119 protein-coding genes and 1 other annotated feature (2 of these 120 running past the window's edge) are annotated in these 114,101 nt (G+C 48.2%); of the genes, 52 read left to right on the plus strand and 67 right to left on the minus strand.

Annotated features, from left to right (window positions below; all coding sequences use genetic code 11):
* A protein-coding gene (locus ACUZ8J_RS13075) for an ABC transporter ATP-binding protein (protein WP_144346153.1) crosses the window boundary here: on the minus strand, window positions 1-260 show its start. 490 nt of this gene lie to the left of the window's left edge; the window shows 260 of its 750 coding nt (coding positions 1-260); the start codon lies at window positions 258-260; its stop codon lies beyond the left edge, outside the window.
* Between the two features lie 52 nt (window positions 261-312).
* Here ACUZ8J_RS13075 and ACUZ8J_RS13080 point away from each other — a divergent pair, with 52 nt between their 5' ends.
* The gene (locus ACUZ8J_RS13080; protein WP_037419972.1) at window positions 313-912 is read left to right on the plus strand and encodes an arylesterase; all 600 of its coding nucleotides are present in this window, start codon (window positions 313-315) and stop codon (window positions 910-912) included.
* A 144-nt stretch (window positions 913-1,056) separates the two neighbouring features.
* The gene (locus tag ACUZ8J_RS13085; RefSeq protein ID WP_037419975.1) at window positions 1,057-2,124 is read left to right on the plus strand and encodes a DUF3083 family protein; all 1,068 of its coding nucleotides are present in this window, start codon (window positions 1,057-1,059) and stop codon (window positions 2,122-2,124) included.
* Window positions 2,125-2,224: 100 nt separating this feature from the next.
* On the opposite strand, the gene ACUZ8J_RS13090 is transcribed toward ACUZ8J_RS13085, so the two are convergent.
* Together ACUZ8J_RS13090 and mprF are read right to left on the minus strand one after the other, a co-directional pair.
* The gene (locus ACUZ8J_RS13090) at window positions 2,225-2,956 is read right to left on the minus strand and encodes an AcvB/VirJ family lysyl-phosphatidylglycerol hydrolase (protein WP_037428586.1); all 732 of its coding nucleotides are present in this window, start codon (window positions 2,954-2,956) and stop codon (window positions 2,225-2,227) included.
* Window positions 2,957-2,963: 7 nt separating this feature from the next.
* Window positions 2,964-5,516 carry a bifunctional lysylphosphatidylglycerol flippase/synthetase MprF gene (gene mprF / locus ACUZ8J_RS13095; RefSeq protein WP_446694040.1) on the minus strand — a complete coding sequence of 851 codons (2,553 nt, stop codon included), beginning with the start codon at window positions 5,514-5,516 and terminating at the stop codon, window positions 2,964-2,966.
* A gap of 437 nt (window positions 5,517-5,953) precedes the next feature.
* Between mprF and ACUZ8J_RS13100 the strand changes: the two genes are divergently transcribed.
* The 3 genes from ACUZ8J_RS13100 (at window position 5,954) to ACUZ8J_RS13110 (ending at window position 10,886) form a co-directional block, all read left to right on the plus strand.
* Complete coding sequence (locus ACUZ8J_RS13100; RefSeq protein ID WP_446694041.1) at window positions 5,954-8,689, plus strand: SO2930 family diheme c-type cytochrome; 2,736 nt, start codon at window positions 5,954-5,956, stop codon at window positions 8,687-8,689.
* A gap of 139 nt (window positions 8,690-8,828) precedes the next feature.
* The gene (locus tag ACUZ8J_RS13105) at window positions 8,829-10,013 is read left to right on the plus strand and encodes an SO2930 family diheme c-type cytochrome (protein ID WP_446694042.1); all 1,185 of its coding nucleotides are present in this window, start codon (window positions 8,829-8,831) and stop codon (window positions 10,011-10,013) included.
* 171 nt (window positions 10,014-10,184) lie between these two features.
* Window positions 10,185-10,886: a hypothetical protein gene (locus ACUZ8J_RS13110; protein ID WP_446694043.1), complete on the plus strand. Its 702-nt coding sequence runs from the start codon at window positions 10,185-10,187 to the stop codon at window positions 10,884-10,886.
* Window positions 10,887-10,933: 47 nt separating this feature from the next.
* Here ACUZ8J_RS13110 and ACUZ8J_RS13115 read toward each other — a convergent pair whose 3' ends face one another.
* From ACUZ8J_RS13115 to ACUZ8J_RS13125, 3 genes are all read right to left on the minus strand, one after another.
* Complete coding sequence (locus tag ACUZ8J_RS13115; RefSeq protein ID WP_446694044.1) at window positions 10,934-11,953, minus strand: helix-turn-helix domain-containing protein; 1,020 nt, start codon at window positions 11,951-11,953, stop codon at window positions 10,934-10,936.
* Window positions 11,954-12,146: 193 nt separating this feature from the next.
* Window positions 12,147-13,163, minus strand: coding sequence for a protease SohB (gene sohB, locus ACUZ8J_RS13120; protein ID WP_109287437.1), 1,017 nt, complete (start codon window positions 13,161-13,163; stop codon window positions 12,147-12,149).
* Window positions 13,164-13,275: 112 nt separating this feature from the next.
* Window positions 13,276-15,759, minus strand: a complete 2,484-nt coding sequence (locus tag ACUZ8J_RS13125) for a VolA/Pla-1 family phospholipase (protein ID WP_446694045.1) — start codon at window positions 15,757-15,759, stop codon at window positions 13,276-13,278.
* A gap of 261 nt (window positions 15,760-16,020) precedes the next feature.
* Here ACUZ8J_RS13125 and ACUZ8J_RS13130 point away from each other — a divergent pair, with 261 nt between their 5' ends.
* Complete coding sequence (locus ACUZ8J_RS13130; RefSeq protein ID WP_011625827.1) at window positions 16,021-16,758, plus strand: YciK family oxidoreductase; 738 nt, start codon at window positions 16,021-16,023, stop codon at window positions 16,756-16,758.
* Window positions 16,759-16,891: 133 nt separating this feature from the next.
* Here ACUZ8J_RS13130 and rluB read toward each other — a convergent pair whose 3' ends face one another.
* Entirely contained in the window at window positions 16,892-17,767 is an 876-nt protein-coding gene (gene rluB, locus ACUZ8J_RS13135; protein WP_011716577.1) for a 23S rRNA pseudouridine(2605) synthase RluB, read from the minus strand.
* A 671-nt stretch (window positions 17,768-18,438) separates the two neighbouring features.
* Between rluB and ACUZ8J_RS13140 the strand changes: the two genes are divergently transcribed.
* A complete protein-coding gene (locus ACUZ8J_RS13140) occupies window positions 18,439-18,654 on the plus strand; it encodes a hypothetical protein (protein WP_446694046.1) in 216 nt (71 codons plus the stop codon).
* Window positions 18,655-18,703: 49 nt separating this feature from the next.
* Here the strand turns inward: ACUZ8J_RS13140 and ACUZ8J_RS13145 are convergent, their stop codons facing one another.
* Genes ACUZ8J_RS13145 through ACUZ8J_RS13160 form a run of 4 tightly spaced genes read right to left on the minus strand, consistent with a single transcriptional unit; the run spans window position 18,704 to window position 20,355 of the window.
* On the minus strand, window positions 18,704-19,132 hold the full coding sequence (locus ACUZ8J_RS13145) for a hypothetical protein (RefSeq protein WP_446694047.1): 429 nt from the start codon (window positions 19,130-19,132) through the stop codon (window positions 18,704-18,706).
* An 8-nt stretch (window positions 19,133-19,140) separates the two neighbouring features.
* A complete protein-coding gene (locus tag ACUZ8J_RS13150; RefSeq protein WP_446694048.1) occupies window positions 19,141-19,950 on the minus strand; it encodes a phage antirepressor KilAC domain-containing protein in 810 nt (269 codons plus the stop codon).
* On the minus strand, window positions 19,931-20,188 hold the full coding sequence (locus tag ACUZ8J_RS13155) for a hypothetical protein (protein WP_446694049.1): 258 nt from the start codon (window positions 20,186-20,188) through the stop codon (window positions 19,931-19,933). Before ACUZ8J_RS13155 ends, ACUZ8J_RS13150 begins: the two co-directional genes overlap by 20 nt.
* The gene (locus tag ACUZ8J_RS13160; protein WP_446694050.1) at window positions 20,185-20,355 is read right to left on the minus strand and encodes an Arc family DNA-binding protein; all 171 of its coding nucleotides are present in this window, start codon (window positions 20,353-20,355) and stop codon (window positions 20,185-20,187) included. Before ACUZ8J_RS13160 ends, ACUZ8J_RS13155 begins: the two co-directional genes overlap by 4 nt.
* Window positions 20,356-20,453: 98 nt before the next feature.
* On the opposite strand from ACUZ8J_RS13160, the gene ACUZ8J_RS13165 reads away from it, so the two are divergent.
* The 3 genes from ACUZ8J_RS13165 to ACUZ8J_RS13175 all read left to right on the plus strand — a co-directional run bounded on the left by ACUZ8J_RS13165 (window position 20,454) and on the right by ACUZ8J_RS13175 (window position 22,467).
* Complete coding sequence (locus tag ACUZ8J_RS13165; protein ID WP_446694051.1) at window positions 20,454-20,900, plus strand: Arc family DNA-binding protein; 447 nt, start codon at window positions 20,454-20,456, stop codon at window positions 20,898-20,900.
* Between the two features lie 206 nt (window positions 20,901-21,106).
* Window positions 21,107-21,577, plus strand: a complete 471-nt coding sequence (locus ACUZ8J_RS13170) for an Sbal_3080 family lipoprotein (protein ID WP_446694052.1) — start codon at window positions 21,107-21,109, stop codon at window positions 21,575-21,577.
* Between the two features lie 11 nt (window positions 21,578-21,588).
* The gene (locus tag ACUZ8J_RS13175; protein ID WP_446694053.1) at window positions 21,589-22,467 is read left to right on the plus strand and encodes a hypothetical protein; all 879 of its coding nucleotides are present in this window, start codon (window positions 21,589-21,591) and stop codon (window positions 22,465-22,467) included.
* Here the strand turns inward: ACUZ8J_RS13175 and ACUZ8J_RS13180 are convergent, their stop codons facing one another.
* The 35 genes from ACUZ8J_RS13180 to ACUZ8J_RS13350 form a co-directional block, all read right to left on the minus strand.
* Complete coding sequence (locus ACUZ8J_RS13180) at window positions 22,468-28,875, minus strand: LPD38 domain-containing protein (protein ID WP_446694054.1); 6,408 nt, start codon at window positions 28,873-28,875, stop codon at window positions 22,468-22,470.
* Window positions 28,876-28,940: 65 nt separating this feature from the next.
* A complete protein-coding gene (locus ACUZ8J_RS13185) occupies window positions 28,941-29,789 on the minus strand; it encodes a hypothetical protein (RefSeq protein ID WP_446694055.1) in 849 nt (282 codons plus the stop codon).
* Window positions 29,789-30,322, minus strand: coding sequence for a hypothetical protein (locus ACUZ8J_RS13190; RefSeq protein WP_446694056.1), 534 nt, complete (start codon window positions 30,320-30,322; stop codon window positions 29,789-29,791). Before ACUZ8J_RS13190 ends, ACUZ8J_RS13185 begins: the two co-directional genes overlap by 1 nt.
* A gap of 3 nt (window positions 30,323-30,325) precedes the next feature.
* Window positions 30,326-31,330 carry a hypothetical protein gene (locus ACUZ8J_RS13195; protein ID WP_446694057.1) on the minus strand — a complete coding sequence of 335 codons (1,005 nt, stop codon included), beginning with the start codon at window positions 31,328-31,330 and terminating at the stop codon, window positions 30,326-30,328.
* A 44-nt stretch (window positions 31,331-31,374) separates the two neighbouring features.
* A complete protein-coding gene (locus ACUZ8J_RS13200; RefSeq protein ID WP_446694058.1) occupies window positions 31,375-31,821 on the minus strand; it encodes an N-acetyltransferase family protein in 447 nt (148 codons plus the stop codon).
* 8 nt (window positions 31,822-31,829) lie between these two features.
* Entirely contained in the window at window positions 31,830-33,482 is a 1,653-nt protein-coding gene (locus ACUZ8J_RS13205; RefSeq protein ID WP_446694059.1) for a hypothetical protein, read from the minus strand.
* 155 nt (window positions 33,483-33,637) lie between these two features.
* Window positions 33,638-35,020: a hypothetical protein gene (locus ACUZ8J_RS13210; protein ID WP_446694060.1), complete on the minus strand. Its 1,383-nt coding sequence runs from the start codon at window positions 35,018-35,020 to the stop codon at window positions 33,638-33,640.
* Window positions 35,017-35,886 carry a hypothetical protein gene (locus ACUZ8J_RS13215; RefSeq protein ID WP_446694061.1) on the minus strand — a complete coding sequence of 290 codons (870 nt, stop codon included), beginning with the start codon at window positions 35,884-35,886 and terminating at the stop codon, window positions 35,017-35,019. The genes ACUZ8J_RS13210 and ACUZ8J_RS13215 overlap by 4 nt, the downstream gene beginning before the upstream one ends.
* Window positions 35,883-36,905 (minus strand): hypothetical protein, encoded by a 1,023-nt coding sequence (locus tag ACUZ8J_RS13220; RefSeq protein ID WP_446694062.1) that lies wholly within the window; start codon window positions 36,903-36,905, stop codon window positions 35,883-35,885. Before ACUZ8J_RS13220 ends, ACUZ8J_RS13215 begins: the two co-directional genes overlap by 4 nt.
* Before the next feature lie 8 nt (window positions 36,906-36,913).
* The gene (locus ACUZ8J_RS13225) at window positions 36,914-37,393 is read right to left on the minus strand and encodes a hypothetical protein (RefSeq protein ID WP_446694063.1); all 480 of its coding nucleotides are present in this window, start codon (window positions 37,391-37,393) and stop codon (window positions 36,914-36,916) included.
* Window positions 37,393-38,040 (minus strand): hypothetical protein, encoded by a 648-nt coding sequence (locus tag ACUZ8J_RS13230; RefSeq protein WP_446694064.1) that lies wholly within the window; start codon window positions 38,038-38,040, stop codon window positions 37,393-37,395. Before ACUZ8J_RS13230 ends, ACUZ8J_RS13225 begins: the two co-directional genes overlap by 1 nt.
* Window positions 38,041-38,048: 8 nt before the next feature.
* A complete protein-coding gene (locus ACUZ8J_RS13235) occupies window positions 38,049-39,641 on the minus strand; it encodes a hypothetical protein (protein ID WP_446694065.1) in 1,593 nt (530 codons plus the stop codon).
* Entirely contained in the window at window positions 39,641-40,294 is a 654-nt protein-coding gene (locus tag ACUZ8J_RS13240) for a phage adaptor protein (RefSeq protein WP_446694066.1), read from the minus strand. The genes ACUZ8J_RS13235 and ACUZ8J_RS13240 overlap by 1 nt, the downstream gene beginning before the upstream one ends.
* Before the next feature lie 9 nt (window positions 40,295-40,303).
* Window positions 40,304-40,774: a hypothetical protein gene (locus tag ACUZ8J_RS13245; protein WP_446694067.1), complete on the minus strand. Its 471-nt coding sequence runs from the start codon at window positions 40,772-40,774 to the stop codon at window positions 40,304-40,306.
* 71 nt (window positions 40,775-40,845) lie between these two features.
* Window positions 40,846-41,856 carry a N4-gp56 family major capsid protein gene (locus tag ACUZ8J_RS13250; protein WP_446694068.1) on the minus strand — a complete coding sequence of 337 codons (1,011 nt, stop codon included), beginning with the start codon at window positions 41,854-41,856 and terminating at the stop codon, window positions 40,846-40,848.
* Between the two features lie 11 nt (window positions 41,857-41,867).
* Window positions 41,868-42,785, minus strand: a complete 918-nt coding sequence (locus tag ACUZ8J_RS13255; RefSeq protein WP_446694069.1) for a hypothetical protein — start codon at window positions 42,783-42,785, stop codon at window positions 41,868-41,870.
* Between the two features lie 73 nt (window positions 42,786-42,858).
* Entirely contained in the window at window positions 42,859-43,059 is a 201-nt protein-coding gene (locus ACUZ8J_RS13260) for a hypothetical protein (protein ID WP_446694070.1), read from the minus strand.
* Window positions 43,059-45,281, minus strand: coding sequence for a portal protein (locus ACUZ8J_RS13265; RefSeq protein ID WP_446694071.1), 2,223 nt, complete (start codon window positions 45,279-45,281; stop codon window positions 43,059-43,061). The genes ACUZ8J_RS13260 and ACUZ8J_RS13265 overlap by 1 nt, the downstream gene beginning before the upstream one ends.
* 11 nt (window positions 45,282-45,292) lie before the next feature.
* Complete coding sequence (locus tag ACUZ8J_RS13270; protein ID WP_446694072.1) at window positions 45,293-46,795, minus strand: hypothetical protein; 1,503 nt, start codon at window positions 46,793-46,795, stop codon at window positions 45,293-45,295.
* Between the two features lie 6 nt (window positions 46,796-46,801).
* Window positions 46,802-47,395 (minus strand): terminase small subunit, encoded by a 594-nt coding sequence (locus ACUZ8J_RS13275; protein ID WP_446694073.1) that lies wholly within the window; start codon window positions 47,393-47,395, stop codon window positions 46,802-46,804.
* Entirely contained in the window at window positions 47,388-47,654 is a 267-nt protein-coding gene (locus ACUZ8J_RS13280; protein WP_446694074.1) for an HP1 family phage holin, read from the minus strand. Before ACUZ8J_RS13280 ends, ACUZ8J_RS13275 begins: the two co-directional genes overlap by 8 nt.
* On the minus strand, window positions 47,635-47,922 hold the full coding sequence (lysC, locus tag ACUZ8J_RS13285) for an Rz1-like lysis system protein LysC (protein WP_446694075.1): 288 nt from the start codon (window positions 47,920-47,922) through the stop codon (window positions 47,635-47,637). The genes ACUZ8J_RS13280 and lysC overlap by 20 nt, the downstream gene beginning before the upstream one ends.
* Window positions 47,923-48,272: 350 nt before the next feature.
* Window positions 48,273-48,785: a glycoside hydrolase family protein gene (locus ACUZ8J_RS13290; RefSeq protein ID WP_446694076.1), complete on the minus strand. Its 513-nt coding sequence runs from the start codon at window positions 48,783-48,785 to the stop codon at window positions 48,273-48,275.
* Window positions 48,786-48,787: 2 nt separating this feature from the next.
* Window positions 48,788-49,393: a Gp49 family protein gene (locus tag ACUZ8J_RS13295; RefSeq protein ID WP_446694077.1), complete on the minus strand. Its 606-nt coding sequence runs from the start codon at window positions 49,391-49,393 to the stop codon at window positions 48,788-48,790.
* A gap of 173 nt (window positions 49,394-49,566) precedes the next feature.
* Window positions 49,567-50,547 (minus strand): hypothetical protein, encoded by a 981-nt coding sequence (locus tag ACUZ8J_RS13300; protein ID WP_446694078.1) that lies wholly within the window; start codon window positions 50,545-50,547, stop codon window positions 49,567-49,569.
* 19 nt (window positions 50,548-50,566) lie between these two features.
* Window positions 50,567-50,890 (minus strand): hypothetical protein, encoded by a 324-nt coding sequence (locus ACUZ8J_RS13305; RefSeq protein WP_446694079.1) that lies wholly within the window; start codon window positions 50,888-50,890, stop codon window positions 50,567-50,569.
* A gap of 238 nt (window positions 50,891-51,128) precedes the next feature.
* Complete coding sequence (locus tag ACUZ8J_RS13310) at window positions 51,129-51,389, minus strand: hypothetical protein (protein WP_446694080.1); 261 nt, start codon at window positions 51,387-51,389, stop codon at window positions 51,129-51,131.
* Window positions 51,382-51,963: a TIGR02642 family protein gene (locus ACUZ8J_RS13315; protein WP_446694081.1), complete on the minus strand. Its 582-nt coding sequence runs from the start codon at window positions 51,961-51,963 to the stop codon at window positions 51,382-51,384. Before ACUZ8J_RS13315 ends, ACUZ8J_RS13310 begins: the two co-directional genes overlap by 8 nt.
* A gap of 92 nt (window positions 51,964-52,055) precedes the next feature.
* Window positions 52,056-52,685, minus strand: coding sequence for a single-stranded DNA-binding protein (ssb, locus tag ACUZ8J_RS13320; protein WP_446694082.1), 630 nt, complete (start codon window positions 52,683-52,685; stop codon window positions 52,056-52,058).
* Between the two features lie 10 nt (window positions 52,686-52,695).
* Entirely contained in the window at window positions 52,696-53,133 is a 438-nt protein-coding gene (locus ACUZ8J_RS13325; RefSeq protein WP_446694083.1) for a hypothetical protein, read from the minus strand.
* Window positions 53,134-53,143: 10 nt separating this feature from the next.
* Window positions 53,144-53,509 (minus strand): hypothetical protein, encoded by a 366-nt coding sequence (locus ACUZ8J_RS13330; RefSeq protein WP_446694084.1) that lies wholly within the window; start codon window positions 53,507-53,509, stop codon window positions 53,144-53,146.
* The gene (locus ACUZ8J_RS13335; RefSeq protein ID WP_446694085.1) at window positions 53,502-54,221 is read right to left on the minus strand and encodes a replication protein P; all 720 of its coding nucleotides are present in this window, start codon (window positions 54,219-54,221) and stop codon (window positions 53,502-53,504) included. Before ACUZ8J_RS13335 ends, ACUZ8J_RS13330 begins: the two co-directional genes overlap by 8 nt.
* Window positions 54,218-55,057, minus strand: coding sequence for a hypothetical protein (locus ACUZ8J_RS13340; protein WP_446694086.1), 840 nt, complete (start codon window positions 55,055-55,057; stop codon window positions 54,218-54,220). The genes ACUZ8J_RS13335 and ACUZ8J_RS13340 overlap by 4 nt, the downstream gene beginning before the upstream one ends.
* A 5-nt stretch (window positions 55,058-55,062) precedes the next feature.
* Complete coding sequence (locus ACUZ8J_RS13345) at window positions 55,063-55,542, minus strand: phage regulatory CII family protein (RefSeq protein ID WP_446694087.1); 480 nt, start codon at window positions 55,540-55,542, stop codon at window positions 55,063-55,065.
* Between the two features lie 10 nt (window positions 55,543-55,552).
* Entirely contained in the window at window positions 55,553-55,750 is a 198-nt protein-coding gene (locus ACUZ8J_RS13350; RefSeq protein WP_446694088.1) for a hypothetical protein, read from the minus strand.
* A 132-nt stretch (window positions 55,751-55,882) separates the two neighbouring features.
* Here ACUZ8J_RS13350 and ACUZ8J_RS13355 point away from each other — a divergent pair, with 132 nt between their 5' ends.
* From ACUZ8J_RS13355 to ACUZ8J_RS13465, 23 genes are all read left to right on the plus strand, one after another.
* Window positions 55,883-56,488 (plus strand): S24 family peptidase, encoded by a 606-nt coding sequence (locus ACUZ8J_RS13355; RefSeq protein ID WP_446694089.1) that lies wholly within the window; start codon window positions 55,883-55,885, stop codon window positions 56,486-56,488.
* Window positions 56,489-56,538: 50 nt separating this feature from the next.
* Window positions 56,539-57,186, plus strand: coding sequence for a hypothetical protein (locus ACUZ8J_RS13360; protein ID WP_446694090.1), 648 nt, complete (start codon window positions 56,539-56,541; stop codon window positions 57,184-57,186).
* 40 nt (window positions 57,187-57,226) lie between these two features.
* Complete coding sequence (locus ACUZ8J_RS13365) at window positions 57,227-57,544, plus strand: hypothetical protein (protein ID WP_446694091.1); 318 nt, start codon at window positions 57,227-57,229, stop codon at window positions 57,542-57,544.
* A gap of 1,197 nt (window positions 57,545-58,741) precedes the next feature.
* Entirely contained in the window at window positions 58,742-59,134 is a 393-nt protein-coding gene (locus tag ACUZ8J_RS13370; protein WP_446694092.1) for a hypothetical protein, read from the plus strand.
* Complete coding sequence (locus tag ACUZ8J_RS13375; RefSeq protein ID WP_446694093.1) at window positions 59,128-59,466, plus strand: hypothetical protein; 339 nt, start codon at window positions 59,128-59,130, stop codon at window positions 59,464-59,466. Before ACUZ8J_RS13370 ends, ACUZ8J_RS13375 begins: the two co-directional genes overlap by 7 nt.
* Entirely contained in the window at window positions 59,463-59,750 is a 288-nt protein-coding gene (locus tag ACUZ8J_RS13380) for a hypothetical protein (protein ID WP_446694094.1), read from the plus strand. The genes ACUZ8J_RS13375 and ACUZ8J_RS13380 overlap by 4 nt, the downstream gene beginning before the upstream one ends.
* Complete coding sequence (locus ACUZ8J_RS13385; protein WP_446694095.1) at window positions 59,747-61,006, plus strand: PD-(D/E)XK nuclease-like domain-containing protein; 1,260 nt, start codon at window positions 59,747-59,749, stop codon at window positions 61,004-61,006. Before ACUZ8J_RS13380 ends, ACUZ8J_RS13385 begins: the two co-directional genes overlap by 4 nt.
* Complete coding sequence (locus ACUZ8J_RS13390) at window positions 61,003-61,983, plus strand: RecT family recombinase (RefSeq protein WP_446694096.1); 981 nt, start codon at window positions 61,003-61,005, stop codon at window positions 61,981-61,983. The genes ACUZ8J_RS13385 and ACUZ8J_RS13390 overlap by 4 nt, the downstream gene beginning before the upstream one ends.
* 57 nt (window positions 61,984-62,040) lie before the next feature.
* Complete coding sequence (locus ACUZ8J_RS13395; RefSeq protein WP_446694097.1) at window positions 62,041-62,631, plus strand: 3'-5' exonuclease; 591 nt, start codon at window positions 62,041-62,043, stop codon at window positions 62,629-62,631.
* Between the two features lie 53 nt (window positions 62,632-62,684).
* Window positions 62,685-63,437: a hypothetical protein gene (locus tag ACUZ8J_RS13400; protein WP_446694098.1), complete on the plus strand. Its 753-nt coding sequence runs from the start codon at window positions 62,685-62,687 to the stop codon at window positions 63,435-63,437.
* Window positions 63,438-63,529: 92 nt separating this feature from the next.
* Window positions 63,530-64,642 (plus strand): hypothetical protein, encoded by a 1,113-nt coding sequence (locus tag ACUZ8J_RS13405; RefSeq protein ID WP_446694099.1) that lies wholly within the window; start codon window positions 63,530-63,532, stop codon window positions 64,640-64,642.
* Window positions 64,643-64,752: 110 nt separating this feature from the next.
* Entirely contained in the window at window positions 64,753-64,968 is a 216-nt protein-coding gene (locus ACUZ8J_RS13410) for a hypothetical protein (protein ID WP_240131203.1), read from the plus strand.
* A 2-nt stretch (window positions 64,969-64,970) separates the two neighbouring features.
* Complete coding sequence (locus tag ACUZ8J_RS13415) at window positions 64,971-65,159, plus strand: hypothetical protein (protein WP_446694100.1); 189 nt, start codon at window positions 64,971-64,973, stop codon at window positions 65,157-65,159.
* 124 nt (window positions 65,160-65,283) lie between these two features.
* A complete protein-coding gene (locus ACUZ8J_RS13420) occupies window positions 65,284-65,757 on the plus strand; it encodes a zinc-finger-containing protein (protein WP_446694101.1) in 474 nt (157 codons plus the stop codon).
* Window positions 65,757-66,512, plus strand: a complete 756-nt coding sequence (locus ACUZ8J_RS13425; protein WP_446694102.1) for a DNA-methyltransferase — start codon at window positions 65,757-65,759, stop codon at window positions 66,510-66,512. Before ACUZ8J_RS13420 ends, ACUZ8J_RS13425 begins: the two co-directional genes overlap by 1 nt.
* A complete protein-coding gene (locus tag ACUZ8J_RS13430) occupies window positions 66,509-66,820 on the plus strand; it encodes a hypothetical protein (RefSeq protein ID WP_446694103.1) in 312 nt (103 codons plus the stop codon). The genes ACUZ8J_RS13425 and ACUZ8J_RS13430 overlap by 4 nt, the downstream gene beginning before the upstream one ends.
* Window positions 66,821-66,886: 66 nt before the next feature.
* The gene (locus ACUZ8J_RS13435; protein ID WP_446694104.1) at window positions 66,887-67,528 is read left to right on the plus strand and encodes a phage N-6-adenine-methyltransferase; all 642 of its coding nucleotides are present in this window, start codon (window positions 66,887-66,889) and stop codon (window positions 67,526-67,528) included.
* A gap of 109 nt (window positions 67,529-67,637) precedes the next feature.
* Window positions 67,638-68,099, plus strand: a complete 462-nt coding sequence (locus ACUZ8J_RS13440) for a hypothetical protein (protein ID WP_446694105.1) — start codon at window positions 67,638-67,640, stop codon at window positions 68,097-68,099.
* Entirely contained in the window at window positions 68,096-68,533 is a 438-nt protein-coding gene (locus ACUZ8J_RS13445; RefSeq protein WP_446694106.1) for a hypothetical protein, read from the plus strand. The genes ACUZ8J_RS13440 and ACUZ8J_RS13445 overlap by 4 nt, the downstream gene beginning before the upstream one ends.
* Complete coding sequence (locus ACUZ8J_RS13450; protein ID WP_446694107.1) at window positions 68,530-68,778, plus strand: hypothetical protein; 249 nt, start codon at window positions 68,530-68,532, stop codon at window positions 68,776-68,778. The genes ACUZ8J_RS13445 and ACUZ8J_RS13450 overlap by 4 nt, the downstream gene beginning before the upstream one ends.
* Window positions 68,775-69,050, plus strand: a complete 276-nt coding sequence (locus tag ACUZ8J_RS13455) for a hypothetical protein (RefSeq protein WP_446694108.1) — start codon at window positions 68,775-68,777, stop codon at window positions 69,048-69,050. The genes ACUZ8J_RS13450 and ACUZ8J_RS13455 overlap by 4 nt, the downstream gene beginning before the upstream one ends.
* Window positions 69,047-69,220, plus strand: a complete 174-nt coding sequence (locus ACUZ8J_RS13460; protein WP_446694109.1) for a hypothetical protein — start codon at window positions 69,047-69,049, stop codon at window positions 69,218-69,220. The genes ACUZ8J_RS13455 and ACUZ8J_RS13460 overlap by 4 nt, the downstream gene beginning before the upstream one ends.
* Window positions 69,220-69,432, plus strand: coding sequence for a hypothetical protein (locus tag ACUZ8J_RS13465; RefSeq protein WP_446694110.1), 213 nt, complete (start codon window positions 69,220-69,222; stop codon window positions 69,430-69,432). The genes ACUZ8J_RS13460 and ACUZ8J_RS13465 overlap by 1 nt, the downstream gene beginning before the upstream one ends.
* A gap of 5 nt (window positions 69,433-69,437) precedes the next feature.
* Here ACUZ8J_RS13465 and ACUZ8J_RS13470 read toward each other — a convergent pair whose 3' ends face one another.
* The 5 genes from ACUZ8J_RS13470 to rnm form a co-directional block, all read right to left on the minus strand.
* The gene (locus ACUZ8J_RS13470; protein WP_446694111.1) at window positions 69,438-70,697 is read right to left on the minus strand and encodes a tyrosine-type recombinase/integrase; all 1,260 of its coding nucleotides are present in this window, start codon (window positions 70,695-70,697) and stop codon (window positions 69,438-69,440) included.
* Between the two features lie 181 nt (window positions 70,698-70,878).
* A complete protein-coding gene (gene scpB, locus ACUZ8J_RS13475; protein ID WP_011622248.1) occupies window positions 70,879-71,475 on the minus strand; it encodes an SMC-Scp complex subunit ScpB in 597 nt (198 codons plus the stop codon).
* A gap of 3 nt (window positions 71,476-71,478) precedes the next feature.
* Window positions 71,479-72,267: a segregation and condensation protein A gene (locus ACUZ8J_RS13480; protein ID WP_011622247.1), complete on the minus strand. Its 789-nt coding sequence runs from the start codon at window positions 72,265-72,267 to the stop codon at window positions 71,479-71,481.
* Window positions 72,268-72,456: 189 nt separating this feature from the next.
* A complete protein-coding gene (locus tag ACUZ8J_RS13485) occupies window positions 72,457-73,077 on the minus strand; it encodes an L-threonylcarbamoyladenylate synthase (protein ID WP_086904495.1) in 621 nt (206 codons plus the stop codon).
* Window positions 73,074-73,934: an RNase RNM gene (gene rnm, locus ACUZ8J_RS13490; protein ID WP_086904496.1), complete on the minus strand. Its 861-nt coding sequence runs from the start codon at window positions 73,932-73,934 to the stop codon at window positions 73,074-73,076. Before rnm ends, ACUZ8J_RS13485 begins: the two co-directional genes overlap by 4 nt.
* 210 nt (window positions 73,935-74,144) lie before the next feature.
* Window positions 74,145-74,252: a sequence feature (Trp leader region), on the plus strand.
* A gap of 51 nt (window positions 74,253-74,303) precedes the next feature.
* Between rnm and ACUZ8J_RS13495 the strand changes: the two genes are divergently transcribed.
* The 6 genes from ACUZ8J_RS13495 (at window position 74,304) to trpA (ending at window position 81,303) form a co-directional block, all read left to right on the plus strand.
* Window positions 74,304-76,013: an anthranilate synthase component 1 gene (locus tag ACUZ8J_RS13495; RefSeq protein ID WP_446694112.1), complete on the plus strand. Its 1,710-nt coding sequence runs from the start codon at window positions 74,304-74,306 to the stop codon at window positions 76,011-76,013.
* A 10-nt stretch (window positions 76,014-76,023) separates the two neighbouring features.
* Window positions 76,024-76,632, plus strand: a complete 609-nt coding sequence (locus ACUZ8J_RS13500) for an aminodeoxychorismate/anthranilate synthase component II (protein WP_099458338.1) — start codon at window positions 76,024-76,026, stop codon at window positions 76,630-76,632.
* Complete coding sequence (gene trpD, locus ACUZ8J_RS13505) at window positions 76,632-77,675, plus strand: anthranilate phosphoribosyltransferase (protein ID WP_446694113.1); 1,044 nt, start codon at window positions 76,632-76,634, stop codon at window positions 77,673-77,675. Before ACUZ8J_RS13500 ends, trpD begins: the two co-directional genes overlap by 1 nt.
* 77 nt (window positions 77,676-77,752) lie before the next feature.
* The gene (trpCF, locus tag ACUZ8J_RS13510; RefSeq protein ID WP_446694938.1) at window positions 77,753-79,162 is read left to right on the plus strand and encodes a bifunctional indole-3-glycerol-phosphate synthase TrpC/phosphoribosylanthranilate isomerase TrpF; all 1,410 of its coding nucleotides are present in this window, start codon (window positions 77,753-77,755) and stop codon (window positions 79,160-79,162) included.
* A 108-nt stretch (window positions 79,163-79,270) separates the two neighbouring features.
* Window positions 79,271-80,461: a tryptophan synthase subunit beta gene (gene trpB, locus ACUZ8J_RS13515; RefSeq protein ID WP_446694114.1), complete on the plus strand. Its 1,191-nt coding sequence runs from the start codon at window positions 79,271-79,273 to the stop codon at window positions 80,459-80,461.
* A gap of 5 nt (window positions 80,462-80,466) precedes the next feature.
* Window positions 80,467-81,303: a tryptophan synthase subunit alpha gene (gene trpA / locus ACUZ8J_RS13520; protein WP_446694115.1), complete on the plus strand. Its 837-nt coding sequence runs from the start codon at window positions 80,467-80,469 to the stop codon at window positions 81,301-81,303.
* A 100-nt stretch (window positions 81,304-81,403) separates the two neighbouring features.
* Here the strand turns inward: trpA and ACUZ8J_RS13525 are convergent, their stop codons facing one another.
* The gene (locus ACUZ8J_RS13525) at window positions 81,404-82,459 is read right to left on the minus strand and encodes an alpha/beta hydrolase (protein ID WP_446694116.1); all 1,056 of its coding nucleotides are present in this window, start codon (window positions 82,457-82,459) and stop codon (window positions 81,404-81,406) included.
* Window positions 82,460-82,748: 289 nt separating this feature from the next.
* Between ACUZ8J_RS13525 and ACUZ8J_RS13530 the strand changes: the two genes are divergently transcribed.
* The 11 genes from ACUZ8J_RS13530 to xthA all read left to right on the plus strand — a co-directional run bounded on the left by ACUZ8J_RS13530 (window position 82,749) and on the right by xthA (window position 95,677).
* Window positions 82,749-84,677 (plus strand): TonB-dependent receptor domain-containing protein, encoded by a 1,929-nt coding sequence (locus ACUZ8J_RS13530; protein WP_446694117.1) that lies wholly within the window; start codon window positions 82,749-82,751, stop codon window positions 84,675-84,677.
* A gap of 230 nt (window positions 84,678-84,907) precedes the next feature.
* The gene (locus ACUZ8J_RS13535) at window positions 84,908-85,333 is read left to right on the plus strand and encodes a glycerate kinase (protein WP_446694118.1); all 426 of its coding nucleotides are present in this window, start codon (window positions 84,908-84,910) and stop codon (window positions 85,331-85,333) included.
* Window positions 85,334-85,515: 182 nt separating this feature from the next.
* On the plus strand, window positions 85,516-85,797 hold the full coding sequence (locus tag ACUZ8J_RS13540; protein ID WP_446694119.1) for a DUF2798 domain-containing protein: 282 nt from the start codon (window positions 85,516-85,518) through the stop codon (window positions 85,795-85,797).
* A gap of 583 nt (window positions 85,798-86,380) precedes the next feature.
* A complete protein-coding gene (locus tag ACUZ8J_RS13545) occupies window positions 86,381-87,868 on the plus strand; it encodes a lysine N(6)-hydroxylase/L-ornithine N(5)-oxygenase family protein (RefSeq protein WP_446694120.1) in 1,488 nt (495 codons plus the stop codon).
* A complete protein-coding gene (locus tag ACUZ8J_RS13550) occupies window positions 87,868-88,560 on the plus strand; it encodes a GNAT family N-acetyltransferase (protein ID WP_446694121.1) in 693 nt (230 codons plus the stop codon). Before ACUZ8J_RS13545 ends, ACUZ8J_RS13550 begins: the two co-directional genes overlap by 1 nt.
* A complete protein-coding gene (locus ACUZ8J_RS13555) occupies window positions 88,557-90,446 on the plus strand; it encodes an IucA/IucC family protein (protein WP_446694122.1) in 1,890 nt (629 codons plus the stop codon). Before ACUZ8J_RS13550 ends, ACUZ8J_RS13555 begins: the two co-directional genes overlap by 4 nt.
* 85 nt (window positions 90,447-90,531) lie before the next feature.
* The gene (locus ACUZ8J_RS13560) at window positions 90,532-92,745 is read left to right on the plus strand and encodes a TonB-dependent siderophore receptor (protein ID WP_446694123.1); all 2,214 of its coding nucleotides are present in this window, start codon (window positions 90,532-90,534) and stop codon (window positions 92,743-92,745) included.
* Between the two features lie 91 nt (window positions 92,746-92,836).
* Window positions 92,837-93,859, plus strand: coding sequence for a siderophore-iron reductase FhuF (gene fhuF / locus ACUZ8J_RS13565; protein WP_446694124.1), 1,023 nt, complete (start codon window positions 92,837-92,839; stop codon window positions 93,857-93,859).
* Window positions 93,860-94,020: 161 nt separating this feature from the next.
* Window positions 94,021-94,566 (plus strand): septation protein A, encoded by a 546-nt coding sequence (locus ACUZ8J_RS13570; protein ID WP_011716559.1) that lies wholly within the window; start codon window positions 94,021-94,023, stop codon window positions 94,564-94,566.
* A complete protein-coding gene (locus tag ACUZ8J_RS13575) occupies window positions 94,566-94,865 on the plus strand; it encodes a YciI family protein (RefSeq protein ID WP_011072939.1) in 300 nt (99 codons plus the stop codon). Before ACUZ8J_RS13570 ends, ACUZ8J_RS13575 begins: the two co-directional genes overlap by 1 nt.
* Window positions 94,865-95,677: an exodeoxyribonuclease III gene (gene xthA, locus ACUZ8J_RS13580; RefSeq protein ID WP_088212157.1), complete on the plus strand. Its 813-nt coding sequence runs from the start codon at window positions 94,865-94,867 to the stop codon at window positions 95,675-95,677. Before ACUZ8J_RS13575 ends, xthA begins: the two co-directional genes overlap by 1 nt.
* Window positions 95,678-96,137: 460 nt before the next feature.
* Here xthA and ACUZ8J_RS13585 read toward each other — a convergent pair whose 3' ends face one another.
* The 12 genes from ACUZ8J_RS13585 to ACUZ8J_RS13640 form a co-directional block, all read right to left on the minus strand.
* A complete protein-coding gene (locus tag ACUZ8J_RS13585; protein WP_446694125.1) occupies window positions 96,138-96,845 on the minus strand; it encodes a hypothetical protein in 708 nt (235 codons plus the stop codon).
* 71 nt (window positions 96,846-96,916) lie between these two features.
* On the minus strand, window positions 96,917-97,339 hold the full coding sequence (locus ACUZ8J_RS13590) for a hypothetical protein (protein WP_446694126.1): 423 nt from the start codon (window positions 97,337-97,339) through the stop codon (window positions 96,917-96,919).
* A gap of 85 nt (window positions 97,340-97,424) precedes the next feature.
* Complete coding sequence (locus ACUZ8J_RS13595; protein WP_446694127.1) at window positions 97,425-97,658, minus strand: hypothetical protein; 234 nt, start codon at window positions 97,656-97,658, stop codon at window positions 97,425-97,427.
* A 150-nt stretch (window positions 97,659-97,808) separates the two neighbouring features.
* Window positions 97,809-98,435 carry an HD domain-containing protein gene (locus tag ACUZ8J_RS13600; RefSeq protein WP_446694128.1) on the minus strand — a complete coding sequence of 209 codons (627 nt, stop codon included), beginning with the start codon at window positions 98,433-98,435 and terminating at the stop codon, window positions 97,809-97,811.
* Between the two features lie 105 nt (window positions 98,436-98,540).
* Complete coding sequence (locus ACUZ8J_RS13605) at window positions 98,541-98,903, minus strand: hypothetical protein (RefSeq protein ID WP_446694129.1); 363 nt, start codon at window positions 98,901-98,903, stop codon at window positions 98,541-98,543.
* A 712-nt stretch (window positions 98,904-99,615) separates the two neighbouring features.
* A complete protein-coding gene (locus tag ACUZ8J_RS13610) occupies window positions 99,616-101,070 on the minus strand; it encodes a methyl-accepting chemotaxis protein (RefSeq protein WP_011622225.1) in 1,455 nt (484 codons plus the stop codon).
* Window positions 101,071-101,184: 114 nt separating this feature from the next.
* Window positions 101,185-101,676: a DUF1097 domain-containing protein gene (locus ACUZ8J_RS13615; RefSeq protein WP_011622224.1), complete on the minus strand. Its 492-nt coding sequence runs from the start codon at window positions 101,674-101,676 to the stop codon at window positions 101,185-101,187.
* A gap of 370 nt (window positions 101,677-102,046) precedes the next feature.
* The gene (locus ACUZ8J_RS13620) at window positions 102,047-104,293 is read right to left on the minus strand and encodes a molybdopterin cofactor-binding domain-containing protein (protein WP_446694130.1); all 2,247 of its coding nucleotides are present in this window, start codon (window positions 104,291-104,293) and stop codon (window positions 102,047-102,049) included.
* 1 nt (window position 104,294) lies between these two features.
* On the minus strand, window positions 104,295-104,792 hold the full coding sequence (locus tag ACUZ8J_RS13625) for a (2Fe-2S)-binding protein (protein ID WP_011625802.1): 498 nt from the start codon (window positions 104,790-104,792) through the stop codon (window positions 104,295-104,297).
* A gap of 3 nt (window positions 104,793-104,795) precedes the next feature.
* The gene (locus ACUZ8J_RS13630) at window positions 104,796-105,482 is read right to left on the minus strand and encodes a nucleotidyltransferase family protein (protein WP_446694131.1); all 687 of its coding nucleotides are present in this window, start codon (window positions 105,480-105,482) and stop codon (window positions 104,796-104,798) included.
* Window positions 105,482-106,495, minus strand: coding sequence for an XdhC family protein (locus tag ACUZ8J_RS13635; RefSeq protein WP_446694132.1), 1,014 nt, complete (start codon window positions 106,493-106,495; stop codon window positions 105,482-105,484). The genes ACUZ8J_RS13630 and ACUZ8J_RS13635 overlap by 1 nt, the downstream gene beginning before the upstream one ends.
* 212 nt (window positions 106,496-106,707) lie before the next feature.
* Window positions 106,708-107,352, minus strand: coding sequence for an MBL fold metallo-hydrolase (locus ACUZ8J_RS13640; protein WP_089068110.1), 645 nt, complete (start codon window positions 107,350-107,352; stop codon window positions 106,708-106,710).
* A 179-nt stretch (window positions 107,353-107,531) separates the two neighbouring features.
* Here ACUZ8J_RS13640 and ACUZ8J_RS13645 point away from each other — a divergent pair, with 179 nt between their 5' ends.
* Window positions 107,532-108,821: an alpha/beta fold hydrolase gene (locus tag ACUZ8J_RS13645; protein WP_446694133.1), complete on the plus strand. Its 1,290-nt coding sequence runs from the start codon at window positions 107,532-107,534 to the stop codon at window positions 108,819-108,821.
* 220 nt (window positions 108,822-109,041) lie between these two features.
* On the opposite strand, the gene ACUZ8J_RS13650 is transcribed toward ACUZ8J_RS13645, so the two are convergent.
* Genes ACUZ8J_RS13650 through ACUZ8J_RS13660 form a run of 3 tightly spaced genes read right to left on the minus strand, consistent with a single transcriptional unit; the run spans window position 109,042 to window position 112,693 of the window.
* Entirely contained in the window at window positions 109,042-109,425 is a 384-nt protein-coding gene (locus ACUZ8J_RS13650; protein WP_089068112.1) for a cytochrome c3 family protein, read from the minus strand.
* Window positions 109,426-109,466: 41 nt separating this feature from the next.
* Window positions 109,467-111,104, minus strand: a complete 1,638-nt coding sequence (locus ACUZ8J_RS13655; RefSeq protein ID WP_446694134.1) for an HAL/PAL/TAL family ammonia-lyase — start codon at window positions 111,102-111,104, stop codon at window positions 109,467-109,469.
* Between the two features lie 35 nt (window positions 111,105-111,139).
* Window positions 111,140-112,693: a flavocytochrome c gene (locus tag ACUZ8J_RS13660; protein WP_446694135.1), complete on the minus strand. Its 1,554-nt coding sequence runs from the start codon at window positions 112,691-112,693 to the stop codon at window positions 111,140-111,142.
* Between the two features lie 165 nt (window positions 112,694-112,858).
* Here ACUZ8J_RS13660 and ACUZ8J_RS13665 point away from each other — a divergent pair, with 165 nt between their 5' ends.
* Window positions 112,859-114,101 carry the 5' portion of a sigma-54 interaction domain-containing protein gene (locus ACUZ8J_RS13665; protein WP_279767866.1) on the plus strand. The gene runs 284 nt beyond the window's last position, so the window shows 1,243 of its 1,527 coding nt (coding positions 1-1,243); it begins with the start codon at window positions 112,859-112,861; its stop codon lies beyond the right edge, outside the window.

The raw sequence follows: 114,101 nt of genomic DNA on the forward strand, positions 1-114,101 counted from the left end.
GCTTTCTGTTCTTCATTGAGCGGTGATAGGGCCTGGCCATCGAGCCAAATCTCCCCCGCCGTTGGGGTGTCGAGCGCGGCGAGTAAGCCAAGTAGCGTCGATTTACCCGAGCCGGAGGGTCCTAATATCGCAACACTTTCGCCCTGCTTGACATCTAAGTTAATGCCCTTGAGGATAGTGAGCGAACCTTCCTGAGTAGTCACCGATTTTTCGAGGTTAACCACATTAATGGCACTATTTTTTGAAACGACGTTAGACATAGGATCCTTCTTATACAAATCGTTCTTGCGTCAATTGCTAAGATGCAAGCCTATGGCAAAGGCCGTGAGCGCCTGCATCCTGTTAAGTCTATTTATAACCACGCCAGTTCAGGCGGCGAAAGTGTTGATCCTCGGCGATAGCTTAGGTGCCAGCTATGGCATGTCGGAACAAGTAGGCTGGGTGGCACTGCTGCAAAAAAACTTACCCGAGCATGAATTTACCAACGGTTCGGTGAGCGGTGAAACGACAGCGGGCGGTTTGCGTCGTTTGCCTGCGCTGCTCGATTCCGTTGCCCCCGATTTGGTAGTAGTCGAACTCGGTGGTAACGATGGTCTACGTGGATTCCCCCCGACGCAACTCAAAAATAACCTAACCCAAATCATTACCCTAGCCCAAAATAGCGGTGCTAAAGTGCTACTGACCGAAATCATGGTACCGCCTAACTATGGCCCTCGCTATAGCCAAAAGTTCACCCAAGTGTATCAAGAGATTGCAAAAGATGAGGATATTGACCTTATCCCCTTCTTTATGCAGGAGGTCGCTCCCCATCCAGAGTTGATGCAAAGAGACGGTATTCATCCCAATGAAAAGGCCCAAGAGAAGATTGCCACTTGGATGCAACCTTGGATTGAAAAAGCCTTAACTCAATAAAATCGCTGCAATTTTAAGCTAATAAACAGCTTGCTGATGTAAACTTGTATTTAAGCGATAAAAACATGCTCCAACGCAACATTAACGCCTGAGATAAACAGTAAAATTCGTGTTAGCAAATGGTTAACCCAACAAGGAGTCAATATGTCCCTTAGCCATCAGCAAAAAGTGTACATACCCAAGGAAGCTCGTACCAATCAGTACATCACCGCCGAAATTAAAGTCACGGATGAATTACTGGCGCAATACCCCGATTACCATAGCTGTTATCAAACCTTAAGCCGCATTATTTTTAACTTGGCAGAACAACACGATCTCCGTAACGTCCATGTGATCACTAACGATAAACTGCCAGTCGTGCGTTACCATACCGAAGCGTATTGTTTCCAAACCGCTGAACAAATTCTGTTTTTTTACAATCCCGCCTATCACGAGGCACAAAATCTGTTCACTGCGGACAACTACCGCGCCCGCAAACTGCGTATTGTTTTCTTAGCGACTGGCGATGAAATCCGCAGCAACTCAGCTAATTTCCATACCCGTGTACGGGAGCTATTAAACGAATTAATGCCTAAGCTGCCGATTAAAGATCTTAAGGTAAAGATCCGCGACCACCAGCATTTATCCTATGATTTATTCGCCAAATCAAAAGGTAATAAAGAAACCTACGGCTATAAACTCAGAGCCATTGCACCAAGATACAAAGCCAGAAAATGTGACCTGCCGGAAAATGTCAGCTCACTCACCTATGTCACCGTCAGCCTGCCGCTGAGTCGCAAACTCAAACAAGGTTTACTACCAGAGTCAGCAACTGACTTTAGCCCGTTATATCAACACCTTGAGGATAATTTCATCAAGGCGGCTACCAATAAGCAATTAACGCGCTTGGCTATGATCGCCAACGGCTTAACTCCCTTAGTGCGTAACAGTAAGTTTGAAAAACTCGACAGCAAGGCCGAAGTGCAGATGATTGGTTTTGACCCGAACGCAACTGAGCAGCAAGTAATTCGCCGCTGGGATGCTGATAACTTAGTCGAAGCCGCGCATTTTACTATTGTCGCGGGTGCGAAGGACTGTGATGACTCAGGCTATGGCCGTTTTATGAATAACGTTGAAGCCGCATTGAAAACCTTTGCCGCCGAGATTGGGCTAGATCCTGAGCGTGAAGATCTCGTGGTGCGCTTCCACCAACACATTAGCTACCAACTCTAGTTATTCGCTGTAGCACGACCTAAAACAAAGGGCGCATCTGCGCCCTTTTTATCTATAATTGCAAAGCATTAGGCTCATACGATGCCCAGCACTAAAGCGCCTAACTGGTCTTCAGCCAACCTTTTATCAACTTGACCACTTTATCGTAATCGTCATCAAAACTGTGGCCACCGCTTAACTCCATCACAGTGACATTGGGCTGCTTGACCTCTGGGCATAAATGCAGCGGCGCATCGTCCTCTTTACCATAGAGACAAAGCATAGGCACAGTGGTTTGTTTGTTGACTTCGGGTAAGGTTAAGTAACGAGCCGATTGGTTATCCGAGGTGACAATCTCACTCACATGGATTTCAAAATCCGAGGATTGTGAAGGAGAAAGCAGCACAGCGCCCAAGACATTCTGCCGATATTGAGCGGGCATATCATTTAACACAAAGGGAATCACTTCGGCCCCGAAGGAATAACCAATCAAAATCACTTTTTGCGTGCCAAATTCCGCCTGGTACTTATCAATAATCGCTAAGGTATCTTGGGTGACCTCTTTAGGATCTTTTTGTTTCCAATAATATTTCAGCGAGCTCCAGCCGACGACAGGCCAGCCCTGCTGTTGCAAAATGCCCCCTACGGCTTTATCAAGCGTTGCCCAGCCACCGTCACCACTTAAAAAAATCACCAACGGTGGTTTGGCATGGGATGACGCAGCTTTTACCTGAGTTGATGATTCGACAGGCAATAGGGTCAGCCCCAAATTATCGGCAAACTCATCAGCAAAGACGTTAGCAGTGAAACATAAAAGTAAAACGCTCAGTAGCTTGATTAAGGATTTCGTCATCTCGCACCTACTTTTTAAATACGCCAGTTGTACCACGACTCGTTAAGGTCACCAGACTGCCCACCACTACAGGTAAAGAGAGCCCACCATAACAAATCAAATACTTAGCCTCCCACCTGGGATTAAACTTATCCTTATACCTTCTAAGCCCCTGAAAGTTGTAAAATTTATTTCCCTTCTTATAAACCGTTTTGGCAAGCTTAGTCCAAAATGGCACCAAGGCTCTATCAGTCAATCCAGACATGGGCGCCATGCCAAGATTGAACTGCTGATATCCTTGCTGTTTGCCCCATAGCAAGAGTTCTGTAAACAAAAAATCCATAATATTACTGCCCGATAAACTAGGCTCATAGCGCATCAAATCAACCGAAAACTCTATTTTGGCCGCACTGGCCCACACATTGGAAAAAGCTACAAGCTCGTCGTTTAAATACACTAAGGCCATCGGCGTGGCGCACAGGTAAGCAGCAGAAAAATACCCAACTGAAAATCCCTTTTCTCGACCTTGCTTCGCCTTAAGCCAGCTCGAAGAAATAACCTCTAACGTTGGCAATAGGGCCTTCACTTCACTGGCCTCGATAATTTTAAACCGTAACCCTTCCCTTAAAGCCTTCGCATGACTTTGACGCAAGCTACGATACTTACTCGACTGTAAATCAAATTCCGCTAAGGGCACTATGGCCTCCTCGCCGAGTTTATATAGGCTCAACCCTTGTTCTAAAAAGTGGGGTAAATACTTTTGCGTCACTTGATAAAACACCGGCCAACCATCGTAGGCGTCACACAGCTCGCGAAACTGCCACAGGAGATCATCAAATTTATCTGGATTACCGATAGGATCGCCCATCACCACCCAGCAATGTCCGGCGCGGGCATACATTAAGAAGGCATCTTTATCTTCATTAAATAACAGCGATTTATCTTGTACTAAGGCAAGATAACCGTGGCTACTCGGCGCATCGGCAACAATCTCCATGGCGCAGCTCAAGGCCGAGCTATCTAGGCGACTGGTATGGGGTTTTCGCACCGCAAGCACATAACGAATGGCAAAGCCAAGCAGAATCGCGAGAGCTATTGCACCGCCCCGTAACGCTCGGGACACATGGCTATCCTGCGAGAAGGTTAACCAGAGCGAATGGTCATAATCCACATCTTGGTAGGCAAAAAACAACACCCACACCATCAAAAATAATGCCGCGGCGAGGGATAATAACCAGCCGAAGGAATATTTAACGCCCACAATTGAACCTTGGCGATAAAACACCTGTTCACAGGGCAGCATTAATAAATAGATAAGACCGAATGCTAGAGAAATCTGCCATTCAGCGCCCTTAAGCACAATAAAGACAATGGCTACTAATAATAGCTTTTGGGTGAGTACAAAGGCTTTTTGATAACGCTTAAACAAGCCATGGGATAATAACAGTAGCGAAATACCACTGGCACTCAATATTAAGCTCGATAATTCGACTATCGGCAGTGGCACTATCTCCCCTAGCCAATGATATTTGTGCACAATGGAAGGATTAACCACTGACAGCAATAAAACTAAACCGACGGAAAACACACTAATGCTTAATAGTGGTGGTAATAACTGCCTGACAATATGTAAATCAATATTTATCTTAGATAATTTATCCTTATTACTTAATACTAAACCCGCCACAAAGTAAATCAGGGCCAGCATAAAAGGCACAATATAATAAATGACCCGATACACAATCACCGAGCCCAATATTTGTTCAACAGGTAAATACTGGGATAAGGTCACTGTTACTACAGATTCAAAAACACCAATCCCTCCAGGCACATGGGCAAGCACCCCGATGGCATTTGCCACAAAGAAAATACTGAGCACTTGAAGGTAACTTAAACCATCCACCGCAGGCAGCAGGGAATAGAATAATGTTCCCACCACTAACCAATCGAGTGTCGAGACCACAAACTGCTTCAACGACTGAGACAGTACGGGAGGCGCAAACTCAAACCCACGAAAATAAATCGGTTTTTTACGCCATAGACTAAACAGAAAATAGCCTACGACACCTAGCAGCATCAGAACACCAAACACGCGGCTTAAGGAAAACAGCCATGCTGGCAATGGCAAATCAGCCAATTGCTGCGCCGGGAAGTTAATCAGCGCGATACCACAAATGAAGAATAACCCGAGGAAAAAAGTCACCGAGCAGGCGAGCACTATTTGAGTAATCTGATTACCGCTTAACCCTAACTCTGAATAAAACTTATAGCGTATCGAAGTGCCTGTGAGTAATGAAAATCCTATGGTATTGGAAAAGGTAAAGGCTAAAAATGAAACGGGAGCGACCTTTTGATAGCTTAATGATGAGCCAAGTTGTTTAATCGCAAGATAATCATACAAGGTCAAGATTAAGTAGCTTGTCACAGTCAATGCAACGGCAAGCGCAAGCTGTGAAAATGAAAATAATTTAACCTCATCCAAAATATCATTTAATTGATAATCCTGCTCAAGGTTATACAAAAGCAATAACGAGACTGTGAATATTAGTAAGCTAATAATCACCCGGATGCGTCTCCCCATTTTCATCTCCACATATTGTTAAGGGGCAAATCAAGGTTAATGACTATTATGGATAAAGCATTAAATCTGAATTAACTTTAATTTATTATTAAGCGCTGTTTTAGCGAAAGATTTTTAACATAGTGATTTTTGAGTGGCAATCAAATTAAGCGTTAACTAGATGATGTTTTATTCATCTTGTAACAAGTATGTTTTAATTTGCATTAATAATATCCAACCGCCTTATCTGAACATAAAAACACCCGTAAGGGTATTCAGTTCCCCCCAACCACTTACCCATATTTTGGGATAAGAATATTGAGCTTAAATCGAGTCACGTAAAAACATCTCCCCTTACCGCAGCGATGACTTGCACCATTTTGGCCATATTTCACATTGCCTTTTGCTGCCCCTAGCGCATTCTGTTAACGAAATAATAACAAAAAGCAGGAGCACCTATGTTCAACAAGACGACACACCCATTGGCGAAGAAGGGCGTTAAGGCGACACCACGCCACCTTTGGCCAAGCAACTCCCACAGGAATAAAGTTCAAAGTAAGGCGAATTGGCTGATGCCAACTGGGGTCGCCCTACTGATGGCTTTTAATCTCACGGGTTGTTTTTCTGACGATGATCCAGCACCAGAGGTCGTCACGCCACCCGTGGTTCAGCCCCCTGAAACGGGCCCCACCTTCCCCGAAGGCGCCATCAAAATCCTGCCGGGGGATAATCTCACCACCCGTATTCAAGAAGCCTTAATCAACGCGCAAAGTGGTGCTGTGATTGTGCTACCAAAGGGCACCTTTAATATCGATTCGACACTACTGTTCGATGGCGACGTGGATGGGGATGGCAGTTATGCCAAAAACGTCACTATCATGGGCTACGGGATGAAGGACACTATCCTCAATTTCGCCCAAGCCAACTCGGGGGATGGGATTTTCGTGCAAAATGCGCTGAACATTACCATTCAAGATCTGTCAGTCAATGAAGCCAAAAACAACGGCATCAAGCTTAAAAATACCAATGGCATCATACTGCGCCGCGTGGGGGCGGTGTGGGAAGGTGAGCTCGACAAAGATAACGGCGCCTATGGTCTGTATCCCGTTGAGTGTGAAAACATTTTGATTGAAGACAGCTATGTCCGCGGCAGTGCCGATGCGGGCATTTATGTGGGCCAATCCCAATATATTGTGGTGCGCCGCAATATCGCCAAGGAAAACGTTGCGGGGATCGAAGTCGAAAACTCTAAGTATGCCGATGTGTATGACAACGAAGCCATGGGCAACACTGGCGGGATTTTAGTGTTCGACTTGCCAATCAATAACCACAGATACGGCTCTAGCGTGCGGATTTTCAACAACAAAGTGTATGACAACAACACGCCTAACTTCGCCAACGCCTCGGCCAACCCCGCAGGGGTGCATATAGTGCCGCCGGGCACAGGGGTGATTGTGTTGTCGACCGCCGATGTGGAAATCTTCAATAACGAAATTACCCACCACGATACCTTAGGGGTGACTGTCAGCAGCTTCTTTATTGCAGAACCCGATATGACCTCCTTTGTCGGCAACTATGGGCAACTAGGTCAAGCCATTGAAGATGGCTGGCGCCCAGTGCCGCGCAATATTTACTTGCACGACAACGTGATCACTGACTATGGCAGCAAGCCTAAAGGTTATTTAATTCAAGATATTATCCGTGCATATGTCATCAGTCACGGCACCTTGCCCGGCGTGCTCTACGACGGCTTAGGGGAAATGCTTGCCAATAACGGCACCGCTGCTTACCTAGGTTTGAAAGAGGCGCCCTTTGCCGCAGATGGCAGTGATAACGTCTGCGCCAGTGATAACGGTGATGTGTCCTATGGCAGACTCTATGCCAACAGCAACACCGACATCAGCATCGCCGATGTGCAATACGAGAAGACCCAGAACAACCTGCTGAAATGTACCCAAGTGAGCCTACCCGTACACACAGTCACCTTCGCGGGCCAAGTGTTTGGCTGCGGGGTTGACGATAATACCGCGGGTTGTGATGGCGGCGTGCTCGTTGGCGGCGGGGGCACTATCGGTGAAGGCGAAGGTGGCTTAGTGGGTGATGGTGACCAAAGTCTTTGTCAGGCGACGGGTTCAAACGTCAGTTGGGATGCACTGCTAAAAGCAAACTGCCCTAAACTGTCGGATTACAATCTGTTCAGCGATGCCAAAAACCCCACAACAGGACCTAATTCGGGCGGTGTCCCTTATGATCTTAACACTCAGCTCTTTACCGACTACGCCAGTAAATACCGCTTTGTATATTTGCCTTCGGGACAAAAAGCCAGTTACTCCGAAAACGAAGCGTTTGATTTCCCAGTGGGTAGCGTTATCGTCAAAACCTTTGCCTTACCAAGCGATACCAGTAAGCGCGGGATCAGTAACGAAAGTTTGATTGAAACCCGTTTGCTGATCCATCGTCCAACGGGTTGGAGCGCCCTGCCCTATGTGTGGAATGCCGATAAGACAGATGCAACACTGGCGAAAGCCGGTGCAATTAGCAGTCAAACCTTAAGCCATAAAGGAGAAAGTCTCACCTTTAATTACATGGTCCCGAGCATGAACCAATGTAAGCAGTGTCACCAGTTTAAGGCCGATGACAACAGCAACGCCGTGTTTGTGCCAATTGGTCCTAAGGCGCGCCATTTGAACCGCAACTACAGCTATCAAGATGGCACCATGAACCAACTGCTTAAATGGGAAAGCCTAGGTATTTTGCAGGGATTACCGAACCTGAGCCAAGTACCACAAGTGCCCGCCTACCATGATGGTGATGAAGCCACAGTCGCAAGCTTAAGCGATGCCGCATTAATGCAGACGGCTAAAGGTTATCTCGACATCAACTGTGCCCATTGCCATAGACCCGAGGGTAACGCCTCTAACACCGGTCTTAAACTCGAATACTGGCGTGGCTATAGCGATGATGCGGGTTTCTCCCACGGTACCTGTAAATCGCCAGTCGCCTATGGCGGTGGAAACTTAGGTTTCGACGTCGTGCCTGGCAATGCCGCTGAGTCCATCATGCACTTTAGAATGCAAAGTACGACCCCGGGCGATCGTATGCCTGAAATCGGTCGCAGCCTATCCCATGATGAAGGCGTGGCGCTGATCAGCGAATGGATTAAACGCCTGCCTGCAGCAAGCTGCTCGCACTAGCGTTAACGGTAACAATGGGTGAAAGCAGGCTTGCAATCACCCACTTGCTTACCACTCCAAGACTGAGCGCCCCCCCTGACAGAGAAGGCCGACTTAGGCCTTCTTATTTCAAGCAACAGCTTAAAGAGCGGATAAACCAATGAAAAACCGCCTAACACTCATCGCAATCTTCAGCCTAACGACCTTAGTAACCGCCTGTGGCGGCGGTGACAGCCAAAGCAGCGATAATGGCCAAACGCCGACTCCGCCGACGACACCAACTGTACCGACAACGCCCACTAGTTTGTGCGTGAATACGAGTGGGCAAGTTAACTGGCCCGCCTTAATGGCAGAGGACTGCCCGGAATTAAGTCAATATGGGCTCTTTATCGACCCCGCAACCCCCACCGCGCAGCCGCAAGCACCGGGATTTGGTTATCAGCTCGCCACGCAGCTATTTTCTAATTACGCCAGTAAATACCGCTTTATCTATTTACCCGCAGGCAGCAGCATGCAATACCAAGCGCAGGAGGCATTCGAGTTTCCAACTGGCGCCGTGCTAGTCAAAACCTTTGCTCTGCCACAGGATACGGCTATCACAGGCATAGCCAACGAAACCCTTATTGAAACACGGCTATTGATAAAACGCTCCCAAGGCTGGACGAGTCTGGTTTATCAATGGCAACAAGGTGAAGCAAAGCTGCTTACCGCGGGCGCAAGCGTGCATCATACCCTGATTAATCAAGGCCAAAGCCAAAGCTTTGATTACAACATACCGAGCCGCGCCGAGTGCAAAATTTGCCACCAGATCAATCAAGATAACAGCAGTCTAATCATTCCGATTGGCCTTAAAGCCCATCTATTGAATCGCGATATCATCGACCAAGGGCAAAGCGTCAATCAACTCAGCCTCTGGGCCAAACAAGGCAAGCTTGAGCAGTTACCCGAGTTAAGCCAAGTCGCTAAAACCTATGCCATAGACAACCTCCAAGCCGATTTAACCAGCCGTGCTAAGGGCTATTTAGATGTTAACTGCGCCCATTGCCACAGCGCCAAAGGCTATGCCAGCATCTCCGGCTTACGCCTTGGGTTTTATATCGACCATACCAGTTATCAATATGGGATCTGCAAACAACCGCCCGGCTGGGATGGCGGCCCTAAAGGACTCGATTACGATATCGTCCCCGGCAATGCCGACCACTCGATTTTGCTCTATCGCCAAACGCTGTCAGAACCTAAAGATCGCATGCCGCCCATTGGTCGCAACCTTGAGCACCAAGAAGGCGTGGAATTAATTCGTCAATGGATAGATTCACTGGCACCGAGTTTAGGGAATTGTACTTAGACATGTTCAGTAAGAAACTTGCTTATTACCAATCGCCACTGATTGAACCTGGTTAGATAATGATGCTAACTTACTGTCCAGTTGGAATGTTCATTCCAACTATAAATCCTTTCTAGATTAGTTTACTGATAGGGATGGGTAATACTCAGTTAAATGCCAAATGGAGGCGGCATGCGTAAGACTATATTTTTCACCTTGTTTTTTGTCGCGTTTTCTAATGCCAGTGCAGAAGAACAAACCCAAGTTAACTTAAAAGATAATACGGTTTTCTACGAGGGAGCACTCTCTAAGGAAGCCAATCAAAAACTTATCTCATTGATTGATAACAATCCTCACCAAATCGAGTGGGTATCAATTAAAAGCAAGGGAGGTGAAGTCAATCGAGGAATGGATTTAGGCGAGATTATTTTTAACAATAATCTTGGCGTCGAGGTTACCGAATACTGTCTATCTTCTTGTGCTAATTATGTATTCTCTTCAGCTCATAAGCGCCGTATATCCAATCATGCTGTTATTGGTTTTCATGGCGGTGTCACTGGGATGGAGGAAGCAACGGAAGAATACCTAAAAACTTTACCCGAGAGCCAACAAAAAGCAGCCAGAGATAGCTTCACCGCGTATATGAAGACAACAACGTCCAGAGAAGCTGAGTTTTTCACTAAGGTTGGTGTCAGTCAAAAAATAACCTATTTAGGTCAAAGTTCCTTGTATCAAAAGCAAAATAATTCTGAAGAGTACATTGGCTGGTACTATTCATTAGATGACTTAACAAAGCTCGGTATAAAAAACATCACGGTAATTAACCCGCCTTGGAAATTCAAACAACTATCCGAAAAAACGAAGTTCTTTAAAGTGAGTGTGAGTGATATTTGACGACAGACCAAAGCGTTAATTGTTAATTAGCGCTTTCACTCTTCCCTTTACCCACCATTTAGCCGGCTAAAATACCCAGGTGGATGGCCAATCCAATGCTTAAAGGATTGACGGAAATGGCTAACATCGCTGTAACCTAAGGTCTCGGCAATCGCCTCAATACCCAGCTCGTTAGCTAAAATCAACTCGACCGCTCTTTGGCAACGCACCTGATCGACTAAACGTTGGTAACTCGAGCCAAGCTGTGCCAGCTTACGCCGAAAGCTGCGATCGCTCATATGCAGTTGCGTCGCCATGTCATCTAAATGGAGCACTTGGGGAAAATGTTCATTGATTGCCGCCAGTACGGTTTCGATAAAGGATGTGCTTGATACCGACGCGGTCTTTTCGGCGTAGGCAGGGAAAGGATACTGGATGGCAAGCGCGAGATGGGTGAGGGAAATACTCCATTCGTAATATTCACAATTAAACTGCACTTGAGCACCGGTGGCTTCGCTTAAAAAACAGCTGTCACGGACAGGTTCAGCCAAATGGATTTGCCTAAGCGTTATCGACTCCCCCGTGAGCTCTCTGGCAAGCCCTAACAGCGAACCTATGCTGTGCAGAAATTGAAATCCATATTGTGCTTTGTCGATACGGCCAGTGTTGAGCCAACGAATGCAGACACAGTCTTCTTCGAGGCGCACTAAGGTATCGGTAAAACTGCCAACCAGTTGGGGATGATTGACCACAAACTGCAGGCAGGCCTGTAGAGAAGTCAACTGCGCGAGATGGGGCAAGAGCTCATCTAAACTACTCACCCGATAGCTTAGGCCTAATTTAGTGCCGATATCGGGGTCGCCGCCCTGCAAACGTAAAAACTCCATCGCATACTCTACCTGCCACACAAACACAAACTGGCAATGATTGAGCTCTGCTTGGCCAACGCCGATATGCTCACAGACTTGCTGTAAGGCGTTTTCGCCTAACTGCGAGGCAATAAAATCGAGAATATTACGTAGCTCAAATGCGGGATAGATTTGATCACCCACCATCAGGTTCGTCTTATAGTCGACGCGCTGTAACATGGAAAATCCTTAATATGATTTGTTCAGCTTTTAATTCCCTAGGTGATTAGTTGTATAAGATCTCGCTTATTTTGAATAGTCTTAAACCAAACTTAATGTTAAAAAAATGTATTATTTTATTTCGCGCTCGGACAAAACAAAAACGCCTGCATATTCGCAGGCGTTTTCATCAGGATTGAGTTAACTCGTCGGCTTACATGGGACGATTTTTCTCAACTAATCGATTAAAAATCGCATTTACCGATAAAGACGCACCATGGGCGATTTTATCTGCCAGTTTCTTACGGACTTGGTAGCGCAACTTGTACACGGTACGTTCGCCAGCTAACTGCATTAACACATCATCACTGGTTGAAATCGCATCGATAAGACCTAATTCAATCGCCTGTTGACCGTACCAATGTTCGCCTGTGGCCACCTTAGCCAAATCGAGCTGAGGACGATACTTGCTCACGAAAGCTTTAAACAACACATGGGTTTCTTCCAGCTCCTGTTGGAACTTCTGTCTGCCTTCGTCAGTATTTTCGCCAAACACGGTTAAGGTGCGCTTAAAATCACCGGCCGTGTGTTGCTCGTAGTCGATTTCATGTTTCTTCAATAAACGGTTGAAGTTAGGCAACTGGGCAACGACACCGATTGAACCTACGATAGCGAATGGTGCGGCATACACTTTGTTTGCCACACAGGCCATCATATAACCACCGCTGGCAGCGACCTTATCCACGCAAATCGTTAATGGGATTTCGGCCTGACGCAGACGGTCAAGCTGGCTAGAGGCCAGACCGTAGCCATGCACCATGCCACCGCCACTTTCGACATTCACCACCACTTCGTCGCCCTTTTCGGCAATGGTTAAAATCGCGCTGATTTCTTCCCGCAAAGAAGCTACTTCGGCGGCATCAATACTGCCTTTAAAATCAATAACAAAAACTTTGCCTTTGCTGTCTTCTTCGGCCGCTTTTTCCTTCGCCTTTTCGTCCGCTTTCAGCTGTTTTTCGTAGGCTTTAAACTGCTTCTTCGACAGCAGTTCTTCCTTCAAGCTGTGTTTAAGCTCTTCCAGTTCTTCTGAAAGATTGGTGATCCTCAGTTCACCTTTATCCGATTTGTGCTTCACCGTGGACGCGAGCACCACAATAATCACAGCAACAAGCGCAACCACAATCGTCACGGCTTTCGCTAAAAACATGCCATATTCGTATAGAAATTCCAAAGTACTCTCCGTTGGGGCCTAAGGTGATCCGGTTTAGTGCGCGCTATTCTAACAGCCTAAAGCGCCATAAAAAAACCCAGCAAAGGCTGGGTTTTTAGGATTTTACACGCGACTAGTTAGAACAGGTCGCAATCACGCTTGGATCGGTAACAAAAATCGTCGCTTCACCTTTACCTGCAGTAGATGCATAGGTCGCCACTTGCGTCTGCATCTCAACGGTTGCCGCAGCGGCCATACCATCCGTTGAACTCTTCTCACTTGGGTCAACAATTGAGCTATGGTGACCCTTAGCAAAACGCACCGCACCAGAACCTTTGGTGGTTGCATCCACACAAGGCAGACCGATTGCCGAGATCAACGGCTCAGTGCCTGAGAGCGGGAAGTTATCGACGCGATTAGGTAACACTTGGTCAGCTAAGTTACCGTTACCATCACCCGCGATTTCGATTAAGTGCACGGGTAATCCCGTTGCTTTCAACATACCTGCATGGTTAACCGGATCCGCCGAATCCACCGCCGTTTGCACCGCAAAGGCAAAGGTTGGAATAAACTGCGCATAAACCCCTTGTACTAAGGCCGCATATTCTGGGCTGCCTGGCTCGTATCCCGCAGTATTGGCTTTATCCACTAATGCTTGGAACGTCGATGAGGCAGTCACATTGCTAAATAGCACTGGGCCAAAGGTCGCAGAACCGGCAAACGCGCCTGCTAAACCACCCGCTGGTGCCGCCAGAGAGACCGCATTGATGGCATAAGGGTTAGGTAGCGCTTCACCCGTGCTTGGATTTTTCATGCCCGTGCTGGCATAAGTCGCAAAGTCGGTACCGACAATCGCACCTAAACTTAAGCCCTGCGCACTAATCTTGGAAATATCGAATACTTGTGGTTGACCCGCCTGTGCAAGCCCCTGTGCTAAACCAGTTAAGGCTAAACGCACGCCAAGGTGATCCATGGTGGCCTGACGGAAGTTATCCCGCACCGACAGCGTGCTTGAGATATTCACGAAGACGAGTGGATTACCATTTTTAAAGGCATCGGGTGTACCAATCACGTTACCGAAGGAAGGATCGGTTGCCGATACTTCGTAAATCCCATCGCCATTGGCGTCAAACGAGCGAGCACCATGTAAAGGCATATCAATGGCCACCGTTGCCACGCCCATCGCGGCATAACTGCCCGCATAGGCTAATGACATTTCCTTACCGCCGCCTAAACCATGCAGCGCAATCGTCGTTGGCCAGCCAGAAGTCGGTGGGGTAAAGGTTAACCCTTGTTGCTGATAGAAGGCCGCGAGTTTAGTTGCATTTGGCATAGAAATCAGTACAGGTACCGTTTCATAACCTTTAATCGCAGGGATGGGGTTAAATTTGGTTAAATGCTTGGTTTTATCCGCTGCGGTTCCATCATCTAACAACCAGGTTTTACCCGCCATCAAAGAAGGATTCGCTAGGGCATCGGCAGGATTTGCAATTCCATTTGCTACTGCCTGCATACCAAAGTTGGTTTGACTTAAGGTACCCGCTTGCAGCGCTAATAATACCGAAACAGGACTATCACCTTGGGCTTTCCAGCGGCCATTGATTAGCGGCTGACCTGCGGATGACAAGCAGCTGACCGAAGAGCAGTCGCCGTAAATCGGCAATTTAATCTTAGCGGTATAAACATCGGCTAGATTCGACACTATATACGCAGTTCCATCTGCTGGAGTTAAACCTGCAGCCTGCGCCACAGTGTAACCCGCAGGGGTGGGCATTTGCCCAAAACTTGGGGCATAAGGCGCGCCCTGCGCCATCAAGAGTTTTGTGGTTTCATAGACGTTTGCTACCGATTGAGTGGTAAACAAGCCTGAATAGGTAATGGTTGAGGTATCGACATTATGTGCCGCAGCCATGCCCTTTTCATAACTGTTGATCAAGGTTTGCAGCATCAATTGATCAGGCGTTTCTAGGGGTAAGGTGTTGATATCCATCTTCAACGTACCATAGGTCGTTGAAGGGGCAATGCCTCGTCCCTCTGAATCTTGGATTAACTTGGTTGTCGCATAAATATAAGACTGGCCGGCTTTAAGCGGCTTGAGTGGCACGATAACAACTTTGTTACCCGATGCCATCGACACAAAATCCACACCAAATTGTAATTCGTCGCCAACTTTACAGGCAGATACTGACGGTTTAGTGGTACATTCAGGATCAGATGACAATGGACCACCCACTGTGGCCTCAAACATTCTCACTGCGCCCGGTTGGGCTACCGATGCGGCCATCAGGGTCAGTTGTGTGCCATCGTGATCTTTAGCGAGTTCGAGATCGATTGAAATGGGAGATGTAGTTGACCATCCATCTAAGGCACCAAGAGCAATTTGCGGATCGACATAGTTCCCCGAACTTTCCCCCGGGATTGATAAGGTGCCGTCTGTAGTGCCGCTAAACAACAAATCATTAGGCAAAGGCACTTTAGCATTCGCGGGGTCAAACACCATATGGGATTCAGGGATGAGCGGGTCTGTCTTATCCTTGAGTTCGTTATAACTGTCCTCGCCACATCCTGTGAGGCCCAGTGCTGATGCAATCGCAACACACAAAATGAGTCTTTTCATTTTTTTTCCCCAAATCTTGTTGTAATAGTTTTGTTTTCCCCAAGAAATTAGTCACAATAGCGCAAAAGCTATGACTAATAGGGCTTATGTTAGCCCCTAACTCATTTCAAGTTAACGTAAAAATATTGAGTTAGCCACAAGTTTGTCACAAACATTTTAGCTATTTATAACAAAGTTTCATTCATTTGTTTGAAACATGCGTTTAGCAATTCGGCGACTCTAGAAGTGGCGGGCATTTTCGCCAAGAGGAATAAAAGGCTCATGTTGGAATATCAAGCAGCAAAAGATTTACTCAAAGGTAAAACCATACTGGTGACAGGCGCTGGCGCAGGTATCGGTCGCGCGGCGGCCATTGAATTTGCCAAACACGGTGCCACCGTGATTTTACTCGGTAAAACCGTTAAAAAACTCGAAGCCGTATACGATGTTATCGAACAGGCGGGTTACCCAACTCCTGCGATCGTGCCGTTGGATTTAAAAGGTGCGACCGAGCAAAACTACCGCGATATGGCCGAAACTATTGGCGAGCAGTTTGGTCACTTAGATGGTTTGCTGCACAACGCCAGTTTACTCGGCGCTTTAGGCCCGTTTGAACACATCGATATTCCATCACTCGAAGATGTACTTAAAGTCAACGTTACCTCACAGGTCATGCTGACCAAGGCTCTGTTGCCTATTATGCGCCAAGCACCCAGTGCCTCGATTATCTTTACCTCAAGCAGTGTTGGCCGTCAGGGCCGCGCCTACTGGGGTCCCTATGCCTTCTCTAAATTTGCCACCGAAGGCATGATGCAAGTACTCGCCCACGAATGTGATGGCACGTCTGTACGCGTTAACAGCATTAACCCAGGCGCGACTCGCACCGAAATGCGTGCTAAAGCATACCCTGCCGAAAATCCATTAGATTTAAAAACAGCCGAAGAAATCATGCCAACTTACCTCTATTTAATGGGGCAAGATTCTAGCGAAATTAACGGTCAGCAATTTAACGCTCAATAAGCAACACAGATCTAATGCACTAATAGATAAAATAAAGGGAGCCCTACGCTCCCTTTATTTTTATCAGTCGCAGAAAGCAAAAAAGGCCGCAAGCGGCCTTTTTACTGAGAGACATAACATCACTCGAATAACATTAACTACGCTGACGTGTTGGCTTAGCCTTAGGCGTCGCTGTCACTTTATGCTTGCGTACGGCGCGGCGAATTTTAGCACTCTTCACCTGAGCACGGGCCACACTGTGTTTATCGGCGGCCAGCATAGTACGAGTTTCAGGTTCAAGACCCGCTAATTGGCGCAGATAGTTAACTTGCTCAATCGGCAATTCAACCCAGCCACCACGTGGCAGAGATTTAGGCAATTCCACCATACCGTAACGGACACGGATAAGACGGCTGACTTGCACCTCTTGGGATTCCCATAAACGACGTACTTCGCGGTTACGGCCTTCACGTAAACATACGTGCCACCATTGGTTCATGCCCTCGCCGCCTGCAGCTTTAATGGCATCGAACTGCGCCATACCGTCTTCTAACATTACGCCGGTACGCAGACGTTGTACCGCAGCCTCAGGTACTTCACCAAAGGTACGTACCGCGTATTCACGTTCAACTTCGTTAGACGGGTGCATCAAGCGGTTAGCGAGTTCACCATCTGAGGTAAACAGCAATAAGCCTGAAGTGTTGATATCCAGACGGCCTACCGCAACCCAACGGGAATCACGCACTTTCGGCAAACGGTCAAACACGGTTGGACGACCTTCAGGGTCTTTACGGCTACAAATCTCACCTTCGGGTTTGTGATAGGCGAGTACGCGGCAAATCACATCGTCGGCGGACTTAAGCGATACGGCTCTACCATCGATGCGAACCTTCGCATCGGCTTCGATACGGTCGCCAAGATTGGCAATCACGCCATCAATACTAACTCGGCCTGCAGCAATCCATGCCTCCATCTCACGACGGGAGCCATGGCCTGCACGGGCCAAGACTTTCTGCAATTTTTCACTCATTAGTTATATCTTCGATAAAATTCTTTTTGAAAACAAGGAGTTTATCACCTCGCATTCTGCATATTTTGTTTGCATGTACACTGCTATGTACACAGTTCCAAAAGTGGGCTAATTATACGTGGTTAGTTGCCTACACGCAAAGAGACTGAAAAACCGCTTGCAATAGATTTTCATAGGGGCAAACTTTAATAGCGCAACAAGGGTGTTTCCTTGTGGTGTTTTAAAAATCTTGACTAGCAAAGCGCTCGAGCCCACTGCGTTAGTGTGGGGCATATTGGCAAGGTGACTATGGCATACACTTTAACGCAAAAGACGGCAACAGATATGCGTAAGCCGGAACGTGACGATTAGTTACCTTGACCAATGTGTTGCACAGAAATGTGATTATCCCGGTGACAGGGATTTGCCGATTTATAAAGGTAGGCCAACACATTACCGGGTGACGCGGTTTCGGTCTGACGTTCACGGAATACAGAGGCGGCTCCGTGAATATCGATACCGCCTAGGGCTCAAACCGCGAGAGCGGGTTAAAGCTCCATGCAGGCTGGGAGGTCTGCGACGATAAACGGAATTAGTGATGAATGCGTTGAAGCTTGATATCAGGTGGAGCTAGTAATCACGCAACCAATCCCCGCCTATACTCTAGGCGGGTTTTATTTTTAAGGGGCCGTATGCACCTAATCGCCATGCTGGTTTTAGTCATCTTAGGTTATGCCGCTGGCGAGAATATTAGCTGGCTGCTCGGTCTGCCGATCATGGCGCTGGGATTATTCATGCTTGAGGTCGGCGGGAAGAAAGCGCGCAGTTGGAGACAAGATCAAGAGGCTTTATTTTTTTTGCTTGGCTTAATTGGCATGGTGCTTATGATCCTTGAGGATCTATTTTAGAAAAAAGCCGGAATAATCCGGCTTCTTATTCATACTAATTCAGTACGTTTTAGGCAGACTCTTGCATCAATATTCCCTCGTTCGCCATCGTTAACAACTCGTTATTATCCAAGTTATTAATCTCGTCCTTTAACAATACTGCTGATGGTACTAACCAGTTTTCTATCTCCTCAAAAAATCCGACCACCTGCCCTCTAAAGGCTGCTTGATCTACATTTTCATTCAATGGATTGTTACCAAACATATCCAGAGCGATTGTCTGTAACGTGCCGAACTGTCTTGACGCAGCATGTTCTGACAAGTACTTAATGTAAATCTTCGCTAACGCCTTGCCCGTTAATAACCCGCCGCAATAACCGCCCGTTGTGGGCACTTTCCAAAACGATAACAATCCGTTAGGTTTTTTGTTCGATTTACCAATAAATGGCAATGCGTGCAGTGGTAACGCTGGGTTACGCTTAAATTTAAGTGTATTCATTGCGTCACCTATTGCGCTGGTTGAGATAAGGTTGCAGACAAGTGGGTTAAACCTTTAGGGGTTACCCTGACTTGTGAGGTGATCTTGGTGCTGCCATCACCGCGATCTACCTCAGTGATTTTATGCTCCAGAAAACCTTGCTGTAACTTGTCTTGATACCCAAGCCAGCTGGAGCCCGGTCTGCGGTAAATCCACTTTTTGCGCTGTAACAGATCGAATAAGTCTTTAGGCCGTTGCTGCAACTGCTTAGCGGCATCGGTAATGCACAAACTACCGTCGGCGGTGGCAAGGCGATCATACGCAACCGCTTTTGGCTGAGTTACCTTAATTTGTTCTTCAAGCTCGATAACCTTTTCAACGTAGGTTAATAGGTATTGGCGCATGCTGGCAGGATCACTCAACTGGTCATAAATATTTGACTGAGTGCCCTTGGCTTTATTTGCTAATTCATAAAACGCTTTTACCAGTCGCTTTTTAAACTCGCGCACTACATCATTGTTGCGCATGTAGGTCATTAGCAATGTCGATTGTTGTTCGTTGAGGATGGCGTATTCTGTGTCACTACCACCTCGGACACCAGTTTGTTTTGGCTGGATTTCAAATCCAACCATTCCAAACTCCTCTAAATCACTCGCATACTGACGAATTAACTTGATCACAGTTGAGTGCGGGTTACCCACACCTTCGGCTATCGCTAAGGATGTGGTAACGGCTTGACCTTGGCTGTCGAGCGATACAATTGCAGCATTCTCGGCCATAGCGGCAAGTTGATTATTTCGACGTTGTATAAAGCTGCTGTTATTTGCTATAGTTTCCATTGCAATCACCTTTACTTTGCGTGTTAAGTGTTGATTCATGAGCCTCGACTGCTCCAACAGTTGAGGCTTTTTCATTTAATGCGACTTCATGTGGGCTTTTTAGTCCATACGCCTTTTCTAGCTGGTGACACACTTCGCTATTGAGCGTTCTGTTACCTAATACCGCCCCATTCGCTATCATTTGTTTCAGTTCAGGGCTAATCCTGACTTTAATCTGTGGGTATTCGCGCACTTTCATACTGACTCCTGCTTTTTTGGCTTTAAGGCGTAAGCCTGTCTTAAGCAGTAAACGATTTCAGCATTAAGCGAGCGATGTTGATCTTCGGCTGCTTCTTTCGCCATTTGATGTACTTCGTGTGGTAACCGCAACATAAGCTTTCGTTTAGTCTCTATACGTTTTGTCATTTCTCATATCCTTTTTAAAAATAGTAGCATGTGGCTACCATTGAAATGTAGTAGCATGTGGCTATAGTGTCAATTATTATTTTCCACAAAAATGAAAAATGACCACAAGAAACCCACAGATAAATATCCGTGTACCTGAGCACGTAAAGGCTGGGCTTCACCATGCAGCCGAGTTAAGCGGTCGATCTGTCAATTCTGAAATTGTCTTTAGACTTGAGCAGTCATTTGGAAAAATGCCTATAGATAAGCTGGTTCCTGCATCTGAGGCAAAATCTCGCGCAAAATCTCTTGTTATAAACAGCATAGAGGAACGCTTAGTAAGCGAAATAATTAGCAAGGTAAATAAAGCTATAATTAATGGTGAGAGTGAAACATCCATTTCACCAGATGATCACCAACCAGAGAGCCAACGTAGCGATGTACAAGATGCTTACGTTGAAACAATAAATAGAGTTTGCAGCACACTGGAAAAACTTGGGTATAAACTTGAGCTTAAGGAAGCAGAGCGTGACTTTCAAAAAACACTAATAATTATACGTTTCTAAGCTGGAATTCCTGCTTAGCTCTTCTGTCAGTTCTTGAGCCTGATTAATAAAGTGTTTGGGGAAGCTGGTTATATCGTTGAAATAGATGGTGACAAAGTGACTATTTTATTTTAGGTTAACAATTTGTTACCGTATACTATGCACACATTGATAGGCGTAGTGACTACGGCAATGTAGTAACTAACAAAGCATTTCAAGGAAAGAATATGTTTAAATATATAATGTTAGCTATCACCGTATTATTTTTAGCCGGTTGTGCAGCACCACTCCAGCAAGTTACTCAATTAAGCGAAAAACCTACCAGTATTTGCGTAGTTCGTCACGATGCTGTTAAAGAAGGCGTCGTTACAGCGATCACTTCTGAATTACAATTCAAGGGTTATAAAACCACCGTAATACAAGGGCGCTATACGATGCAGCATAATGCGTGGCAGCCACAATGGTACATTGCCGAGGCTGATGCTGCACATTGTGATGCTCTGCTATTTTATGTTGCTAACTGGAGATGGGACCTAGCCACTTATATGGTTTATGCGAATATTTGGATGACCGATATTAGTGGACAAAAGCGTATAGGTCAGGTTACTTACGATGCAAGTCGCTCTGCGTTTACAACAAACAAATTCATAAACTCAGACAGCAAAATTAGAGAGCTAACCAATCAGTTAACGATGTAATAGGATGCTGCATGAAAAGGAATATTTCGCTTAGTTTATTGGTGGCTTTGCTGACGGGGTGCGCCGCCTATACCCCAGAAGTTAACTATGTAACATCACCTATTGGTGCTGAAATTTATGAGGTAGAGACGGGTAAATTTTTAGGTATATCACCGCTAGTTGTTACTTATGCACCAACAGGCCAACATTATAAAAATGGCTGTTATGGCATTAAAGGCGTGTCTGCAAAGTGGCAAAGCGGCGCAACTAACATGCCAACATCAACAAATTATCTTTGTGATTTTAAAAAGGTTTACACTATAGAAATTCCCTATGTTGGAGATGAAAATCAATTCGCTAGCGATTTAAAGCATGAGCCAGCTGTCGTCGCATATTTACAAGAAAGAGATAATGCTGTTGTAAAACAGCGACAACAGCAACAAGGTATGAGTGATGGCGAAGCCATTATATGGTCGTCGGTGATCAGTAGTGTTGGCATGCTCACTGGTATACTAACGGCCCCCATCATCATACCACCAACACCTCAAGCGCCTAATGCAACTGAATATTACCAGCAAAATTATCAGCAACCCGCCTACCAGCAGCAAGTGCAAGCCACCAAAGTAGCACCTATTCCAGTACCACAAACTATCCCACCGACACCATTAACTGCATCGAGCGGCTGCACCTCAGATTATGAATGCGGCCTAGGTTTATCGTGCATTAAGGGGCCACTTCAAAGCACTGGTCAGTGCATGCAAAAGGCCAATGAGTACGGCACTCCATTGCCGACGATCAGTAACCCCAGCAGCACATTGCCTAACACTAATATCAATGGGCAATGCACGCTTAATAGTGAGTGCCCTATTGGTTTTCGCTGCGATATGACGTTAAAAACCTGCGTAAAGTGATCACCACTCACGCAGATTAAAGCCGACATAAGCGCTTTGATAAATCGCGTTCTTCTGGCGAGTAATGGCATCCAGTTTTTCGCGTTTTTCGCTTGGGTTCATACTCGAGTTATTAACTATTTCCGCTTGCTTACTCAATGCCGATACTTGGCGCTGCACACGGTTAAGCGCAATGCGCACGCCTAACTTATCGCGATTATCCTCAAGCACAGCCATCATACGGCTTGAATCTTGTTCCTCGGCGGCACGCTTATAGCTGCCATAGGCTTGATTAGCGGCATCAAGCGCCTTGTAAAACTCGTTCTGATAATAGGTGTTACCCTTTGGCGCATCGCCGCCGTAAAACGCTTTGATCACCGGGTAACGGCTGATGGGGGTTTCGGCGCTCTCGCGTCCAAGCATCTGGCGCGCCATAATGTCAGATATCGCCAATACATAAGCGCCGAGTGTGCCAGCATAGCCATTGACTAGGTGCTCAATCTTTTTAGGGCTAACGTTAAAGAACTTACCGATTTCGCGCGCGGTATCGCTGGTGTAAGCGTTATAGCGATCACCTGGCATACGGTTCTCATCGCCCATGCCCTCGATATCAGTCCACTTGAAGAATGACTTATTCACTATCACTTCAATGGCAGGCAGTGCAAACTGTGGCAACGGGTTAAGTGCCATGGTATTGAATAAGGCGCTGGCGGTGGCACGGCCTAAGTCGCTGCCCGTTTGCGAGCCAGTACCAAAGTTAAATAAGCGCTCAGGTAAGGTGCCAAACATAATACCGAGTTCAAATGGTTTTGGGATGCGGATTTCATGATCACCTAGCCAGAAATGCCAGTTGGCATCTTTATCCCAGTCCGGCAACTTTTTATAGCGCTCGTCATCTTCATTCCATGCGGCAAGTGCCAGCGAGAATGCGGCCACTTTTAACCCCTTCATCGCCAAGTTTGCTGACAGTACCTTAAGCACTTTGTCATTTTCACCCGCGGCTGATGCCCGGGCTAATTTATACATACCCTGCAAGCGCGCGTTGAAGAACGGTAAAAAGTCGATCATGGTGCTGATTAGCGCAAAGTTGCCTTTGAGACTGTAATCCATCAGGTCTTTGGCCTCGAACGCGGCTTGGCGGCGAGATTTACCCGAGCGTAAAGCCGCCTCATAGGTTGATAGCCGGTTAGCGTTTTCGAACTTATCGCTGAAATTACGGTACACCTCGAACAATTTCTTGCTATTAGTGACTAAGCTGCCCATATAGCTATCAATCTGTTTAGCTGTGAGTCCCTTCTTAGATAACGCGCGGCGAATTTGCTGCGCGGCTGCTTCTGGATCTGCTCCGTGTACATACCCACCCTGAAACGCTGCGCCGCTGAATATCAAATCGCGGTAGGCTTCATCTTCCTTAAATGCCTTTTTCAATCCGTTAACCGAATCAATGCCTAGCTTAAAATCATCCTTGTTGATCATCCACGCATGCGCCGCGTCGCGGATAAAGTTTTTCAAGATAAAGTCAGGTGATAAGGTGATACCTGCGGTTAAAAAGCGTTTAGCGCTGCGGCCCATGCGATTAAATAACGAACGGCTGCTGACGTCATTAATCGCCATTAATGCCCTTAATAGCGCGGGATCAGACACCACCACCCGTTGCTGCTTGCCGTTAACCATCATTCTTACCGTGCGCTTTTGCTCGTCTTCGGATAACAGCGAATACTCGTTGGCCGTGATTTTATCCATAAACCCTGTACCGTCTAGATTCTCTACCACCTCGAGCATGGCTTTGTTTTTAAGCGCTGCATCAATCATGGTTGATTGGCGCAAGATAATGTTTTCGAGCAGGTCTTTGGTCGATTGCTTGCCGCCCTTTAGCTCTTGGATTTTCGGCTTCTGGCCAGCAATACCTTTTTTGCTGTTGGGTGCATATACGGCTGCGAACTCCTCAAAGCCAGCGTCTGCCTCAATATCACGGAAGAACGGCACATAATACTGCTCATCAAATCCGGCGCGCTGGGCTTCACTAATCAGGCCTGCGCCTTGAGCCATATCGAGCACGGCAGAGTTAATCTTGTTGTACTCTGCGCGCACATCTTCAAATAGCTTTTCTTTGCCGTCGGCAAGGGCTAGCAGTTCGTCAATATCGGCTTGTGATAGGTTGTTCTCGCGGCCCTGCGCTTTTAGCTGCTTGGCGCGATTAGCGCCCATCCACGCAAGCCAGTTGTTAAGCTCGCCGTCTGGCAACATGCCGAACACTTCAAGCAATCCTTTTGTGTCGGCCTTGCGCTGAATAATGCCATCCTTCCACATGGGCGCACCGTAATGGAAAACGCCGTGCAATACGTCCGATAAACCCGACGCCAGACGCGCAGACACATAACCCATCTTATTAGGATCGGTAATGCCTGCGGCTTCTTCGGCTTTTTTGATACCGTGCAAACCGTCGAAGATGCCCTCATTCAGGCGGCTCCAAAAGCTTGATTGCTTAAGCGTGTCGGCGGTATTGCGGTAATTCTCGGTGATCTTCTCTTTTAGCGTTTGCTCGGCTTCTTCCTCAAGGCCTAGCTTCTGTTTGGCGGTGCGCTCATCTGGCGCAGTAGCTGCTTTGCTAAAGAGAATGTCAGAGGGCGATTCATCACGCGCATCAAGCACTTTATTCGCCCTATCCATGCGCTGCTTGCGCTTATCAAAGCCGCGCACAATGGCCTGCATCATATCTTCCATTTCATTGCGGGTAATGTTGGACTTGATGATCCCCAATCCCTCAAGCTGGCGGCGAAGCCATTTAGTCAACTCAAACCACCACGCCTTAGCCGTTCCTCGCTCAGGTTGGTTTTGCACAAAGTTGGCAAAGACTTCCTCGGCTTTCACAGCATCGGATGCGCCAGCGTAATCCTTATCAATCTTGGCCCAAAGCTCCTTAAACTCTTTACGGCTACGGCTAGAGTTAAGCTTGGCAATAAACTGCTGGTACTTTTGCGCGCCGATCACGGTATGCAAGCCGCCGTGAGCTAAAACCTCATGCACCAGCGTTGAGCGCAAATCATCAATAGAACTGAAATTATCCAAAATTAAATAGGCTGAGTGGCGCTTATCATCGTAAGCCCCGTAGATGGTTTGCCCTTCCATCTCCATTGATGACAGATTAAAGCGCTTTAAAAATTCATCTTGGCTAGTAAATAGGTTAACGCGCACACCTGCGCCGCCGCTAAGTTTAGCGATCACATCGTTTACCGCTCGCTGCGCCTCACCTTGGGTGAATAGCCGTGCGCCTTTGTTTTTGCCGCGCTTGGGTTTATCGAAGAAAGATAGCTGATCACTATCATCTACTGCTTTGGGTTCTTCTTTGGCTTTTGGTTTTTTAGTTGCCGCTGTAGCCTTAGGTTTTTTAGTTACTGTTTTTTCTGTGTTGGCTTCCTGCGCATCCAAACCAAACTCTTTGCGCAGTTCGGCATAAGCCATGCGGTTGATGCTTTCAGGCGTATCACTGTTAAATTGCTGGTAAGTCTCAAAGGATGACTCGGCCAAGGCCTTATCAATTTCGGTTTCGTATGAGTCGTTGAGCTTGCTTACTGCATCGTCATAACCTGGGGAGCCTTTTTTAAAGCCCTGCTTTTTAATCTCAGCTTGTACCCACTTGGTTTTAGAGGTGCGCAGGATAGCAGGTGTTTCATTGCTGTCATTTATAGCGGTTTTAGCCATTTCCGCTTTTTCACCTTTTTTTGAGGCTTTATTATCAACAGCTTGCGTTGCACCTGCTTGCGTTTCAGAGCTTGGGAACTCACGGGCAAGATTGATTAGCTCTTTAATCGGTGCATTCAGGCGGATCACTTTAATCTGCTCGCCCTTCTCGCGCTTCGTCAGCCATTGATGATGGCCGTCAAGCACATGATTATCGCTCGACACCAAAATAGAACGGTCGCCACCTTCAAAACCTAAGGCTTTTTTCACTTTTGCGGGTGAAAACTCGGCCTGTGTTGGTTTAAGCGAGTCGGCTGGTACTTCTTCGGTAGTATGATCAACGCCACGGGCTTTCATAAAGTTAACCATGGCGCCGCGGTGTTCAGCCTTAATCTGTGGCATTTCAGAACGGGGAATATTCAGCGTGCCCGTTTCAGGCGCAAAAGCGGTCCACTCGTTATCTATCTTGTCGCCGGCGAGGTCTTGGGCGGGTTCAGACTTTTTTGGTTTAATATTCTCCATTGGAGAAATAGTTTTAATGGCGTTTTTATCAATAACGACATATTCGGTGCGACCACGCGGATCCTTGCCGACAACCAAGCCATAACCCTGTGCAGTGAGTTCATTGATATAGTTTTCAGATAAGCGAGTAATATCACCCGTTTTATTCAGCACCTTAGTGTTCGGCTTGATGCTGATGTTGTGAATGGTTGGTGAGCCATCGGCCATTGACGCGTACCCCTGAGCCTGCTCAATGTCGGCTTCGCTGGTTGCGTAAAATCCACCGTATGAGCGGCCTTTCTTGCCTTGCTTCTGGCCTGTGCGAACGATCTCAATATCATCAATGTTTAATGCGGGATTCGGGGAGCCATGCAATAACGTCAGTCCACTTTCACCAACGGTATCGGTTGTACCATCTGTTCTTGCGTCAGCTTTAGGCACTACGCGCCAGCCAAAGCCATTATCCAACTTAACCGATTCAACCTCTGCGCCTTCACGCTTAGCGGCGCGAGCGCCTTTGCTGATTAATGCCTCCTTAGCTGAGGCAAATGGCGTGTTGTTCGATTTTACATTGATACCCTGCGATTGAGGCGACTCTTTATTAACGGCGGTGGTATCAGGTGCAAAGATAATCCCCTTGTCGGTTATCTGCTTAGGTTCTGCTGCAGTTTGGCGCGCGGTAGTGTCGGCAAATTGCTGCGCAGCTTGGCGAGCTCGGCCATCATTAGCAAAAATGGTATCCGACTGCCCGATAAGGTTAGTTGGCTGCGCGGCCATAGTGTCGCGGGTATGCTGGCGGCTGAGGTTTTCGCCGTCGATAAATGGCGCAGCTAATAGCCCAGTAACAGGGCTGCTGCCTTGACGCTCTTGTTCCGAGAGTGGCGGCAACCATTCCCCTTCACGGCTCTGATCAGTTAGCCCCTGCACGCTATCCATTGCTTGCGTTAGTGGGCTCTTATTGAACTGTTCTGGCACAGTTGGAAAGCTGCGGCCCTTCATCGCATTGTCGCGCGCGATGGCCTCATCACCAAAGCGTCCAGCCTGCATAGTGTCTCCCATGCCAGCACGACGGGCGGCAGTGGGTTGATCGTAATTAGGTTGTTGTGTCTGCTGCGCTTGGCTGGCTTGCGCCATGCTATCCGCCATGCTGTCAATTTGGGCACGGCGATCAGCGGCTTGCTGTGCGTCGGCATCCATTGCACCGGCTACGGTTGGGTTGCTTTCCCGAATAGGATCGGCGGCAGGATTTTTTGCGGGTTGAGAGTTAACAGGTTCACGGTTAGCAGGATTGCGATTAGCAAGGCCACCGATACTGCCAGCACCAGCACCAAAGCCAGCGCCAATAATCCCCTCATTAAGCGCTGCCAGTTTAACGCCAGCCATCGGATCACGCTGGTCAATTTGCGATAGCACGTTATCCACTGCATATTGACTCACCCCCGCTTGTGTGGCTTCGGTTGCGCCCTCGGTAATACCACCAGCGAGCGCACTACGCAGCGCGCCAGATTTTGCCAAGCGCACGCCGGTTAGCGCTCTACCAATGACAGGATCACCAATGGCAGAGGCGGCAAAGTTAGCCAGTAGCACTTTTGGGTCGCTGCGTACTTCGTTTTTTAATTGTTCGTCTAAACGCTTATCAGCTAATGCCCATTTACTATCAACATCTAAATCAGGCTGTTCGGATTGGATTTGTCGGTAATATTTCTGGAAAAGCGGTGACTGCGCCTTAATGTCATCCGGCATCTTTAAATATTCTTGACTCGCTTGCTCCATGGCCTGACCAGTAGCCGCACTACCGCCAGTGACGCCCATACCCACCGCTTGCGCCACCTTAGCGCCCTTTGAGCCAAGGCTTAGGGCTTTAGTGGCTAAACCTGCTGCGCCTGCACCGGGCACAGCGGTGGATACAAGCTGGCCTGCAATGCCTGCAAAATTGAGCAACCAAGTATCGAGGTCGGTCATCCCCTCGCCTAGTTCGGTTTCGCCTTGGTCATTGGTTTGGAACATCGGCTTAGCAAGCGATTCCTGTCCACTGCTAGACATTTGGCTGTGTTGTTCGTCGGCAATATTTCTAAATGACTTTGCCATGCCATCAGCGCCGACCATATCAAACATGCTGCCAACACTAGAGGCTATGCCTGACTGAAAATTGTCAACCATATCCCCCATGATGCCTTGTTCGTTTTGCTTAGCTTGTGCCGTTGAAATGGTGCTTGGTTTGCCAGGGTCAAAACCGAGTAAGGGCATTGTTAATACTCCAAAAAAAAGAAAACCCAGCGCTATGGCTGGGTTAATTGGTATAAGGGATTAAGTTACCAAATGTTTTTCACGCGATAGAGCAGGCCTTGCTGGCTTTGCGTTTGCAGTTCAGGGTTGGCTTGCCTATATTGATTTAAATCCTGTATCCGCTGTCGCTGCTGCTCAGGGGTCATTGTCGCAATTTCAGATGGTGTCAGTAACGGTTTAAACTGTGCACTATCTGCTAACCCTTGTGCACGCTGATCTGCATCGAACTTATTTTTATCAAATCCAGCAGGAGGCGGCGTGACTATTTCCGTCGTGGTTTTATCTGTACCTGTGTCAGTGCCAGCCGTAGGCTCAGGCAGGTACATACCAAATCCGTACTTATTAATTTGGTCAGCGCTTAAACCACTGCGTTGCACTATGTTGGCTCTTTTTGCCTCCATATTCGCTTTCGCTTCGGCGACTTTCGCCGCGTAAGCCTCTGGATTAATCGGTTGCTTGGTTAAAGGGTCTAAATGGATAGCATCAACATCTGCTAATGACTCTTTATAATCTGCGCTTAAACGGTCTAATGCTTGGCCGATTAATAACGCATTTTGCTTTTCATCGGCGCGATCGTCGCGGCTACTGGCGAGCTCTGCTTGTTTATCACGGAATTTCAGCGAATCCTGATAACGCTCATCAGATTTTGCCTGCTCTGCATCGTAGCGTGCATCACTCTTAGCTTCACGCGCATCCTGACGAGCCTCTTGGCGCTCAATACGCGCATCTTCTTTGGCCCAGCGTTTCTCTAGGCTCGCCTCTCGCATCCGTTCGCGCTCATCGTCACGCATTGCCATCGCATAAGCGTAAAGCCCTTGACCAATCGCTTGGCCAGCTCCCTGCAAACCTTTACCTAACCCCATTAATAGTGACATTACATACCTCCCGCCGCTGCACGCTGCATTAGGCCTTTTGGCGCTGGCTGCTCGCCTTGTTTTGGCACAATACCAAGCTCTTGGCCTTCTTTAGTCGCATCTTCAACCGACTGCCTAAGCTCATTTACATCAAGCTCACCCATAGCCTCTTTGGTTGAGATATAAGCGCTATAGGCTTGGCTGATAGCGGTATCAATAAACTGATCATTGATTTCATCTTCTGCCAATGCCCCAGCATCCACGGCTAAGGATGAAAGCTCCATAAAGATTTCCATGGCAAAAATCAGCTTAATGTCGTCGCTAAATTCCATTTGCTTACTAACGGCAATAATGACCGTTGCCACCGCGTTACCAATGCCCTTTGCAATATCCTCAGAGTCCTTGATCATGGCGGCGATTTGGTCACCCGTTTGCCCTTCACCGTGAATAATCACTTGGGCGACTTTCATCGCCTCGGCTAACTGTTTTTCTTCCTGCGGCGTTAAATCTTCGCCATCGTCAGGTGCATTCATTGGTTGTGGTTGCATAGCCATAAATCAGCCCACCGTATTGGTTAAATCATCTAGGGTTGTTGGTTGCCACGGTTTTACGCCAGCAGGCGCAATATTTGCCATGGGTGAAAGTTGTATCTTGCCGAGCAAGCCGCCAATATTTAAATCGGTTTGCTTACCTTCGCCATCAACGCCCCAGTAAGTCATGCGTTTGCGGGCTTCTTCGGCTTCCTTCTCTGCCGCTCGGCCCTGCATCGCACCGCCTATCAGCTGGGTTCCGGCATTAATACCTGATGACCACAACAAACCTTCGCCAGCGCTCATGCCACCAAGTAACCCGCCTCCGGATGTAACTGTCTGTGTAGCAGCTGGCAACTGTGCAACCGGTGTCAATGTGCTTGCAGCTGTACCCGCCCCTCCGGCAGCCCCTGCTCCACCAGCCACAGCGGTACCTGTTACACCAGCAGACGCAGCTCCACCAGTGGCATTGATTACTGCTGTTGGAACTGTTCCAGCAGCTGCGCCATTTGCTGCTGCGGTCAACTGCCCCATCGTCATGCCAGTTGTAGATGCAGTTGAACCCGCTGGCACCATAGTTGATAACACCGTGTTGCCTGTTGTTGCCGCTGTAGTTCCAGCGGTGGTTGCACCAGTTTGCGCCCCCCAAATCCCTGCACCAACTTGTGATGTTGAAGCCGCCGCAGTTGCACCAGCTGCCCCCGCAGCCCCAGTCCAGCCACCAGCAATTGCAGAACCAGCACCAGCTAAGTTACCTGACATTAGCGCCGTACCAGCACCTTGCACGCCACCCCAAGCGGAAGCGATACCCCCTGCCGCCGTACCACCTGCGCTCATGGCCCCAATAAGGGCCGCACCTCCAAAGTAAATAAGTACGGCTGCGGCCACGACTTTGAAGATTGGGCTTGATTCAATCTTGTTACGAATTTTCTCGGTTTTCTTGTGAACCCATTTAAATACAGGGTCTAGTGTCCCTGTCACTTTATGGGCAAACTTACGCAGTTTTTTAAAGGCTTTGCCGACAGCGCTCATACTGCCTCCTATCAAATAACTTGATTTATAACTGAATGGATTTGTTAGAGAATGCGATTGTAAAAGCCACCGACCAAGTTAAGCCCGTGCTTTTGATATAGCTGACCAATGCGGCCGTCAGTATCGAGGCCAGAGCTTACGCCTAGCAAAATGCTTTTCACCTTAGAGAATGATTTTGCCCAACGGATAAAGCGGCGCAGTAACCAGACGGCTTGATCTGCATGCTCTGGTAGCACGCAAAAGGTTAAATCTGTGGCGTAACAGTCCTTGCTAAACCAATGTTCCTCTTGCATCGCAAGTAAGAAGCCCACCACCTCACCATCGACCACCGCCACAAATGCCTCCATGCTTTTATCGCTAATGCAGCGACGCACCATATAACTGGCCTTAGTGTCGTCCATTTCAACGGGATAGCTCGGCGCTTTGGCAAGGGTTTGTCTGCCGATTTCTAAGATGCGTTTTAGGTCGGCATGGGTAGCGGTTCTTATCATTTCATTACCTAAACAGATTTATGTAATAAACCGCCAACATCACCGCCGATATAACCGGCTCCGGGATATGTGCCCGTTTTCGCTTGAGGGTTGATTGTTCCGCCTGTGCTGCCACCAGCACCTCCAGATCCTCCGGTTGAACCAGTGCTCCCCGTTGCTGGCGGTGGCGTAACTAATGGCGGCGGTGTAGTAGCAGACGCACCATAAATGACTGACAGCATATTAGCTTGGCTTTGCAACGTGCTAACGATATTGGCAACAGCTGCTTTTTGCTGCTCAGCCGTCATATTTGGGTTTGACATAGCCATACCGATGGCCTGCATCGCTGCGTTTACGGCCGTACTTTGGGCATTGCCGTATTCCATCTTGGTTTGCTGGTCAAAGCCGCGCGTTTGGGTTTCAAAATTGGCCTCAATCTGCGCATTAAGCTCTTTCCAGCGCTGATCATTTTGCAATTCGTTAAGCTGTACTTGGTACTGCTGCAAAATCGCATCGCGGTCGGTTTGGATTTGCGCACTGCGCTCCATTTGCGCCAGCTGTAGGGACTGCTGCTTATCCAGCGTGCCGAGTTGCTGGCGATACTTTAAGTCCTCTAGTTGCGTTTGGAACTCGCGGTTAACGTTGTTTTCATTGGTCTGCCAAGACTGCTGCGCATTAAGCTCCTGCAAGCGCTGCTGGCCTTGGGCGTCGAGTGTGCCGAGTGATTGCTTATACTTTAAATCCTCAAGCTCGGCTTGGAATTGGCGATCGGCGTTCTTCTCACTGGTCTGCCAGCCCATTTGGTTATTTTGCAGCTGGTTGTTAATGGCTCCCTGTTTATCAGCCATCGCCGCGTCTTGCTGGTTTTTGATGTTTGTTTGATCAGAGGTAAATTGATTTTGCCATTGCTGGCTTTGGGCTTGATTGAATGTTTGCGCGTCCTGCTGCGCGATAGGTAACGCCTTGTCAATCATCGATGATAACGCCACCTCGTTGCCGATAGAGCTAGATTGCAATCCACGGGCCGCGTTGTAACCTTGTGCCTGCGCAATAGCTTTACGCATCATTGCGCTGCTTGGATCAAGCAAGCCGGTGATTTGGTTTTGTACTAACGAGTCAGCACTAGGATCATACTGATACTGCTTATCGCTAGTGACGCCATTTGTGCCAACGTTTTGATATTCATTAGGCGTAAAGGTGTTGTCCTGCACATTGGCCTTAGGCGCATTCGCTAAGGCATCACCCGTTACAGACTGGTACTGCGCAGGTGTAAAGGTGTTTTGAATTGGCGCAGGCGTAGGTACTTGATATTGGCTGTTATCAACCTGCTGTGTGCCAGTTGGTTTAGCGGGTGTCGTTGCCGAGTTTTCGCGCCCTCCTGTTGGTAGCGTACCCGGCTTTGGTGGCACAGGACTAGGCGCGCTGGCCGTTTGATTGTAAATAGGCTCAGTGCCATATTTGCTATACTGCACCTTGCCAAGAAGTCCCACACCGCTACCATCAAACCCAAAACCTGCTCGGTCAATATTGCCAGTCATCGACGCTTGACCTTCATAGGGTTGAGGCTTATTTACTGGCGGTGTTTCGACCGGATAAATAGCCTTATCTTTAGGTTTTTCAGGCGCAGGCAATTGCCCAATGCCTACAGGCTGAATAGTCTGCACTGGCTTAATTTGTTGCATGGCAAATGAACCTCGAAGAATGAGATTTAAAAAGTTATCAGTTAAGTGAGTAGAGAAGATTTAACGCTGATGGGCAGGCCAAAAAACAGCTTTGGCACGATAGAAAAATCATATACCCACCAGCTTTTAATGCAAGGTTCTTTTTATGCGCATAGCTAGGTTGGAATAAAGGCCCAATTCGCCGCGCGGTAATCGACAAGGTTAGCGGTAAGCGGCGCGCCTAACGCATCGGTAATCGGCACGCCCACATCATCGAGTAGCGCCTGCTCAGCCGCTTGGTCTTTAGTGATGGGGATGGTAATGATGGGTTCAGCCGCGAGTTCAGAACGTAGTTCAATATTGCTGATAATCCCGCGCAGCCCAAAGGCATATTCATTGTTCACCGTATACGCCGTGGAAAAATCCCCTGGCACGCGGTAAAACTGCTCGCTATACACGGCGCGGTTACCAATACGCAGCAGGGGCGCAGCGGCGAGAATTTTGGCGCTAAGGTGATTCACTACGTGCGTCATATAGTCGCTGGCATTCGGTGGCTTTACGCTCACGCGCAGGGTATCGTTAACCCCAGTGCCATTGAGCCTATAAAATTCTAATTTCCAGTGACCATTCTGCAGCTTAAACGGCATTTTTTGCACAATCGAGCCGCCCCAATAGCGCACATAAACCGTATCGTTATTGGTGCCGCCAATGCTCACCGACACCCGAGGGCCAAAGCCCGGCGAGCCATAACTAAACAGGCAGGTCTGCTCCTGCAAGCGCTCAGCCTTGGTAATCTCAAACGACACACTAAACGGCGCTTCGTGGCTGACGATGTTGCTAGTCGCATCACTTAGCGGAATTTCGAGTGCGCTTTGGTAGCCATTCAGCAAATAAGCCCATTTACCCGCTGTCGGGTCAACCGTCGGCGCTTCTGGCGTTGGCGGGGAATAGCCAGTATCTAAGGCGCGGTAAACAATCTGCATTCGATAATCGGTTGCAATATCGGCCTGTTGAATGGTAGTTGCATCGGAAATAATTGGTGTGCTGTACTCGGTCACATAGCGGTCACGCTGCATACGGTAATAAATCGCCCCGTCCCGCACATAAAATAGCAATACATCACTGGTCGAGTTCGATATTTCGTATTTAATATCGAAGGTAGTAAATGGGTATTCACCCTCACCAAATACAGTTGTCGTGTGCGCCGCAAGCACAGGGTCAAACCACCAAAGCCTAAGCTCGCCACCCGTATCGAAAAACACCAGCGGCTTACCCAATTGGTCAAAGGCCGCGCTAAAGGCCGTACAACTCCCCACCGTAAACAAATCCGAGTGATAAACCCAAGCGTTATCGGTGTAGCGGTAAAGTTTAAATACGCCGCCTGTTGCATGCTCAAACGCCCACCACGCATCGGTAAGGGTTTCATTTGACGCCGACACTTGCGCCGAGCCCAGCGTTACAAACGACAAGCGGCGGCTGCTAAAGGCGGGTTTTGTTTTGCCATAGGTAGCAAACTGCTTACGGGTTTCGTCATCTATCCATGTGTTATTGGGGATCATGCCGCTACCTGCTGCAAATGAAATGTAGCATTAACAATAAAATCAGAAGTGCGTACTACAGGACTATCTAGTTGAATAAAGGCTTGCACTTCTAATGCTGTGTTATTGGCGTTACCACTAAGCGCAATAATATTAAATGCAGTATCAATTTCATTTAAACCACTGCTAACCGTAAAAGTGCGCTCCTTCATGGTTGCACTGGTATTGCTTGCCGAAGTAGCTAGATAAGAATTAATAACAGTAGGGGTGCCAGATAAATAACCATTAGCATCACGTGTATAAACACCATTCAATAAATTGATGTAGCCTGTTGAAATATTTAAAGTACCAAAAATTGATGTACTCCATTTATTAGGGTTACATACCATCAATATACCAGTATAACTATTGCCATCTAACACCATTATCACAGGCACAGCACTTGAAGGGACTTTTTGAATTAACGTGTACCTAACTACAAAATAGTCAACTGGGGTTATATCTAATGCCTCAGTTCCACCTTCGGTATTTTTAAATAGCGCCCTACTCACTAAGGTAGAGCCTTGTCTAATACCTATTTCTTGGGCGGTAATAGTTAAGTTCGTTGCAAACACATATTGGTATTTAGTGGTAATCACAATTGAACCTGTCGCGGCTTCAAAACTATAAGTTTGTGATACCTGTGTTCCTGTCGCTGAGGTAATCGCACCTGTTAATGCGCTATTCGTTGCAGTGGGCGCAGCATTACCCGTACCAATCTGGCAGGTTGTTGTACCTGTATTGGTGTTGTAATACCCATTTAGCAATAAATTATGCTGCTTAGGTAAAAAGGATTTTCCACCATCAAGGGAGACTTCATAGTATCCATGCGCGGTTGCCGTTATCACGATGGTGTACCTCCATACATTAGCATTAAGCTATTAATGGTAAATATATCAGACGCCCCTTTAACTAAGGAAGGGTTAAAGGTAATCACATAATCAGCAAAGGTATTAATTGCTGATGTACCACTAGATGAACCGCCAAGCACTAACATATTCCATGTGCCTGTCCTTACCCCTGCCGCTGAGGTGTTACCAGACGACAGTAAAGTGGTATTAAGCGAATCACCATCCCCCACGGTGCCACTAGTATTACTTATAGATGTTGTAGTAATACTTGCACCTAAAATAGTGTGTTCAGCGCTGTTTAAATCGGCATAATCCGTGGGCAAACCTGTTACAGCATAAGCATAATTGGTAAATCCAAATATACGTGCAAAGTTAAAGCTTGTGGTTTGTGAACCTACTGCAAATATACTCGCTGCGTTTAACCCAGTCGCATTATAATTGGTATACCTTAATGTGGCGGTAATGGTTGAGCCATTAAAACTAAATGTGTGGGTAGCTAAAACAGGGTTGCTTACATCAATGGTTACTGTAATCGTGTAATACACGGTTAAAATATCAAACTCACCTAGCGTAATGGTTGTGGGGTTGCCGCTAGTGTCTTTAATTAATGCGCGGGTAAATAATTTTCGCGTAGATAACAATGATAGACCTAACTCAGTAACATTGCCCCTAATAGCACCCTGCGCGCCTGAAAACGTCAGCTCTATTTCCTTAGTAAACACATCACCACTTCGGGTTGTGGTAATAGTAGGGCTACCCCAGCCGTTTGTAGTGCCAATGTACTGATAACTGGTTAATGGGGAGGCTAAATCAGTGTCCGTGGTTGCGGGGGTGGTTGTACCTGTGCCAAAAAAACAATAGGCATAAGGTGCCGATGATTGGCTGTAAATGGCACTGCTAAAAAATTGTTGCAGCCACACATTATCCTGCCAATCGACTGTTTTTTCTTCACTTGTTTGCGTGTTTTTAATCTGTAATTTAAAGCGGCCTTTAAATTTCATATTTTTATCAAACATACACTTTCCTAAGATTTGGTCATGGTGATACTAAAGTCAGCAGTAATGGCAAGATTGTCTGAGATCGGTTGTTCATAGCTGATAAACGTCACGCTATACATTGACATATCCATACTAAAATCAGCGTTAATTGCTAAATTGGCTTCACTGGCCGTTAACGTCCCATCGAAAGTGGTTTCAAAACTCATATCAATCGAAAAGTCAGCATTAATTGCCAAATTATCAGTAGGGGTATGGTCGTAATCCACTCGCGCGCTAACAAACGCAAAATCAAGTAACACTGCACCTTGTGACACATCGTAAAGCGGTAACAATCCTAGCAATGCGCCATTAATAAAGCTGGCCTCGCCCTGTGACACATCACTTAGCGGATAGGGGTATACCGTACTCCTAAGTACCTTTTCTCGATAATAAACCCTTGGCCTGCGCATCCCGCCTGCCAATACGGCAAATAGCGCCTTGGCCTGCGTTACCTTTGGTGGCGCCATTAGAGGAGCACCACATCTTCGGGGTAAATATCGCCCACCATTAGCCACACGGTTTCGCTCAAACTGATAATGGCAATGGCCGATTCGCGGCCATAGGCCTTCAATGTCCCGCTCGATAGAATGGTCACGCCCTGCGCCTCGTCTGGCACTAACCACAGCTCGGCATCCGTATGCGCGGTGAAAAAGATGACCGTGCCTGGTGCAATCACAGGGTCGCCGTTCACGGTGCGAATGCTGCGGCCAACGGTGACTAATACTTTGGCATCGTCGCCGCTTGCCCCTTCGGGCATGGCATAGTCGCAGCTAATAAACTGGTTATGGTTGTCGCCATCGACGCTAAAGGCATTATCAGCGTTTGTGACTAAACTTATTTCTTGAGTTGCATCGAGATTCAGCTTTGATACTGGGAATAAATCAAGGTTACCTAGCTTATTGATATAAATCAGCGTGTCGGCGTATGGCTGTAGCGGGATTTCAGTGTTACCGACAAAGTTAGACGGCAGCTTTACCACAAAGCCGTTAATCTGCGCGGTAATTTGCTGCAAGCTGGCCGAGATACCGCCTAGCTTAGTGTTCATTGCAGGCGCGCGGATCGTCGTTCCAGTCACAAACGGGCTAGCATCTTGCCAGTAGCTTAATTGAGTCATGACATTCCTTAGCGCCTACGGCTAATGGGTTTACTGTGCAAATACAGGTTTGAAATGATGTGCGGCGGTAACTGCTTGGAAGTGTGGCTAAGATGCAAGGCGATATTGCGCGACACGCCAGCGATATACATATCGGCCCAGTTAGTTGATCCGCTGCCCCATGTGGCGTTATCCCACTCTGACAAGTCCCATTTACTACCGGAGCCGACAATTAGCTCGCTGTCTGGTGTGTCAGGGCTCATAAAGTCAAAGTATGCGATAGCGTGCATTAACACTTCGGTTACGCTGTCGCACTCAATCACTAACTTGTGCCACTTCTTGCGCGTTTCAGGGCTACCAAAGTGCATAAACCCAGTGAGTAAGTAGTCCTCGTACTCGAGTCCATCAAAGCTAAAACCTTTGTCCAGCTGATACAGAAAGCCGTTTTCAGCGCCAATAAATACCGATTCAATGCCAAAGGCGTTTTCACCACTGAAAGCGCAGCGGATCGGCACGCCGTAGTTAACTTGGGTAAATTGTGGCGTTCCGTCAGGCGCCAGCGTTATAAATAAGGCGCTGCCGTCGGTGAAGAACAAACGATATTGGTTTTTGGTTTTAATCGTCACGCTGCACATATCGCGGCCAGCGTATTGGTCTAGTAACGGCTGCACCTTTTGGCTAATAGTGGCCTGCGCAAAGTCACCAAACTGCTGCACACGGGCCAGCATGGTTAAGCCGCGGTCATCTAAAAACAGCGTATCGCTTAAGCTCTGCGCGGTAGCAGTGCGCATGCCAACCTTTGTGCTTAAGCTTTTTAGCTGAAAGTCATCTTTGCTGGTGCCGTAGAGGATATACAGGCGATTGCGGCAACCAATGGCGCAAGTATTATCGGCCTGCACCTGCATTTCAGTGATTTCATCGGCCACCGCGATTTCACCGCCGCCGTCCACACTGCTAAATTTAGTAGGGTCGCCAACGCCACTAAACACAAACGAGCCGCCACGGTAACCCAATAGCAATACTTGGCTTGGTAACACTTCAAGCGTGATTGGCGCATCTGGCGTAATTGGGCCCGTTATTTGAGTAAACGTGGTGCCATCAAAACGGAATGCAGGGTTTTTACCATCTACACCGATAATCTCGAGCGTGCCAGCGCTGCCAGTGAAGTTAGTTTGCCGTGTAAACAAACGGCCATCAGGCGCAAGTGCTGGCGTTGTGACCTCAACCCAACCGGCTACAGTAGCGCGATACAGCTTTGCCGCAGTGCCATCGGCGATATTGCGCATCGCATAAACGATACCTGCAAACATAAACACGCCGATAATCTGGCCGCTGCCGGGTACGGCTTGGATTAATGCTCTGCGCGTTTCCATTTCAACTTCTAGCGCCGCAAGTGCGGCTTCATCGGTATCAAATGGAAAGCCTGGCAAATCCACAACGCGCACGGCTGACGGCGACGGTCTGCCGTCGAAGCGCTCAAAACCTGTCACCCTCTGATAACGTCCAGAAGTGTTAATCTCATAGTTGACTAACTCGCGGCATTCGCCTGGCTTCATATCACTATCGCTATCGGCCAGATTAAGGCCACCACGTAATGAAAGTGCGGCAGGAGTAAACGACATTAGAACGGCCCCCGCGCAAAGCCCATCTTAGGCAAATAGTCGCGGCACAGTTCAGTCAGCTTTTGCTCATACTCGAGCGATGCTAACTGAATCAAGTTTTGATCTTCTTCGAACTTGCCGTAATAAATCAGTGCTTTTTGCACTATGCAATCATGGTATGCCGTGGGGATTGCCGACACATCACTGTCAGCCGCTAATGCGATTGGTATCTTGTAATAATCAGTGCGCGTGCTGTAGTTGCTATCAGGCACAGGGTAAAACATAAAGCTGCCGTCTGGCGCAATGGTGACCACTTGCGGCAATCCGCTATTGTTAGGCACGGCCGTTCCTTGTGGTTCGTATCGGTCAACCCATTCATCCCAATCCACAATACGCATTGGCTGATCATTCACCCAAAAGCGGCTTAAATCCTTTAAATCGCTTAAGGATAAATCAATAGCGGTGTAGCTTTGTTGACCAACCACTAAAGCTGATTGCGTGCGGCGCCATAGGAATTTCCAATCAGTTTTAAAGCGCTGAATATCAAGGTCTGCATCACGCACCCAGCCGACAATTTTAGCCAGCACGCCTGTCTGATTAATGGTTGACGCTGGACCAGTTCCAGAAACTCCCGCCTCCTCGCGCACGCGCGCACACAACTCTAAATAGGTCATAGCGCCGCCTTATTCTGCGTAGTGTTTTTCGATAACGCTAAATGGCCAGCGCTTGACCTTGGTTTCCCGTAAAGACTTCATTTTAGTTTCTTTGTCGATGACGTTTTTAAAGCGGCTTTCGATGGCGTTATTAAGCACATCATAAACACCCACAGGGACACGCACATCTTCGCCCTTGATCACTTTATACATCACGCCATTCACGCCAACCTGCACGAAGTTGTCCACTTCTTCATCTTCGCCGCTATTGTCGTGAACATTGATCGTGACGGCAACTAACTCTTTGCCTTCGACTTCTTGAACATCGGTATTCTCTAAGTCGGTGGAGTCGTTAGATTTAGCATCGTCAAATAAAGAAGCGTCAACTTTCTTCATTTCGGCAATCACTTCGGCGCGTTCTTTGCCAGCCAAATCAATGCCAAGCTCATCAGCGGCATATCTAATCAGTTTTGCGGTACTGTCTTTGCTAGTAAATTTCATGGTCGTTCTCCAAAGCTGAAATAAAAAAGCCCCCGCGATTAAGCGAGGGCTTTTATGTGCTTACTGATTGGTTAGGTTGGGTCCACTGAGGCTGCAACTTCACCACGGACTAACCATGCGTCGTTGAGGATCAGGGCGGTGTACCATGTTTTCCATGCGACTGAACCGTTTTGGCCCATTTCATCGCCGTGGCTTGGAGTGCCTGGGTTGCGCACCATTGGCTTGATTGCGCCGCCTGCTTCCTTGCTGCCTTTGAGTGGAATACAGCCGAACGCTTTAGCACCCATGTATAACACTGGGTAAACGTCGGCATTGGTGCCGCCAGTGGTAACCGCTGTGCTGCCATGGGCGCCGCCAGCGTTAACCCAAGGATTGAACAACGGTGATGCGATATAGCGCACATCTTCCACTGAGCCCACTTCTTCGGCGCAAATGGGTTGACGATTGCCGTACTCTGCCACTGGGGTAAAGCCGGGCATTTTGCGCACGCTAGACACTACGTCTGTGTGGCAAACCGCAACGAAGGCCGCTTCAATCGGCTTGGTCGCATAGTTAGGGCTACCCGCCAGAATGGAGGTAATACGCTTAGCACGCTGCGCCATCAGTGCGCGAACCGCTAAACGCTGTACCTTGATCGATAATGGTGTATTTACCGCGTTACGGGCTGAGCCGTTGGCATAAACAACGTTTGTGCCAGCAATCAGCTTGCCGTAGGTGATCAGCTCTACGGTTTCAGCCGCTTGCTCACCGGCCATCATTGCCATATCGGAGCCAACTGGATCCTCATGCAAATCGACAACCTTGTCGGTAATTGGCATCCATGAGCCGTATTGCTGCAAGGTCGATTGCACATCGGCATAACGGAAGTTAGTCGCAGCAGGGCGAACACCTTCTGTCAGCGGCGTAGTTGCTGGCGCTAATGGAATTGGACGGCGAAACTTAATCACTTCACCGGTGTTTTTTGGCATGGGCTTATGATCACCCAGTTTGTTAAGCACTAAGATTGGCTCTGCGTGCTCAAGCATTTTTTTCTCAGCATACACGCCAACGCGCGAGCCAATATCACCATAGCCGTTAGACATGATGTAACTCCTTAATTACTTGTGATTTGATTGAATAAAGCAACTGGATCAACGTCGTCAGTGTCAGCCGCCGCTTTGCCTGCGCCTTTGCGCGGGATTTCGGCGTGATCTGCTAACGAAGGTTTGGTTTTAGGCTTTGCCGCTGGCGCGCTTGGCGCAGGGCGTGAACCTTTGTAAAGGTTGAGCAACACGATGTTGTCATCAGCAAACGTGCTCTGAGCCATGGCTTGCACCGAGGCTGGCTGTGATGCCACCCATTGATGAAAACTAGGGTCTTGTGCGATTTGCTGATAATCGGGATGCACACTGGCTAACGCATCGAACTGGTTTTGCAGTTCTGCTTGCTGTTGTGCCTCGGCTTGTTGCTGGCGCATTTCTTCAAGCGGCGTGAGCTGCTGCTTAAATGCGTTCTTTGCTGCATCAACCTGGTTGCGAACAAAGGCAGCAATCTCGGGGAATTCTTCCTCGACCTCGGAAAATGATTTTCCTTTCAGGTCATCGGCAGTGGGTAACCCGTTTGCGCTGTTCGCATTTGCACCATTAGCCTGCTCATTCGCTTTCAGCCCTGCGGTCACCTCATTGAGTTTTTTAGTCAATGCAGAGACTCGGCCAGCATTGGCGCGATGATTTGCTTCAAGCTGTTGGTGCTGTTGTTTGAGCGATAGATATTCGTTGCGTAAAGCCTCAGGCGCAGAGGACCAAGGATCATCAGTTGCCGCTTGGCCTTCGCCGGCATCTGCGCCTTTATCGTCTGGCTGCTCTTTCGCTTCGGTATCCTGCTCTTGATCCAGCTCATCAACCGAATCACCGGAGTCGTTAGAGTCCTGTGTGATTTCGTTAAATAAGCTGATTGCATCAACACCGTCGTCTAGGTCTTGGCCTTGATTCTGTTGTTGATTAAGTTCGTCTTGCCCGTCTAGGTTTTTCATTGTGAGTGCCTTTTTGCAGTCATAAAAAAACCGCCGGAGCGGGTTAGTTAAAAATGAGGTATAAAAAAGGCCGCTATTCGTCAGCGGCCTGTGCTTGTTTCTTTAAATCGTTAGGATATAAGCGGATGATTTCATCAATCATTTCGATTTTTCCGCGTATCTTTGCCGTGGCAGTTTCGCTCATATCGTTAATCAGTGACTCGAGTAATTCTTCTCTGTCTTTTAGTAAGCGTTGCTTAACCGCTTGCCATGACTCACTATTCACGTTAAGCATTATTCAAGTCCGTAGTTTGCGGTTAAACCTTGGTTTAACTTCATGTTGCTTTCTGCCATAAACTTATCCCATTCAAGCGCGGCGCGGCTTTGTACCTTCTGCAACTCAACCATAAGTTTTTCAGTGTTTAACTTATCGTTCTGCGCTAGCTTCATAAGCTCGATACGCTCTTGCGACTCTTGGCGCTGCATATCTGCGGCAATTTGCTGCTGCTTCATTTGCAGTTCGGCTTGCTTCTCTGCCATACGTTGCTGTGCGTTAAACTGAGCAAGCTGCATATCCATATCCGCTTTAATTTGCACTTGCTGCATACGCATTTGCTCAAGCTGCATCGAAGGGTCTTGCTGACCTTGCGCCTGCTGTTCTTCCATTTGCTTTTGATACTGCGCCAGTTCTTCGTCAGTCGGGATAATGTCATCTGGTAGCGACTGGGTTTTAATCCACTGCTTGAGGATCTGCACCGACTTAAGCTGTAGTACCGGTGCGAATATCGGGTTATTACCAGCAATATTGATAAAGTTGGTTAGTGCTTGGCCTACCTGCTCTTTAATAAGCAATGCTGAGGTTCCGCGCGCATCGACTTGGTAGTCACCTTTAACCTCGTTATCGTCACTGTGCATCATGTTGAAGTGATAGAAGTCGCTGATAAGCGGCGAGGTAATAAAGTCATCCCACTGCTTAACTTGATTGCGTCGCACAGTATTAGCGGCATTCATCAGCATCGACATGCCGCCTAGGGTTTGGGTCGATTGCCCTTGCTCGCCTTGCTGCAGCATTGGCACGCCTGACACTTCATCAAACAGAATGCGCGCTGTTTGGTAAATCTGACTTAACTCGTTAATGTGTGAGTCAAATTCAAACGTGGTAAACGCTTGCTTAATATCTTGTGCTGCGCCTTCAATATTCCAAAACTTACGCGGCTTTAAGTTCCACACGCCATCTTGCGGCTTAACATGCTTTTTATTGACGCCGATTTGTGGGCCTGAGGTAATGGCGCCATTGTCGAGGATCATACGCCAAGTGGTGTTAATAATTGCCTGTTCATCACGCACCATTCGCGGGATGCCATAACCAAAAATGCTTGAGTCGTCTAACTCCCAGTTGTAAACGCGGTACGGCATATCTTGGCTGTAATCCATTAGCGCAAGCTTGGCCCCGAGCACAACACCGCCGCAATAAAACACCACTGCGTCGTATTCGTCTTGTGAGTCAATCTCGTTTTCAGGGTCGATAGGCTCAAGAATCTTTAATTCTTCTAACACTTGGCGCGTTACTGGGCCGTGATACTCCCACGTTTCATAGCGGGTATCGTTGAGTGAATCGCTCAGTCCAGCCAGAATGCGCACATCATCCATATAAGTGCTGCGGTGCTGGGTTTGCGTCGAAGTCATTTGCAGCACTTTAGCGACGCGTCCCTTATCAAACCCTTTGCGGTTAACTAAATTGCGGATCTGCTTCTTGCTCATAAAGCGGCGCTCGAAAACAAACTCCGCTTCTTCGATGGTTGACGCCGACATATCTGGGTAAAAGTCCCAAGGGCGCACTACTTCGCAGCCTGGTTCAAAGGATTGCTTAATCTCGGCAACAAAGTTGCCATCATCATCCTTGGTATAGGCTCTGTCTGTTTTACCCAGTACCACAGGGCCTTTAATAATACCGGTGCCAACCACACAAGCATCGTGAATGATTTCGCGGCACTTGGCGTTGTATTTAGTTTCGACAAGCTGATCACTAATCAGTTTTTCCATTTTGTCGCACGCTGCATTAATCTTCTCTTGCTTACGTGCGGCCACATCAGCGTTAGATATTACGTTTCCTTGTTCGTCTTGATATTGCTCGCCGTTTAGCTCGAACGGCGTTTCTTTATCTTCAAGCATTTCGACCAGCTCAGGCACAGGCGTTGGCTTAATACCCCAGTTCTTGTCGTCATTTGGAAATAGCAAGTCAACTAACTGCGCCTCACCTGCGTTAGTTTTTGCGCGGGTTAACTTAATGAAAACCTTAGCGGTTTCATTTTGCGTCATCGCTTCTAGCGTGACTTGGTCATACTGACCGTGATAGTTGCGCAAATCTTCAACCATGCGCACATCGATATTGCCGCGCTGATAGATGGTGTCAGATAGCTTGCGCTCAAGCTCTTGTGCCAGAATATCCAAATTAGAATTTGGATCGTAATCATGGCTGTAGGCTTTTGGCTTGCCACCTTTGGTTTCATCTGACATTGGTTGTCTCACTAATAGCCGGTTAACGAATCCGCTGCGGCGGTTTGTGCTGCGGTCTGTCTAAGTTGTTCTGTGCGCTCGTAATCCACTTCACCCTGCGCACCTTGGGCGAGGTATTGCAGCGCATCGTGTGGATGCGAATATTTGTTTTTGTCGGCGACACTGGTGTAACGCGCATCGCCAGCCACTTGAATGCGGCGCAGCTGATAGCCACCGTTAAACCCTTTGCGCAGGGTTTTACAGTCGGCGCTTAGCTCGAAGGCACATTGGTTATCGATTTTCTTGGTTAAGAAGAAGCGCACCGCCTCCCAGCGATTGTCCGGCTTGTTAGAGCTGGTCGCATAAGCGGTGATGCCGTATTCCATGTTGATGATTTCAATCGGGCTGTTTTCATCGTTGCCCGACTTTCCCCAGCCTGACGGGTCGCAGAACGCCACCATATCGGCCTTGCTGTATGCTGGGAATTCACGCCTAAGCTCAGGGACTAAGAAGTCCATAAACGAGCGCACGCCCATGTTTTCGCTAACGTACTCGCGCAGCACGCGCAACTTACCTTGTGGCGTTAATTGCCCGATGATTGCCGCAGGCGTCCGGCCAAAGTCGAAACCGATCAGCAAATCACCATGCGACTTAATCGGCAGTAGCCGGTTAGCGTTGGTGTGCAGAACGTCATTCCACTGGCCCTTATAAATTGGCTTGCCTGTAGCAACTGTGCCGTACTGGTTGGCAAGGTTAATCTTGATCCAGTCATCAGCTTTACCCTGCACCTGATTGATGTAGTAACCATCCGGCAGGTTGGCGAGGTTTTCAGCATTTGGGTTGGCAATCCATTTAGTGACTGCATGCTCACCCTTGCCGACGGTAACCTCGATAACGCCACCTGGTTGGCGTAAAAAAAGCCACCCTTCTGGGTGGCTTTCTTCTGCCAATTCGTAATACCAGTGATCATCATCTGGGGCGTTGGTATCCCCTATCATCCCGTGCCAACTCGGCCCACCTTCTGCCGCGCTTGGGTATCGACCATGGCGGCCGTCGCACATATCGACAATGGCCTTAGATAACTCTTTGACTTCGTTAAGCCAAAATCCTGTTACCTGCAAACCCCTTAGCTTACGCACCGCATCAGGTCTATCGAGAGCCAAGAACACCAGCTCGGCCTTGACTCGAGTACCATCTTCCAGATCAAAGTCGAGGTAATGGGTCGGCGGAAAGTCTTGGTTAAACTTCCCTAGCTGGCAGTCCTCGTTGTGATATAGGTCGCACCAGTCCTTAATCGTTGTACCTTTGAGATCAGGATAGGTGTTACGCACCGCAACGAAGCGCGATTTACGAACGCCAAACGAATTGGGCGCTTGTTCGCACATCTGGTCGAATACGCGCATGGCGCTGCCGTAAGTCTTACCGGAACCGATAGGGCCCATGATGAAAGTGTTACGGCCGCGAGCTGTAATATACTGCTCAAGCACATCGCCCTGAGCCGCGACATGGAATTCATAAGTTGTTTGCTCTGACACACGCTGTTACTCCTCCTGTGCCTTAGCCTTATTTCTTCCGGTGTAGCGACGAACAACCACTTTAGGACGCTCGCTAACTTCCACTTTATCAGTCCAAATCTTGTGATACTTACCAAGCAATTCAAGGGCTTTCATTTTGTCCCACTGTTTAAACTTCTTGGTAAAACCCACTTGTTCACGGTCATCACCCACGCCTTCAAATAGCTCGTCAATCTCCATACCAGAGCAGGCACGGCGACAATGTTCAGGCCATTCGTTAAACGGTTTTGCGCTGCCATCCTCGTTATAAATGCCTTCCATATCCGCAAAGGCCACAACGGCAACCTCTCGAATAATGCGCTCAACTGTAACGCCTGCAATTTCAAACAGATTATTGATATGCCAATCAATTGCGTATTTAACGTGAGGACGGTTGTACATTTCCCAGCCTGTTTTCTTTGGCTCCTTGGCCTTAGAGCCAGCGCGGATCATCGCATTCGTTTTGCTTTGATCAATCAGATACTCGGCAATAAACTTGCGTTCCATATCTGTGTATTTGTGATAGCTCCAATCAAATTGAGCCTTGGTTTGCTTACCATCTGCTCGCTCTTGCTTAGCCATTACTTAACTCTTTAGCTAAACGCGCCTTAGCAAGTTCAGATTCAAGCCGTGTAAGCTCCGCTTCTCGTCGATCCTTTCTAGCGTTATAAACTAAGTTGACGATGAACGTCAGCAAAGCCAAGAACAATCCACCCCACAGCGCCAAATCGTTCACAGTAAAAGCGCCTCCTGCTGCTGTAGTAATAGAAGCGCCATAAGACGCAGCCGCGACAACCTTTTGGCTACCGACTTCGCTGACATTATCTATTGGGTTGTTCATTAGCCTTTGCCTCTCGCCAGTCATGTAGCGCCTGCCAGTCGGTATTGCACCGTTCAAGCGCCGCGATGAGTGTCAATGAGTAGTTATAGAGATCTGGATTGGTTCGGCCCGTGTAATGAGGAATATTGCATTCGCTCATTAATTGCTGAGGCGGCAATACATACACTGTCTTGGTCGTTGTTACGGTTCGCACAATAGGAACGCTGCTCGAGCAACCGATTAAGCTCATCAGGCACAGCAGCAACAGTCCACGATTTATCAGCTTCATCGGTCGAACTCTCCATCACAGCCTTAGCCTTGGTTTTGGTATTAATCAGCTCGGTTTCAACGGTATTGCGTCCCTGCTCGCGTACATTGAGCGTTTTAGCAGTGAGCGCAGCATCCAGCCGCAATCGTTCCTTTTCAATCTCAGCCGCCTTAAGCTGCACTGTTGCGTTGTCCAAATCGGTTTGAATCACGGCCTTGGCCGCAATTTCATTGGTTAAGCTGGTGTTCGCCGTGGATAACTGACCTGCCGTTACTGCCCACATAGCACCGCTCACAATCACGGCAATGGTTAGCAAGGCAATCACCGCCATCGCAAAGTTGTCTTTAATGGTTTGAAACATGGGTAAGCTCCTAGTTAAGTGAAGTGACACAAACCTTGTGCCGTTCCTGCGCCCTGAGCCAAACGCCATAACAGCGTTTATTGCCCGGAGTTGAACAGTCATATCCAGCAACAGTGCGATACTTCGGCAGCAGCAACGCATCACATGCTTGACGGTATTCACCCTGCATCACATGCTTGCGCATCGGTGAAGCCAGCCAACGGCCAATGCCGTATTGGTACACCCAATCAATGTAAAGGTCGTATTCAGCTTGACTAAGTGACGCACCAGGTAAGCTATCTCTAAATCTAATCTCGTCCTTGTCGATGTGCGCTTTGCTGGTTTTGAGAGCTGTGATAGGGGTAAATTTCTCGCCAAGCTTTACGGGCCTACCATCTGCGTGATACGTGGAGCCAAATCCGCCAGTTGGTCTATCACCTTGCACCGGAACGGTAGCAACTGGCGCAAATCCTTCTGAGGTAACTAGCGTGATAAACGCAGCAGCAGAAAGGCTTAGGCCAGTGACGGCGATACGTGGGCGCATGATTACTTAACCCACATACCATCTGTAAAAGAATCACCTGCAGGCGTTACGAATTGACCGCCAACCACTTCACCACCGCCAAACTTTTCAACCAACTCAGGCCAGTTTGAGCCAGTGAACAAGATGCAGCCGAAATCTTTTAGACGGTCATGCAAGCACTCGGCGTAGTCTTCCATTGCAGCAGCTTGACAGCTCAACATTAAGCGATCGCGACTATCTAACGACTTAAATTTGTCGCCTTCAACAAACTGATTCAGCTTAACCAGCTTAGCCATTAGCTCGTTGTGCTCGATGATCATGCGGTCGATGTGGTCAGTAACCGGAGCAACACCATTAATTTCTTTAGAAAGGCAGTAGCCTTCCAATTCCCACAGCTTCTCATTGGCCTTGGCCATCACCTGCTCAATGGCGTACTTAGCCCCAAGCGCAGCGTCAAACTTACGCGGATCGGCGCAAGCACTAATTGCCGTGGCTAACGAGAATTTAGTTTCACCGATAGGCAGCAAGGCAACTGCTACGGTTGTCGTCGTTCCTTCGACAATGTGGGTCTTGCATTCGACAGTGGCGAGTAACGCCTCAATCATTGCGGAGGTAACGGTCTTAATCATCACGGAGTCCTCGGAGTCCAGAAACAAAAAAGCCCGACGAATGCCGGGCAAAGTGTGGGAACTAGAAACGCAAAAGCCACCCCGAAGGATGGCTTTGATTGTGATGTGAGCGATAGACACACTAATCACAGGATAGAAAAATCATATACCCTCGGATTTCTATGTCAACAGCTTTAAGATTCATTTAGCTCTTTATACTGAATTAAACCTAAATATTTAGAGCCTTGAACTTGGTAGCTAGGCCCGTATATTACAGCAACCGGCTTACCATCGATTACTACAGTTTTAGAAATATCCCTTAATCTATGTACGATATTTAATCGTCCAATGAGAGATTCAATTGAACCATCCCAATCATGGATATGCTTTGTAATTAGCGTTCTTAGCAATTTTTCTTCATCACTAAAAAGTTTTTCGCTTACATTTTTAAAAAACTCGTCATGAAGATCATTAAATGCCTCAGTTTCTTTGTAGCTAAAAAATTTTGAATAAGAACATCCTCCATTCAATCGCACCTTAAGCGCCGCACTCTCAACCATCAATTGCCCTATCATAGAACCGTCCTTAAACGACTTACCTTGCATTTCGCTGACTAAATCCTCGAGGGCGCAAACGTAGTCAACAACGTCTGGAGGATAGTCACCAGTTGCTAAACCTTCCTCGTATGCTTCGCAAAGCTGCTCGAGTGACTTTGCGTCTGGTGCCACTTCCGCCTTGAAAAAATCTGCATCAGAATCTAAATCTTCGTAATTGTAGTCATCAGGTTTCAGATTAACGAAATGATCCCAATGTTCTTTTTTCATAGGTGAATTGTCATTAGTGGTTTCTGTTTCTAGCGCTTCGGCAAGTTCCGGCTCAGCCTCGAGCACTTCTGCGCGTTGCAATTCTGCGATGCGCAGGCCAAGCGGAAGATTGTTCAGGTGAGTAACTGCCTCATCGAGAGTCATTGAGCCATGTTTTAACCAGTACAGAGATGCTGCGACATTTCGCACACGGCATCCAGAGTCATCCAGTAGTCTAATACCAATAACACCTTTTACAGCTTCTTTGCAGTCATTAAAGGATTGTTCACCTGTTAGATTTAAAGTTTTTATTGCTGATATTAATTCTTCATACCGAGAATTTAGTAGTTCTTCCCATTCTTCATTAGTCATAAATCACCTTCAAAATTTATCAGTTAAGTGAGCAATTAGTTTTAATTTCATAACCCGCATCAACCAGCAGCGCGCAAATCCCCTCGACGCTAGTTGTTTTACACTGGCGCGCAATCGCGGCCATGGCGTTAATCTTCGCTTGGCGATTGCAGATTGCTGCTATAGCGTTAATCTTCGCCTGGCAATTGTCGCAAACTTGCGGATCACGCTGGCGACGCTCCAATAACTCGAAGGCCTCTCGTTCCTCCTTGGATTCTGTCATGTCATCCGTGGTGTTTGGTGGAAGCGCACAACCTGACGCGTGAGAATCGATGGTTTTAAGTCTTTCGATATCGTTTTGCATAACTACCTCGCACGCCTGCCGGATGTGAACTCCTCAAGCGTAATAAGCGCATCATTTAGCTTAGGGTCAATACTGAGTGGTCTTACGTGACGCATTTCATAGTTGATACAGGCTAAAATACACGCCTCCCTAAGCTCGGATGGAGTGAACCTCGCCCGCTCAATCATCGACTCTATAGTTAGAACAAGTTGACGATATTCAGGGTCGTTCATGTACTTTTCTTCAGGCGTTTTCATACCTACCTCCAACGGTTAACGCGGTTGCGCTTGCGGTCTGATTTGTTGCGGCGAGGAGAGAAATGTGAGCTTTCTTCATCTTCTAATTTGGGCGGTATCAGTTCATCAAGCCAAGCGCCTGTAATTTCACCATGCTCAGGCTTCATGTCGTTAATATCAGCCACGGTTACCACCGCATTTCTTAGCTGCAACGTCATTAACGCCCTTCCAAGCATTGACTTACCAACGCCGCAGGCGCCGATAATCACGATATTCTTATCCATTCACCACCTCACTTTCTGCTTGAACCAAACGCAACACACTGGCCGCATACTTCGCCGCTTCACCTTCTTGCTGGTAGAGCTCGTCGATGGCCTCCATGTAAACGTCGTAATAAATCTGGCTGAATTGCTGCGCGCTGATTTGCAGGCCTGACAGCCCGTTAAACGTTGCAGTCATCAGCGTTACGCTGCGAACATTTTTAATCCCCGAGCCTTGGCAGGCACGACAAGGGCGACCACGACTATCAATCGAGCCAACACCATTACACTTAGGGCAAGTGTGCGCGCCGCAAACCTCAGTCACCGCCATAAACGCCAGCGCCTTAGCTGCCTTTGGATGAACGTTCCGCGCCTCAAACGTGGCTGTTAGTGCGTAAGCCAACTCTGCGCGGCTGTTGTGATTGCCGCCAATCTTGGCCTCAAGCACTTTCACCCCAATCGGGTTAACGTGCTGCACCATGGCAATAACGCCTGCAGCATCCTCGCGGCTAAAGATGCCATTGCCGCTGGCGCGCGGTTCAACGCTTATCGCCTGCTGCGAAGTCAAACAAAATAGTCTTTCAAGTGATACGCACATGCGTTGTTCTCCAAAGTCTCGCCAAGTCTAAGCGCCAAACTCACCGCGCGCCCTATTCAACCTTTATATTTATTCTTTTAAATCAATAACTTCTAACAACACAGCAATAACGCAGGGTATTGTAGCCCTATGGGGGCAAAGGGAATATCGTCATCCCAGCCATCATCCAAATCAGGGGTAAAGTTTTGCTGCGGTTGTGGCGCTGGTCTTTGCTGCGGTGCGGGCCGTTGTTGCGGCTGCTTTGGTTGATACGCTGGAGCTTGGTAAGCTGGAGCCGATTGCTGCGCAGGTGCGCGGTATTGCTGTTGGTGCGCAGGGTCTTGATAACCGCCATTGCTCTGCCCTTGTCCTTGGCCTTGAGCTTGAGATTGCCCAGTTGGTTTCGAGCCAAGCATTTGCATTGAGCCGTGCATATCGACCACGATTTCAGTCGTGTAACGGTCTTGTCCGCTTTGGTCTTGCCACTTACGGGTTTGCAGTTTGCCCTCGATATAAACCTGTGAGCCTTTGCGCAGGTACTCGCCTGTAATTTCGGCTAGCTTTCCAAACAGCACGACTCGGTGCCATTCGGTGCGCTCTTGCTGTTGCCCTTGTTGGTCCTTCCAGCTCTCGCTTGTAGCCACGCTGATGTTGGCCACCGCATTTCCGTTGGGCATGTATCTAACTTCCGGATCCTGCCCTAAGTGTCCAACCAAAATGACTTTATTAACGCCTCTTGACATAACTATCCCCTTATCCGTGTAATGCGATTAGCGCAGCGTCGCGCGTATCTTCGTTAGTGCGCCCACCTTGCCAGCCAGTTAGCTTGCAAAAGTAGGCATGATTCTTTTTCGCCATCATCTTCACTTCACCGCGCAGCGGTTTAACCAGTTGCACTTCCACGCCTTTCGAGTTGAGCATTTCTTTGATGAGGCTTGCAGTCGCTTTCACTTGGCCTACATTCTGCGAGATTTTTCGCATTGCTGCTGGCCCTGTTCCTGCGCGATGCTTCACACCTGCCCAGGCGTTTACATCTTCCAGCTTGACGATGATTTCGTTATCCGCTGCGAGTGTTGTGATGTACTCAATCAACGCGGGGAAAGGCATTTTATGTAGCGAGTTAATCTTGTTGCGGATCACGATGGCGACGCCGCTGGCTTCTAAATCTGGGTCAATGCCGATAATTAACATTTCAGTTTCCTCATAACTGCTGGCTTCTGTAGCTGCTAGCCAAGCCGTGTAAAAACGTATTGGCGTTTTTGCGTCCATCGCGACCGCCGGCTAAAAACAATCTTTCGTACTCAACAGAAACCGCGTGGCGTTGCCCATCTGGTATCCAGCGAATGCAGCGCTGCACAAAACGCAAATCAGACTCACCACCGCGGCAGTGATAAAACAGCGGCATAGAGCGCACGGGTTTTGCTGTTCTTGCGGCTTCAACCAATGCGCGCATGTCTGGCTTTGGTGTTGCAGGCTTTGCCGTTTCGTCATTCGCCGCCTTAGGCGCATTCACGAAGGCGTATAAATCTGGCGCATCATCGGGCAACGCCTTAAGCGGTCTAGCCATGAGCTCTCCGGTACTTAAATGTTTCGCCTTTGCCCTTGGTGCGCTGCTGTTGGCGTAGTGCTGACATACGCTTTTCGATACTGGTTAAAGGACGATTACCATCAGCTATACGCTTAGCTATTTCATCCTCGATATACCCTCTGGCGCTTGGCGCTTGGTTTTGCAGTAATGGCGTATCCTTACTTGGTAATATTTCCCCGCGTTGAGCCATAGTTAACTTGCGTAGATACACTGTTTTGAACAGGTCAAAATCTTTACCTATCGGTAATCGTTTGCACTCAAACCCAACCTCAAGCCATGTGGAATACTCAACATCGTCAGCGTAGTTTTGCTTGGTACGACAACGATCAAATGCTTCGCGGATTTGACCTTCATTGGATTCAGTACCTAGACACCACTGAACTAACTGACCGATAGAAGGCCAGAATGCGCTATCGTCAGCGCGAGCCTTTACCAAACAACGCTCAATCTGAATTAGCGAGTTAATTCCGTTTTCTGTCATCGCCAAGCGCATTTGCGCTTTCCATCCACGCACTGCGTCGGTTGTCGGCAAGGCTTGCTTCCACGCAGGCCTTATGTCGCGAAGCTGCTTGGCAAGCTCGCTTAGAATGGTATCTACTCTGGTGTCAGTATCTTGGGCAGTTGCCGCAGAAGTGTTCACGGTTTTCATCGCTTGAATGGCGCCACTCATGGCTTGAGTTAAATCTTTCATTGCACCACCTCACCGTCGATCACGTATCCGCCTTGGTGTTGTTCGTCAGATTGGTGATCAAAAATGGAAACATCCCAATCGATACCGCCGTTGGCATGGTCGTTGTTTGCGGTATCTGAAAGCGCCCATGTTTCTTTCCAGTGCTCATCAGGCCCAAAGAACGTAGCAAGCTGCTTAACCATCCGAGAACCAATCAATCTTCTCGCATCGCAATAAGTTCGGTATCGCATAACACCGGCAGCAAGATCTGCATGGGGCACGCCGGATTTAATACGGGCACAGTACGCCTTGTACGCTTCCAGCTTGCTGTTACCACCCTCGCGCTCAGGCTTCGATTGCCAAATCTGCTCAAACTCAGATGAATAATCAGGCTTGTTTTTCGCACTCGGGTTATCGCCGTTTTTTGGCGATGACCCATGTATTATTTCCTTTCCCTGTTCCTTTCCTTTCCTTTCCTTTCCTACAGTGATCCCTCCGTGAGTATTCAGTGAAGGCTCACAATTGTTAAATAACTCTTTGATTTTGCTAGGAGTTGGCCTGTTTACTTTTTGATGTTTTACAAAATTCTTGATAACACCAAAAATCTTGCCTTTTGAGGACTCATTGAGTTGTAAATAACCAATTTCACAGAGTTGATTGAGGCACTCTTGAATGCTCACTGATGGCTCAGTGAGTGGGAACAAAGAGCACTCAATGAGCCTAGGATTTGCATTAAAGTAGCCCTCATCGTCAGCAAGATTCAGTAGACCGATTGCAACGAGACGCGCAGTTTCGGAAACTGTTGCTAAATCTTCGTCAGTCCAAAACTCTGGCTTAACCGTTCTTATCCGTGCCATAACCGCTACTCCCGCACTTGCTGTTGAATGGTGCTGTCAACTTGGAATAGCAGCTCAACGACTGAAATCGTGGCCTTGCGAATATCGGCATACTCGGCATCGGTAATAATGCCGTCCGCTCGCGCTTGGCGAATCGTTTTGCCTAGCTCGCCAGTCCGCTCTTGTACTAACAGCAATAGATCTGAAAACTCATCGTCAGTAATGCCAGACTTAGGTACGTCAATCAGCACTTTTCCCATGCTTACAGCCCACGCGCTTAAAATGCGCGCATCCTGTGTTACATGGGTAATCGCCACCGCTTCACCTAAATGCAGTTGATGGAAGTCGCTATCGTTGTTCAGCTTGGCGAGCAAGGTTTTAGGGCTCTTACCCAGCAACCTCGCTACCTCTGAAATATTGTGGTCATCCGTCAGTGATGCAGCCGCAGCAAGTGGATCTGTAGAAACTGCCGACGGTTTTCGCATGTTTGTTTTGCTGAAAAACATATAATCCACCTTAAGCAGCAGGATTATTGATAAGTGATTCACTGGTGATCAGATTTTTTTCCATAGCTTTCAAAACGATATTAGCCGGAACGCTATTGCGCATTTTCCAGTTATGGACAACCTGAGGACTCACATCAAATAAGCGTCCAATTTCAGTGGGCTTAGATCGGTCAAAACCGAGCTTCTTGCAAAAATCGTTGTAGTTCATACAGCCTCCTAAATTATCTGCATTTCATTTTTACACATCATGTGTATTTGCGCAATGCGATTTTTACACAACACGGTTGATGACCTGTAACGCCTCATTATTTACACTTATTGTTTATAAATCGGAGGATTAATGGACAGTGTTTATAAAAACATCATGGCTCTAGCAGGCATGAAAGGTGTAACAAAAAAGATGGACGTAGCGCAGATGATTGGCGCAACCCCTCAAAAGTTAACCAACTGGAAAACCAGAGGCGTACCTTCGGCTGAATACAAGAATATTGCAGACAAGTTAGGCGTTAGCGTTGATAAATTGCTAAGCAAAACTGGTCATGTAACGAATGTTGAACCAGCGCCACATAGGAAGGGAGAGGTGCCAGTGCTTTCATGGGTACAAGCAGGGAACGCGCAATTAGCAATTGACGATAACGATATAAGTGAATGGGTGCAGACAACTTGCCAAGTGCGAAGAAATACTTACGCGCTCAGAGTGCAAGGTGACAGTATGATGCCAGAATTTATGGAAGGTACTATTTTAGTCGTCGAGCCTGAAATTGATTATTCAGTTAATGATTATGTCATTGCTAAAAATGGTGATGGCGAAGCAACATTTAAACAACTGGTAAAAGATGCTGGCAAATATTACTTAAAACCTAGAAACCCCCAATATCCAACCGTGTCACTTGACGGCTATACGGTAATAGGCGTTGTTAGGGAAGCAACTCGAAAGCTCAAATAAAACTATTGAAATAGCTGTTATTTATTATGCAAATTTAAAGGACTTTCTCTATGGGATGGATAATATTTTTTGGAATAATAGCAGTGTTTTATTACTTTGCTAATAACAAAGAACAAAACTCATCCTATCGAAAAGTAAAAACATACCAAAGAAAACAGATAGATGACGGTTATATTGAAATAGAAACGGTAACAACACAAAAACTAGATAATGTTGACTTTAACATTAACAAGTCGCATATAAAACCTACTGGCGACGGTAGTAAAGACTCATATAATTACAACAATATTATAGAAATAGATATAACACCTAACACAAAAGAACATACCGTAAAATTAGAAAGCAAACCTTACAACTCCAATTTAACCGACCTTAACTTTAAGGCGATAACAAACAAAACAGAAGTTACACAAGGATATATTCCTAGCAGCAAGCTTTGTAACGGCTGCAATAAAACACTTCCTATCTCTCAGTTCAGTTCACACCCGACAAACCCTGATGGAAAAACCAAGTGGTGTACAAGCTGCTTAAAAAAAAGTAATAAAAATAGTAAAGCTAACTCAGATTTAAAAAAGTGCAATAAATGCGGCAATATGCGCAGACATAAATCATTTTACCAAAGCAGTAAAACAACTGACGGACTTTCTAAATGGTGTGTTTTTTGCCACGAAAAACATAATCGTTTAAGAAGAAATTAAAATTGTTGACAATTGTTTAAGTTACTGGAGTTGCAATATCATGGAAGTGTTCAAAACATATCTGTTTATAGACGGTCACGATGAAGGTTGTCCTTATCTAATAGACACCATTTTTTATAAAGGCGAGTGGTGGCTTGTTTCAAGTTGGCTTTACAACGACTCAGCAACACAGCAAATACCAGAGAGATTAGTTCGTTTGACGGGACTTGAGTTTGAAGAGGTAAGCGGACATCCGTACCGTTTTTTGTTGAAGAACTCAATACCCAAATCTGTCCTCGATGGTAAACCGCAAAGCGGATATGTGGTTTCAATGTATCCGGCGCTCTTGCATACCCAAGTTTCGAAACAAATCCAGTAGTCATAAGTTACCCACAATTAAAGTAATGAAGTAATTGGAAATCACCAAGCACAGTCAACATCTGCGGAAATGCTAACTGCCTTGGTGGGTTCCCGAGGCGTTCGCGCAAACGTCTCGTAGATGATCAATGTCAGTTGACAGGCTAAGGCTCCGCAACCTTAACGCTCTCTCCTAAACAGTAATCATCAAGGGCGGCCAATCACTTATTTTGGTTACCCAGCGCTGGGTGACAGCATTTTCAGGTCATATCATGAAAAAGCCAGTCACTGTTAAAGTTACCATCAATGTGGGCGTAACACTCTTTGCTATCAGCAAATTGCTTGAAACCCTGCATCAAATCGGTTGGCTTTAACCCCAAGCCCACATCACCCGCTGTGGGCTTTTTTATTATACCCGCCTTTAAAAATACCTCAAAAATATTAAAAGCAAATAATTCAGTAACTTAAAAAGATTACTCATCACTCATAAAAATATTTTACACATTTAGTGTATTTTTACTTGACGCATTTATACACATGATGTGTAATTAATTACACCAAGGCTACACGCCTAACGCTCTTTAACAATTTGGCCCATGAACAACTAACCTTGGCACCCTCATTTGTGAGGGAACCAAGCTAGGTTACTCCGAGGATCACGCGGCGGAGGATAGTAATCCGCGTAAATAGACTTGTGCGCCTCTTGCGGCGACCGGATAGCTGCTCCCCCAGATAAGGGATAAAACGCTGGAACAACCAGCGGCGGCTAAGTGACTTGATCACGTTCTGCGAGCATGACCCGTTAAGCGCGCAACCCCGCCCCGTTCTGGCGGTGTGGTAAGAACACCATGCACCTTGCTTCTCTTAGCAATAAACAGCAAGCGAGGGCGTATTGGGAAGCAGTTTGCACAATCGGTTAAATAGCGCGGTGCGCAACGTGCTGAGTTACGGCGTTACAACGCGCTGGTGTACAGCGAAAGCTCGGAAGGCCGTACACAAACTGCTTCACTAATGCGACTTACAAGCCAGCCAAGGAGAAACAAATGTCTGAATCAAATCACTTAACTTGGGCTAGAGATGGGTTGGGGAGATGTTTTGTTGTTCACAGGGGAGATATTAGCAACATTTTGTATTGCGCTTTTAACGCTAGCTCAGCAATGGCATTTATCAGGGTGTATGAAGAATTACAAACTAACTGACAGCCTATCAAGGAGGACTTATGGACGACCGCTATTCTGTTTATGAAAACCAACTGCTTTACGCGCTAACCGTTGCGCTGCTCGCTAGCAAAAATGGCGACGCAATGAACGATAGCGCAGTTAAAAACTGCCTTGAATCAATCGAGCAGCACAGCTTAATCGGCCCACTCAGCGATGCGTTTGATATGCACTTCTGCCAATTCACTGGCTATCTGTATCACTACATCGACGACAAGCTAACGACAATCGGCACTCTGCGGATCAGCTGCTTAGGCCGCGCCAGAGTTGCAAAGCTTGGTGGACCAGTTCAGCACGCCATCAATACCACTGACCGCACCGTTAACTACATTGAGCGCAAAGAACGGCGCCGCGGTGTTTATCGGATTGACTTAACGGGAGCACTGCCATGTTAACCAACGCCAACGCAGCGGGTGATTATCTTGTTGCCCAGCTATCACGCTCAATCGCGCTCGATAGCGCCAAAGCCGAAGCAATAAGCGCTAAAGCCGAGTGGATTGAAAACCAACTGCAGCGAGGTATTGCCGTGGAAGGACACGACCTAGACACCATTATCGAAACCGTACTCGATAACAATGGCATTAACGAGGCGCTAAAAACCGCTTATCTGTACGGCAATCCGCACGGCATCAATGTGTTAATCGATGCCGAAATAACCCGTTTATCAAACCTGATAGCGCCCGATTTGGTTAACGCGCATCTGGATAGCTTGGAGGATGTGGCATGAATGAATTCAGATGTAATAAATGTGAAAAGCTAATACTTCCAGACCCAAAAACTTTTGCTGTAGGTGACAAAGTTAAGTTTATGAGAATTAAGCATGGAGCTCGCTCTAGCAGCTTTAATTCTGTGTCTGGAAAGATTATCGCGCTTGATGGTGATGATTCAGTGGTAGTTCGTGCTCGCGGTATAGATACCAAGGTTTTACGAACAGGTATCACCCATGAAAACCAACCAAGCCCAGTAAGTTACGCTTTTATCGGTACATGTACCTGTGGAGGTGAAGCATGAGCAAGCTCTTTAAAATGACCTTTAACCCCATGGCGAGTGCGCCAAAAGGCACTTGCAGTATTACTTACTGCATTGAAGTAGATAGCCTCGCTGACGCAGAACGCCAAGCCGAGACAAATCTCGCCGCCGAAGGTTACAACCGCAAACACTTTCGCCGCAACATCGAAAGCCATTGCACGCTAGTTGAGTCACAATCGGTTGAGCCTGACAAGGTTGAAGCGGTCAAATACGACGATTTAATTGACCACGATAAAGGCTTATATGCCGACGCGCTCAGCCCTGAGCCAGTTAACAGCCATGACCCAAGCGATTCAATCGAAGATGATGACCCCTTTGCCGCCTTTGCGCCAAAACCGTGGACCATCGAATCACTAAACGAGCGCTTAGAGCAGTTAGTGCCAGGTGAACGCTTAATCATCGACGACTTGCCCGATGACATTTACCACGGCGCAATCGGCGTGAGCTCAAGCAAGCTCAAGTTGTTTATTGAGTGTCCACAAAAGTACCACGCCAAGTACATCGCAAAAATCATTCCGGATCCTGAAAAATCCTACTTTGATTTTGGCAAGGCAGTGCATACCACATTCTTGCAGCCTTGGTTGTTTGCCTCAAGCTACGTGCGTCAACCTGACTCAATCAAAGTACGCCGCAGCAAAGCATGGGATGACTTTAAAGCCGCAGCGGATAGCGCTGGCCAAGTGGTACTTACCGCCGACCAGTGGGACGATATGCCGATTTTGCGCCAATCGCTTGAGTCAAACCCCAAGGCCAAAGCGCTAACCACTGGCGGCGTATCTGAGCGCAGCATTTTCACCCGCGACGTTGAAACAGGGCTGATTATCAAATGTCGCCCTGACTACATGATAGGTTCGCTGATTATCGACCTTAAAAGTGATGCCAGTGCGGATCCGCGCTTCTTCGGTGCCAAAGCTAAAAAGCTTGGTTACCACATTCAAGATGCGCTTTATACCGATGTGGCTGGCGCCGATGAATTTGCTTTCCTCGTTGTCGAGTCAAGCCGCCCGTTTGTAATCACCGCGCCTGTGATACTCGATGCCGATGTTAAGCGCCTTGGTTATCTCAAGTACCGCAAAGCCATGCGCGAGCTTAAGCGCTGCATGGAGCACAACGTCTGGCCAGCGTACACCGACGTCGCGGTAACAGTTGGACTAAACGCATTTGAAGCGCAAGAGCTTGATGCGCTTGAAAACGAGTTTTCCGAAAGTAACACCATCAATATGGAGCGTGCAGCATGACAGCACATACACCAGTCATCATTGACCAGCCGACCAGCACCACTGAGTTAATGATGAACCTCGACGCGATGAACAATATGTATCGCTTGGCTGAAACCATGGCAGGCGGTAAAGCAACAGTTCCAGCCCATTTGCAGGGTAACGTAGCTGACTGCATGGCAATTGTGATGCAATCAGCACTGTGGCGCATGAATCCGTTTGCAGTTGCCCAAAAAACCCACGTTGTTAGCGGCACGCTTGGTTATGAGGCACAGTTAGTTAACGCAGTAGTGAAGCACTCAGGCTCGGTACAGGGTGCATTTCATTACGAGTTTTTTGGCGACTGGTCAAAAGTGATTGGTAATTTCATCACCAAGACGAACCAGAACGGCAAGCAATACCAAGCGCCTAATTGGACGCCTGCAGATGAAAAAGGCTTAGGGGTTAAGGTGTTCAACACTTTAGCAGGAGAAAGTGAACCGCGACCACTTGAGCTTTTGTTATCTCAAGCGCAGGTCCGCAATTCAACACTTTGGGCATCCGACCCTAAGCAGCAATTAGCTTATTTAGCGGTTAAGCGGTGGGCGCGCCTATATTGCCCTGAGGCAATTCTAGGCGTTTACTCTGCCGATGAATTGGAATTAGAGCGACCTGAGCGCGACATTACACCGCAGCCAGAGCAGCGCGCAGACTCACGCTTAAACCAAGTGTTAAGCGGTGCGGCAGTTCAGCAAGAGGCAGTAGTCGCTGAGCAAACGGCTGAGCAGCCAGCGCAAGCCGCGCTGCCATCACCGTTTGAAAAGTTAAGCTTGTCACTTAATGACTGCACAACGATTCAAGAGCTTGATGAAGTCGCCGCCGAAATTGCCACGGCAATTCAATCGCGCAAGGTTAGCGACTCTGAGAAGAAACACTTAGGCGCAATCTACAAAAACCGCAAAGAACGGCTGCAACCTAAAGAGCCTGAAATCGACTACGAAACAGGCGAAGTCGCCTAAATCATATTTCCCCTTTTAACTCTTAATATGGCGGCTCATAGCCGCCAAGGAATCCTTATGTCTTTAATTCTACCCTTCGACACCGAAACAACAGGTTTGCCAGACTGGAAATCCCCGAGCGAAGCAGATCACCAACCTCACTTAGTACAGTTAGCCGCACTGCTGGTTAACGATAAGTTTGAAATCGTTAAAGAGCTTGATGTGATCATCAAGCCAAACGGTTGGATTATCCCCGACAAAGTGGCTGCAATCCACGGTATCACCACAGAGCGCGCCATGGATGAAGGTATTCCAGAGCAAGAGGCGTTAGCGCAGCTGCTCGAAATGGCGCAAGGCGCGTTGCGTATCGCCCACAACAAAACCTTTGACCAGCGCATTATCCGCATTGCCACCAAGCGCTATAGCGATGAAGCCACGCAAGAGGCTTGGGCCAATAAAGATAATTTTGAATGCACCATGGCAATGGCTAAGCCAATCATGCAGATGCAACCTAAAACGCGGTATGGCTTTAAGTCACCAAAACTAGAAGAAGCCTACGAGTATTTTACTGGCAAAAAACTCGAAAACGCTCACAGCGCCATGGCCGACACTAAAGCCTGCTTTGAAGTCTACAAAGCCATCGTACTCGGCGCGAATAAAGCCGCTTAATCCACCAATCAATCACCATGCTCTGAGTTATCATAGCTAAAGGACCTCTTACAATGGAAAACCAACAAGAATTTGAGCCAACCGTTAACCCTATGACTGCCACAGTGCAAGAAATGTTCGGCCAAGTGCTGCAGCAACGCATTCAGTCTGGCGCGCTTGAGCAAGCAATTGGCAAGTATGCTGACAAGCTAATTGATGATGCTGCTAGAGACTGCTTTCAAAGTTATGGCGATGTTGGCAAGGTGCTTAAAGAGCAGTTTGCCAAGGCGATAATGCCGCAGCTTGAAAGTATTGAGGATCTACCTACCTATCACGAATACGTGACTAACCGCCTCAAGCTGGCCACCCAACAGTTTTACGATAACCGCCTTGCTGCCATTCTAGATAATGAGCTTAAGGAATTACTTAGCGAATTGCCTGAGCAAATCACTCTATCGTGGCTGGTAGAAAAGGTGTTAGCAGAAAGTCGCGAATACAAAGATGATGATTATGAAGGAGAAATCACGCTAATTATCGAAGAAGATAATACCTATGGGAAATGGGCACATATCTACCTTGACAAAGAAAGCGATAGATCAAAACACGACTGCGAGTTCGATTTACACCTAAGCCAAGATAAAGAATCAGGCAAATGGAAAATCATCGGTTTGCGGATTAACGGGCGTAAAGCAGGCGAACAGCTCAGCATGGGCCGTCAATACGGCTTTGAAAAAATTCTGTTCAACGTCTACGCCATGCAAGGAAAAATCGAGTTTGACCAAGGTCTTTATGCGTCAAGCTACGAAACTAACTGGTACAACGACTAACCTAGCTTAACCACCCCACCAAACACTCATTCACGGCGCGCAGTTAGCGCGCTGTGGCTTTGCTTTATCTAAAATTAATTAAGGAGCCAGTCATGGCCGCAAAATCCCCTAAAAATGTTCAAGCAACTGCGCCAGAACAAACCACTAACCTGCCCGTTCCGCTGGATGAAATCACCGAAGCCAAGGCCGTCGAACTCGGGCCATTGCTTTACACCGAAGCAAACTCATTAACGCCCTACATTGAGCACATCAAAGCCAGTGTTAATGAAGTGCCAGATCTAACCACCACCAAAGGCCGCGACCGTATCGCCTCGCTTGCTGCCAGCGTAAGCCGTAGCAAAACCGCCATCGAAAAGCCCGGGCGCGCCTACCTTAAACACATTAAAGCCGTGGTGAAGCCGGTTGAGCAAAACCTGAAAGCGTTTGTCGATTCCTGCGACGCCCTACGCGATGAAGTGCGCGCCCCACTAACCAAATGGGAAGAAGAACAGCGCGCCAATCAAGAACGCCTGCAATCCAAGGTTGATTACTTTGGCGAAGAATACCAAAGCATGCTTGAAAACATGCCGAGTAACCTGCATGAGCGCGCCGACTTTATCAAAGCCGTGCTTGATGACATTAAAGCCGAGCCAGTTGGCGACGATTTTGAGTCGATGAAAGAAGCTGGCCAAGCTGCCAAAGCACAAACCGTTGAAAAAATGACGCTGGCCTATCAAGCCGCGCTCATTGAGTCAGACAACCAGCGCAAAGCCGACGCGCAAGCCGAGCAAGAACGCCTAGCCCGTGAAAAACAGATTGCCGAAGAAGCCGCGGCGAAAGCTAAAGCGGATGCAGAAACGGCGGCAAAGGCGAAAATCGAGCAAGCGGAGCGAGAAAAGCAGGAAGCGATACAGCGTGAAGAACAGCAACGTTATGCGGCTATCCGTGAGCAAGAAGCAGCAAAACAACGCGAGCAACAAGCAGCGGAGCAAGCCGCCGCTAATGAACGCGCTCGCATCCAACGAGAGCAAGAAGCCAAAGAAGCGGCAGAACGCCAAGCCAAAGAAGAAGCCGACCGCAAAGCCGCTAATGTTGAGCACCGCCGCAAGATTAACCAAACAGTTATGCAGCATCTTATCGCCCTTGGTGCAACTGAGGAGCTAAGCAAGGTCATTATTACCGCTGCTGCTAAAGGCGAACTCGGCGCAATGACTATCAGTTATTAACGCGCCAACTACTAGCGCGTGACTCACTTCAACCCATTAAAAACCTAAGCGCGGCAAGCGCCTAGCCTGCCGCGATAGGACTCTTATTTTTAAAAAATTGGAGAATCATCATGGCAAGAGCAAGGCAATATCATCGCGGCATCGGCGCCTGCGCAATCGAAGCGCCAAAATCCGAAGGCTGCAAACGTGGAGATATTCTGGTAGGTCAAGCCACGGTTAAAGCGTTTAAGCATGGTTGGGCATTGTTAGGTTCGCGCTTTACCAGCAACAAACTGCGCGCCATCGAGCACGCTAAGCGCATCGACCGCATGTTAGTAAGGGGTTAGCCATGTTTAGAGTATTTGGCATAACCCGCAGCCAAGCGGAGCAACTGGCAAAGCGCAAGGTTAAGCGCGTTAAAAAAGTGGGCAAAAAGAGTATTGAACTCACCGAGCCCGAGTATCAGCAAGCCTTAGCTGATGAAATAACCCACCAGCTACGCACCGCTAAACCTAAACAGCTTAGCCACGACCTTTAAACCCCTGCAATCTGCCGCGATTACATGAGCCTGATTAAAGAAGAAGCGCGGCTTTTAATCATGCACCGCAAAGAAGGCGAGCTAAACCCTAAAACACGCAAACCTAAAATGGAGTGGGTAGTTTATGAGGCCTAATAAACACTGCTCAGAGCCGCTAACGCCTTTGGATACCCACGGCAAAACGCCGTGGAATCCAAGCCGCCGCGCGCTAAAGCGAGTCAAAGACAGGGTAGAAATACCCTGCATTTGCCCATACTGCCGAGGACTGGTGAATATCACTCATCACCAGGTTATATACGGCGGCAAGCAATACGGCGAATGGCCTTGGGTTTATGCCTGTGAGGACTGCGACGCCTACGTAGGCATGCACCCATTCACCAACCTGCCACTAGGTACGCTGGCCGATGGCACAACCCGCAAAGCGCGCACCAAAGCAAAAGCCGCCTTTAACCGCTATTGGCAATCGCGCGGCATGAGCAGGAATGACGGCTATCACTGGCTAGCGCAGCAGCTCGGTATCGAAAAATCAAAATGTCACATTGGCTGGTCAGATACGGCCCAATGTGAGCGGATAATTCAAGTTTGTAAGGGGGAATGATGGAGCAATTTAAATCAGAAAATGCTCGACTTATCTTGGGAGACTGCCTCGAAGTTGGAAGCATTATTCAAGATAGCAGTATTGATTTAGTTTTAGCCGATGTTCCTTATGAAGTTACTCAATGCTCATGGGATGCAATTATCGATATAACCCAAATGTGGGAGTTGATAAAGCGTGTTATTAAGCCAAATGGAGTTGTACTGCTCCATGGGGCACAACCGTTTACTGCAGTTCTAACTTGTTCAAACTTGCCGTGGTTTAAGGAAGAAATAGTTTGGGAGAAGGGGAACGCAACAGGCTTTTACAATGCTAAAAAGCAACTAATGAGAGCACATGAGCACGTTCTTGTTTTTTGTGATGGTTCAGGAACTTATAACCCGCAAATGACCCAAGGACACCCAAGAAAAACAGCATCAAGAAAGAAAACAGGTAGCGAGTGCTATGGAGAAGGACCAAAAGGAGCTATTTACGACAGCACTAGCCGTTACCCTCGTTCTGTTCAGTTTTTCTCATCTGATAAGCAGCGCAGAAAGTTACATCCAACTCAAAAGCCGATGGCTTTAGCTGAATGGTTAATCAAAACCTACAGCAATCCAAACGACACTGTTTTAGATTTTTGCTTCGGTTCTTGCACTACCGGTATTGCAGCACTAAACACTGGCCGAAAGTTTGTCGGTATAGAAAAAGCACCTAGATATTTTGAGATTGGTATGCGGCAAATAAGCCAAATAGATAAAGATGCGGAGGCAGCATGAACCACCTTATTCAAGGCGGTGAGTCGGCCGAGCGCTTTAAGCTGCTACTTAGCCTAACCAAAATCAAGGAGCCGATTAGCTCAGCCCTCTTTGATTACTACGTTAAAGGCGTTAGCTCAGGCAACGCGGCAGAACTGAGAGGCATCAAGCACGGCAATGTAAGCCGTGGTGCAGATACCCTCGAACAACACGCAGCCATCGTCGAAGCCATCAAACAGCTTGATTGGGAGAAGCACATTGCAAAACTCAATCAAGCCAACGCCCGGATAGCAGAGCTAGAAGCACTGCTCGCAGATATCAACAAATAGCCGCTCGCTTAACTGATAAAAAATAACAGTTAAAAACTCTTAACCTTTCCCTATCGAGATAATCCCATGAGCATAAGCACCTATGCCGAATCGTTGCGCGCACTAAAAAGTAAAACGGTTCACCGTCTAAATGAAGTCGGCGACCAATGGCGCACGCCAGACGCACTTTACTGGGGCGTATTCGCAAAGTTTGGCCCGTTTGTACTCGACCTGTTTAGCGATGGCGACAACGCCAAATGCCCTCGCTATTACACTGTTGAAGATAACGCCCTCACCCAAGATTGGACTAAGGACTTAGCAGGCGGCAAGGCGTTTGCAAATCCGCCTTATTCCCGATCCAGCTACGAAGATAAGCAAGCGATTACTGGTATGCGCAACATTATCGATAAGTCGATGATCGAGCGCGACAAGGGCGCCAAGTTTGTTTATCTCATCAAAGCGGCCACATCGGAAGTCTGGTGGCCGGAAGAAGCAGATCACGTCTGTTTTATCCGTGGGCGCATTAGCTTTGACCTACCCGAATGGTTTGTACCAGCCGACAAAACGCAGGAATCATCAAGCGCCGGATTCGCCTGTGCGATTGCGGTATTCGATAAGACATGGCGCGGCGAGCGTATGAGCTATGTAAACCGCGATGACCTACTCCGCGACGGCCAAGTGATGCTAGATATGATTGCAGCGGCGGCGAATAAACAGGAGGCAGCATGAACGAACCTGACGACAGCGAAGAATCGCGCGGAACGTGGGCGATGATCGGCATTGTAGTAACGCTATTTATCTTAATGATTTACCCAGTGCTTGAGGCTAAGGGGTTGATATGAAGATTACAGACGAAGAACTGATGCAGTGCATTTGGCAAATGCAGTTGCGCACGGTAACAACGGGCGTGCTTGATTGCTATGTAGGGAATGAATACGCGGTTAGTGGTGCAAAGTGTGACAGTGAATTTTTGTACGCTTCATCAATGAAGTTATTTAACCGTGAGCATTTAACTAGCGTGATCTGCAAGTCTCAGTTGCTATTCCGCTTACGCTATTTGGCCCGTCAAAAGCTAATCAAAATAGATAGAGGCGCATTTTGCATTGACAACCACGAAGCGCGCGAAGCCTACCAGCTCGCGCGCCAATGGTGGCTTGATCATGGGGTGCCCACAGGCTACGACCGCGAGCACAACTGCATGCGCTGCGTCGAGCTACCCAATTACAACGACATGGTTGAGCAGTGCCTAGCTCACCTCAACCACCACTTTAGCAAGCAAGGCTTACGAGGTGCAGCATGAGCTTAGATATGGAAGATTTCACGTTAGATATGGTCATCGCACAGGCTAAAGCAGCGCAACTTAAGAAAGAAACTGACGCTGAAAAGCTGCCAGCTTTGTTCGACAAAACACTGAATGCACTGGTTACGGCCTGCGAAAAGCTCGAAGCAATCACCGCAGAACGTGACCAGTTAGCAGCCCAATGTAATCAGCTTAGATGTCAACTTGAGTATTTTGTTGGTAATACCTTTGAATTTAACGAAGGTTCTGAATATATAGCTGAAGATATAGATGAGTTGCTTTCTAAAACGCCTGAAATTTGCCTTTCCGATATTCGAGCTAATGCCATACGCGAGTTTGCAAAAGAATCGGCTGAAGGTTGCGAAATGCCATTTATAGAGGACCTTGCAGAAGAATGGATAACAAGGCAAGCAGCTAAGGATGGTGCGGCATGAAAACCACAATATCCGCAGTGCTTACCTGCTTTGTTGTATCGCTTCTAATCGCGCTAATTGTGGTGGCGTCGTTTAGCTTTAGCATCGACACGCCGCCGCTAATTTTCGCCTTCATTTGGGGAATTGGTTTTATGTCAGCTTGGTTTTCGGTATTCGCAATCACTAAAACCTGCAAGGTGTTAGTGATTGATGACAATACACGGGTAATCACGGCTGACGAACGCAGCAATAAGGCAGGTGCATGATGGACCTGCTTAAAAACATAATCAAAGCTCTTTTCTTCTTTGCACTATTCATAGGTTTTTCAGTGTTTGTTGCTAAGTGTGAACATGATAGCTCACCTGTTGTAAACGGTAAGCGCGTCGGCACAGGGTATGAGTGTCACGACAACGTGCTTTACGTCGTTTCTGGTTCAGGCATGGGTAGAAGTATTGCTCCATCTTTTAATGCTGAAACAGGAAAAATAATCAAGTGCAGCATGGGAACAAGTAGCCAAGCGGCTAAGGATGGTGAGTGATGACTCTCACTGTCGGTGAAATTTATCAGTTCAAATGTGGGCGAGAAAAAATTATCTACGTCGGCAAACAAGGTAATTGGCACCAGTTCGAGCTTAATGGTGAGGCTGGTGTTATTTGGTGCGAGCTACTAGATAGCGATTTGCATTTAATCGAAAAGGCAGGTGCATAATGTTTCAGCAAGAAATCGAAGCGATGCAAACTCAGGTGGTGCAGCAGTTCTTCTCGCCTGCGCAACTTGCTAGAGCGCTGGGGATAGGCACTACAAAGCTGTACCAACTGCTTAAACTAGATGACTTCCCCAAGCCAACAACAAACCCTCACTTTAAGAATAAGTACAACTTTCAAGAAGTGAAGGCTTGGATTTACGAGAACCAACAATGAGGCCGCTACTGCGCGGCCTTAAGTTCAACCACGTTATGATAGGCTGCAGGGTCTTTAAGGCGCTGCAGCTTAGCCCACCAAATACGATAGGCTTTAGCCTGTTCCTCTAAATAGTCGTAGTGATCATATACCGACTGAATCCCATTCAGCTTGTGACCCAGCATGGTTTCTGCCACTTCCGTGGTAGTGATTTTACTCATGTTAGTGCGCTGCGTTCTGCGCAAATCGTGCAAGTACCAATCATTTAACGGCTTACCGTTCAGCTTAGCCCATGTGTTTAACGGGTTAGACATGCGAGTCGTCGCCGCCTGCGAATATACCCCGCCTTTCTCCGTTGGAAAAACCAGACTGTTAGGACTTAGTGAGAATGCCAGTTCAAGCAATGGCACAACCTCGTCGATGATCGGCCGCAATAGCGGTCGTTGCATCTTGTAGCCTGTCTTATGGTTTTCAACTGGCACAGTCCATACTTTCTTTGAAAAATCAAAATGCGATTTCTCAGCCAGCCTGAGCTCGCCAATCCTGCAACCAAAAAACAACGCTAAGAAAACCATAATTCGATTGCCAAGGCGCTGCCGTTTGGCGTTATCAATGGCCTGCAAAATAATCTTGAGCTCATCATCGCTAAGCGTGCGCTTACGGCTTTTGCGCGAGATATTTAAGTCCTCTTTCGACTCAATACCCATTAACTCGTTAGTGCTAATAATTCGCCGGCGAACAGCCCATTTTAGCGCCCTGCGACTCACTGTTAGCGTTAGATTCGTCATGGTGGGTTTCTTAGCAGCGATAGACTCAAACAAATCTAGCCATTGATGCAGAGTGACTTGATCAACCTGCTTTTTACCAAGCACGGGGAATACGTTGATTTCCAGCGCGCGCAAATACTCATGCGCTGTACTGTCTTTGACACTGGCGCGGCCATCGCTAAACTGCGACTTATGCCAAGCCCTGAAAACTTGCTCGACTGAACCTTCGGCAGAATGTGCCTTGGCCGCTTTATCCTTTTTATATTCTCGCGGGTCTTGATGATCGAGAAGCAACTTGCGGTAAACGTCGCACTGTTCCCGGGCTTCTTTTAGTGATAGTAAAGGATATGGACCTATATCAACCCGAGCAGCTTTACTCGCCCATCTGTAGCGCATTTGAAACGTAATGGCGCCCTTAGCGGAAACCCTCACACTGAGCCCGTCACGGTCTGCCTTCTCATAGGGTTTATCAGCAGCTTTATTAAGGTTTGCTTTTAACCATGAGTCAGAAAGTGCCATATCCTTTCCCCACTTTGTACATCACTGCATTATGTACGCAAGTATGTACACAAATTGCCAGAATAGAAACGAACAGAAGTGAAAACTTTTTCGATGTAAAATCCATTTTTTGTAATATTTTCAAAGAGAATCAATGATAAAACGAAGGGTAACGAATGATAATGAAAACATAGTGTTTTTATCACTCATTAGTATCTTGCTCTTCTGACTGTTCAGGCGTTACTTTCAGACCTGAAAATACCGCCTGCAATGACTCAGTATCCGTAAGCGCAGGTAAATCCGCTAGGGTATCTAAGCCAAAATAGGCTAAAAATTCTAAGGTCGTGGCGTAGAGTGCGGGTCTCCCCGGGACTTCTTTGTGGCCAACGACTTTAATCCAATGTCTATCTGACAAACTTTTAATGATATGGCTACTAATGGCCACACCACGCACCTGCTCAATATCGCCACGGGTCACAGGTTGACGATACGCGATCACCGCCAAGGTCTCTAATGTTGCCCGCGAATACTTAGGTGCTTTTTCCTGCCACAGGGGCTGCAAAAAAGGACTCAGGACTTCCAAGGTCTGGAAGCGATAACCCCCAGCCACTTTCACAAGTTGAACACCCCGTTCCTGATAATCCTGCTGCAACTCTTCCAATGCGGCTTTGATTTTGTCTCTGGAAACGCTGAAATCCGCCAACACGGTTTCTTTCAACATTTTCACCGACAAGGGTTTCCCCAATACAAACAGACTCGCTTCAATAAGCTGTTTTAATTGAATTGGATTTATCTGCATCAATTAATAGGCCTTTACGTAAATAGTTGAAAACGGCTCTGTTTGGTACAATTCCACTAATAATTCTTTGACCAATTCCATCAGCGCTAAAAAGGTCACCACCACACCGGCGCGGCCTTCTTCGACACTGAATAAACGCTCAAAGGGCGTAAACGTCTCGCTATTAAGCATGGCTAAAATTTGGCTCATGCGCTCACGGGTCGATAACTGTTCACGCTTAACATGATGATCTTCGTTGGCATCGATACGTTTAAGCACTTCGCCAAAGGCGCGGGCGATTTCAAATAACGATACATCAGGCGGGATCACCAAAGGTTTGATATTCGGTGAAGGTGCCGCGGTTGCTTGAAACACATCGCGTTCAAGCCGAGGTAAATCATCAATTTTTTGTGAGGCTTCTTTGATTACCTCATAGGCCTTCAATTGACGGATCAACTGGGCCCGTGGATCTTCCTCCACTTCATCTTCCGCCACCATACGCGGCAGCAGCAGACGGGATTTAATCTCAGCCAGTGTTGCCGCCATGACCAGATAATCCGAGGCCAGTTCGATACGCGCCTGAGTGAGCATCGCGATATATTCTAAATATTGCGCGGTGATCTGCGAAATGGGTAAATCGACAACATCTAATTTTTGCTTACGGATCAGGTATAAAAGTAAGTCGAGCGGCCCTTCGAAGGACTCTAAAAACACTTCTAACGCCTCAGGTGGAATAAACAAATCCTGTGGCATTTCGGTCATTGCCTGACCGCGAACAACGGCTAAGGGTAAACTTTGTTGCGTGCCCTGCATCCGCTATCCCCATGTAAAACAATCGTTTTTAAACGGCTGTAGATGACTGACTTGACCCCGTACTGAGCGCGGCTTAAGTTCGCTAATCAAGCTCCCCTACGCCAAACGCGCGATTATACCCGCAATTGAGCGGCGATAACACTGTCAAATGATGGTTTTATCGCCTCAATCTCTTAGGGTAAATCGCGGTTAGAGAAATGGGGTAACATCACCCGCGCCTTCACGCAGCACTTCGAAACCATCTTCCGACATATCAATGACTGTGGTCGGTTTCTCACCTAAGTAGCCACCGTGCAGGATCACATCCACTTGATGCTCTAACAGATCGCGAATGTGCTCGGGATCCGATTCTGCAAAATCACTATTGGGCATCACCAAACTGGTCGACATCAGCGGCGCATCTAACGCCTCGAGCAGTGCCAAGGCAATCACATTGTCCGGCACGCGGATACCAATGGTTTTCTTTTTGTCGTTTTGCAGACGACGGGGCACTTCCTTACTCGCCTTAAAGATGAAAGTGTAAGGTCCAGGCGTGCAGCTTTTTAAGATGCGGTAAGCCTGATTATCCACCTTGGCATAGGTCGCAAGCTCAGATAAGTCGCGGCACATTAACGAGAAATTATGGTCGTGCTCGATTTGACGAATGCGGGTAATGCGCGTCATCGCGTCTTTCTCGCCAATCATGCAACCGAGGGCATAGCCCGAATCGGTTGGATATACAATCACACCGCCGGACTTAAGCACAGCCACAGCTTGACTGATCAGGCGTACCTGCGGATTTACTTCGTGTACATAAAAAAACTGACTCATGGTCGTTCCACCCAAGATCCCGACTGCCAGACCCAATCAATACCTTGGGGCTGGTAGAGATTTTTACCTAGTTCAATCCAATTGCTTGGAAAGTGAAAATCACTCCCTATCGATGCAAGCAACTGATTTTGGACACTCAGCGCCACTAAATTGGCCCTGTCATCCACCGTTTGTTGGCCGAGCACCACTTCCATGGCATCCCCGCCGGCTTCTTTAAATTCTCGCACTAAACGCTTTAACCATTTGGCCGACAGCTTATAACCGCTCGGATGGGCCAATACCGCGAGGCCGCCCGCATTGTGGATCACCTCAATTGCGCTGGCCATATCGCCCCAATTGTTGGGTACATAGCCAGTTTTACCGCGAGCTAAATAGCGTTTGAACACACTTGGCATATCCACCGCATGGCCATTATCGGCAAGCCAGCGAGCATAGTGACCACGGCTTAAGGCAGCGCCTGCGGCGAGTTTTTTAGCACCCTCATAGGCGCCTTCAATCCCCGCTTTAGCTAAGCGATGGCCGATTTCTTCGGCGCGCTGCTCACGCAACTCTCGCTGATGCGCTAAAAAACGTAATAACTCGGCATGGGTCTCATCAAAGTTGAGCGCCACAATGTGAATATCGTAACTATTCCAGCGGGTTGAAATCTCAACCCCAGAAATCAGTTTTAAGGGTTCGGCCTGCGCTTGATTAAAGGCGCGGGCTTCACTTAAGCCTGCAACCGTATCGTGATCGGTAATTGCAAATAACTGCACGCCCTTTTCAAGGGCTCTGGCGACCAGCTCGGACGGCGTGAGATGACCGTCGGATGCGGTCGTGTGGCTGTGCAAGTCAGCCAATATGCTTTGAGTATTCATGCCGTTATTGTACGTGAATTTAAGATGAAATGTGCATTTATCTCACACTTTATCGAGCAGGAATGGCATTCGGTACAGTGATTTAGCGACGTTAATCCATCATTTTGAAAAATATTCAATTGACTTTCGCCTCAGGCTCATGTTTTCTATAGCTCAACTAACGAATTATTGAGACCCTTTTGAATGACTCAGATTAACGCTTCCTTCAACATCATTTGGTGGTGGCACTTCCCAACTTAGCGGGTGGTGTGAAGCTCTGTGCTCATTTGAAAGTAACAGAATCAACAAAAAAGCCCGCAGAAATGCGGGCTTTTTTGTTGGTGCGAAAAATGTCTGCAACGCGGTAAACGGATAAAAAGCGAGATAAGCATGACCCTAAAGACATTTAATCAGGTTAACCAAGTTGATGGCGAAAATGTTGCCTCGTCTCAACAGACATTCGCACGTTCACATACGCTCAAGGCTGCGCTGGCATACCATAGCGACCCACTGCGTCTGTACCAGCACATCACTCAAGATGCGCCCCATACCATGTTGTTAGAATCGGCGGAAATCGACAGCAAGGAAAATCTTAAGAGCATGGTAATGACCCATGCGGCGCTGATGATCCGCTGCGACGGTTATCGTTTACGCTTTAGCGCACTGAGTGACAATGGCATCAGTTTACTCTCCCCCATCGAGCAATTTTTTACTGCTCGCGCAAACCAAACTCAATGCCAACGCGATGGCCAAAATCTAGTGGTCACGCTGCAAAAGGATAGTGAGCTTAAGGATGAAGATGCGCGCTTAAAATCCACCTCCCCCCTCGATGGTTTGCGCTTGTTTGTAAAGCATATCGACTGCGGCGCTCATACTGACAGCCAATCCAAGCCAGCATTCGAAGACCTATTTTTAGGTGGCGTGCTCGCCTACGATTTAATTGATACCGTCGAGCCACTGCCAGAAGCACCAAATGGTGCAAATGATTGTCCTGATTATTTATTTTATCTCGCCGAAACCTTAATTCTTATCGATCACAAACAAAAGCACGCCGAGCTAATCACTCACAACTTCAGTGAAGGCACTGAACAACATTCCGAGGTGACCCAAGCCTTAGCCGAGCGAGCAGAGAATATCCGCGCCCAATGTGAAGCCTTAGCCAGGAGTGCAACGCCTGCGCCCGCCCTCGTTGGCATAATGGCCACAGAGCTAGTGAATGTCAGTGATGAGGACTTCAAGCAAACCGTTATCGATTTAAAAGAACACATTATTGCCGGTGATATCTTCCAAGTCGTACCTTCACGCAGTTTTAGCCTGCCCTGCCCCAATACCTTAGGAGCTTACCGCGCGCTGCGTCTAACCAATCCTAGCCCCTATATGTTTTATTTCAGAGGCCATGATTTCACCCTGTTTGGCGCCTCGCCCGAGAGCGCGCTGAAATATGAAGCCAGCAATAATCAGGTCGAAGTCTACCCGATTGCAGGCACCCGTAAACGCGGCAAAACCGCCAGCGGCGAGATTGATTTCGACCTCGATAGCCGTATCGAACTCGAATTGCGTTTGGATAAAAAAGAGCTCTCCGAACATTTAATGTTGGTCGATTTAGCCCGTAACGATATCGCTCGAATCAGCCAAAGTGGCAGTCGCAAAGTGGCCGAGTTACTTAAAGTCGACCGTTATTCCCACGTGATGCACTTAGTTAGCCGCGTCACAGGTCAACTACGCCAAGACTTAGATGCGCTCCACGCCTATCAGGCCTGCATGAATATGGGCACGCTAGTTGGCGCCCCGAAAGTGCGCGCCTCGCAACTCGTACGTCAGGCGGAAAAGACCCGCCGAGGCAGCTACGGCGGCGCAGTGGGCTACCTCAATGCCCTTGGTGATATGGACACCTGTATCGTTATCCGCTCCGCCTTTGTGAAAAACGGCGTGGCCCATATCCAAGCGGGTGCTGGCGTAGTGTTTGATTCCGACCCGCAGAGTGAAGCCGATGAAACCCGCCAAAAGGCGCAGGCGGTGATTTCGGCCATCAAGATGGGTGCAGGCTTGGATGACAGCCAGCAAGCAGCATCGACCCAAACGACTGAACAACAAAGATAAGGAGCCCAAGATGAAACTCTATTTACTCGATAACTTCGACTCCTTTACCTACAACTTAGTCGACCAATTTAGAAGCCTTGGCTGTGAAGTGGTGATCTACCGTAACGATGTTGCCGCCGACTATATTGCCGACAAGCTGTTAGCGGAAACCGAACCGAGTGCCTTAGTGTTATCACCAGGTCCAGGTGCGCCCCATGAAGCGGGTTCCATGATGGCGCTCATCGACAAAGTCGCGGGCAAAGTGCCTATGCTGGGGATCTGCTTAGGCCATCAAGCCATGGTGGAATATTACGGCGGTAAAGTAGAGCGCGCGCCTTTTGTGGTTCATGGTAAAGCCAGCCCCACCTTCCATAATGGTGAAGGCGTGTTTGCTAACTTACCTTCGCCCTTACCTGTCGCCCGCTACCACAGCTTAGTCGCCACAAAAGTACCCGATTGTCTTGATGTTATTGCCACTACCGATGATATGCCAATGGCGATTTTGCACGCCGAGCACAGGGCGGTCGGTTTTCAGTTTCACCCAGAATCCATCTTAACGACCTTGGGCAGCACATTGTTAACCCAAACCCTACGCTTTTTGACTCAAGACATCGCCCACAATACCGCAGGAGCTAAATAATGAGTACGACATCAATCCAGCCCCTGCTCGATATCTTGTTTCAGGGTAAGGCATTAACCCGCGATCAAACCGCCAGCCTCTTTAGCACCCTTATCCAAGGTGAAATGAATGAGGCCGTGATGGCAGCAATGTTAATGGCGCTTAAAATTCGCGGTGAAACCATTGCCGAAATCAGTGGCGCCGCCGATGCGATGCGCGCCGCGGCTAAGCCATTTCCCTACCCAGCCTCAAGCCGTAGCCAAGGGATTATCGATATCGTCGGCACCGGTGGCGATGGTTTTAATACCATTAATATCTCCACCACAGCTGCCTTTGTCGCCGCAGCCGCTGGCGCGAAGGTTGCAAAACACGGTAATCGCTCAGTCTCGAGCAAATCGGGCTCTTCAGATTTACTCGCCCAATTTGGCATCGATTTAACCATGTCGCCCGAGCTGGCGAGCCGCTGCCTCGAATCACTCAATCTGTGCTTCCTGTTTGCACCCCACTACCATGGCGGTGTCAAACATGCGGTGCCTGTGCGCCAAGCGCTGAAAACTCGCACCTTATTCAATGTGTTAGGGCCATTGATTAACCCCGCGCGCCCAGAATTTATGTTGCTTGGGGTCTATAGCCCAGAGCTAGTGACGCCCATCGCCCGCGTACTGCAAGCCCTTGGCACGCAAAGAGCCATGGTGGTGCACGGCAGTGGTTTAGATGAAGTGGCACTTCATGGCAGCACCCAAGTCGCCGAACTCAAAGACGGTGAGATTATTGAATATCAATTAACGCCGGCGGATTTTGGTGTACCGCAGGCCCACATTAGTGAGCTTGAAGGGGGCGAACCTGCACAAAATGCCCAAATCACGCAATCAATTTTGCAAGGACAAGGCAGCGATGCCCACACCCATGCGGTTGCCATCAATGCGGGTTGTGCCTTATATCTGTGTGGCTTATCGGACTCAGTCAAAGCTGGCACCGCCCTTGCGCTCAATACCATAAAAAGCGGCAAAGCCTTTGAATTACTGAATCAACTCGCTAAAGTCAGCAGCGAAGCACAGGAATAATGACCATGGCACAGGTTCAACAACCCGAGGCGCATCGCTCGGAAGATAATCAAGCATCGCAGGATGTAAGGGGTAGCATGCAAACCAGCACCGCAAAAGCCAACGTTTTAACCCGTATCGTCGATACTAAGGCCGCCCATATTGCCGCCCTTAAGTTGCGTTTTCCTGAAGACAGCTTAACCCCCAAGATTTCGGACCGTAGTTTATTTGCCGCCTTAAAAGCCCCGAAGGCGGGTTATATTTTAGAGTGCAAGAAAGCCAGTCCATCCAAAGGCTTAATCCGTAAAGACTTTGATGTCGAAGCCATCGCTTCTATTTATACCCAATATGCAGCGGGGATTTCGGTCTTAACCGATGAGCAATTTTTTCAAGGGGACATGGACTATATCCCGAAAGTACGGGCCAAAGTGAGCCAACCGATTCTGTGTAAAGACTTTTTTGTAGATGAGTATCAAATCAAATTAGCGGCTCATCAGGGCGCTGATGCGATTCTGTTGATGCTTTCTGTGCTCGATGATGAGCGATATCAGCAACTTGCCAACGAGGCGGCCAAGTATCAACTCGATGTGTTGACCGAAGTCAGCAATGAGGAAGAACTGAAACGCGCCATCGTCTTAAATGCACCTATTATTGGCATTAATAACCGCAACTTACGAGATTTAAGTACAGATTTAGCCACCACAGAAGCCCTTGCGCCGCACATCGGCAGCGATCGCGTGGTGATCAGCGAATCGGGCATTTACACTAACGAGCAAGTGCGTCGCTTAAGCCCATTGGTCGATGGTTTCTTGGTCGGTAGCTCGATTATGGCCGAAGAAGATATTGATTTAGCCTGTCGTAAATTGATCTTCGGTCACAATAAAGTCTGCGGCCTCACCCGCCTTGAAGATATTCAAGCGGCGGCCGCTGCTGGTGCCGTGTATGCTGGGCTGATTTTTGCTGAAAAATCGCCACGCGCGCTCACTAAAGATGCCGCCAAACAATTAGTACAGCAATACCGCGCCGCTAATTTGCCCGCCATTGAGTTTGTTGGCGTATGTGTGAATAGCACACCTGAGTTCATGGTGAGTATCGCCCAAGAATGTGGCTTAGCCGCGCTGCAACTGCACGGCAGCGAAACTGAGCTGGAAATTGCCGAGCTAAGCCAATTACTGCAACAGGCCGGACTGAAGACCCAAATTTGGAAGGCGGTCAGTGTCGATGCTCAAAGCAGCGAACTTGCTGCTATGCCAAGAGGGGTGCAGCGTTATCTTTTTGATAGCAAGAATGACGCAGGTTTTGGTGGCACAGGGCAAGCCTTTGATTGGCAACTCCCCATTGCCCATAAAGCCGAGGCCATGCTCGCGGGCGGCCTCAATGCTGACAATGCTGCCCGTGCCAATGCCCAAGGATTTTACGGTTTAGATTTTAACTCTGGCCTCGAAACGGCTCCTGGTATTAAGTCGGCAGAGAAAATCCAAGCGGCATTTAGTCAATTAAGACTCTAGACCCACTTTTATAAAAACCTGTGCAAAGTACAGGCTAGCGAGAATTGAAACTCGATGGCGTTAACCTATATAGCCCTCGAAACAAATGAATAGGATAAGGAACAAGGTATGTCACAGTTAAAGCTTAACCCTTATTTCGGCGAATACGGCGGTATGTATGTGCCGCAGATTTTAGTCCCCGCCCTGAAGCAACTCGAAAACGCTTTTGTCGAAGCGCAGGCCGATGAATCCTTTCAAGCCGAGTTTACCGACCTGCTGAAAAACTACGCGGGTCGCCCAACGGCACTGACACTAACCCGCAATTTAAGCCCTAACCCTATGGTGAAAATCTACCTCAAGCGGGAAGATTTACTCCATGGCGGCGCCCATAAAACCAACCAAGTATTGGGCCAAGCATTACTGGCTAAACGCATGGGTAAAAAAGAGATTATTGCAGAAACCGGCGCTGGCCAGCACGGTGTTGCCACCGCCCTTGCCTGTGCGCTGCTGGGATTAAAATGCAAAGTCTATATGGGCGCGAAAGACGTTGCCCGCCAATCACCTAACGTATTTAGAATGCGTTTGATGGGCGCAGAAGTCATTCCTGTCACCTCAGGCTCTGCCACCTTAAAAGATGCCTGTAACGAGGCGATGCGCGACTGGTCTGGCAGCTACGAAAAAGCCCACTATCTCTTAGGTACAGCCGCAGGGCCGCATCCCTTCCCGACCATAGTGCGTGAGTTCCAACGTATGATCGGTGAAGAAACCAAGAAGCAAATGCTGGAGCGCGAAGGTCGTCTGCCCGATGCGGTGATCGCCTGTGTCGGCGGTGGCTCTAATGCCATTGGTATGTTTGCCGACTTTATTGATGAAACCAGTGTCGAGCTGATTGGGGTCGAGCCCGCCGGTAAAGGCATTGATACCCATATGCACGGCGCGCCACTCAAACATGGCAAAACCGGGATTTTCTTTGGTATGAAGGCGCCCTTGATGCAGGACTGTGAAGGCCAAATCGAAGAGTCCTATTCGATTTCGGCGGGTCTTGACTTCCCATCCGTCGGCCCACAACACGCCCATTTGAACGCGATTGGCCGTGCGCGCTACGAATCGGCCACCGATGACGAAGCCCTAGAAGCCTTCCAATTATTGGCTCGCAGCGAAGGGATTATCCCCGCGCTCGAATCGGCCCACGCCCTCGCTTATGCCCTGCGTCTAGCGAAAGAGTGCACCAAAGAGACCATTTTGGTCGTTAACCTCTCGGGCCGAGGCGATAAGGATATTTTCACTGTGTCAGACATTTTAAACGGTAAAGAGGAATAACTAAGATGAGCAGCATTTCAAATCAAACTATCCCTCATCAAGCTGGCCGTTATCACGCCGCTTTTAGCCGTTTAAAAGCCAAAGGCCGCGGCGCCTTTGTGCCCTTTGTCACTTTGGGCGATCCAAGCCCTGAGCTGTCACTGAAAATTATCGACACCTTAGTGCAAAATGGTGCCGATGCACTGGAATTAGGCTTTCCCTTCTCCGATCCGCTGGCAGACGGCCCTGTTATCCAAGGCGCGAACCTCAGAGCCCTCGCCGCAGGTACAACGCCAACGCAGTGCTTCAACTTATTAGCGCAAATTCGCGCTAAATATCCAGAGCTGCCAATCGGGTTATTACTGTACGCGAACCTCGTATTCCCCAATGGCATCGATGCTTTTTATGCCAAAGCGCAGCAAGCGGGCGTGGACTCAGTGCTTATCGCCGATGTGCCAGTAGAAGAAGCGGCGCCATTTATTCAAGCCGCTAAGGCCCACGGTATCGCGCCGATTTTTATCGCGCCGCCCAATGCCGATAGCGACACCCTTGAAAACGTGAGCAAAAGTGGCGAAGGCTATACCTATCTATTGTCCCGTGCCGGTGTAACAGGCACAGACACTAAGGCTGGAACACCCGTTGAAGAAATTTTAGCTAAGCTGCAAGCATTTAATGCGCCGCCACCGCTATTAGGTTTTGGGATTGCCGAGCCTGCTCAAGTAAGCGCCGCCATTCAAGCGGGCGCCGCGGGTGCGATTTCTGGCTCAGCCGTGGTTAAAATTATCGAAGCTCATCAACAGGATGAAGCAAAACTGCTGTCCGCCTTGGGCGAATTTACCCGCGCAATGAAAGCGGCAACCTAATTAATTTAACCACTGACCATCTGAGTACAGGCGTGTTTGCACCTGTGCTCAGTTGTTTCTAAGCGCTAAAAATGCCTCCAGCTCAGTTCGACAATCACGTCTACCTCAGTGCCTCATTTGACTTAACACCAGCAAAATATGCTTTCAATGACTCAAGGCTTTGTTTGCGATCGCTGAGCTGTTGTCTCTCGCTATATTGGATCAACTGCTCGAGGTATTGCTGAGGTGGAGTCACCCTCAAGCCAAAGCGCTCCGATAATAATCGATATTGGTCAATCACTTGCTCCTTGCTAAACGTCTTGGCATAGATATCGATGGCAAAGTCTTTAAACAGATGGCGAATACCATCGTATAAACCTATGTGACTCACACTCTGATGTGTCTCTTCGGGATAGTATTGGGCCGCAAAACTCAGCCCTTGAGGGGGACTTTTGGTCAGCTTATCCGCAAAGGCCAAATTTAAATCTCTATGATAGGAAGACACGCCAAATCCCGGTGACAAGGGATTATTTGCAATCGCCATAAAGAGTTGTTTCTGCTTGAAATCACCCTTTTCAACTCGATTTTCAAGTTGAGTGAGGTAATGTGGGCTGTCAAACCACAGGCTAGTATCAATGGCAATATAGGCCGAAAAAAGTTGCCTGTCGGTACGTAGCGCTTCCATCGCTAGTAAGCCCCCAAAGGAGTGGCCCACCAACACATTAATGCCATTGGTTCGCAGCTGACTATGTATGCTTGGCGCTAATTCCTGCTCGATAAAATCTAAAAATCGCCCCGCGCCCCCCGTTTGCTGGTATTTGGGATTGCCTTTTTTTCCACTCGGCAACACCAGCGTATGGGTCGGAGTGTAATCCCGCATCCTTTCAGTGTTGTTAATACCAACAATAATCATCTTAGGGATTTGCGGCATAGCGCCTTGACTTAAAAACTGCAGCAAGCTTGCCATATGGTCAAATTGTTCATCTGCATCAAGCAGATAAACAACGGGATACGCCTCCGTCGATTGTGAATATCCCTCAGGAAGCGCAATCAGATACTGCCGTGTTTCCTTAAGCAGTTTGGACTGCAATTGCTGGCTTTGATACTCCACCGCCGCAGTGGGCTGTGATATCACGCTCCCCATCAATAAACCGACTACAACTAAAAAGTATCGCATTGGGTACTGTTTCCTATTGGGAAAGTATTGAATATTCGATGAAAATGTATTTAAGACGCTAATAATGCGCAGTCTGCATTGAGGGACAAGGCGACAATATTTCCCCTCCTCCATCCTGCTAAGTGACGTGAATCACATCATCTTCGATTACATTGTAAATGACAATTATTATCATTAAAAGGAATGAGTGATTGTGCTATTTTGGCGACCAGTTGAAATAGTCGATTTACAAAGATTTACCATTTTTGCTTTGTTAATTAATTAGATAATGGATATCGGGGGATTGAAATTGAGTAACCATAAAACGCTAAATCGTTTTCCTTTCGCACTGTTAGCACTCGCCTGTTCATTGCAACCACTCCTGTCGACACAGGCCGATGACACAGAACTCGAACATATAGTGGTCACCGCCAGCGCTAAGGACCAACAGTTAAGTTCGGCGCCCGCCTCTATCTCTGTCATCGATGCCGAAGAGATTAAGTTGCTGCCCGTAAAAGATCTCGGCGATGTGCTGCGTGGCAGTGTAGGGGTCAACGTGGTCAGCGGTAACGCAGGACGTAACAGCCTCTATGTCCGTGGTATGGATGAAACCTATGTGCTAATGCTCGTTAACGGCAAACGCGTGTCCTCCTCAAACGGCCTATGGCGCGGCGGTAACTTCGACATTACCGCAATTCCGATTGATGCTATCTCGCGGGTCGAAATTGTCCGTGGTCCAATGTCAGCACTCTACGGCTCAGACGCCGTTGGCGGGGTGATTAACGTGATCACTAAGGCGCCGACCGAGGATTGGCAGCTCACCCTCGATGCCGAATACAGTAAAATGCAAGAAGGGGATGGCGGCGATAGACAACGCTACAACGTGTTTACCTCGGGCAAATTGACCGATAGCTTAGGGCTGATGCTCACCGCCGAATCCGCAGAGCAGGATCTTTGGCAATTACCCGAAATCACCCCGACCTTCGATACCATAGAAGAGCGAAAAACCAAGAAACTCTACAGCGCACTCACTTGGCAGTTGGCTGACAATCAAACATTAGACTTTGATTATCAATATGATAAAGACAAAGTCCCCCTCACGACCTATGCTGAAAAATCAAAGCGCGAACAGCAAATCGAGCGCAATACCTTTGGCCTTACCCACAAGGCAGACTGGCAATGGGGCCAAACCCAGTTAGAGGCCAATCTCGAAGATTCTAAGCTCTACGACTACAACAGCCGTTACAGCCTACAGCCGCCATTAGGACGCCATATTGATGAAAAGAATACCAGTTTCAAAGCCACCAGCTTTTTCAGCCTATGGCAACAGGACTTTACCTTAGGCGGCGAATACCATAAGACCGAGGTTGAAGATCCTGTTCAGTACCCCACAACCAAAGGCGATAGCGTCGACCAATACTCACTCTTCGCCCAAGATGAAATCGACTTCTTAGATGACTGGACGCTGACCTTAGGTGCCCGCTACGAAGATAATGAAAAGTATGGCAATAACCTCAGCCCGCGCGCCTATATTGTCTATCGCGCCACCGATAAACTGACCTTTAAAGGCGGTGTAGGCACGGCCTTTAGGGCTCCCGCATTATTTGAGTCATCGCCCACCTTTGCATCAGTCAGTTGCGGTGGCGCCTGCTCCGTGGTTGGTAATCCCGATCTCGACCCAGAAACCAGCGTAAACTATGAGTTCTCAGTGCTAATGAGCGATAACACTTGGGATATTTCGGCAACGGCCTACCACAATAAAGTCAAAGACTTAATCACAGTTTCGACCTGGGATAGAGTGAGCCCGAGCCGGACTTATTACAATGAGTCCGAAGTGACTTTACAGGGGATAGAACTGACGGGCCGAATCGATTTGACCGAAGATCTCAGTCTTAAAGGCAACTACAGCTATCTCGATACGGAAAAAAGCAATGGCTCAGAGTTAAATGGACGTCCCGCTCAAACCGCCAACCTTCAGCTCGATTGGCATATGACTGATGACTGGCAACTCTATGTCAGCGGTAACTATTTTGGTGACTACTTAGATAGCAGCGCGATAAAACGCAGTGGCTATAGCCGCTTCGATTTTGGCACCAGCTATCGGTTAACGGAAAACATCAAGCTACGCGCGGGTATGACCAACTTTACCAATGAGCAACCCGCTGAAGATTCCGACGGCACCACAGAAACCATTCTGCCGGGACGCGCCGTATTCGCCGGGGTGACGTTAACGCTGTAATCGCCTTCAATGAGTATTTCGCCATTGAAGGGCCAAATCATCGGATTTGGCCCTTTTCTTTCTCGCCTCCCACACTGCGACAACCAATGATGACAAAGTGAGAACTCACAGCTTCTTAAAACTGTCAAACCCAAGGCTTATATTGGGCGCTGAGTCTCATGTCTTAGCGAAAGAGATGTTAATATAACGCCGGTAACATCGGCAGTTTTGTTATGGTAAATGGACTTTTTATGCAGTATCAAATTTATATTCTCGACGTCACGCCTTGGGGCTGTGGTTTTCAAGGTGAAGTCGCCGCCCAATGTGATAATGGCGCCCCAGTATGGTTTTATTATCAGGGTAGCGGTCAACAGGCTAAGCAACGTTTTCCGGTGAATCAGTGGGTTAAGGTTGAACTCTTCGGCCGCTTAGCCAAGGCAAACCTACAGACCGATATCATTGAACACCGCCAGAGTCTGCACTTCCCTAAACATAATTGTCACTTTGAGGCCTCGGGACAAATTGTTGAGATCACCCAAACGCCCGATGATACTGTGTATCTATTGCAATCGAGCCTTCCCCTGCCCTTCGATAATGAACTGGGCACCTCACCGATCTCCCGCGGTCATTGGGTCAATGTCACTGGGGAATTATGGGTGACTAACTGGCAAGATTAAGGCTAAGTTAGACTCCCTTCCTAAACCATGAGATTACCTAATGAGGCTGTGAATCATGTCTAAGCGTCAATGGCTTTTAGGCCACTTTGTCTCTAGAATGGCAAATCCGTTGTGCTTAAGGTTTTAATGATTAAGCCTAATCTATACATTCTTTCGCCAGAGCAAATCCGATTGAGGCCCCCATGTCCAGCTTAGATTCTGTACCTAATAAAAACCGTACGATTTTTGGTACTCCCAAATTACCCGCCAAATACGCTACGGTTGTTATGCCATTTTTTCTATCAATTTTAATGAGTTGCATAGTATCAGGGATCAGTACCTTCAACGGTGTCGGTGCATCGGCGCAATTTGTTGAGCTTTGGCTGAGTGCGTGGGGGATCTCATGGGCAGTGGCCTTCCCAACCTTACTGATAGTATTACCCTTAGTTCGAAAGTTAACCGCCGCGTTTGTGCAATTACCTTAAACTCACCTCCGTGTTTAATGCCGCTAAAGCCATTTTCCCAAATGGCTTTTATGTCGCCCTTCTCCGCTTTGCCCTAAATCCTCCCTAATAACCCAGTCAAAGAATCGGATTTACAGTCGATTTACACTCAACATTGACTCACACTTTCGTTGCTTAAACCTGCGTCCCGCAATGCTGGCACTCCGAAATAAATCCGACGTTAACTTAACTGTAATTCACTGTTTTTAATTTGAATATTTCTTAAAGAACTTTCTTAAAGAAGTGTTTTACTCATTTTATGCTACGGCAGCTGCTTCGCTGACAAACCGTATTTCAGCCCTTTATTTCCCAGTCAAAAGTACGACTCATCCGATAACTCACAAATGAGAATGGTTTGCATTTGTAATTTTTCGAATGCTAATTTATTCGCCGTTGCGCTAACGCACTAATCCTCAGTTTATGCGCAACACATGGAACCGATCCTGATCCGCAAGATAAGGGAATGACTCACTCGGCTGAGATAGAGAGAACCACTCCTACTTGCCCATCAGCCGATGATGACAACCACAGTTTCGGTTGGCAGCTGGAACTTAAGGAGGCGTAAGTGACTACCCAAAAAAAGGAAAACGATCGCAGGATTTTCGATCTACTCGGTATCGGCATAGGTCCATTCAATCTCGGATTGGCCGCCCTGAGTGAACCTATCGATGGCTTTAGCTGTTTGTTTCTTGATACCAAAACCGAGTTTGATTGGCATCCAGGTATGCTGCTCAGCGCCTCTCGGCTGCAAACACCGTTTATGTCCGACTTAGTGACCATGGCAGATCCCACCAGTCGTTATAGTTACCTCAATTTTGCCAAGCAAACTGGCAGGCTGTATCCCTTTTATATCCGCGAAAACTTTTTCCTGCCACGGAATGAGTATAACCAGTATTGTCAATGGGTTAGCAAACAACTTTCCAACCTGAGATTCGGTTTTAAGGTCACCCAACTCGATTACAACGCCGGTGAAGGTATCTACCATGTTACGGGTGTAGATAGACGCAGCGGCCAGCCCAAAACCTATTTGTGCCGCAAACTGGTGCTCGGCACGGGCACCACGCCCTATGTGCCAGACAATTGCCCGCTACACGATCCCCGTGTGATACATAGCGCCAGCTATGTGCAGCAAAAAACCTACCTGCAGAGCCAAAGCGCCATTACCGTGATCGGCAGTGGTCAAAGCGCCGCGGAAATCTTTTACGATCTCCTACAAGATATTGATACCTATGGCTATCAATTAAATTGGATGACCCGCTCGCCACGCTTTTATCCGCTTGAATACACCAAACTCACCCTAGAAATGACTTCGCCAGATTATGTGGATTACTTCCACGAACTGACGCCAGAAAAGCGCAGTCGCTTGATTGCGAACCAAAAATCCCTCTACAAGGGGATCAATGCCGAGTTAATCAACGATATTTATGACCTGCTTTACCAAAAACGTTTAGTCAGCGATATCCAATGCCAACTGCTGACCAACGTGGCGCTCGATAAGATAGAGACCTCGGGCGACACGCTAACGCTCAAGTTCAACCACCTCGAACAGGAATATGCCCTCGAGCAACAGACGGGCGCCGTCGTCTTAGGCACTGGCTATCAATATCGTTTACCCGAATTTATTCAAGGCATTAAATCACAAATTGAATTTGATGATCGCGGCCAACTCGCCATTCAACGGGATTATGGCATCGATGTCAGGGGCGATATTTTTATCCAAAATGCGGGCCTGCATACCCATGGCATCAGCTCACCAGATCTGGGCATGGGCTGCTATCGCAATGCGATGATTCTGCAAGCGGTTTTAGGTTACGCGCCCTATCCGATTGAAGACAGTATCGCCTTCCAAACCTTTGATCCAACCAAGCTCCGCGCACGGCAAAACCAGCCCACGAGCACCTATTCGGCTACAAAAGCCATACCAAGCAAGCCACTATCTTCGGCGGCGCCACCTACACAAAATAGTAATTGTGAGCCACAGGCCGCACTGCGGATAAGTCCTTCGGGCGGCAGTGTGTCGGTATTGATGGCGCCAAACAAGGAGGCGCAATAATGACCAGCCAATGGAGTCGCCACTGTGCGTTCTCACTCTCAAAACCCATTGTGATTGATGAGTTTGTGTTTAAACCACTCAATCTCCCGCAACACCTGTCTATGTTGCAGCGCTGGTTTAATCAAGACTATGCCCGCTTTTGGGGGATGCGGGGGATGAGTCTCGATGCACTTGCTCAAGTGATGGCGCCAAGCGAGCACAAGCTCGCGCTGATCGGTGAATGGCAAGCCAAACCGCTGTTTATGGTGGAGTTATACGATCCCGCCCACGATGAAGTGGGTGAGCATTACGCCGTGGAGCGGCTCGATTGCGGTATGCACCTCATCCTCGCGCCGCTTGAGGGCAAGCCTGTTCATGGCTTGTCCAGTCAAGTGATGCTGGCTATTGCCGAGCTTATTCTCGACAAGCTCGCCTTTAAACGAATGGTGGTCGAGCCGGATCAGCAAAACCACAAGATCCACCGCTTAAATAGCCAAATTGGGATCCGCTACCAAAAAGCCATTCAACTGCACAGCAAAGCCGCATTCCTCGGTTTTTGTAGCGCCGAGAGTCGCCAATTAGCGCAAAAGACCAGCACACCTTTTATGCCGCGCACTGCATCCCAAGCGACTCATGCAACTCAAGCAACTCAAGCAACTCATGCGACCCACACAACCGCTGTTAACCCTATCATTTTGCAGGTAAACCGATGAACTTAGCCACTAACCGCGCATTACTCAAGCCATTCACCCAAGCCGAATTCCCCACGCTGGAGGCCGCAGCCCACACGCACGTCCCCGCCCACTTAATGCCGGAATATTGGCAGGCGGCCAATCGCCATTTAGTGAAGAAAATCCTCTGCGAATTTACCCATGAGAAGATCATCACCCCACAAATTTATCGCCAAGCGGCAGGCATCAATCACTATGAACTGAGGCTCAAGGACTGCACCTATTACTTCAGTGCGCGCCATTATCAGCTCGACCACCTTGAGATAGAAAGCGGATCGATTCGAGTCAGCAGCGCGGGCCAAGACAAGCCACTCGATGCCATGAGTTTGATTATCCAACTGAAAGATGCCTTGGGCATGAGTGAAACCTTGTTACCCACTTACCTAGAGGAAATCACCAGCACCCTCTACAGCAAGGCCTACAAGTTGGCCCATCAAGCTATCCCCGCCGCGACACTCGCTAAGGCCGATTATCAAACGATTGAGGCGGGCATGACCGAGGGGCATCCAGTGTTTATCGCCAATAATGGCCGTATTGGTTTTGATATGCAGGACTATTACCAATTTGCCCCCGAGAGTGCCAGCGCGCTTCAGCTAGTGTGGATTGCGGTGCGTAAGGACAAAACCACCTTCTCCGCCCTCGAAGGATTAGACCATGATAACTTGTTAAAACAGGAGCTTGGCGAACAGTTCACCGAGTTTCAACAACATTTAAGTGCACTGGGGCAAGCGGCCGATAGCTTTTATTTTATGCCCGTTCATCCTTGGCAGTGGCGCGAAAAAATTGCCCGCACCTTTGCCGGCGAAATCGCCCGTGGCGACATTATTTATCTCGGCGAAAGCCAAGATTGCTATCAAGTTCAACAATCGATCCGCACCTTCTTTAACTTAAGCGCGCCGCAAAAATGCTACGTCAAAACTGCGCTTTCTATCTTAAATATGGGCTTTATGCGCGGGCTTTCGCCGCTGTATATGAGCTGCACCCCGCAGATCAACGCTTGGGTGGCCGACCTTATCGAAAACGACAGCTATTTTGCCGAGCAAGGTTTTGTGCTCCTAAAAGAAATCGCCGCAATTGGTTATCACCACAGGTATTACGAAGAGGCGCTCACCCAAGATAGCGCCTATAAGAAAATGCTGTCGGCGCTGTGGCGCGAGAGTCCGCTGCCGCACATTGAGCCGCAGCAAACCCTGATGACCATGGCGGCGTTATTACACGTCGATCATCAGGAGCAAGCCCTGCTTGCCGCCTTAATCACGCACTCGGGCTTAAGCGCCAAGGAGTGGGTTAAGCGCTATCTCAACCTCTACTTATCGCCATTACTGCACGCCTTCTTTGCCTACGATCTGGTGTTTATGCCCCATGGCGAGAACCTGATTTTAGTGCTCGATGCTGGCGTCCCGGTCAAAATATTGATGAAGGATATCGGCGAAGAAGTCGCAGTCCTCAACGGCAGCGAGCCACTGCCGCAAGAAGTGCAGCGCCTTGCGGTCGAGCTTGAGGAAGAGATGAAGCTCAACTATATCTTGCTCGATATTTTTGACTGTATTTTCCGTTACTTAGCGCCAATTTTGGATAAGCAGGCCGAGGTCAGCGAAGCGCAATTTTGGGAGCTTGTGGCAGACAATGTGCGCGACTATCAAGCGCAGCATCCTCACTTGGCGGACAAATTTGCACGATACGATCTCTTTAAAGACAGCTTCGTCCGCACTTGCCTGAACCGCATTCAGCTCAATAACAACCAGCAGATGATTGACCTTGCCGACAGGGAAAAAAATCTGCACTTTGCGGGCGAAATTGTTAATCCGCTGGCCGCCTTTAGGCAAAGCCATGCCTTTGGAAATCAGAAGCTTATACCCAAACCCTAAATCACTTTTAACCTTGAGTGGGCCTTACGCCCACTCTGGGCACGCGTCTGTGCCCAAACACAACCTAGTCAATCAAACAGCCTAAATGGAATTTAAGATCATTATTATGAAAACCTTCCCCCTCAACCGTCTCGCGGCGCACTGCCAACTCGCCATCACACGCCCTGAGCTTATTCTCTGCAGTGCCATACTCAGCATGCCCTATGCTTATGCCGATGCCAGCGATACCCAGAAAAAATCCACCAAAGACATTGAAATCATTAATGTCGTTGGCGCTAAGGATCTCCACGACAATCGCTACAAAACACCAGCGATGAACACGGCAACGGGCTTAGATTTGTCCTATTTAGAGACGCCGCAATCCGTCACCTCTGTTACCAGTCAAATGATGCATGACCAACAACTAAACAGCGTCATCGAAGTCATGACTAGCGTAGCAGGCATCAATGCTCGGCCAATGGACAACGACAGATACAGCATCAGCTCGCGGGGAATTGCGGTCACTAGCATTCTTTACGATGGCGTGCCCACCACCTATGACACCCGTTTTAACTACGGCGATAACCTTATCGATACCGCCATCTACGAGCGCGTGGAAATAGTCCGTGGCGCCACAGGGTTAATGACAGGTGCGGGTAATCCCTCGGCCGCGATTAACCTTATTCGTAAACGCCCGACGCAAGAATTTATGGGCAGCACCTCAGTGAGTGTCGGCTCATGGAACAATCTGCGCGGTATGGTCGATTTATCCAGCGGCTTAAATGACAGTGGCAGCATCCGTGGCCGGGTTGTCGCCGCCTATCAGGATAAAGAATCCTTTCAAGACAGATACGAGCAGCAACGCACCACCCTCTATGGCATTGTTGAAACCGATATTACCGACAGCACACTGCTGACCTTAGGCGTGGATTATCAAGACACCACGCCCGAAGCGACTATGTCCGGCGGGCTCCCGCTGTTCCACAGTGATGGCAGCCGTACACATTACGATCGCGCCACTTCTACCGCCCCCGATTGGGCCTCGGCGCATACTCAAGGGCTTAATACCTTCGCCAGCCTTGAACATCGTTTTGATAACGGTTGGGAGCTGAAAGGCACCTACAGTTACGGCGATAACTCGCTGAAATACGATGTGCTATGGGCTACAGGTTATTCAGATCCGGTAACGAACATAGGCGCAACTGCAGGCTCAATCGCCTATGTCGATGGTAGCCGTACCCAACATAACCTCGACTTACGGGCGCAGGGAATGTTTGCCCTATTTGGCCAAGAACATCAACTCACCTTTGGCTGGACGGGTCAGCGCCAAGAGTTTGCCAACCCTTACTATTATCCTACGGCCGCCGTGCCGCCCTTGGGTGATTTTCGCGATCCTAACTTCCAGTATCCAAAACCGCAGTGGAAAGAGACTCACACCACGGGATCCTTCGGTGAAACCGAGCAAAGCGCCGCCTATGTGGCCACGCAGCTTAATCTGACCGATGCCTTGGCATTGCTTGCGGGGCTGCGCCTGAACCAGTGGCAAACCGACCAAGATAACTTTGGCAGCATGTATGACTTTAAGGTCGACAATGAGCTCACCACCTATTTTGGCCTGACCTACGCGCTCGGCGAGCAATACTCGCTTTACGCCAGTTATACGGATATTTTTGCGCCGCAAACCTTGCAGCGCATCGATGCCAGTTACATCGATCCCGTCAAAGGCAAAAACTACGAGGCGGGCATTAAGGCCAGCTTGATGGATGAAAGCTTAGATATGTCGTTGTCGGTATTTGAAATTCGCCAAGATAATGTTGGCGAACGCACTGGCGATGTGTTGCCGGGCACCACTATTCCAGTGTATCGAGAGGTTAACGGCACTAAGACCCAAGGCTTTGAGTTTGAATCCACGGGCAAAATCACCGATGACTGGAATATCTACTTCGGCTACACCCAATTCAGCACCGACGATCCTAAGGGCAATCGCATCAACACCACTTCCCCTCGCCAGCAGCTAAAACTCTTTACCACTTATACCTTTAGCGGCGATTGGAACAAGTTGCAGCTTGGCGCTGGGGTCAATTGGCAAAGCCGAGTCTATCAAACCGTGAACTCGCCCTTAGGCAGAGTCGAGGTTGAGCAAGACTCCTATGCATTGGCAAGCTTAATGGCAAGTTATGCCTTTACCGAGCAGCTAAAGCTGAGCGCCAACGTGCACAACGCCTTGGATAAAACCTACTACAGCCAAGTAGGGCAATATAGCCAATTCCAATATGGCACCCCACGCAGCGTGAGCGTGAATTTGGATTATCGCTTCTAGCGGACTGTCGATAACTAGCGGTTAATCAATGAAAACTGCGGTGAGCTTAGCGTTCACCGCAGTTTAATCAATTCAAGCCAAAGGAGTGATTATGGCGCGCCAAAGGGAAACGGTACCGACCTTAATTAAGCTTTCCAGAGGAATTCAACCTGATCATACCGAGCACAGCCATAGCAAATGCTCGCAAAGTTTAAACACTGTGAGCACCAAACAAACAGAACTCGATTTAACAAAGAGCCAAATGGATTTAACTCAAGTAGCTCAGGAGTTTAATCAACGACTGGCGCTGCGCGCCCCATTTTATGCCCAGCATTTTGTGGCGACCACTAAGCCCCAAGGACTCAGTATTGATACTTGGAGTCAGCCAGCCGTTTATCAGCAGCTTTTACTGGATTTTGCCAAGGCCTATCCACCTTTGGGAAAATCCACATCACCCATCCAGTCAGAAAATATTCCCGAGCAAATATTACTCAGCCATAGCCATAATTCCAAAGCCCTGCACTCGCTCTGGGGACAGTGGTATTTCGGTTTGTTAGTGCCGCCCATGTTGGAATGGATTATTAACGCGCCGCACTCGCTCGCGAGCACCATTGAGCAGATTGAGCAAATTGATATAACGCCTGAGCATTTTTATCTTCGGCCCCACGATTCGGGCAGAGTCGCAGATTTTGAGTTTCAATTAACTCCTACTCCTTGGGATAAAGCCGCCATAGTTGAAACCACTGTCTTAACGCCACCCCGCGAGCGACAACTTATTAAGTGGATTCAAAGCCATCTAATCCCTAGCGTTGAGCGATTAACCGATTTAAGCCCAACCCCCGCAAAGTTGTATTGGAGCCATTTAGGCTACCTTATTCACTGGTATTTGGGCGAAATGGCATTGCCAGAAATTGAGTTTGAACAGCTTCAGACGCTGCTGTTTAACACTAAATCCTTTGACGATGGCGAAGATAATCCACTCTACAACAGCATTAATCTGCTGCCCGCCTCAGCAGCTGACGCGGACAATATTCGCCGCGTGTGCTGCTTAAGGTATCAACTTGCCAACAGTCATCGCTGCGGCGATTGCCCGTTAGCCACGCGCGCCCAAGCCAAACGTGCCGCACAAGCTTAGCCTTATCGGTCACGGCCCACTTAGTGGTAAGGGCAACATGGATTGCAACAGCCCTTGCCGCCGCTTTCATGCAACAGTTAGCAATCGGTCACCTTTCACGGCTTTTTCCCTCTAGCCCCCCGTGCTACACTCAAGCCCACGTCTTCTTAACACGATTATTTATGAAACAACTGCTTGATTTTCTGCCCCTCATTATCTTTTTTGCCGTCTATAAATTTTTCGATATTTATATCGCCAGTGGCGCCTTAATCGCAGCCACCGCACTGCAATTAGTCGTGACCTATGCGCTGTACAAAAAATTGGAGAAGATGCACCTAATTACCTTCGCTATGGTGACAGTGTTTGGCACCCTCACCTTAGTGTTCCATGACGATGCCTTTATCAAGTGGAAAGTCACTATTATTTATGCTTTATTTGCCCTAGCCCTTGGTGTGAGCCAGCTACTCAACAAGTCGATTTTAAAGTCCATGTTGGGTAAAGAGATGAAGGTGGCCGATAAGATTTGGGCACACGTAACTTGGTACTGGGTAAGCTTTTTTGCCATCTGTGGCCTAGTCAATATCTATGTCGCCTTTAGACTGCCGTTAGAAACTTGGGTGAACTTTAAAGTGTTTGGCCTCACCGCCTTAACTCTGATTAATACCGTTATCACCGTCTTTTACCTTTATAAACATCTTCCCGAAGATCAACGCAAGGAACTCAAATAATGTGGTATATGATTTCAGCTCAAGATGTTGAGAACAGCTTAGAAAAACGTTTAGCGGCGCGTCCTGCGCATTTAGCTCGCTTACAGGAACTGGCCGATGAAGGTCGTTTGCTGGTTGCGGGTCCACACCCTGCTATCGATAGCGAAAACCCTGGCGATGCGGGTTTTAGCGGCTCGTTAGTGGTTGCGGATTTCGATTCGTTAGCCACGGCTCAAGCCTGGGCAGATGCCGATCCTTACTTCGCGGCGGGCGTATACCAAAGCGTTGTGGTAAAACCCTTCAAACGAGTTCTCCCTTAATGAAAATCGTTTCTTTCAATATCAATGGATTGCGTTCTCGTCTGCATCAGTTGCAAGCGTTAATCGACAGCCATCAGCCCGATATTATCGGCCTGCAAGAAACCAAAGTGCACGATGAAGCCTTCCCGCTCGCCGAAGTCGAGGCCATGGGCTATCACGTGCATTACCACGGTGGCAAGGCACACTATGGCGTAGCCATGCTCTCCAAAGCCGCCCCAATCAAGGTGCAAAAGGGTTTTGCAACCGATGAAGAAGATGCGCAGCGCCGCATGATTATCGGCACCTTTGCTCAGGCAAATGGCCGCCCGTTAACTGTGTTGAATGGTTATTTCCCTCAGGGCGAAAGCATCGACCATCCGACAAAGTACCCTGCTAAACGTAAGTTTTATCAGGACTTAATGGCGCATCTGCACGCTAATCATAGCAACGATGAAGACATCGCCATCATTGGAGATATCAATATTTCGCCCATCGATTTGGATATCGGTATTGGTGAAGTCAACCGCAAACGTTGGCTAAAAACCGGAAAATGCAGTTTCCAACCCGAAGAGCGTGAATGGCTCAAGACCCTGCAGGATTGGGGATTGGTGGACACCTTCCGTCAATTACACCCCGACCGCAGCGAGCGTTATTCATGGTTCGATTACCGCAGCAAAGGCTTCGATGATAACCGCGGTCTACGCATCGACGTGATCTTAGCCACGCCGTCACTGGCCGCACGTTTAGTCGAATCCGACGTCGATTACGATCTGCGCGGTATTGATAAACCCTCAGATCACGCGCCAATTTGGAGCACCTTTAAAGAAGCCTAACTCGCTTGAGTGACTACTTTAATCGATATAAAAAACATCGGCCTAGGCCGATGTTTTTTTGTTTTAGAGCTCAGCAAAATCGGATGCATTATGGGCAAAGCGAAATAGTCGCTTTACCTATTTATGGAATTTATTGTCATTGTTTCCCCAGTGACTCGCCGCCTTTTTATTTAACAAGAAATATCCCTATAGGCTCGACGGCGACATCTGCAACGCATGGACGTGTAAATGCCGCGTTCACATGGATGTGAAAGAGCGGCCATGTCGCCAACGGTCACTGGTGCCCCAATGCCAATTTTAACTACCCATTTACGATATGTACGTAAAAAGAAAAGGGACATTTTCGAGTTAAAGCTTTAACTCTAACGCGTCTGTTTCGGAAAAAATTTCTATGGGTTAACGCTCGCATTTGCGGCTGGTTTGGAGCACAGCGGAAAACAAGTCCGACAACATGCGCTTGTTAGCCTCCATATACAACGGCCAGTATTAAGCCTATTACTACTACCGCAAAAAGCCATTTTCTTTTGGAGCTGCCTTTTGATCCGTTTAAAGAATTAGGCAATGCCGCAGGAGAAGAGGAAAGCTCGTTAATGCTTTTAATAAACTCTTCATCGCGTTTCGTTCTTTTGGCTTTAAGTTTACCTTCGTACTCTCGCCAAACATCATTGTGCATTTCGTGTAATGTTGTATGCCCCCCTGGCTCTCCCCAAAGTTCACAAAGCCACTTTACATCGGTTTTGTTTAGCAATTCCAATTTGCTGTACCCAAGAGTTTTGTATGAAAACGGAAGACCTTTCAACTTCTTCCCCGGAACAGATTCAACTACATTGTAACCTGGCTCTTTCAATACATCTGAATATGGGATGGAGAATGAATTGATTGCCGCAAGCCAATATAAAAGAGCCAATTCTTCTTCATATTCAATTTTTTGCTTGCGCTTGTCTCTAATCAAAGCTCTCGTGGCAATTGCAGCTTCTCTAAAGGATGCAGGTAAAGGCAGGTTTTCAATAGCTAGCGCTAAACGTTTTTCAGGATCGTCTCTTAACTTCTTTATGCGATCAGCCCAAAATTCACCTTTTTGGAGTTCATCTCTATGGCGAGACCAGAAATCAACAGCATATTCATCAGCATCTAAATCTGTTTCAGTTTTATGCCATGACTCAGTCATTGAGCTTTCCTCTCTTAAGGGCTAACGCCGCAATAAAAGGCCGGAGCTGTTTTGATTGCCTTGTTAGGTAATTATTCGCTCTTAAGAAATGGCCCATAACAACTTTCTAGATTTGGGTCGAAACAAAAACTGAACCGCTCCGGATCAGACTGTATAAACAATAGAACCTCCACGACATCACCGACCATCACGCTTGTACTTCCTGAACAGTCTGGCCTGCCATTATCCTCAAGGACTGTGTCCTTGAGTAAAAATATTCCTTTTTCAGGAGAAATATCGGAAATTTCGTATTTTGCTTTCACCAACTCCTCATTTGATTTAACGCGCCTAAAACCATCATCTGTGAAAGTATATTTCTCTTCACAAGAATTCTTTGTCATTGTCCATGACCCGATAATTGGATGGCCAGAATATGACGCACCTGTTTCACTCTGATCCATGTTTTGACAAGACACAAGAAGGTATAACGCACCCAAAACTAAAAGATATTTCATTCTCATTTCCCTTACCTAACGCTTTGAACAGCGGAAAACGCGAGCGTAGCGAGTGGTTTTCCGATGATTTAACTTGTTAGGTACGCTAAGCATCGCGAGATACCAAAGTCTTCAGTTTTTTACCCTTGTTAATTGATGCTTTTGCGATTACCAACAGTAAAATAATTGTGATCATTCGACCTGCTATGTAACCCCAATTGTATGGCTGAGAAATATCCAGTTCCATAAACTGTGGAATAGAAGTTAAGGTGCTTAAAATACCCAATAATCCGAGTATGCCGCCAAAGCAGATTAGAATGTATGCACCAAACTTTTTCACTTGAATTTCCTTATGTACCTAACGCCCGCCTAAGGGGCTGGCAACGCATAAAGCTAAACTCAATCACAACAACCGAAACCACCGCGGCTCAATGGGACTGGAAACGCCACGCGTTGACAGTCCCTCTTGAGGCGTTTGTTAGCTGTATGGCTAGATTTCCATTCCCAACTGAATTAAGTAAGCTTTCATAAATTTCATTCTCCTTTCAGCTTCTACCTTTGCTGACGCTGTATGCATTATTTCAGGCAATTTAAATAGCTTAGTGTAGAAATGATCTACCGTATTCACACGATCATTCGGCTCACGTGTACCGCAAAAGGAGTCAGTTGCGTCATATAAACCCACACCTAAATTTGTACTCACCTGGATGCAACGAGCAATCCCAATTGCACCTAGAGCATCGAGCCTATCTGCGTCCTGTACGACCTTTGCTTCAAGCGTGTCAGGTTGAACATTGGCGCTAAAACTATGTGCAATAATTGCGTGCTTTATAGCGTCGTGATATTCCTTCGGATAACCAATATCATTAAGAAACTCCAGTGCTTTATCTGCTGCAATACGAGAGCTTTCAGTTTTATTAGGATGATTCTTGGGAAATGAAAAACAATCGTGGAGATACGCTGCGGGTAAAACAACCTCAAGCATCGCACCTTCAATTTTGCTCAACAACTTGGCCGTTTTGACAACACGAAATACATGGTTTAAGTCATGCGCCAAATCTTGCTCCATTTCAGACCCAATGAAAGTTACAAATTGAGTCTCATAGTTTTCTACCACATTACTTCCTTGTTCATCGTATACAGCTAACGCCCAAAGCAGCGGCCGAGCGTAGCGAGGTCCAGCCCCGCAGGGGCGATGCTGCCTTTCCTTGTTAGTTGCTTATTATACATAGCTAAGATTGCCGTCAACAAAGCCGACAGCAAATGCTTTTGCCGCCTTTAGCTTGTACGCATTTTTTGAACTGGACTGAATATAGTGCTTTGCCATTGCAAGAATATTTTCTTGTGCCTTCTCCCATGAGCTACCGAAGATTGAATTAGAAACGGATATTACTCGGTTTTCAGGAACCCAATCTTCGTTGCATGCCCAATCTTCATCTTCAGGGTCGAACTCACTGGAACCAACTATTTCAATACTAAAAGGAGACTCATATATGTTGATATTGAAAGCAATAATTTGAGTTGGAAGATCCTCGTTCAATTGCCTGTCAATCCAATCAATAAAATCCTTCTCACTTTGAATCATGCTCGAATCTCTCTTTGGCAACTAACATTTGATTAGTGCGCATGCGCGTTTACCTTGTTAGACCAGTGAAAACGCGCACAGTTAACTATCTGTATGTAAAGAACTTATCAGCTTTCTGCCAAATACACCATCTGGAAAAACGCGCATGCGCGTTTTTCAAACCTATTAACTAAAATTCAGTTACTATATTCACCTGATTTTATAGAGTTTTATTTATTGCGGATGGAATTAGTGCGCACTGATTTTGTCTCAAAATCATACCAAAACACCTAAATTTAAATACGACTGTATACCCATACATTGTTAGCCAATTTCTGGTAAGGCCAAACATAGGCAAATAGATAAGAATATATATGGCAGCAGGTATGGGAATTTTCGATTGAGCTAACGAGCCGAAACACGGAATGAGGCAAAAGCTTTTAGCCAGATGAACAGTTCAATGGTCGTTAAAATTGCCATTGTTGCAACAATGGCCCTCTAAAATAGGGATATTTTAGTAATAAAAGGAGATCGTAGTATTGGGGGAATAGTGACAATTACTCCTAAGCAACTCAGTTATCTGCTTTGAGGTATTTCGAAAATGAAATGGCGGAAATCTACGATTTCCGCCATTTTCAGATAATACGCTAATGCTTTATATGAGACTCAGTATCGGGTGTTATTGCTCAACTACCCACACTGAAAACTGGCAATGCCCACATTGAAGGTAAGATTAGCTAGTGCGGTACTGCTTAAGGATCCCTTCGAGTTCAACCGAGGCATGTTGCAAATCATGCGCTAGGGTGACACTGCGCTGCGCCGTTTGTTTAATGGTATCGGATTGATGGCGGATCTCATTGAGCTGGCCAGCGATATCGCGGGCGGCGACGCTCTGCTCTTCCGCCGATGCGGCAATCTGGCTGCTCATATCGAATACGGCATTAACCGATTGCGCCATCCCCTCGACATCGTCGCCCACGGCAATAATGGCGCTGCGGCCTTCATCGGCGCGATCCACAATCTCGGTAGTGATATTGGATAACTGACGAGTGCCCGATTGCAATCCTTCGATCATCGCTTGGATCTCAACAGTCGCTTGTTGAGTTCGTCCGGCTAAGGTACGCACTTCATCGGCAACCACCGCAAAACCGCGACCTTGCTCACCCGCACGGGCTGCTTCGATGGCCGCATTCAGCGCCAGCAAATTGGTCTGCTCGGAAATACTGTTGATGGTAGTCACCACGGCATCGATACCCGCCGCATCCTTAGATAACTGTTCTACCGATGAAAATGCCGCGCCAATCTTGGTTGAGAGTTGCCCAATACTGTCCACCGTATGGCTAATACGTCCTTGGCTAGCACTCATTTGGCTGGCGTTATCTTTGGTCTGGAGCGAGGTATTACTGGCATTGACCGACACTTCTTCAATCGCCGAGGTCATTTGCGCCATGGCCACGGCCACAGAGTCTAAAAATTGATGCTGGGCACCAATTAACTCGCCACTGCTTTTGGCCTGTTGATTAAACTCATCGGCGGCGAGGGAGAGCGTCTGAGCATTGCTGCGAATAGCACTTACCATTTCACTCATGTTATCGGCGCAGCGATCAATTTCGCGGGCGATTAAGCTGAAGTCATCGGTGCCGAAAAAGTTTAATCTGAAACTTAAGTCACCATCGGCTAAGCGTTTGATGGCCATGTACATATCCCACAGGCCACCACCGAGGGAGGTTGAAATCCAATAGCTGAGTTGGAATAAGGGCAATAAACCGATTAACGCGAGCCAAAACATTAAGTTGGCATCGCTGCGCCCCTCGCTTTCCCATTGAGCAACATTTTGCGACAGCTCGAGTGCGCCGCTGGATCCTACGCTGGCACTGGCGGTCACATTATCTCTTTGGCGCTGTGCCTCAGTTTGGCGACTGACAACACTTAAACCATTGTCACGGGCAAACTGTGACAACGTATCCCCTGTCAACTGCTGTGCATTCGCGACTTGAGCAAAGGCATCGACCGTCGCCTGCACCCGAGCCAAAGAGGCGGCTTCGAGGTTGCGGTGGGCATGTTGGTAATTGACGAGTGCAACGGCGGCGGTGATCAGCGCCACCATAGAGCAGACAACCCAAAACTTTCCGTTGAGACTGAATTTGATCAATATGGCATCAATGGTGCGAAACTGGATTTGTTTCATCTTGATATTTCCTAAGACCTAAAGGCTATCGGGTACTAAATCAGCATTATAGCTCATATATTCCATCACTTTTTTACCGCACAAGCATCATCTGCACATTAAAAAATGATGAATTTAATCGGCACTGGCGATTTCAGAACCTGTTGATGCTGACCATTTTTGGCGAAGGGTGACTAACTGCGCCGTCAACAAACTCATGCAAAAACCTAACAGGGCGCCCAACACTAAGGATGGCACAATATTGGCGACATCCCCTGCCATGGCAAAGGTAATACAACAGCCAATAAAGGCGCCGGGAATAAAACTTAATTTTTGATAACTGGCCTGTAGGCACATTGCCGAGGTCGCGATACCCGTAAACAGATAACCCGCCACAGGCGATACGAAGAAACTGCTACCGCTGATAATGAGCCAAGCCCAAAACACACCGGAGAGATTGGTGCACCACGCCATCATCACGCCTTGAAAACCAGCCTTCGGCTGAGCAAAGAAGGTGCTACAACCTAAAAAGCCAATCCAAGTAACGAGATGAAAGGCATCTGCGATACCACACCAAACAGCGGCTAATAGCCCCGCCGAAATAGCGACTTGCCAACGATTTTCCATGATGACCCCTTTGTATTGTTTTCACGGAAGTTAATACTCAAATGCGCTTAAGGTGCGGCTGTATTATGGTGTTATAGCGCCCTTCACTTCCGTGTCGATCAATTTTTAGTAGGGATCTGCAATCGAAAACAGACTCACAGGCCGACTAGGAACCGATTCAAATGAATGTGTACGCGAGTCCGCATACCTTAGGTCACTTGAGTAAACATATTGGTTAAATTACCTCTATTCTGGTAACAAAAACCTGATCTATTGCTAATTTTCGGCATTAATGCCCGTAAATTTGCTAACAAGCAATTTATTTGTGGTAAAAAAACGAAAAAAGCGCTTATTAGGCGCTTTTTTGCTCACTCAGGAGTGGTTTACAGCATCACACCTTTAACTGTTTATTAACTGGCAGATCGCGGATCCTAAGGCCTGTTGCGGCAAATATCGCGTTGGTCAGGCTTGGTGCCACCGGCGGCACGCCGGGCTCACCCACACCCGCAGGCGGTGCATCCGAGTCGATAATGATGATCTCCATCTCTGGCACTTGGGGTAAACGTAGCAAGGGATAATCATGGAAGTTAGACTGCATCACCTTACCCTGTTGGTAAATGATTTCCCCCATTAGCGCCAAGCTTAAACCAAATACTATCGCGCCTTCGGTCTGTGCTTTCACCCTGTCGGGGTTAACCACAGTGCCAGCATCAATCGCAGCAATGGCATTCAGCACCTTAAGCTGTTTGTCCTCGCCGACTTCTACCCGCATCGCCACCGCCACCACACTCACAAAGCTGCGATGCACGGCAAAGCCCCAACCTTGATTCTTACCCGCTTTCGGCGCCTTGGCTTGGGCTTGTTCAACCGCCTCAATCACCTTGAGGTAACGGCCGACATCGACGGGATGACGGTTTAAGTCTTCACCATAGTTACCATATTTAAAGCCTTGGTTCTCAAAGGTCTCTCGCCTTGCTTGGCCCAGTAAGCTGCGCCACATATCGGGACAAGATAACTTGGCTTTATGGGCCATTTCATCGACAAAACTGCCCACGCCAAACCCATGTTGAATGTTACATACCGAGCGCATCCAACCGATACGGCTGTGGGCGCTGGCCTTAACGGCCTCGTAGCGTAAATTTGCGAGGGCAAAGGGCACATCGACAAAGCCTAAATCCAGCTCTCCGCCAGATGGATACTCAACCCCCTCGGCAAAGGTGGAGCTGATCGACGGGAAGCCCGTACGCGCGAGCAGCGCCGTTGGTTTGTTATTGGCATCGAACAAGGCCTGATAACACTGGGCGCTGATCGCGTGGTAATAACCGTTTTGGATTTCATCCTCACGGCTCCAACTCACCTTCACTGGCCGTTTAAATTGCTTGGAGAGTAGCGCCGCCTCCACACTGAAATCTGGTTTGGACTTGCGCCCAAAGCCGCCGCCCAGAAGCGTGACATTCACTTTCACCGCATCTTCGGCGATACCTAAGGCTGCGGCCACATTTTGCTGGGTACTCTGCGGTGTTTGTGTCGATGCCCAAATTTCGCAGCCCTTCTCGGTCACATTCGCTGTGGCGACAGGCGGCTCGATGGAGGAATGGATAAGGTAAGGCACGGTATAAATCGCCTTAAGGGTATCGTCCTTCGGCCAAGCTTTGACCTCATCACCAACTTGACGCACCACCTTGCCAGGGGCTTGTACCTTGTCCACCAGCTCTTGCAGGTAGGTTTTAGAATCGTGGCTGCTGTTGGCAGACTCAGTCCAGCTCACTTGCAAGGCTTTACGCCCCTGCAGCGCGCTCCAAGTATTTGTCGCCACCACAGCTACGCCGCCTAGGGCTTGAAAAGCGGGAGCGCCCTTGGACGTTGGCAAACGGTACACATCGACCACACCTGCTACTTTGCGCGCCGCACTATCGTCAAGACTTGCGACATCGCTCCCCAATACGGGTGGGCGCATAATGCTGGCATAAAGCATGTTATCCACTTGAATATCATAGCCATAGATAGCCTTACCCGTGAGCATGGCCTGCATATCGACTATCTGACGCGATGCACCAATTTGCTTAAAATCCTTAACCGCCTTTAATCGCAGCGAATCGGCTGCAGGCAATGGTAATCCCGCCGCGTCGAGAGCTAATTCGCCAAAGCGCGCAGCACGGCCAGATTTGGCATGTAGCACTTGATGATCTTTAGCCTGCACTTCACTCACGGGGACTTTCCAGCGAGCTGCGGCGGCTTGTTCAAGCATGGTTCGAGCCATAGCGCCCATCTCACGCATGCGATCATAGTTTTCGCGGATACTGCGGCTACCATCGGTATTTTGGCTGGCGTAACGTTTATCTGCGAGTCCTTGAATAGGCACAATTTTATCCCAATCAGCCTCCAGTTCTTCGGCCAAAATTTGTAAAATCCCAGTGCGGATCCCCTGGCCCATTTCGGAGCGGTGGCAGGTCAAATAAACCTTGTCATCCTCACCGATGGCGATAAACAGATTGAGCCGCGCCTGCTGATCCTGCGCCAATGCCATTGGACTCCAACTGAGACCACTTGTCCCGAGTGCGAGGCCGCCCCCGACGGCGCCGAAGAGTTTTAACACATCGCGGCGACTGATATTTTCAACTGCGGTGAATGTACTCATCTTAGCCCTCCTGTTTGGCATAGCTTTGCAGCGCCGCTTTTATCCGAGGATAGGTACCGCAGCGACACAAATTACCCGACATGGCAGCATCGATTTGCTCCGCCGATGGTTTTGGATGCTGAGTGACTAAAGCCGCTGCTGACATTAATTGCCCCGCCTGACAATAACCACACTGAGGTACATTGTGTTCGGCCCAAGCATTTTTAAGCTTTTGATTATCCAGCCCTTCAATCGTGGTCAGTTGTTTGCCCTGCGCCTGGGATACGCTAGTTAAACAGGCGCGCACTGGCTGACCATCTAAATGCACGGTACAGGCGCCGCAGAGTCCGGCACCGCAGCCATATTTAGTGCCCGTTAAGCCTAAAATATCCCGTAACGCCCAGAGGATGGGCATATTGGGATCCGCATTTAAGGTAAAAGATCTGCCATTAATGGTCAGGTTTTGGGAAGGCATCGCAAGACTCTGGTCCTTTGCCGCCTCCGAGGATGGTATTGCCATAACTCACTCCTTAAGTGCCAACCACGACGCAAGATCGGCTTTAGTATCAATATCAATCGCGGCATGGGGTAAGGGTACAGCCACTATCTCACCCACATTTGCCAGTTTTTTTAAGATGGATTTGGCGCCGCGATCGCCGGTCAAATCCGTTAATAAATCGAGTATTGAGGCATTAAAAATAGCAGGGGCGCCTAATTCATCCAACTTACCTGCTGCGTGATGATAAAGTGCGGCCACAGATTGCTGGCTCGTCTGCCAAGTCTCAATCAACTGCCGATAGTCTTCAAATGTCAGCGCGACCTGATCCGCTAAGGTGAGTAACATGCCATCAAACTGCTGTGCTTTGGCAAAGTCCGCCGCAGCGCGCAGCGACGATGACAACCCAATCTGCCAGTCGGCATTATGCAGTAGCGTGAATTGATTTGCCCCCAAAGCCTCAAGTTGGGGGCGAAGCTCGTGGGCATGGGCACCGAGCACCACCAGCATCGAAGCGCTGACTTGATTGGATGCCCCTATTGCCAATGGCGCCGAGGTGAAGCGAACCAAACAGTCGATATGGCGTTGTAAGATGCTTTGTCCGCTATTTACACTCGAGGGCGTTGATAATGGCTGCGCCAGTTTAATCCCCTGAAATCGCCGGCTCTCACCCGCGGCCAGCACGGCAATTAACAAGCGTTGGCGACTCTGCATTAGGGCATGATCCCATCGAGAATCGAACATGGCGCGCCGTGTAGCACCCCATGGCATTGGGCCAAAATACTCAAGGCAATGGCGCTCGGTAACTCACCACCGAGCGCAAGCCCCGCGGGCGCCGAGAAAAAGCCACTAAACGAATCGGTACTGAGTTCGGCCATTTCCAGCACTTTATCCCGCCGATGGGCAGGCCCTAAGAGTGCAACATATTTAAGATCAAAGGGTTGAATGGCTTTGAGCGCCGCCGCATCTAAGTTCAGGTTATGGTGCATAACCACAGCACAATCTAAGGATGCAACAAGGGCGCTCGCCTCATGAACACTTTGCTTGACGATATGGGCATGGGGAAAATCGGCACTTCTCGCGTAGGCGGTGCGCGTATCAAACACGCTCACCTGCCAACCTAAACTATGGGCAATCGCCGCCACGGGTTTAGCATCGATGCCCCCACCAAAAATCCCTAAATGAAATCGTGGTCTGAGCGGGATGATAAGCGCCTCCCCGTCGGACTGACTGAGTATGCCCGCCTTTGGAAAATCCGCCGTCGGAAATGGGGCGCTCTGGGCCGGATAAAACTGCGCGGCGTAACTGCGAGCATAGCTGCCCGCGGGTGCGAGAGGTAATTGATAGTAGCCCGACAGCCCCTTACGAAAGGCTTGCACTATGTCCACTAGGCCAAGATCATGATTTTCTTTAAGCAGAGGGATCAACATGATATCGACTTTACCGCCGCAACCGAGGCGGTAACTGGCATCGGATTCATCGGTCGCATCGTAGGTGACACAAGCAATCTGCTGCGATTGCATGGCTTGCTGCGCATGACGGCGAAGATCCGCCTCTAAACAGCCACCACTTAATATCCCCGCCCCTTGGCCAAACTCGTGGAATAACATCATGGCGCCGGGCTTTCGGTAGGACGAGCCTTGGATATGGGTAATCACTGCCAGCACCCACGCATCATCGGCTAAAGGCAACCAATGCTCTAACAAGTCTTCGATTTGCTGAACCATGCACAACACTCCATGCTTGCATCTGCGGCTAGATAAGTGAAGCCAATAAATAACATTCGACTTAACAAGTTAACAAAGCTGAACTCGCATTCATAGAGGAAATGATGAACAAAATATTGCGGTGAGGGATACTAAGCGTACGCAGCGAACGATAATGAGCGAACCCATGGCTCGCGACGCATTTACACACGTCGCGATGAAGTATGGTCGGATTACAACAATAACTGATCGGCCACAAAGGGGTTATGTTCGCGCTCTTCACCGAAGGTCGACATAGGTCCGTGGCCGGGAATAAATTCTACATCCGCCCCTAAAGGCCAAAGTTTAGTGGTGATGGATTGGATTAAATCCTGATGATTCGATTGCGGGAAATCCGTGCGACCAATCGAGCTTCTAAACAGAATATCGCCCACCCAAGCCAGATGAGCGTCAGCCGAATAAAATGCCACGTGGCCCGGAGTATGCCCAGGGCAATGCAACACGCTTAAGCTTTGCTCACCCACGGTAACTACATCGCCATCCTGCAAATATTGCTCGGGCTCGAAGGCTTCGCAGTGGGGAAACCCAAAGTTTTGGCTCTGTTTTGGCAGGTTATCAATCCAAAATTTGTCCGCTACATGGGGGCCAATAATAGGTACATTCGTTTGCTGCGCCAACAGCTTAGCACCGCCCACATGGTCGATATGGCCGTGGGTCAGCAGGACTTTTTCAAGGGTCAGTCCCAACTTGTCCACTTCGCCTAAAATACGGTCGACATTCCCTCCCGGATCGACAACCGCGGCACGCTTCGTTTTTTCACACCAGATCAAGCTGCAATTCTGCTGGAAAGGTGTCACAGGAATAATTTGATACTTCATAGCTTCAATCTCGTGTTATCCATAGCCGATAGATTACGCTAAGAGGCTTATCATGGCTCAAATTTTTACAATAAAAATTGATCTTAACCAAAGGCTAACCAAATAATCCCAACTTGCGACAACAGGGCTTTTGTATACAATCTGCCCTAAACAACAAGCCCTACTCTTAAGGTTAATTGATGAAACCCGATATGATGCTCGCCGGTGTCCTCGCCAAAAAACACACATTCAACCTGCCACTCAATTATCAACAGCCGATTGGTGAACAGATCAGTGTGTTCGCGCGGGAACTCTGCGCCATTGAAAATAAAGATAAAAAACTGCCATATATCGTTTTTTTTCAGGGAGGCCCCGGCTTTGCTGCCATGCGCCCCGCTAATAATAGCGGTTGGATCCGCCGCGCACTCAAAGAGTTTAGAGTATTATTGCTCGACCAACGGGGCACAGGGCTTTCTAGCCCGATAAATTACCAAAGCCTTGGTCACTTAACGCCTGAACAACAGGCCGAATATTTAAGCCATTTTAGGGCCGACAATATCGTCCGCGACGCCGAATCAATTCGCGCCCAGCTCTGCCCCGCCGACAAGTGGGCGATTCTAGGTCAAAGCTTTGGTGGTTTCTGCGTGCTGCATTATTTAAGCGCCGCCCCTCAGGGTGTGAGTGAAGCCTATATCACTGGCGGCATTCCTTCCCTCACACGCAGCAGTGATGAAGTCTATCAGGCCACCTATCAGCGCGTACTCGCTAAGAATAAGGACTTCTTCCAGCGCTTCCACGATGCGCAGCATCTAGTGACACGCCTCGCCAAACATATACTCGAGCACCCAGTGCATTTAGCCACGGGCGAGCGCCTCACGGTAGAAATGCTGCAACTGCTCGGCATTAACTTGGGCATGGAGCAAGGCCCAGAGTCGGTTTACTATTTGCTTGAACAGGCGCTGGTGCACTCGCCCCAAGGTGATTATGTCAATCCGCTGTTTTTAAATCATTTCTGTCAATTGCTCGACTATAACACCAACCCGATTTTCGCCCTGTTACACGAGGCCATCTACTGCCAACACAGTGCGTCACAGTGGTCTGCCCATAGGGTGCGTGAGCAGTATCCGGCCTTTAACTATCAAGTCGGTAAGCCTTTCCTGTTTACTGGCGAGATGATTTACCCTTGGATGTTTGAGCAATTTAGCCATTTAGCCCCACTCCAAGCCTCAGCCAATCTCCTTGCCCATAAAACGGACTGGCCGGCGTTATACAATCTTGAGCAGCTCAGCCAAAACCGCGTCCCAGTTGCGGCCGCGATTTACAGCGAAGATATGTATGTCGAGATGGACTACAGCCTCGAAACTGCCAAACAGGTAGCGCACCTAAAGTATTGGTTAACCTCGGAATATGAGCACAATGGCATTCGAATGGATGGCGAGCGTATCTTAGATAAGCTCATCAGTCTCAACCGCGGTGACAGCTTAAGATAAATGTTAATTTTAAGGGTTAATTAAGTAAAAGCTGTCATTGTGTGCTGGCTCCTCATCCATATGAGTGATTTTGGCTACAACATTCAACGACCAATTTTCCGTAAGAGTAATCCGTATTGGCTTACTCTTTTTTTTACCTAAAAAAATGCACTCAACCGGGTTGAGTGCATGACAAACATAGTCAAAAAAGCAGGGGAGCGAGTTTCTAACCGAGATGAAATTAACGTTTCATCTGAGGATAAGTAAATTCATGGCATTGATTGCAATAGACTTTACTTTCTTTGTGTTCCTGATGACAGTAAGTACAAGGCAGATCAGTACCATAGTGCAGACTGTCATGGGGATTTGGCTCAACCGAATGGCCCGCATCCGCTGGGCGCTCAGTCAGCTTAGCCACCTCCTCGGGTGAACCGTGGCAGCTACTGCAAGTCGCTGCATCGGGAACGGTTTTACGTTTTGCATCACCGTGGCATGCCGCGCAATCGACTTTACCATCGGCTCCTGTCATCACCTCTTTATGGTAGTCCTTGATATTCAATGCATTAGCGGCCATTGGCGTTGCCAGCATGACACCGAGTAATAGAATAAATACGGGTTTTAACATCAGAGTCTTCCTAGGCGGGGCATAGTGCCCCGCATCGTAGATTAATAGTTTGCAATAAAGTCAGTTGACGCTTGGATATCGGGTGTAAATGGACGGTCCTTGGCGACAAAAGGCACTTTTTCACGGTAGGCCTTGTACATGGCTTGTGTTGCCTTACCCAGTTGTAGATCAGGGTGAGCTTGCTTACGTAAATCAATCGCTTGAGTTGAGTGCAGCAGTTCTAAACCGTAAATGACTCGGGTGTTATCCACGATTTGGATCAGGTTATCCGACGCCAACTTAAGGTTGGTGAAGGTATCTTCAATCCCACCGGCGATAGAGATGCCATCGAAGGATACTGGCGTGGCTAACTGCTTGTTACGCACTTGCATATCCACAAAGGCCTTTTGAATCGCACCGAAGGCATGGCCTTGGTTTTCTGGCGCACTCAGGAAACGCGTCAGCTTAGTAAAGTGATCATCGGACAGATGAATAGTACGCATCACACTGTTATGGGACACGTGGGTCAGGGCCACACTCAGGTTTTGCACTGCGAGTGCCACAGGTAACGGCTCAAAGTTAGTGGTAGGGAACACACCGCCCTGCCCTTCGACCAAATATTTAGCCACTTGTGGGAACTCGGCATATTGGTTCGACGCACCCACAATCACGGCTGGGTTATCGTCCGAATGGTTGATTTGGATATTGATCACTTCATCTAATGAAGCTAGGGCCTGCTCGGCGCCTGCAAAGGTGTAAGCCGTAGTTCTAAAGCTTAACGGATCCTGTAATGGACGCTCATCGTTAAGCTGCCATAAATAGCTACCATCGAGCTGCTTGAGAATGTCACTGGTGGTCGATTTAATGTAAGGGAACGGACGGATGTCGTTGGTTTGCGGCAAGAATGGCGCCACGTTACCGTTTAATCCCTCAAGGCTTAAGCCAAAGACAGTGGGCGATACGGACAACAATTGCTTCGCTTCACGGTAACCTTGCATGGCATACGCGACGGCAAAGGCATTGTTAGACAGAATCGATAGCGCATCTTTCCCCATAGGTGCCAATGGGGTGATCCCCGCGTCGGCCATCGCCTCTTTACTGCTCACACGCTGACCTTTGTAGAACACTTCCCATTCACCAATCATGGCTAAACCGACATGGGATGACAGCAGAATATCCGCTTCACCGACTGTACCCTTAGCTGGGATCACAGGGGTCAGCCCTTGGTTAAGATAGGCTTCATAAAGCTCGGCAACCACAGGTTGCACACCGGTTTGTCCGGCTAACATGGTATTTAACCGCACGGCTAAGGCTAGACGGGTGAGTCGAATCGGCGCAGCTTCACCGACACTGGCACTGTGAGCACGCAGAGTGCTGAGGTTAAAGCTTCGAGAGGCGTCGAGCACCGCATCACTCAGCTTACCGTTGGCATCGAACAGCTTGTGGTCTTTATTTAGCCCAACCCCCACGGTTAAGCCATACACAGGTTTGCCCAGACGCGCCGCTTCCATCAGTAGCGCGTTTGCTTTCACGAGTTGCGTCTTGGCCTGCGGCGCAATCTTTACTTTAGCGCCATCGGCAATCGCCCAGGCTTGGTCTTGGGTTAAATGTTTACCGTCGAGCACCACTTGCTCCATCGCGAATGCGCTGCCTGAAAGTAGACTCAAGGTGAGTGAGGCCATCAACATGGATTTATTCATTATCATCTCCAACATTTTGTTATATTTAATAAAATCTAAGCTTGCTTGAGCGTCACAGCGTTCGCTGCGGCGCAGTTACGGCCAGCATTACGCCCAGTGACTACCCCTTCGGCCACAGCACAGGCCCCTAAGCGGCTAGCGCCATGGATACCGCCCGTGGCTTCGCCTGCGGCATATAGCCCGGGGATGGCTTTATTGCTGACCAAATGCAGCACTTCGGATTGGGTATTCACCTTCACGCCACCCATGCAGTAATGCACCTTCGGCCACATGCGCACCGCATACCAAGGCCCTTTGTCAAGCACTATTGCCTCCTGCATGGGGCGGTCGAACTCTTTATCAACGCCCGTCTTCACTGCTTCGTTCCAACGCGCGACCTGCGCCTTTAATGCCTTGGCGGGCATGCCGTAAATAGCGGCCAGTTCGTCTAAGGTCTCGGCCTTGCTGATGACCTTGTATTTCAGGCCCCAATCTAAGGTCTGTGCCTTGCTGGCACCGGCGGCATTAGTAAAACCAATGGGATAGACAGGCTGCCCCTGCTCATCCCGTCTGGTCATGATGGCGTCAGCACGCGCTTTACGGTCGGCTAATTCATTGAAGAAACGCTCGCCAGTGCGCACATCCACAACAATGCCGTGGGGATAGGTAGCGATAGTGTTGAACTGGGAAGCCGTGCCAAAGCCCTTCTCGTCCGGCGATGCCCATGGGCCGAGCTGAATTTGGTCTAAATGAATGGGATTGGCCCCAATGAGCATCATCTGTTTCAGCGCCTCTGAGGTGGCACCTGCATGGTTGGTTGAATCTAAATCACTATTTAACTCAGGTAATTGCATCATGCGGTATTCAATATCGCGACCAAAACCACCGGTCGCCATAATCACGCCACGGCGCGCGCCGATACGACGTATTTTACCCGTGCGCTCATTAGGAAAATAAAAACCTTCGCGAACTTCGACACCGATCACCCGTCCGGCCTCATCTTGTACAAAGCCTTCGAGCTTGGTCTGATTTTTCATGATGACGCCCTTATCCCGGGCGGCTTTTATTAGGGGACGAATAATGCCAGCGCCTGAACTTTCAACCGTTTGCAACACTCGTTGTACCGAGTGGCCGCCAAAGTGTTGCACAAAAGGCTTCCAGTTCACGCCGTAATCAATCAACCATTGGCAGGATTCTGCGGTGCCGTTACACACCAGTTTAAGCATTTCCACATCGTTCATGCCGCGCCCAGCCCGCAGCATGTCAGCCACCATCGCATCGACAGAGTCTTTAATCCCGGCCTGTTTCTGTAGCGCAGAACCAGCTACCGCCATGGCGCCGCCATTGATGGTAGAGTTACCACCAAACACGGGCATCTTATCGATAACCATCACGCTCACACCGGCTTCTCTGGCCTGCAACGCCGCAGACATGCCAGCAAAACCGCTGCCGACCACGAGCACATCTACGATTTCATCGAAGTTGATAGGCGCAGAGTCACAGCTGGCAGTAGTGGGCAGTGCAATACTCGCCCCGAGTCCCGCGGCCATGACCATGCCCCCCTTTAATAACTGGCGGCGCCCCGAATTAATACCTTGGGTTTTACTCATGCTGATTTCCTTCAATAATCATTGGAACTTGTCAGCGTGAGAGTGCAGATGCTGTGCCAAGCACCTAAAAAGAGGTATTTATGTGGGGAACTTTGATTGCAGGCACAAAATCACGAAATATAAAGATCTACAATCACGATACTTAGTGATTAACTTGAAATATCAATGGAAAAACACTTCTATTACGAATCAACGCTAAGACTCTGTAGCAGTCTGCAACTCGAAAAATCTTTGCACAGTTACTTCGAGTTTATTCGGGATGAATTGCCTATAGATGGGCTATTTGTGAATATTTTTCGCAAACAATTTAATGATATACAGTTTATCGCCCATGTTGATGATACCCATTGCTGCACCTTGGATAAACGCATCCAAATTCCTCTGAAGATGGCGCAATCGCTAGAGGATCCCGAGCGGCCAAAGGTGCGAATTGTTAATGACATAGAGCATGATCCTGTCACCTCTTTAGTCGCGCCTCAGGTCATTAAGGATATTCGTTCGGTAATTATTCTGCGGATGTCGATTGAGAATACCCACCTTGGGATAGTCGGCTTTTATGCCAAAACGACTGGAGTGTTTAGGCCCCGTCATGCTGACTTGATTGCACCACATATGCAAAACCTCGCACTCATCACGGCACTGAATTTAAGGGATCGCAACTTACTCAAAGAGAATGAAGCGCTCTCCAAACAAAACGTCAGTCTACGCCGCACCTTAGATGTTCAAAATGGCGTGGTTGGCGCTAATTCTGGCCTGAAACAGGTGATGCAACAGGTGCAATCCATCGCCAAAATCAACACCACAGTGTTAATGCTTGGGGAAACTGGCTGCGGTAAGGAGGTTATCGCCAACGCCATTCACGAACTGTCGGAGCGCTCGGGTAAGCCTTTTATCAAGGTAAACTGTGGCGCTATTCCAGATACTTTGATTGACTCCGAGCTCTTTGGTTATGAAAAAGGTGCGTTTACTGGCGCCGATTCGCGCAAAATTGGCTACTTCGAGCAGGCCAACGGCGGCACCATTTTCTTAGATGAAATTGGGGAATTACCGCTTTCGGCCCAAGTTCGGCTGCTTAGAGTACTGCAAAATAGCTGTATCACCCGCGTTGGCGGCCACGATGCGGTGCAGCTCGATATTCGTATTGTGGCCGCAACCCACAGAAATCTTCAGGCCATGGTGCACCGAGAAGTGTTTCGCGAAGATCTCTGGTATCGGCTGGCGATTTTCCCCATAGAGATCCCATCACTCAGACAAAGACGCACGGATATTCCTCTGTTAGTGCAACATTTTGTCGAGCAGCTGAGTGCCAAGTTCAATTTGCCACAGCTACCAAGAATTGCCCCAGAACAACTGAATATTCTCAACCAATATGATTGGCCAGGGAATGTGCGCGAACTCATTAATGTGC

The sequence above is a fragment of the Shewanella sp. Koi 1 genome (assembly GCF_052907445.1).

Excerpts from the sequence above, each read along its gene's own strand:
- ACUZ8J_RS13420 (WP_446694101.1), top strand. The coding sequence starts at position 65,284 with ATGAGGCCTAATAAACACTGCTCAGAGCCGCTAACGCCTTTGGATACC.
- ACUZ8J_RS13205 (WP_446694059.1), bottom strand. The coding sequence starts at position 33,482 with ATGCAACAAATTAAGCCAGTGCAGACTATTCAGCCTGTAGGCATTGGG.
- ACUZ8J_RS13390 (WP_446694096.1), top strand. The coding sequence starts at position 61,003 with ATGACAGCACATACACCAGTCATCATTGACCAGCCGACCAGCACCACT.
- ACUZ8J_RS13175 (WP_446694053.1), top strand. The coding sequence starts at position 21,589 with ATGAAAAGGAATATTTCGCTTAGTTTATTGGTGGCTTTGCTGACGGGG.
- ACUZ8J_RS13535 (WP_446694118.1), top strand. The coding sequence starts at position 84,908 with ATGCAGTATCAAATTTATATTCTCGACGTCACGCCTTGGGGCTGTGGT.
- ACUZ8J_RS13500 (WP_099458338.1), top strand. The coding sequence starts at position 76,024 with ATGAAACTCTATTTACTCGATAACTTCGACTCCTTTACCTACAACTTA.
- ACUZ8J_RS13435 (WP_446694104.1), top strand. The coding sequence starts at position 66,887 with ATGAGCATAAGCACCTATGCCGAATCGTTGCGCGCACTAAAAAGTAAA.
- ACUZ8J_RS13125 (WP_446694045.1), bottom strand. The coding sequence starts at position 15,759 with ATGAAAAGACTCATTTTGTGTGTTGCGATTGCATCAGCACTGGGCCTC.
- ACUZ8J_RS13250 (WP_446694068.1), bottom strand. The coding sequence starts at position 41,856 with ATGTCTAACGGCTATGGTGATATTGGCTCGCGCGTTGGCGTGTATGCT.
- ACUZ8J_RS13145 (WP_446694047.1), bottom strand. The coding sequence starts at position 19,132 with ATGAATACACTTAAATTTAAGCGTAACCCAGCGTTACCACTGCACGCA.
- trpB (WP_446694114.1), top strand. The coding sequence starts at position 79,271 with ATGTCACAGTTAAAGCTTAACCCTTATTTCGGCGAATACGGCGGTATG.
- ACUZ8J_RS13340 (WP_446694086.1), bottom strand. The coding sequence starts at position 55,057 with ATGGCACGGATAAGAACGGTTAAGCCAGAGTTTTGGACTGACGAAGAT.
- ACUZ8J_RS13345 (WP_446694087.1), bottom strand. The coding sequence starts at position 55,542 with ATGTTTTTCAGCAAAACAAACATGCGAAAACCGTCGGCAGTTTCTACA.
- ACUZ8J_RS13235 (WP_446694065.1), bottom strand. The coding sequence starts at position 39,641 with ATGTCGTTTACTCCTGCCGCACTTTCATTACGTGGTGGCCTTAATCTG.
- ACUZ8J_RS13410 (WP_240131203.1), top strand. The coding sequence starts at position 64,753 with ATGGCAAGAGCAAGGCAATATCATCGCGGCATCGGCGCCTGCGCAATC.
- ACUZ8J_RS13575 (WP_011072939.1), top strand. The coding sequence starts at position 94,566 with ATGTGGTATATGATTTCAGCTCAAGATGTTGAGAACAGCTTAGAAAAA.
- ACUZ8J_RS13295 (WP_446694077.1), bottom strand. The coding sequence starts at position 49,393 with ATGATTAAGACCGTTACCTCCGCAATGATTGAGGCGTTACTCGCCACT.
- fhuF (WP_446694124.1), top strand. The coding sequence starts at position 92,837 with ATGGCGCGCCAAAGGGAAACGGTACCGACCTTAATTAAGCTTTCCAGA.
- ACUZ8J_RS13605 (WP_446694129.1), bottom strand. The coding sequence starts at position 98,903 with ATGATTCAAAGTGAGAAGGATTTTATTGATTGGATTGACAGGCAATTG.
- ACUZ8J_RS13105 (WP_446694042.1), top strand. The coding sequence starts at position 8,829 with ATGAAAAACCGCCTAACACTCATCGCAATCTTCAGCCTAACGACCTTA.
- ACUZ8J_RS13630 (WP_446694131.1), bottom strand. The coding sequence starts at position 105,482 with ATGCAGAGTCGCCAACGCTTGTTAATTGCCGTGCTGGCCGCGGGTGAG.
- ACUZ8J_RS13400 (WP_446694098.1), top strand. The coding sequence starts at position 62,685 with ATGGAAAACCAACAAGAATTTGAGCCAACCGTTAACCCTATGACTGCC.
- ACUZ8J_RS13455 (WP_446694108.1), top strand. The coding sequence starts at position 68,775 with ATGATGGACCTGCTTAAAAACATAATCAAAGCTCTTTTCTTCTTTGCA.
- ACUZ8J_RS13620 (WP_446694130.1), bottom strand. The coding sequence starts at position 104,293 with ATGAGTACATTCACCGCAGTTGAAAATATCAGTCGCCGCGATGTGTTA.
- xthA (WP_088212157.1), top strand. The coding sequence starts at position 94,865 with ATGAAAATCGTTTCTTTCAATATCAATGGATTGCGTTCTCGTCTGCAT.
- ACUZ8J_RS13550 (WP_446694121.1), top strand. The coding sequence starts at position 87,868 with ATGACCAGCCAATGGAGTCGCCACTGTGCGTTCTCACTCTCAAAACCC.
- ACUZ8J_RS13130 (WP_011625827.1), top strand. The coding sequence starts at position 16,021 with ATGTTGGAATATCAAGCAGCAAAAGATTTACTCAAAGGTAAAACCATA.
- ACUZ8J_RS13100 (WP_446694041.1), top strand. The coding sequence starts at position 5,954 with ATGTTCAACAAGACGACACACCCATTGGCGAAGAAGGGCGTTAAGGCG.
- ACUZ8J_RS13440 (WP_446694105.1), top strand. The coding sequence starts at position 67,638 with ATGAAGATTACAGACGAAGAACTGATGCAGTGCATTTGGCAAATGCAG.
- ACUZ8J_RS13615 (WP_011622224.1), bottom strand. The coding sequence starts at position 101,676 with ATGGAAAATCGTTGGCAAGTCGCTATTTCGGCGGGGCTATTAGCCGCT.
- ACUZ8J_RS13445 (WP_446694106.1), top strand. The coding sequence starts at position 68,096 with ATGAGCTTAGATATGGAAGATTTCACGTTAGATATGGTCATCGCACAG.
- ACUZ8J_RS13275 (WP_446694073.1), bottom strand. The coding sequence starts at position 47,395 with ATGGCTAAGCAAGAGCGAGCAGATGGTAAGCAAACCAAGGCTCAATTT.
- trpD (WP_446694113.1), top strand. The coding sequence starts at position 76,632 with ATGAGTACGACATCAATCCAGCCCCTGCTCGATATCTTGTTTCAGGGT.
- ACUZ8J_RS13395 (WP_446694097.1), top strand. The coding sequence starts at position 62,041 with ATGTCTTTAATTCTACCCTTCGACACCGAAACAACAGGTTTGCCAGAC.
- ACUZ8J_RS13495 (WP_446694112.1), top strand. The coding sequence starts at position 74,304 with ATGACCCTAAAGACATTTAATCAGGTTAACCAAGTTGATGGCGAAAAT.
- ACUZ8J_RS13480 (WP_011622247.1), bottom strand. The coding sequence starts at position 72,267 with ATGCAGGGCACGCAACAAAGTTTACCCTTAGCCGTTGTTCGCGGTCAG.
- ACUZ8J_RS13300 (WP_446694078.1), bottom strand. The coding sequence starts at position 50,547 with ATGACTAATGAAGAATGGGAAGAACTACTAAATTCTCGGTATGAAGAA.
- ACUZ8J_RS13385 (WP_446694095.1), top strand. The coding sequence starts at position 59,747 with ATGAGCAAGCTCTTTAAAATGACCTTTAACCCCATGGCGAGTGCGCCA.
- ACUZ8J_RS13450 (WP_446694107.1), top strand. The coding sequence starts at position 68,530 with ATGAAAACCACAATATCCGCAGTGCTTACCTGCTTTGTTGTATCGCTT.
- ACUZ8J_RS13180 (WP_446694054.1), bottom strand. The coding sequence starts at position 28,875 with ATGCCCTTACTCGGTTTTGACCCTGGCAAACCAAGCACCATTTCAACG.
- rluB (WP_011716577.1), bottom strand. The coding sequence starts at position 17,767 with ATGAGTGAAAAATTGCAGAAAGTCTTGGCCCGTGCAGGCCATGGCTCC.
- ACUZ8J_RS13310 (WP_446694080.1), bottom strand. The coding sequence starts at position 51,389 with ATGGATAAGAATATCGTGATTATCGGCGCCTGCGGCGTTGGTAAGTCA.
- ACUZ8J_RS13195 (WP_446694057.1), bottom strand. The coding sequence starts at position 31,330 with ATGAGCGCTGTCGGCAAAGCCTTTAAAAAACTGCGTAAGTTTGCCCAT.
- ACUZ8J_RS13230 (WP_446694064.1), bottom strand. The coding sequence starts at position 38,040 with ATGACTCAATTAAGCTACTGGCAAGATGCTAGCCCGTTTGTGACTGGA.
- ACUZ8J_RS13315 (WP_446694081.1), bottom strand. The coding sequence starts at position 51,963 with ATGTGCGTATCACTTGAAAGACTATTTTGTTTGACTTCGCAGCAGGCG.
- ACUZ8J_RS13485 (WP_086904495.1), bottom strand. The coding sequence starts at position 73,077 with ATGAGTCAGTTTTTTTATGTACACGAAGTAAATCCGCAGGTACGCCTG.
- ACUZ8J_RS13590 (WP_446694126.1), bottom strand. The coding sequence starts at position 97,339 with ATGAAATATCTTTTAGTTTTGGGTGCGTTATACCTTCTTGTGTCTTGT.
- ACUZ8J_RS13650 (WP_089068112.1), bottom strand. The coding sequence starts at position 109,425 with ATGTTAAAACCCGTATTTATTCTATTACTCGGTGTCATGCTGGCAACG.
- ACUZ8J_RS13080 (WP_037419972.1), top strand. The coding sequence starts at position 313 with ATGGCAAAGGCCGTGAGCGCCTGCATCCTGTTAAGTCTATTTATAACC.
- ssb (WP_446694082.1), bottom strand. The coding sequence starts at position 52,685 with ATGTCAAGAGGCGTTAATAAAGTCATTTTGGTTGGACACTTAGGGCAG.
- ACUZ8J_RS13525 (WP_446694116.1), bottom strand. The coding sequence starts at position 82,459 with ATGCGATACTTTTTAGTTGTAGTCGGTTTATTGATGGGGAGCGTGATA.
- ACUZ8J_RS13085 (WP_037419975.1), top strand. The coding sequence starts at position 1,057 with ATGTCCCTTAGCCATCAGCAAAAAGTGTACATACCCAAGGAAGCTCGT.
- ACUZ8J_RS13370 (WP_446694092.1), top strand. The coding sequence starts at position 58,742 with ATGGACGACCGCTATTCTGTTTATGAAAACCAACTGCTTTACGCGCTA.
- ACUZ8J_RS13570 (WP_011716559.1), top strand. The coding sequence starts at position 94,021 with ATGAAACAACTGCTTGATTTTCTGCCCCTCATTATCTTTTTTGCCGTC.
- ACUZ8J_RS13470 (WP_446694111.1), bottom strand. The coding sequence starts at position 70,697 with ATGGCACTTTCTGACTCATGGTTAAAAGCAAACCTTAATAAAGCTGCT.
- ACUZ8J_RS13405 (WP_446694099.1), top strand. The coding sequence starts at position 63,530 with ATGGCCGCAAAATCCCCTAAAAATGTTCAAGCAACTGCGCCAGAACAA.
- ACUZ8J_RS13165 (WP_446694051.1), top strand. The coding sequence starts at position 20,454 with ATGACCACAAGAAACCCACAGATAAATATCCGTGTACCTGAGCACGTA.
- ACUZ8J_RS13375 (WP_446694093.1), top strand. The coding sequence starts at position 59,128 with ATGTTAACCAACGCCAACGCAGCGGGTGATTATCTTGTTGCCCAGCTA.
- ACUZ8J_RS13210 (WP_446694060.1), bottom strand. The coding sequence starts at position 35,020 with ATGATCCCCAATAACACATGGATAGATGACGAAACCCGTAAGCAGTTT.
- ACUZ8J_RS13335 (WP_446694085.1), bottom strand. The coding sequence starts at position 54,221 with ATGAAAGATTTAACTCAAGCCATGAGTGGCGCCATTCAAGCGATGAAA.
- scpB (WP_011622248.1), bottom strand. The coding sequence starts at position 71,475 with ATGCAGATAAATCCAATTCAATTAAAACAGCTTATTGAAGCGAGTCTG.
- ACUZ8J_RS13610 (WP_011622225.1), bottom strand. The coding sequence starts at position 101,070 with ATGAAACAAATCCAGTTTCGCACCATTGATGCCATATTGATCAAATTC.
- ACUZ8J_RS13225 (WP_446694063.1), bottom strand. The coding sequence starts at position 37,393 with ATGGCGCCACCAAAGGTAACGCAGGCCAAGGCGCTATTTGCCGTATTG.
- ACUZ8J_RS13155 (WP_446694049.1), bottom strand. The coding sequence starts at position 20,188 with ATGAAAGTGCGCGAATACCCACAGATTAAAGTCAGGATTAGCCCTGAA.
- ACUZ8J_RS13465 (WP_446694110.1), top strand. The coding sequence starts at position 69,220 with ATGTTTCAGCAAGAAATCGAAGCGATGCAAACTCAGGTGGTGCAGCAG.
- ACUZ8J_RS13585 (WP_446694125.1), bottom strand. The coding sequence starts at position 96,845 with ATGACTGAGTCATGGCATAAAACTGAAACAGATTTAGATGCTGATGAA.
- ACUZ8J_RS13325 (WP_446694083.1), bottom strand. The coding sequence starts at position 53,133 with ATGTTAATTATCGGCATTGACCCAGATTTAGAAGCCAGCGGCGTCGCC.
- ACUZ8J_RS13255 (WP_446694069.1), bottom strand. The coding sequence starts at position 42,785 with ATGAAAAACCTAGACGGGCAAGACGAACTTAATCAACAACAGAATCAA.
- ACUZ8J_RS13415 (WP_446694100.1), top strand. The coding sequence starts at position 64,971 with ATGTTTAGAGTATTTGGCATAACCCGCAGCCAAGCGGAGCAACTGGCA.
- ACUZ8J_RS13290 (WP_446694076.1), bottom strand. The coding sequence starts at position 48,785 with ATGCGCCCACGTATCGCCGTCACTGGCCTAAGCCTTTCTGCTGCTGCG.
- ACUZ8J_RS13425 (WP_446694102.1), top strand. The coding sequence starts at position 65,757 with ATGGAGCAATTTAAATCAGAAAATGCTCGACTTATCTTGGGAGACTGC.
- ACUZ8J_RS13150 (WP_446694048.1), bottom strand. The coding sequence starts at position 19,950 with ATGGAAACTATAGCAAATAACAGCAGCTTTATACAACGTCGAAATAAT.
- ACUZ8J_RS13430 (WP_446694103.1), top strand. The coding sequence starts at position 66,509 with ATGAACCACCTTATTCAAGGCGGTGAGTCGGCCGAGCGCTTTAAGCTG.
- ACUZ8J_RS13220 (WP_446694062.1), bottom strand. The coding sequence starts at position 36,905 with ATGTTTGATAAAAATATGAAATTTAAAGGCCGCTTTAAATTACAGATT.
- trpCF (WP_446694938.1), top strand. The coding sequence starts at position 77,753 with ATGCAAACCAGCACCGCAAAAGCCAACGTTTTAACCCGTATCGTCGAT.
- ACUZ8J_RS13655 (WP_446694134.1), bottom strand. The coding sequence starts at position 111,104 with ATGAATAAATCCATGTTGATGGCCTCACTCACCTTGAGTCTACTTTCA.
- ACUZ8J_RS13380 (WP_446694094.1), top strand. The coding sequence starts at position 59,463 with ATGAATGAATTCAGATGTAATAAATGTGAAAAGCTAATACTTCCAGAC.
- ACUZ8J_RS13660 (WP_446694135.1), bottom strand. The coding sequence starts at position 112,693 with ATGAGTAAAACCCAAGGTATTAATTCGGGGCGCCGCCAGTTATTAAAG.
- ACUZ8J_RS13115 (WP_446694044.1), bottom strand. The coding sequence starts at position 11,953 with ATGTTACAGCGCGTCGACTATAAGACGAACCTGATGGTGGGTGATCAA.
- ACUZ8J_RS13245 (WP_446694067.1), bottom strand. The coding sequence starts at position 40,774 with ATGAAATTTACTAGCAAAGACAGTACCGCAAAACTGATTAGATATGCC.
- ACUZ8J_RS13560 (WP_446694123.1), top strand. The coding sequence starts at position 90,532 with ATGGAATTTAAGATCATTATTATGAAAACCTTCCCCCTCAACCGTCTC.
- ACUZ8J_RS13555 (WP_446694122.1), top strand. The coding sequence starts at position 88,557 with ATGAACTTAGCCACTAACCGCGCATTACTCAAGCCATTCACCCAAGCC.
- ACUZ8J_RS13365 (WP_446694091.1), top strand. The coding sequence starts at position 57,227 with ATGGAAGTGTTCAAAACATATCTGTTTATAGACGGTCACGATGAAGGT.
- ACUZ8J_RS13200 (WP_446694058.1), bottom strand. The coding sequence starts at position 31,821 with ATGATAAGAACCGCTACCCATGCCGACCTAAAACGCATCTTAGAAATC.
- ACUZ8J_RS13625 (WP_011625802.1), bottom strand. The coding sequence starts at position 104,792 with ATGGCAATACCATCCTCGGAGGCGGCAAAGGACCAGAGTCTTGCGATG.
- ACUZ8J_RS13160 (WP_446694050.1), bottom strand. The coding sequence starts at position 20,355 with ATGACAAAACGTATAGAGACTAAACGAAAGCTTATGTTGCGGTTACCA.
- ACUZ8J_RS13350 (WP_446694088.1), bottom strand. The coding sequence starts at position 55,750 with ATGAACTACAACGATTTTTGCAAGAAGCTCGGTTTTGACCGATCTAAG.
- ACUZ8J_RS13240 (WP_446694066.1), bottom strand. The coding sequence starts at position 40,294 with ATGACCTATTTAGAGTTGTGTGCGCGCGTGCGCGAGGAGGCGGGAGTT.
- ACUZ8J_RS13305 (WP_446694079.1), bottom strand. The coding sequence starts at position 50,890 with ATGCAAAACGATATCGAAAGACTTAAAACCATCGATTCTCACGCGTCA.
- ACUZ8J_RS13635 (WP_446694132.1), bottom strand. The coding sequence starts at position 106,495 with ATGGTTCAGCAAATCGAAGACTTGTTAGAGCATTGGTTGCCTTTAGCC.
- ACUZ8J_RS13355 (WP_446694089.1), top strand. The coding sequence starts at position 55,883 with ATGGACAGTGTTTATAAAAACATCATGGCTCTAGCAGGCATGAAAGGT.
- ACUZ8J_RS13645 (WP_446694133.1), top strand. The coding sequence starts at position 107,532 with ATGAAACCCGATATGATGCTCGCCGGTGTCCTCGCCAAAAAACACACA.
- ACUZ8J_RS13640 (WP_089068110.1), bottom strand. The coding sequence starts at position 107,352 with ATGAAGTATCAAATTATTCCTGTGACACCTTTCCAGCAGAATTGCAGC.
- ACUZ8J_RS13265 (WP_446694071.1), bottom strand. The coding sequence starts at position 45,281 with ATGTCAGATGAAACCAAAGGTGGCAAGCCAAAAGCCTACAGCCATGAT.
- mprF (WP_446694040.1), bottom strand. The coding sequence starts at position 5,516 with ATGGGGAGACGCATCCGGGTGATTATTAGCTTACTAATATTCACAGTC.
- ACUZ8J_RS13260 (WP_446694070.1), bottom strand. The coding sequence starts at position 43,059 with ATGCTTAACGTGAATAGTGAGTCATGGCAAGCGGTTAAGCAACGCTTA.
- rnm (WP_086904496.1), bottom strand. The coding sequence starts at position 73,934 with ATGAATACTCAAAGCATATTGGCTGACTTGCACAGCCACACGACCGCA.
- ACUZ8J_RS13280 (WP_446694074.1), bottom strand. The coding sequence starts at position 47,654 with ATGAACAACCCAATAGATAATGTCAGCGAAGTCGGTAGCCAAAAGGTT.
- ACUZ8J_RS13170 (WP_446694052.1), top strand. The coding sequence starts at position 21,107 with ATGTTTAAATATATAATGTTAGCTATCACCGTATTATTTTTAGCCGGT.
- trpA (WP_446694115.1), top strand. The coding sequence starts at position 80,467 with ATGAGCAGCATTTCAAATCAAACTATCCCTCATCAAGCTGGCCGTTAT.
- ACUZ8J_RS13110 (WP_446694043.1), top strand. The coding sequence starts at position 10,185 with ATGCGTAAGACTATATTTTTCACCTTGTTTTTTGTCGCGTTTTCTAAT.
- ACUZ8J_RS13540 (WP_446694119.1), top strand. The coding sequence starts at position 85,516 with ATGTCCAGCTTAGATTCTGTACCTAATAAAAACCGTACGATTTTTGGT.
- ACUZ8J_RS13190 (WP_446694056.1), bottom strand. The coding sequence starts at position 30,322 with ATGGCTATGCAACCACAACCAATGAATGCACCTGACGATGGCGAAGAT.
- ACUZ8J_RS13330 (WP_446694084.1), bottom strand. The coding sequence starts at position 53,509 with ATGGCTAGACCGCTTAAGGCGTTGCCCGATGATGCGCCAGATTTATAC.
- ACUZ8J_RS13185 (WP_446694055.1), bottom strand. The coding sequence starts at position 29,789 with ATGTCACTATTAATGGGGTTAGGTAAAGGTTTGCAGGGAGCTGGCCAA.
- ACUZ8J_RS13090 (WP_037428586.1), bottom strand. The coding sequence starts at position 2,956 with ATGACGAAATCCTTAATCAAGCTACTGAGCGTTTTACTTTTATGTTTC.
- ACUZ8J_RS13140 (WP_446694046.1), top strand. The coding sequence starts at position 18,439 with ATGCACCTAATCGCCATGCTGGTTTTAGTCATCTTAGGTTATGCCGCT.
- lysC (WP_446694075.1), bottom strand. The coding sequence starts at position 47,922 with ATGAAGCTGATAAATCGTGGACTGTTGCTGCTGTGCCTGATGAGCTTA.
- ACUZ8J_RS13360 (WP_446694090.1), top strand. The coding sequence starts at position 56,539 with ATGGGATGGATAATATTTTTTGGAATAATAGCAGTGTTTTATTACTTT.